General features: G+C 68.0%; 111 protein-coding genes, 4 tRNA genes and 1 pseudogene (2 of these 116 running past the window's edge). 60 read left to right on the forward strand and 56 right to left on the reverse strand.

Features of this window, described 5'->3' with window-relative positions:
- On the forward strand, nt 1–1,224 hold the 3' portion of the coding sequence (locus AZG88_RS30010; RefSeq protein ID WP_061699955.1) for a metallophosphoesterase. The gene continues 315 nt to the left of window position 1, outside the view; only the last 1,224 of its 1,539 coding nucleotides appear in the window; the start codon falls outside the window, past its left edge; its stop codon occupies nt 1,222–1,224.
- On the opposite strand, the gene AZG88_RS30015 is transcribed toward AZG88_RS30010, so the two are convergent.
- On the reverse strand, nt 1,214–1,795 hold the full coding sequence (locus tag AZG88_RS30015) for a TetR/AcrR family transcriptional regulator (RefSeq protein WP_037181700.1): 582 nt from the start codon (nt 1,793–1,795) through the stop codon (nt 1,214–1,216). The genes AZG88_RS30010 and AZG88_RS30015 overlap by 11 nt on opposite strands.
- A 53-nt stretch (nt 1,796–1,848) precedes the next feature.
- Between AZG88_RS30015 and AZG88_RS30020 the strand changes: the two genes are divergently transcribed.
- Nucleotides 1,849–2,517 (forward strand): lysophospholipid acyltransferase family protein, encoded by a 669-nt coding sequence (locus AZG88_RS30020; RefSeq protein WP_061699956.1) that lies wholly within the window; start codon nt 1,849–1,851, stop codon nt 2,515–2,517.
- Here AZG88_RS30020 and AZG88_RS30025 read toward each other — a convergent pair.
- Nucleotides 2,501–3,082, reverse strand: coding sequence for a TetR/AcrR family transcriptional regulator (locus AZG88_RS30025; protein WP_061041127.1), 582 nt, complete (start codon nt 3,080–3,082; stop codon nt 2,501–2,503). The genes AZG88_RS30020 and AZG88_RS30025 overlap by 17 nt on opposite strands.
- An 84-nt stretch (nt 3,083–3,166) precedes the next feature.
- On the opposite strand from AZG88_RS30025, the gene AZG88_RS30030 reads away from it, so the two are divergent.
- The 3 genes from AZG88_RS30030 to gluQRS all read left to right on the forward strand — a co-directional run bounded on the left by AZG88_RS30030 (nt 3,167) and on the right by gluQRS (nt 5,404).
- Nucleotides 3,167–3,745, forward strand: a complete 579-nt coding sequence (locus AZG88_RS30030; protein WP_005248710.1) for a dihydrofolate reductase family protein — start codon at nt 3,167–3,169, stop codon at nt 3,743–3,745.
- Between the two features lie 79 nt (nt 3,746–3,824).
- Nucleotides 3,825–4,436, forward strand: a complete 612-nt coding sequence (locus AZG88_RS30035) for a TetR/AcrR family transcriptional regulator (RefSeq protein WP_005248711.1) — start codon at nt 3,825–3,827, stop codon at nt 4,434–4,436.
- Between the two features lie 11 nt (nt 4,437–4,447).
- Nucleotides 4,448–5,404: a tRNA glutamyl-Q(34) synthetase GluQRS gene (gene gluQRS / locus AZG88_RS30040; protein ID WP_061699957.1), complete on the forward strand. Its 957-nt coding sequence runs from the start codon at nt 4,448–4,450 to the stop codon at nt 5,402–5,404.
- On the opposite strand, the gene AZG88_RS30045 is transcribed toward gluQRS, so the two are convergent.
- Entirely contained in the window at nt 5,373–5,942 is a 570-nt protein-coding gene (locus AZG88_RS30045; RefSeq protein ID WP_061041186.1) for a DUF4190 domain-containing protein, read from the reverse strand. The two genes, gluQRS and AZG88_RS30045, sit on opposite strands and share 32 nt — an antisense overlap.
- Before the next feature lie 534 nt (nt 5,943–6,476).
- Between AZG88_RS30045 and AZG88_RS30050 the strand changes: the two genes are divergently transcribed.
- The 3 genes from AZG88_RS30050 to AZG88_RS30060 all read left to right on the forward strand — a co-directional run bounded on the left by AZG88_RS30050 (nt 6,477) and on the right by AZG88_RS30060 (nt 8,787).
- Nucleotides 6,477–7,145: a hypothetical protein gene (locus AZG88_RS30050; protein ID WP_061041125.1), complete on the forward strand. Its 669-nt coding sequence runs from the start codon at nt 6,477–6,479 to the stop codon at nt 7,143–7,145.
- Between the two features lie 159 nt (nt 7,146–7,304).
- Nucleotides 7,305–7,940 carry an RDD family protein gene (locus AZG88_RS30055; RefSeq protein WP_061699958.1) on the forward strand — a complete coding sequence of 212 codons (636 nt, stop codon included), beginning with the start codon at nt 7,305–7,307 and terminating at the stop codon, nt 7,938–7,940.
- 118 nt (nt 7,941–8,058) lie between these two features.
- A complete protein-coding gene (locus tag AZG88_RS30060) occupies nt 8,059–8,787 on the forward strand; it encodes a queuosine precursor transporter (RefSeq protein ID WP_005248717.1) in 729 nt (242 codons plus the stop codon).
- A gap of 43 nt (nt 8,788–8,830) precedes the next feature.
- Here the strand turns inward: AZG88_RS30060 and tgt are convergent, their stop codons facing one another.
- On the reverse strand, nt 8,831–10,075 hold the full coding sequence (gene tgt / locus AZG88_RS30065; protein WP_061699959.1) for a tRNA guanosine(34) transglycosylase Tgt: 1,245 nt from the start codon (nt 10,073–10,075) through the stop codon (nt 8,831–8,833).
- A 106-nt stretch (nt 10,076–10,181) separates the two neighbouring features.
- Between tgt and AZG88_RS30070 the strand changes: the two genes are divergently transcribed.
- Nucleotides 10,182–12,065: a sulfatase-like hydrolase/transferase gene (locus tag AZG88_RS30070; RefSeq protein ID WP_061699960.1), complete on the forward strand. Its 1,884-nt coding sequence runs from the start codon at nt 10,182–10,184 to the stop codon at nt 12,063–12,065.
- A gap of 5 nt (nt 12,066–12,070) precedes the next feature.
- Nucleotides 12,071–13,312 (forward strand): hypothetical protein, encoded by a 1,242-nt coding sequence (locus AZG88_RS30075; protein ID WP_061699961.1) that lies wholly within the window; start codon nt 12,071–12,073, stop codon nt 13,310–13,312.
- A 42-nt stretch (nt 13,313–13,354) separates the two neighbouring features.
- Here AZG88_RS30075 and AZG88_RS30080 read toward each other — a convergent pair whose 3' ends face one another.
- The 4 genes from AZG88_RS30080 to AZG88_RS30095 form a co-directional block, all read right to left on the reverse strand.
- On the reverse strand, nt 13,355–15,334 hold the full coding sequence (locus tag AZG88_RS30080; protein ID WP_061699962.1) for an ABC transporter ATP-binding protein: 1,980 nt from the start codon (nt 15,332–15,334) through the stop codon (nt 13,355–13,357).
- A complete protein-coding gene (locus AZG88_RS30085; protein WP_005248728.1) occupies nt 15,331–17,064 on the reverse strand; it encodes an ABC transporter ATP-binding protein in 1,734 nt (577 codons plus the stop codon). Before AZG88_RS30085 ends, AZG88_RS30080 begins: the two co-directional genes overlap by 4 nt.
- Nucleotides 17,065–17,210: 146 nt before the next feature.
- Nucleotides 17,211–19,559: an MMPL family transporter gene (locus tag AZG88_RS30090; RefSeq protein ID WP_061699963.1), complete on the reverse strand. Its 2,349-nt coding sequence runs from the start codon at nt 19,557–19,559 to the stop codon at nt 17,211–17,213.
- Nucleotides 19,560–19,609: 50 nt separating this feature from the next.
- Nucleotides 19,610–20,212: a TetR/AcrR family transcriptional regulator gene (locus AZG88_RS30095; protein WP_005253325.1), complete on the reverse strand. Its 603-nt coding sequence runs from the start codon at nt 20,210–20,212 to the stop codon at nt 19,610–19,612.
- Between the two features lie 121 nt (nt 20,213–20,333).
- On the opposite strand from AZG88_RS30095, the gene AZG88_RS30100 reads away from it, so the two are divergent.
- The 5 genes from AZG88_RS30100 (at nt 20,334) to AZG88_RS30120 (ending at nt 24,337) form a co-directional block, all read left to right on the forward strand.
- The gene (locus AZG88_RS30100; protein ID WP_061699964.1) at nt 20,334–21,149 is read left to right on the forward strand and encodes a class I SAM-dependent methyltransferase; all 816 of its coding nucleotides are present in this window, start codon (nt 20,334–20,336) and stop codon (nt 21,147–21,149) included.
- Nucleotides 21,150–21,285: 136 nt separating this feature from the next.
- Entirely contained in the window at nt 21,286–22,359 is a 1,074-nt protein-coding gene (locus tag AZG88_RS30105) for an aromatic ring-hydroxylating dioxygenase subunit alpha (RefSeq protein WP_061699965.1), read from the forward strand.
- A gap of 18 nt (nt 22,360–22,377) precedes the next feature.
- On the forward strand, nt 22,378–22,593 hold the full coding sequence (locus AZG88_RS30110; RefSeq protein WP_061041118.1) for a hypothetical protein: 216 nt from the start codon (nt 22,378–22,380) through the stop codon (nt 22,591–22,593).
- Nucleotides 22,594–22,609: 16 nt separating this feature from the next.
- Nucleotides 22,610–23,569 (forward strand): PDR/VanB family oxidoreductase, encoded by a 960-nt coding sequence (locus AZG88_RS30115; RefSeq protein ID WP_005248739.1) that lies wholly within the window; start codon nt 22,610–22,612, stop codon nt 23,567–23,569.
- A 15-nt stretch (nt 23,570–23,584) separates the two neighbouring features.
- The gene (locus AZG88_RS30120; protein WP_005248741.1) at nt 23,585–24,337 is read left to right on the forward strand and encodes an IclR family transcriptional regulator; all 753 of its coding nucleotides are present in this window, start codon (nt 23,585–23,587) and stop codon (nt 24,335–24,337) included.
- Here AZG88_RS30120 and AZG88_RS30125 read toward each other — a convergent pair.
- Together AZG88_RS30125 and AZG88_RS30130 are read right to left on the reverse strand one after the other, a co-directional pair.
- Nucleotides 24,303–24,800 (reverse strand): RrF2 family transcriptional regulator, encoded by a 498-nt coding sequence (locus AZG88_RS30125; protein ID WP_005248742.1) that lies wholly within the window; start codon nt 24,798–24,800, stop codon nt 24,303–24,305. The two genes, AZG88_RS30120 and AZG88_RS30125, sit on opposite strands and share 35 nt — an antisense overlap.
- 37 nt (nt 24,801–24,837) lie before the next feature.
- The gene (locus tag AZG88_RS30130; RefSeq protein ID WP_005248743.1) at nt 24,838–25,254 is read right to left on the reverse strand and encodes a VOC family protein; all 417 of its coding nucleotides are present in this window, start codon (nt 25,252–25,254) and stop codon (nt 24,838–24,840) included.
- Between the two features lie 165 nt (nt 25,255–25,419).
- Between AZG88_RS30130 and AZG88_RS30135 the strand changes: the two genes are divergently transcribed.
- Nucleotides 25,420–26,388, forward strand: a complete 969-nt coding sequence (locus tag AZG88_RS30135; RefSeq protein WP_025431682.1) for a sterol desaturase family protein — start codon at nt 25,420–25,422, stop codon at nt 26,386–26,388.
- Here AZG88_RS30135 and AZG88_RS30140 read toward each other — a convergent pair.
- The 6 genes from AZG88_RS30140 to AZG88_RS30165 all read right to left on the reverse strand — a co-directional run bounded on the left by AZG88_RS30140 (nt 26,320) and on the right by AZG88_RS30165 (nt 29,447).
- On the reverse strand, nt 26,320–27,003 hold the full coding sequence (locus AZG88_RS30140) for a YceI family protein (protein WP_005248745.1): 684 nt from the start codon (nt 27,001–27,003) through the stop codon (nt 26,320–26,322). The two genes, AZG88_RS30135 and AZG88_RS30140, sit on opposite strands and share 69 nt — an antisense overlap.
- Before the next feature lie 69 nt (nt 27,004–27,072).
- Nucleotides 27,073–27,867: an SDR family NAD(P)-dependent oxidoreductase gene (locus AZG88_RS30145; protein ID WP_005248746.1), complete on the reverse strand. Its 795-nt coding sequence runs from the start codon at nt 27,865–27,867 to the stop codon at nt 27,073–27,075.
- Nucleotides 27,868–27,961: 94 nt separating this feature from the next.
- Nucleotides 27,962–28,052, reverse strand: a tRNA-Ser gene (locus tag AZG88_RS30150).
- 55 nt (nt 28,053–28,107) lie between these two features.
- On the reverse strand, nt 28,108–28,299 hold the full coding sequence (locus AZG88_RS30155; protein WP_005561211.1) for a CsbD family protein: 192 nt from the start codon (nt 28,297–28,299) through the stop codon (nt 28,108–28,110).
- 138 nt (nt 28,300–28,437) lie between these two features.
- Nucleotides 28,438–28,896 carry a nucleoside deaminase gene (locus AZG88_RS30160; protein ID WP_025431681.1) on the reverse strand — a complete coding sequence of 153 codons (459 nt, stop codon included), beginning with the start codon at nt 28,894–28,896 and terminating at the stop codon, nt 28,438–28,440.
- Nucleotides 28,897–28,907: 11 nt separating this feature from the next.
- The gene (locus AZG88_RS30165) at nt 28,908–29,447 is read right to left on the reverse strand and encodes a tRNA adenosine deaminase-associated protein (RefSeq protein ID WP_005248749.1); all 540 of its coding nucleotides are present in this window, start codon (nt 29,445–29,447) and stop codon (nt 28,908–28,910) included.
- Nucleotides 29,448–29,496: 49 nt separating this feature from the next.
- On the opposite strand from AZG88_RS30165, the gene AZG88_RS30170 reads away from it, so the two are divergent.
- Nucleotides 29,497–30,465 carry a prephenate dehydrogenase gene (locus AZG88_RS30170; protein WP_005248750.1) on the forward strand — a complete coding sequence of 323 codons (969 nt, stop codon included), beginning with the start codon at nt 29,497–29,499 and terminating at the stop codon, nt 30,463–30,465.
- A 49-nt stretch (nt 30,466–30,514) separates the two neighbouring features.
- Here the strand turns inward: AZG88_RS30170 and AZG88_RS30175 are convergent, their stop codons facing one another.
- The 3 genes from AZG88_RS30175 to AZG88_RS30185 are packed head-to-tail and all read right to left on the reverse strand — an operon-like array spanning nt 30,515 to nt 33,818.
- A complete protein-coding gene (locus AZG88_RS30175; RefSeq protein ID WP_005248751.1) occupies nt 30,515–31,102 on the reverse strand; it encodes a putative glycolipid-binding domain-containing protein in 588 nt (195 codons plus the stop codon).
- Nucleotides 31,099–32,196: a hypothetical protein gene (locus AZG88_RS30180; protein ID WP_025431679.1), complete on the reverse strand. Its 1,098-nt coding sequence runs from the start codon at nt 32,194–32,196 to the stop codon at nt 31,099–31,101. Before AZG88_RS30180 ends, AZG88_RS30175 begins: the two co-directional genes overlap by 4 nt.
- 41 nt (nt 32,197–32,237) lie before the next feature.
- Nucleotides 32,238–33,818 (reverse strand): cation:proton antiporter, encoded by a 1,581-nt coding sequence (locus tag AZG88_RS30185; RefSeq protein ID WP_063886913.1) that lies wholly within the window; start codon nt 33,816–33,818, stop codon nt 32,238–32,240.
- A gap of 210 nt (nt 33,819–34,028) precedes the next feature.
- Here AZG88_RS30185 and AZG88_RS30190 point away from each other — a divergent pair, with 210 nt between their 5' ends.
- From AZG88_RS30190 to AZG88_RS30210, 5 genes are all read left to right on the forward strand, one after another.
- Entirely contained in the window at nt 34,029–35,174 is a 1,146-nt protein-coding gene (locus AZG88_RS30190; protein WP_061699966.1) for a DNA cytosine methyltransferase, read from the forward strand.
- A gap of 14 nt (nt 35,175–35,188) precedes the next feature.
- Entirely contained in the window at nt 35,189–35,593 is a 405-nt protein-coding gene (locus tag AZG88_RS30195) for a very short patch repair endonuclease (protein ID WP_061699967.1), read from the forward strand.
- A 127-nt stretch (nt 35,594–35,720) separates the two neighbouring features.
- A complete protein-coding gene (locus AZG88_RS30200; protein ID WP_226955664.1) occupies nt 35,721–35,987 on the forward strand; it encodes a hypothetical protein in 267 nt (88 codons plus the stop codon).
- Between the two features lie 60 nt (nt 35,988–36,047).
- Nucleotides 36,048–36,704 (forward strand): class I SAM-dependent methyltransferase, encoded by a 657-nt coding sequence (locus AZG88_RS30205; RefSeq protein WP_156517657.1) that lies wholly within the window; start codon nt 36,048–36,050, stop codon nt 36,702–36,704.
- A 53-nt stretch (nt 36,705–36,757) separates the two neighbouring features.
- Nucleotides 36,758–37,189, forward strand: a complete 432-nt coding sequence (locus AZG88_RS30210) for a nitroreductase family deazaflavin-dependent oxidoreductase (protein WP_061700059.1) — start codon at nt 36,758–36,760, stop codon at nt 37,187–37,189.
- Nucleotides 37,190–37,206: 17 nt separating this feature from the next.
- Here the strand turns inward: AZG88_RS30210 and AZG88_RS30215 are convergent, their stop codons facing one another.
- From AZG88_RS30215 to AZG88_RS30235, 5 genes are all read right to left on the reverse strand, one after another.
- On the reverse strand, nt 37,207–38,010 hold the full coding sequence (locus tag AZG88_RS30215) for an NAD(P)H-binding protein (protein ID WP_061699969.1): 804 nt from the start codon (nt 38,008–38,010) through the stop codon (nt 37,207–37,209).
- A gap of 76 nt (nt 38,011–38,086) precedes the next feature.
- A complete protein-coding gene (locus AZG88_RS30220) occupies nt 38,087–39,400 on the reverse strand; it encodes a serine hydrolase domain-containing protein (RefSeq protein WP_061699970.1) in 1,314 nt (437 codons plus the stop codon).
- A 103-nt stretch (nt 39,401–39,503) separates the two neighbouring features.
- The gene (locus AZG88_RS30225) at nt 39,504–41,072 is read right to left on the reverse strand and encodes an MFS transporter (RefSeq protein WP_061699971.1); all 1,569 of its coding nucleotides are present in this window, start codon (nt 41,070–41,072) and stop codon (nt 39,504–39,506) included.
- Nucleotides 41,069–42,307 (reverse strand): cation:proton antiporter, encoded by a 1,239-nt coding sequence (locus tag AZG88_RS30230; RefSeq protein WP_061699972.1) that lies wholly within the window; start codon nt 42,305–42,307, stop codon nt 41,069–41,071. Before AZG88_RS30230 ends, AZG88_RS30225 begins: the two co-directional genes overlap by 4 nt.
- Before the next feature lie 126 nt (nt 42,308–42,433).
- Complete coding sequence (locus AZG88_RS30235; protein ID WP_061699973.1) at nt 42,434–43,507, reverse strand: D-2-hydroxyacid dehydrogenase; 1,074 nt, start codon at nt 43,505–43,507, stop codon at nt 42,434–42,436.
- A 207-nt stretch (nt 43,508–43,714) separates the two neighbouring features.
- Here AZG88_RS30235 and AZG88_RS30240 point away from each other — a divergent pair, with 207 nt between their 5' ends.
- The 3 genes from AZG88_RS30240 to AZG88_RS30250 are packed head-to-tail and all read left to right on the forward strand — an operon-like array spanning nt 43,715 to nt 46,664.
- Nucleotides 43,715–45,163 (forward strand): MFS transporter, encoded by a 1,449-nt coding sequence (locus AZG88_RS30240; RefSeq protein WP_442971760.1) that lies wholly within the window; start codon nt 43,715–43,717, stop codon nt 45,161–45,163.
- Nucleotides 45,160–45,900, forward strand: coding sequence for a fumarylacetoacetate hydrolase family protein (locus AZG88_RS30245; protein ID WP_061699974.1), 741 nt, complete (start codon nt 45,160–45,162; stop codon nt 45,898–45,900). Before AZG88_RS30240 ends, AZG88_RS30245 begins: the two co-directional genes overlap by 4 nt.
- Nucleotides 45,897–46,664 carry an SDR family oxidoreductase gene (locus AZG88_RS30250; protein ID WP_061699975.1) on the forward strand — a complete coding sequence of 256 codons (768 nt, stop codon included), beginning with the start codon at nt 45,897–45,899 and terminating at the stop codon, nt 46,662–46,664. Before AZG88_RS30245 ends, AZG88_RS30250 begins: the two co-directional genes overlap by 4 nt.
- A gap of 4 nt (nt 46,665–46,668) precedes the next feature.
- On the opposite strand, the gene AZG88_RS30255 is transcribed toward AZG88_RS30250, so the two are convergent.
- Nucleotides 46,669–47,577 carry a LysR family transcriptional regulator gene (locus AZG88_RS30255; protein WP_005248767.1) on the reverse strand — a complete coding sequence of 303 codons (909 nt, stop codon included), beginning with the start codon at nt 47,575–47,577 and terminating at the stop codon, nt 46,669–46,671.
- A 101-nt stretch (nt 47,578–47,678) separates the two neighbouring features.
- On the opposite strand from AZG88_RS30255, the gene AZG88_RS30260 reads away from it, so the two are divergent.
- Nucleotides 47,679–48,044, forward strand: a complete 366-nt coding sequence (locus AZG88_RS30260) for a YybH family protein (RefSeq protein WP_061699976.1) — start codon at nt 47,679–47,681, stop codon at nt 48,042–48,044.
- Nucleotides 48,045–48,130: 86 nt separating this feature from the next.
- Nucleotides 48,131–48,604 carry a hypothetical protein gene (locus tag AZG88_RS30265; RefSeq protein WP_061699977.1) on the forward strand — a complete coding sequence of 158 codons (474 nt, stop codon included), beginning with the start codon at nt 48,131–48,133 and terminating at the stop codon, nt 48,602–48,604.
- 16 nt (nt 48,605–48,620) lie between these two features.
- Here AZG88_RS30265 and AZG88_RS30270 read toward each other — a convergent pair whose 3' ends face one another.
- Nucleotides 48,621–48,980, reverse strand: coding sequence for an Rv2640c family ArsR-like transcriptional regulator (locus AZG88_RS30270; RefSeq protein WP_005248770.1), 360 nt, complete (start codon nt 48,978–48,980; stop codon nt 48,621–48,623).
- Nucleotides 48,981–49,073: 93 nt separating this feature from the next.
- Here AZG88_RS30270 and AZG88_RS30275 point away from each other — a divergent pair, with 93 nt between their 5' ends.
- Nucleotides 49,074–49,547, forward strand: coding sequence for an ArsI/CadI family heavy metal resistance metalloenzyme (locus AZG88_RS30275; protein WP_025431675.1), 474 nt, complete (start codon nt 49,074–49,076; stop codon nt 49,545–49,547).
- A 59-nt stretch (nt 49,548–49,606) separates the two neighbouring features.
- Here the strand turns inward: AZG88_RS30275 and AZG88_RS30280 are convergent.
- The 3 genes from AZG88_RS30280 to AZG88_RS30290 all read right to left on the reverse strand — a co-directional run bounded on the left by AZG88_RS30280 (nt 49,607) and on the right by AZG88_RS30290 (nt 50,641).
- Nucleotides 49,607–49,679, reverse strand: a tRNA-Arg gene (locus AZG88_RS30280).
- A gap of 45 nt (nt 49,680–49,724) precedes the next feature.
- Nucleotides 49,725–49,816 (reverse strand) — tRNA-Ser (locus AZG88_RS30285).
- 99 nt (nt 49,817–49,915) lie between these two features.
- Nucleotides 49,916–50,641 carry a dienelactone hydrolase family protein gene (locus tag AZG88_RS30290; RefSeq protein ID WP_005248772.1) on the reverse strand — a complete coding sequence of 242 codons (726 nt, stop codon included), beginning with the start codon at nt 50,639–50,641 and terminating at the stop codon, nt 49,916–49,918.
- Nucleotides 50,642–50,702: 61 nt separating this feature from the next.
- On the opposite strand from AZG88_RS30290, the gene hisC reads away from it, so the two are divergent.
- Together hisC and AZG88_RS30300 are read left to right on the forward strand one after the other, a co-directional pair.
- Nucleotides 50,703–51,779 (forward strand): histidinol-phosphate transaminase, encoded by a 1,077-nt coding sequence (gene hisC, locus AZG88_RS30295; RefSeq protein WP_025431674.1) that lies wholly within the window; start codon nt 50,703–50,705, stop codon nt 51,777–51,779.
- An 88-nt stretch (nt 51,780–51,867) separates the two neighbouring features.
- Nucleotides 51,868–53,568 carry a bifunctional metallophosphatase/5'-nucleotidase gene (locus AZG88_RS30300; protein ID WP_061699978.1) on the forward strand — a complete coding sequence of 567 codons (1,701 nt, stop codon included), beginning with the start codon at nt 51,868–51,870 and terminating at the stop codon, nt 53,566–53,568.
- A gap of 9 nt (nt 53,569–53,577) precedes the next feature.
- Here the strand turns inward: AZG88_RS30300 and AZG88_RS30305 are convergent, their stop codons facing one another.
- Together AZG88_RS30305 and AZG88_RS30310 are read right to left on the reverse strand one after the other, a co-directional pair.
- Nucleotides 53,578–54,579, reverse strand: coding sequence for an alpha/beta hydrolase (locus AZG88_RS30305; protein ID WP_061041046.1), 1,002 nt, complete (start codon nt 54,577–54,579; stop codon nt 53,578–53,580).
- 309 nt (nt 54,580–54,888) lie between these two features.
- Nucleotides 54,889–55,521 (reverse strand): maleylpyruvate isomerase family mycothiol-dependent enzyme, encoded by a 633-nt coding sequence (locus tag AZG88_RS30310; RefSeq protein ID WP_005248776.1) that lies wholly within the window; start codon nt 55,519–55,521, stop codon nt 54,889–54,891.
- A gap of 142 nt (nt 55,522–55,663) precedes the next feature.
- On the opposite strand from AZG88_RS30310, the gene AZG88_RS30315 reads away from it, so the two are divergent.
- The 4 genes from AZG88_RS30315 to AZG88_RS30330 are packed head-to-tail and all read left to right on the forward strand — an operon-like array spanning nt 55,664 to nt 58,095.
- Nucleotides 55,664–55,930, forward strand: a complete 267-nt coding sequence (locus AZG88_RS30315; protein WP_231914261.1) for an ArsR/SmtB family transcription factor — start codon at nt 55,664–55,666, stop codon at nt 55,928–55,930.
- Nucleotides 55,930–56,913, forward strand: coding sequence for a TIGR03086 family metal-binding protein (locus AZG88_RS30320; protein WP_061699979.1), 984 nt, complete (start codon nt 55,930–55,932; stop codon nt 56,911–56,913). Before AZG88_RS30315 ends, AZG88_RS30320 begins: the two co-directional genes overlap by 1 nt.
- A gap of 24 nt (nt 56,914–56,937) precedes the next feature.
- The gene (locus AZG88_RS30325; RefSeq protein ID WP_005253264.1) at nt 56,938–57,729 is read left to right on the forward strand and encodes a VOC family protein; all 792 of its coding nucleotides are present in this window, start codon (nt 56,938–56,940) and stop codon (nt 57,727–57,729) included.
- Between the two features lie 3 nt (nt 57,730–57,732).
- Entirely contained in the window at nt 57,733–58,095 is a 363-nt protein-coding gene (locus AZG88_RS30330) for a TfoX/Sxy family protein (protein WP_061041042.1), read from the forward strand.
- Between the two features lie 53 nt (nt 58,096–58,148).
- Here AZG88_RS30330 and AZG88_RS30335 read toward each other — a convergent pair.
- Both AZG88_RS30335 and AZG88_RS30340 read right to left on the reverse strand, forming a co-directional pair.
- Nucleotides 58,149–58,236, reverse strand: a tRNA-Ser gene (locus AZG88_RS30335).
- Nucleotides 58,237–58,278: 42 nt separating this feature from the next.
- Entirely contained in the window at nt 58,279–58,761 is a 483-nt protein-coding gene (locus AZG88_RS30340) for a MarR family winged helix-turn-helix transcriptional regulator (RefSeq protein ID WP_005248780.1), read from the reverse strand.
- A gap of 122 nt (nt 58,762–58,883) precedes the next feature.
- Between AZG88_RS30340 and AZG88_RS30345 the strand changes: the two genes are divergently transcribed.
- Nucleotides 58,884–59,879: an NAD(P)H-quinone oxidoreductase gene (locus tag AZG88_RS30345; RefSeq protein WP_061700060.1), complete on the forward strand. Its 996-nt coding sequence runs from the start codon at nt 58,884–58,886 to the stop codon at nt 59,877–59,879.
- Nucleotides 59,880–59,980: 101 nt separating this feature from the next.
- Here AZG88_RS30345 and AZG88_RS30350 read toward each other — a convergent pair whose 3' ends face one another.
- Complete coding sequence (locus AZG88_RS30350) at nt 59,981–61,183, reverse strand: cysteine desulfurase-like protein (RefSeq protein ID WP_025431672.1); 1,203 nt, start codon at nt 61,181–61,183, stop codon at nt 59,981–59,983.
- Between the two features lie 133 nt (nt 61,184–61,316).
- Between AZG88_RS30350 and AZG88_RS30355 the strand changes: the two genes are divergently transcribed.
- From AZG88_RS30355 to AZG88_RS30380, 6 genes are all read left to right on the forward strand, one after another.
- Entirely contained in the window at nt 61,317–61,901 is a 585-nt protein-coding gene (locus AZG88_RS30355; protein WP_005248783.1) for a bacterial proteasome activator family protein, read from the forward strand.
- Between the two features lie 48 nt (nt 61,902–61,949).
- On the forward strand, nt 61,950–62,822 hold the full coding sequence (gene wzm / locus AZG88_RS30360) for a galactan export ABC transporter permease subunit Wzm/RfbD (protein WP_012691162.1): 873 nt from the start codon (nt 61,950–61,952) through the stop codon (nt 62,820–62,822).
- A gap of 12 nt (nt 62,823–62,834) precedes the next feature.
- On the forward strand, nt 62,835–63,731 hold the full coding sequence (gene wzt, locus AZG88_RS30365; protein WP_011596606.1) for a galactan export ABC transporter ATP-binding subunit Wzt/RfbE: 897 nt from the start codon (nt 62,835–62,837) through the stop codon (nt 63,729–63,731).
- The gene (gene glfT1, locus AZG88_RS30370) at nt 63,728–64,639 is read left to right on the forward strand and encodes a galactofuranosyltransferase GlfT1 (protein ID WP_061699980.1); all 912 of its coding nucleotides are present in this window, start codon (nt 63,728–63,730) and stop codon (nt 64,637–64,639) included. Before wzt ends, glfT1 begins: the two co-directional genes overlap by 4 nt.
- Before the next feature lie 157 nt (nt 64,640–64,796).
- Entirely contained in the window at nt 64,797–65,879 is a 1,083-nt protein-coding gene (gene rsgA, locus AZG88_RS30375; RefSeq protein ID WP_025431671.1) for a ribosome small subunit-dependent GTPase A, read from the forward strand.
- Nucleotides 65,880–65,945: 66 nt separating this feature from the next.
- Nucleotides 65,946–66,821: a class I SAM-dependent methyltransferase gene (locus tag AZG88_RS30380; protein ID WP_025431670.1), complete on the forward strand. Its 876-nt coding sequence runs from the start codon at nt 65,946–65,948 to the stop codon at nt 66,819–66,821.
- Here the strand turns inward: AZG88_RS30380 and AZG88_RS30385 are convergent.
- From AZG88_RS30385 to AZG88_RS30395, 3 genes are all read right to left on the reverse strand, one after another.
- A complete protein-coding gene (locus AZG88_RS30385) occupies nt 66,793–68,316 on the reverse strand; it encodes a glycosyltransferase family 39 protein (RefSeq protein ID WP_061699981.1) in 1,524 nt (507 codons plus the stop codon). The two genes, AZG88_RS30380 and AZG88_RS30385, sit on opposite strands and share 29 nt — an antisense overlap.
- Nucleotides 68,313–70,202 (reverse strand): glycosyltransferase, encoded by a 1,890-nt coding sequence (locus tag AZG88_RS30390; protein ID WP_061699982.1) that lies wholly within the window; start codon nt 70,200–70,202, stop codon nt 68,313–68,315. Before AZG88_RS30390 ends, AZG88_RS30385 begins: the two co-directional genes overlap by 4 nt.
- Nucleotides 70,203–70,283: 81 nt before the next feature.
- The gene (locus tag AZG88_RS30395; RefSeq protein ID WP_061699983.1) at nt 70,284–71,087 is read right to left on the reverse strand and encodes a glycosyltransferase; all 804 of its coding nucleotides are present in this window, start codon (nt 71,085–71,087) and stop codon (nt 70,284–70,286) included.
- Between the two features lie 82 nt (nt 71,088–71,169).
- Here AZG88_RS30395 and AZG88_RS30400 point away from each other — a divergent pair, with 82 nt between their 5' ends.
- Nucleotides 71,170–73,353, forward strand: coding sequence for a hypothetical protein (locus AZG88_RS30400; protein ID WP_061699984.1), 2,184 nt, complete (start codon nt 71,170–71,172; stop codon nt 73,351–73,353).
- Here AZG88_RS30400 and AZG88_RS30405 read toward each other — a convergent pair.
- Nucleotides 73,325–74,176 (reverse strand): SGNH/GDSL hydrolase family protein, encoded by an 852-nt coding sequence (locus tag AZG88_RS30405; protein WP_061699985.1) that lies wholly within the window; start codon nt 74,174–74,176, stop codon nt 73,325–73,327. The genes AZG88_RS30400 and AZG88_RS30405 overlap by 29 nt on opposite strands.
- Nucleotides 74,177–74,237: 61 nt before the next feature.
- Nucleotides 74,238–74,861 carry a helix-turn-helix domain-containing protein gene (locus AZG88_RS30410; RefSeq protein ID WP_061699986.1) on the reverse strand — a complete coding sequence of 208 codons (624 nt, stop codon included), beginning with the start codon at nt 74,859–74,861 and terminating at the stop codon, nt 74,238–74,240.
- Nucleotides 74,862–74,947: 86 nt separating this feature from the next.
- On the opposite strand from AZG88_RS30410, the gene AZG88_RS30415 reads away from it, so the two are divergent.
- Nucleotides 74,948–75,904, forward strand: a complete 957-nt coding sequence (locus AZG88_RS30415; RefSeq protein ID WP_061699987.1) for an NAD(P)/FAD-dependent oxidoreductase — start codon at nt 74,948–74,950, stop codon at nt 75,902–75,904.
- On the opposite strand, the pseudogene AZG88_RS55365 reads toward AZG88_RS30415, so the two are convergent.
- Both AZG88_RS55365 and AZG88_RS30425 read right to left on the reverse strand, forming a co-directional pair.
- Nucleotides 75,894–76,821: pseudogene (locus AZG88_RS55365) on the reverse strand (Gfo/Idh/MocA family protein). The gene AZG88_RS30415 and the pseudogene AZG88_RS55365 sit on opposite strands and share 11 nt — an antisense overlap.
- Nucleotides 76,821–77,921, reverse strand: coding sequence for a DegT/DnrJ/EryC1/StrS family aminotransferase (locus AZG88_RS30425; protein ID WP_061699988.1), 1,101 nt, complete (start codon nt 77,919–77,921; stop codon nt 76,821–76,823). The pseudogene AZG88_RS55365 and the gene AZG88_RS30425 overlap by 1 nt, the downstream one beginning before the upstream one ends.
- A gap of 104 nt (nt 77,922–78,025) precedes the next feature.
- Between AZG88_RS30425 and AZG88_RS30430 the strand changes: the two genes are divergently transcribed.
- From AZG88_RS30430 to AZG88_RS30440, 3 genes are all read left to right on the forward strand, one after another.
- On the forward strand, nt 78,026–78,745 hold the full coding sequence (locus AZG88_RS30430) for a DapH/DapD/GlmU-related protein (RefSeq protein WP_025431667.1): 720 nt from the start codon (nt 78,026–78,028) through the stop codon (nt 78,743–78,745).
- A gap of 69 nt (nt 78,746–78,814) precedes the next feature.
- The gene (locus AZG88_RS30435; RefSeq protein WP_061041974.1) at nt 78,815–79,807 is read left to right on the forward strand and encodes a lysylphosphatidylglycerol synthase transmembrane domain-containing protein; all 993 of its coding nucleotides are present in this window, start codon (nt 78,815–78,817) and stop codon (nt 79,805–79,807) included.
- 10 nt (nt 79,808–79,817) lie between these two features.
- The gene (locus AZG88_RS30440; protein ID WP_061041973.1) at nt 79,818–80,609 is read left to right on the forward strand and encodes a class I SAM-dependent methyltransferase; all 792 of its coding nucleotides are present in this window, start codon (nt 79,818–79,820) and stop codon (nt 80,607–80,609) included.
- Here AZG88_RS30440 and rfbB read toward each other — a convergent pair.
- The gene (gene rfbB, locus AZG88_RS30445; RefSeq protein WP_061041972.1) at nt 80,599–81,603 is read right to left on the reverse strand and encodes a dTDP-glucose 4,6-dehydratase; all 1,005 of its coding nucleotides are present in this window, start codon (nt 81,601–81,603) and stop codon (nt 80,599–80,601) included. The two genes, AZG88_RS30440 and rfbB, sit on opposite strands and share 11 nt — an antisense overlap.
- A gap of 63 nt (nt 81,604–81,666) precedes the next feature.
- On the opposite strand from rfbB, the gene rfbA reads away from it, so the two are divergent.
- The 4 genes from rfbA to AZG88_RS30465 are packed head-to-tail and all read left to right on the forward strand — an operon-like array spanning nt 81,667 to nt 84,527.
- Nucleotides 81,667–82,542, forward strand: coding sequence for a glucose-1-phosphate thymidylyltransferase RfbA (gene rfbA / locus AZG88_RS30450; RefSeq protein WP_005248802.1), 876 nt, complete (start codon nt 81,667–81,669; stop codon nt 82,540–82,542).
- Between the two features lies 1 nt (nt 82,543).
- The gene (locus AZG88_RS30455) at nt 82,544–83,131 is read left to right on the forward strand and encodes a dTDP-4-dehydrorhamnose 3,5-epimerase family protein (protein WP_037228147.1); all 588 of its coding nucleotides are present in this window, start codon (nt 82,544–82,546) and stop codon (nt 83,129–83,131) included.
- Nucleotides 83,132–83,188: 57 nt separating this feature from the next.
- The gene (locus AZG88_RS30460) at nt 83,189–83,695 is read left to right on the forward strand and encodes a polyketide cyclase (protein WP_005248804.1); all 507 of its coding nucleotides are present in this window, start codon (nt 83,189–83,191) and stop codon (nt 83,693–83,695) included.
- Nucleotides 83,696–83,717: 22 nt separating this feature from the next.
- The gene (locus AZG88_RS30465; protein WP_005248805.1) at nt 83,718–84,527 is read left to right on the forward strand and encodes an enoyl-CoA hydratase; all 810 of its coding nucleotides are present in this window, start codon (nt 83,718–83,720) and stop codon (nt 84,525–84,527) included.
- A 14-nt stretch (nt 84,528–84,541) separates the two neighbouring features.
- On the opposite strand, the gene AZG88_RS30470 is transcribed toward AZG88_RS30465, so the two are convergent.
- From AZG88_RS30470 to AZG88_RS30510, 9 genes are all read right to left on the reverse strand, one after another.
- Nucleotides 84,542–85,990: a rhamnulokinase gene (locus AZG88_RS30470; protein WP_061699989.1), complete on the reverse strand. Its 1,449-nt coding sequence runs from the start codon at nt 85,988–85,990 to the stop codon at nt 84,542–84,544.
- Entirely contained in the window at nt 85,990–88,029 is a 2,040-nt protein-coding gene (locus tag AZG88_RS30475; protein WP_061699990.1) for a bifunctional rhamnulose-1-phosphate aldolase/short-chain dehydrogenase, read from the reverse strand. Before AZG88_RS30475 ends, AZG88_RS30470 begins: the two co-directional genes overlap by 1 nt.
- 29 nt (nt 88,030–88,058) lie before the next feature.
- Nucleotides 88,059–89,504: an L-fucose/L-arabinose isomerase family protein gene (locus tag AZG88_RS30480; protein ID WP_061699991.1), complete on the reverse strand. Its 1,446-nt coding sequence runs from the start codon at nt 89,502–89,504 to the stop codon at nt 88,059–88,061.
- A complete protein-coding gene (rhaI, locus tag AZG88_RS30485; protein WP_005248809.1) occupies nt 89,504–90,685 on the reverse strand; it encodes an L-rhamnose isomerase in 1,182 nt (393 codons plus the stop codon). Before rhaI ends, AZG88_RS30480 begins: the two co-directional genes overlap by 1 nt.
- A gap of 6 nt (nt 90,686–90,691) precedes the next feature.
- Nucleotides 90,692–91,054, reverse strand: coding sequence for an L-rhamnose mutarotase (locus AZG88_RS30490; protein WP_061041685.1), 363 nt, complete (start codon nt 91,052–91,054; stop codon nt 90,692–90,694).
- Between the two features lie 8 nt (nt 91,055–91,062).
- Entirely contained in the window at nt 91,063–92,139 is a 1,077-nt protein-coding gene (gene rhaS, locus AZG88_RS30495; protein ID WP_061699992.1) for a rhamnose ABC transporter substrate-binding protein, read from the reverse strand.
- Nucleotides 92,140–92,209: 70 nt separating this feature from the next.
- Nucleotides 92,210–93,259, reverse strand: a complete 1,050-nt coding sequence (locus AZG88_RS30500; protein ID WP_005248812.1) for an ABC transporter permease — start codon at nt 93,257–93,259, stop codon at nt 92,210–92,212.
- The gene (locus tag AZG88_RS30505; RefSeq protein WP_061041686.1) at nt 93,249–94,304 is read right to left on the reverse strand and encodes an ABC transporter permease; all 1,056 of its coding nucleotides are present in this window, start codon (nt 94,302–94,304) and stop codon (nt 93,249–93,251) included. Before AZG88_RS30505 ends, AZG88_RS30500 begins: the two co-directional genes overlap by 11 nt.
- Complete coding sequence (locus AZG88_RS30510; protein ID WP_061699993.1) at nt 94,301–95,812, reverse strand: sugar ABC transporter ATP-binding protein; 1,512 nt, start codon at nt 95,810–95,812, stop codon at nt 94,301–94,303. Before AZG88_RS30510 ends, AZG88_RS30505 begins: the two co-directional genes overlap by 4 nt.
- A gap of 292 nt (nt 95,813–96,104) precedes the next feature.
- Between AZG88_RS30510 and AZG88_RS30515 the strand changes: the two genes are divergently transcribed.
- Genes AZG88_RS30515 through AZG88_RS30525 form a run of 3 tightly spaced genes read left to right on the forward strand, consistent with a single transcriptional unit; the run spans nt 96,105 to nt 98,696 of the window.
- Nucleotides 96,105–97,124, forward strand: a complete 1,020-nt coding sequence (locus AZG88_RS30515; RefSeq protein WP_005248815.1) for a LacI family DNA-binding transcriptional regulator — start codon at nt 96,105–96,107, stop codon at nt 97,122–97,124.
- A gap of 60 nt (nt 97,125–97,184) precedes the next feature.
- Nucleotides 97,185–97,592 (forward strand): PPOX class F420-dependent oxidoreductase, encoded by a 408-nt coding sequence (locus AZG88_RS30520; RefSeq protein WP_061699994.1) that lies wholly within the window; start codon nt 97,185–97,187, stop codon nt 97,590–97,592.
- Nucleotides 97,593–97,619: 27 nt separating this feature from the next.
- The gene (locus AZG88_RS30525) at nt 97,620–98,696 is read left to right on the forward strand and encodes a S1C family serine protease (protein ID WP_061699995.1); all 1,077 of its coding nucleotides are present in this window, start codon (nt 97,620–97,622) and stop codon (nt 98,694–98,696) included.
- Here AZG88_RS30525 and AZG88_RS30530 read toward each other — a convergent pair whose 3' ends face one another.
- The 3 genes from AZG88_RS30530 to AZG88_RS30540 all read right to left on the reverse strand — a co-directional run bounded on the left by AZG88_RS30530 (nt 98,697) and on the right by AZG88_RS30540 (nt 101,414).
- Nucleotides 98,697–99,734, reverse strand: a complete 1,038-nt coding sequence (locus AZG88_RS30530) for an alpha/beta hydrolase (RefSeq protein WP_061041690.1) — start codon at nt 99,732–99,734, stop codon at nt 98,697–98,699.
- Between the two features lie 170 nt (nt 99,735–99,904).
- Nucleotides 99,905–100,816, reverse strand: coding sequence for a PIN domain-containing protein (locus AZG88_RS30535; protein WP_061699997.1), 912 nt, complete (start codon nt 100,814–100,816; stop codon nt 99,905–99,907).
- A gap of 121 nt (nt 100,817–100,937) precedes the next feature.
- Nucleotides 100,938–101,414, reverse strand: coding sequence for a GtrA family protein (locus tag AZG88_RS30540; protein ID WP_005248820.1), 477 nt, complete (start codon nt 101,412–101,414; stop codon nt 100,938–100,940).
- Between the two features lie 98 nt (nt 101,415–101,512).
- Here AZG88_RS30540 and AZG88_RS30545 point away from each other — a divergent pair, with 98 nt between their 5' ends.
- The 4 genes from AZG88_RS30545 (at nt 101,513) to AZG88_RS30560 (ending at nt 105,999) form a co-directional block, all read left to right on the forward strand.
- Nucleotides 101,513–102,946 carry an FAD-binding oxidoreductase gene (locus AZG88_RS30545; protein ID WP_005248821.1) on the forward strand — a complete coding sequence of 478 codons (1,434 nt, stop codon included), beginning with the start codon at nt 101,513–101,515 and terminating at the stop codon, nt 102,944–102,946.
- Nucleotides 102,946–103,707 carry a decaprenylphospho-beta-D-erythro-pentofuranosid-2-ulose 2-reductase gene (locus AZG88_RS30550; RefSeq protein ID WP_005248822.1) on the forward strand — a complete coding sequence of 254 codons (762 nt, stop codon included), beginning with the start codon at nt 102,946–102,948 and terminating at the stop codon, nt 103,705–103,707. The genes AZG88_RS30545 and AZG88_RS30550 overlap by 1 nt, the downstream gene beginning before the upstream one ends.
- A gap of 11 nt (nt 103,708–103,718) precedes the next feature.
- Nucleotides 103,719–105,611: a galactan 5-O-arabinofuranosyltransferase gene (locus AZG88_RS30555; protein WP_197487963.1), complete on the forward strand. Its 1,893-nt coding sequence runs from the start codon at nt 103,719–103,721 to the stop codon at nt 105,609–105,611.
- Nucleotides 105,612–105,723: 112 nt separating this feature from the next.
- A complete protein-coding gene (locus AZG88_RS30560) occupies nt 105,724–105,999 on the forward strand; it encodes a hypothetical protein (RefSeq protein WP_061700001.1) in 276 nt (91 codons plus the stop codon).
- On the opposite strand, the gene AZG88_RS30565 is transcribed toward AZG88_RS30560, so the two are convergent.
- Nucleotides 105,996–106,703 (reverse strand): MspA family porin, encoded by a 708-nt coding sequence (locus AZG88_RS30565; RefSeq protein WP_061041694.1) that lies wholly within the window; start codon nt 106,701–106,703, stop codon nt 105,996–105,998. The two genes, AZG88_RS30560 and AZG88_RS30565, sit on opposite strands and share 4 nt — an antisense overlap.
- A gap of 214 nt (nt 106,704–106,917) precedes the next feature.
- Between AZG88_RS30565 and AZG88_RS30570 the strand changes: the two genes are divergently transcribed.
- Complete coding sequence (locus AZG88_RS30570) at nt 106,918–108,708, forward strand: hypothetical protein (protein WP_061041695.1); 1,791 nt, start codon at nt 106,918–106,920, stop codon at nt 108,706–108,708.
- A 7-nt stretch (nt 108,709–108,715) separates the two neighbouring features.
- On the opposite strand, the gene map is transcribed toward AZG88_RS30570, so the two are convergent.
- The gene (gene map, locus AZG88_RS30575; RefSeq protein WP_005248827.1) at nt 108,716–109,480 is read right to left on the reverse strand and encodes a type I methionyl aminopeptidase; all 765 of its coding nucleotides are present in this window, start codon (nt 109,478–109,480) and stop codon (nt 108,716–108,718) included.
- A 52-nt stretch (nt 109,481–109,532) separates the two neighbouring features.
- On the opposite strand from map, the gene AZG88_RS30580 reads away from it, so the two are divergent.
- A complete protein-coding gene (locus AZG88_RS30580; RefSeq protein WP_005248828.1) occupies nt 109,533–109,793 on the forward strand; it encodes a helix-turn-helix domain-containing protein in 261 nt (86 codons plus the stop codon).
- Nucleotides 109,794–109,852: 59 nt separating this feature from the next.
- A protein-coding gene (locus AZG88_RS30585; RefSeq protein WP_061041696.1) for an arabinosyltransferase domain-containing protein crosses the window boundary here: on the forward strand, nt 109,853–112,674 show its 5' portion. The gene runs 415 nt beyond the window's last position; only the first 2,822 of its 3,237 coding nucleotides appear in the window; its start codon is at nt 109,853–109,855; its stop codon lies off the right edge, out of view.

Here is a 112,674-nt window from a genome sequence, read left to right on the forward strand (position 1 = left end):
TGGCACGGGCGTTCGGTGAATCTCGACGACCTCGCGATGCACGTGTGGGACGAGGAGGGGCAGAGCTGGGGTGAGCCGGTCGCGACGGCGCAGCCGTCCGAACCGGGCGGTCCGGTCACCCTGACCGCTCGGATCGAGGGCGAGGACTCCGCTCAGATCCTCGTCATCGACGGCCCTCGACAGGATCGGAGTTTCCGCGAGGCCAACGCGACAGCCGATCAGCAGTTCGCCGACCCGAACGCGTACGACTTCGCGCTGCAGCACATCAGCGACACCCAGTACGTGTCCCGGGACCGGCCGGAGGTGTACTTCGACATGACCCGCTGGACCGCCGAGAACGCCGCCGAACGCAAGATCGCCTATTCCATGCACACCGGCGACCTCGTCCAGAGTTGGATTCGTCCGGGAGCACCCGAGTCCCGCGCCCGGCCCGAGTTCGAGGTGGCGGACAAGGCGATGGCGACGCTCGAAGAGGCCGGCATTCCCTACGGCGTCCTGCCCGGCAACCACGACAACCTGTGGAACGTCGGCGGACGACTCATTCCCGGCGAGCACGAGAAGAACCACGCCCTCTACAACGAGTTCTTCGGGCCGTGGCGGTACCGCGACCAGCCGTACTGGGGTGAATCCGTCACGGACACTGACAATTCGGCGCACTACGACCTGCTCGACATCGCCGGCGCGAAATTCCTGATGCTCTACATCGGCTACAACCCGCCCGAACACGTGCTGCAGTGGGCCGAGGACGTGCTCGCCGACCACCCGAACCGCAACGTGGTGATCGGCAGCCACTACTACCTGGACGAGGACGGCTCGCTGCGGATGAGCGGGTTCGGCGACATCGGTAGCAGTGCGGGACAGCAGATCTGGAACAGGCTCGTCGTTCCCTTCGAGACGGTGTTCCTGGTCCTCGCGGGACACGTCGACGGGCAGACGACGGTCACCGACCGGAAGGTGGGCGACACGGACCGGAAGGTCGTGGAGTTGCTTGCCGACTACCAGTACTTCACGGTGGACAGCCGCCGCGAGACCGGGTTCCAGCGACTCCTGCAGTTCGATCTCGACGGCGGAACCCTCGCCGTCACGACGCACTCCCCCACGCTGGACAGCTTCCGGGTGGAGGACTTCGATCCGCAGCGTCGCTACCAGCCGGATGACGGGGACTTCGTCACCGATGTGGAGCTGCGGGCCGACCTGCCGCGCGCCGTCCTGCCTACGCCCTGAGATGTAGGTCGATCAGCTGCGCGACGAACGCCTCCACATCGAAGTCGCCGACGATCACCTCGATGCTGCGGGTGGCGCGGAGGGTCGCCACCCCGTGCAGCTGGGTCCACAGGTTCAACGCGACCACGCGCGGGGTCTCGGCGCCTGCGTCCGCGACGAGTGCGACGACCGTCTCGAACAGGGGTTTCGAGTGTTGCCGCAGGTCCTCTCCCGAACCCTCGAGCAGGTCGTGCCGGAACATCAATTCGAACAGGGTGCGGTGGGTGTCGGCGAAGGAGAGGTACTGCCGTGCCGTCCGCCGCACGCGTGCGAGGGGGTCCGCCTCGGACATGATCGTCGACCGGAGCTGTTCGGATAGCTCGGCGAATCCTGATGCGGCGATCGCGGCGAGCAGCGCCTTGTGGGTGGGAAAGTACCGCCGCGGCGCGCCGTGCGAGACACCCGCGCGCCGGGCGACGGCGCGCAGCCCGACGGCGTCGATGCCGCCCTCGTCCAGCAATTCGCGCCCGCAGTCGATCAGCCGCACGCGCAGGGGTTGCACTTCTCCACTCATGTAGACAGTGTCTATCATGACGGGGGTAGACAATGTCTACTCCACTTTGGCGCCCGAGTCAGGAGTTCACCGTGTGGTACTGGATCTTCAAGTACGTGCTGATCGGACCGGTGCTGCGGATCTTCGGGCGGCCCACGATCGACGGCGCGCACCACATCCCGGCGTCGGGTCCGGTGATCCTGGCGAGCAATCACCTCACCGTCGTCGACTCGTTCTTCCTGGTCCTGATGGTGCGCAGGCGCATCACGTTCGTGGCCAAGAGCGAGTACTTCACCGAGGGCGGCGCGAAGGGCCGCGCGAAACGCTGGTTCTTCACCGCGGCCGGCCAGGTGCCGATCGACCGGTCCGGGGCCTCCGCGGCGGAATCCGCACTGAACACCGCGAAGAAGATCCTGGACGACGGCAACGTCTGGGGAATCTACCCCGAGGGCACCCGGTCGCCCGACGGTCGACTCCACAAGGGCAAGACCGGAATCGCCCGGGTCGCGCTCGCGACGGGCGCCCCGGTCGTGCCCGTCGCCATGCACGGCACCCGGCAGGTCAACCCCGCCGGATCGCGGATGTGGCGGTTCGGCAAGGTGACGGTGACCGTCGGCGAACCGCTCGACTTCACCCGATTCGCCGAGCTACGCGACAACCGGCACGTCGTCCGGGCCGCGACGGACGAGCTGATGCACGCCCTCATGACACTGTCGGGGCAGGAGTACGTGGACGACTACGCGCTCAGGCGTCCGGCGTAGCGACGGCACGCGTCACGAGATCGGCGACGAGCCGCTCCGTGTCGACCCCGTCGAGCACGCCGGGCAGCGTCAGGTGCTCGACGATGAGCGCATTCATCGCGAGGTAGAGCATCAGCACGGTGCTGCGATCACCGGGCAGTCCCGATTCGAGGTGAAACCCGATGTCGCGCTCCAGATTCTCGGAGATCGTGCGCGTCAGCGTGGTCCGCAACTCGGGCCGCCGGACCGCTTCGAGTCGCAATTCCTGCAACGCGAGATAGCCCGTCCGATCGCGGGTGATCCTGCCGAACAACCCCTGCATGTACTCGATCGCGAGCTCGAGATTCTGCGGCTTGCGACCGCTTTCCTCGACCACCGAGGGGTCGGGGCCCATGCGTTCGTGAATCCGCTTGCCGACCTGGTCGAACAGGTCGTCGCGGCTGGCGAAGTAGTTGGACGCCGTCCCCTTGGGGACGCTCGCCTCGACGTCGACGGCGCGGAAGGTGAGGCCGCGCGCGCCCTCTCGCGCAAGCACTTCGATCGCCGCGTTCACGAGAGCCGCACGTCGTTCCGGATTCTGCGCCATCGACACTCCTCGAACAAAAGGACTTGCAACCACTGCAGTCATAGTACTACAAATGGAGTAGTTACCGACCACGGGAGGACTCACATGCGAAAGCTCGTCTACTACGCCGCCGCCACCATCGACGGATTCATCGCCGGCGCCGACGGCTCGGACCCCACCGGCACCATCTTCGAGATCGACGGCGATCACATGCCCGTGATGATCGCCGAGTACCCCGAGACGGTTCCCACCCACATGCGGGCACCGCTGGGAATCGACGCCCCCAACAAACATTTCGACACACTGCTCATGGGCCGCGCCAGTTACCAACCCGGCCTCGACCTCGGCGTGACCAGCCCGTACGCGCATCTGCGGCAGTACGTCTTCTCGACCACGATCACCGAGTCGCCCGACCCGGACGTCGAGATCGTCTCGGGCGATCCGATCGAGAAGGTGCGCGAACTCAAGCGGGAGGACGGCAAGGACATCTGGCTGTGCGGCGGCGGCAAGCTCGCCGCCGCCGTGCAGCCCGAGATCGACGAGCTCCGGATCAAGCTCAACCCCGTGGCGATCGGCACCGGCATTCCGCTGTTCGACGGCGAATTCGGCCCTCAGCGGTTCCGGCTGGCCGCGAGCCGCGCGTTCGAGAGCGGGATGATCTTCCTGACGTACGTCCGCCGATAACCGAAGTCACACCCGCCACTCGAGGCAACACGGGCGCCTGACGCAGGTATTGATTCAATACGTCAGTAATGTTCGAGGCATGCGCGAACGCCGATACTCGTCCACCAGCCCCGAACGCCTGGCCGCAGCCCTGTTCGACGTCGCGGCCGAGTCGGGTCTCGAGGGCGCCAGCGTGCGCGAGGTCGCCAAGAGGGCGGGTGTGTCCATCGGAGCCGTCCAGCACCACTTCTCCACGAAGGACGAGATGTTCGCGTTCGCCCTGCGGACCCTCGTCGACACACTGCTCGCCCGACTGTCGGAGGTCGACCGCGGCGGGGATCCCGCCCGGGCCCTGTTCGCCGCGATGTCCCAGTTGCTGCCGCTCGACGAGGCGCGGTCGCGGGAGGCGCACGTCATGGCGGCCTTCGCCGTCCGGGCCGCCACCTCCCCGTCGCTCGCCGAGATCCGGCGCAAGACCCTGTTCACCATCCGCACCGGATTGTCCGCCGTGCTCATCGGGATCGGCACCCCGGAGGCGGAAACCCGTGCGGCGCTTCTCCTCGCCACCGTCGACGGACTCGCCCTCGATGCGATCGGCAGTCCGGCCCTGTACCCGCCCGAGTACCTCGAGCACGCCCTCGACATTCAGATCGGCATGATTCTGCAGGGCGCCGACGTGGTGCCGTCGTCGTCGATCGAATTGGCCAGCTGACCCCTCGGCCGATGTCACATCCATCTCGTCAGAGTGAACCGCTGTCACATCGGGCGGCGGGCGCGGGACGGTTCGCGCCCAGCCCGTCCGGCGACCTGCACCTCGGCAACCTGCGGACGGCCGTGCTGGCGTGGCTGTTCGCCCGGTCCACCGGCCGGCGGTTCCTCATGCGCGTCGAAGACCTCGACCGCGTCCGAGAGGGCGCCCGGGACCGGCAACTGACCGACCTCGCGGAACTCGGCCTCAACTGGGACGGCGACGTCGTGTCGCAGTCGGACCGACTGCCGCGGTACGACGCGGCCATCGCCGAACTCCACGCCGCCGGCCTCACGTACGAGTGCTTCTGCACGAGAAGAGAAATCCAGAAAGCGGCGTCGGCGCCGCACGCACCGCAGGGTGCCTACCCCGGGACGTGCCGCAACCTGACACCGGACGAACGCGCAGACCGGCTCGCCGGCGGCCGACCACCCGCGCTGCGCCTGCGCGCCGGCGTCACCTCGTTCACCATCGACGACGTCCTGCACGGAACCTATTCCGGCATGGTGGACGACCTCGTGCTGCGTCGCGGCGACGGCACACCCGCCTACAACCTCGCGGTGGTCGTCGACGACGCCGCCCAGGGAATCGATCAGGTGGTACGCGGCGACGACCTGCTGTCGTCCGCGCCCCGTCAGGCATACCTCGCCGGGCTGCTCGGCTTGACCGCCCCCACCTACGCACACGTCGCGCTCGCACTCAACGAGGACGGCAAACGGCTCGCGAAACGCGACGGCGCCGTCACGCTCACCGACCAGAAAGCGTTGGGACGCACCCCGAGCGACGTCCTCGGAGTGCTGGCGACGTCGCTCGGGCTCGCGGAACCGGGCGAGGTCGGGGATCTCGGGATACTCCTCGACCGGTTCGACCCGGCCCGCCTGCACCGCGAACCGTGGGTGGTCAGGCTCCCGACGCCGCCGCAATCACCATGATCACGAAGAACAGGATCCAGCCGACGACGTAGGCGGCGCCGATGGCGATTCCGGCGATCGCGAGCCCACGGCCTTCCTGCCCGGACTGCTTGATCTGGCCCAGCGCGATGATGCCCAGGATGATGCCGACGACCGAGCCGACCCCGTAGAAGCATCCGCCGACGATCGACGTGATCAGCGATGCGATCGCGAGACCGTTCGTCCCCAGCGACTGCGGGTAGGGCGCGCCGTACGGGTTCGGTGCGCCGTACTGCGGGGCGGGACCGCCGTATCGGCCCGGCGGCCCGTACTGATCGGGTGCGCCGCCGTACTGGTTGGGTGCGCTGTACTGATTCGGGGCGGCATACGGGTTGGGCGTCCCGTACTGCTGGTTCGGAGCACCGTACTGGTCGCCGCCGTACTGATTCCGATTCGGCGCGGCATACGGATTCGGAGACGTCCCGTAGGCGCCCGGCTGCTGATAGTCGGGGTACTTCTCGGTGGGCGCCGAATAGGTGGGATAACCGGATTCGTCGACCCCGTATCCGTCGCGCGGCAAGCCGGGCACCTCGCCGTAAGTGGGTGGTGTTTGCCCGTTGTACGGATTCGAATCGTCCGATCCCCCAGAATTAGTCACGATAACCAGCGTAAAGCATCAAAACCGCAGGAGAAGAAGCAGACCAAAGGGAGGCGAGTAAAGGATTGTCCACGTAGTGTTTATTCGCACTGTCACGCGCGAGCATTCAACTCTTGCTGAGGGGATCACATGACGACTGGTGGATACGACCCTAACGACAAACCTGAAGGTGGTGACCAGGGCGGATACCCCCCGCAGGGCAATCCTCCACCGCCGCCCGGTGGTTATCCGCCGCCCCCGGGAAATTACCCACCGCCGCCGCAGGGACCGCCGCCCGGCGGATATCCGCCACCGCCGCCCGGCGGAAACTACCCGCCTCCGCCCGGCGGAAACTATCCACCGCCCCCCGGTAATTACCCACCGCCGCCGCCCGGCGGAAATTACCCGCCGCCGCAGGGCAATTACCCGCCACCGCCGCAGGGACCGCCGCCCGGCGGATATCCGCCGCCCCCGCCGATGTCGGATTACGGCACGCCCGGGCAGACGCCGGGGCAGTTCTCCGTGGGCGACGCGATCGGCTACGGCTGGAACAAGTTCAAGGACAACGCGCTCATCTGGATCGGCATCCTGCTGATCGCCGCCGTCATCCAGGTCGTGCTGAACCTCGTCTTCGGCGGCTTCAGCACGTCGTCCGACATGAGCGCGGCGTTCTCGGTGTGGCGCATCATCGGCACGATCGTCACGACCATCGTCGGCTACCTGATCAATGCGGCTCTGGTGCGGGGCGCACTGCACGAGGTGGACGGGAACAAGCCGGCGTTCGGTTCGTTCTTCCAGTTCACCAACGTCGGGGCGATCATCATCGCCAGCGTGATCATCGGTGTGGCCGCCACCATCGGTTTCGTCCTGCTCATCATCCCGGGTCTCATCGTGATCTTCCTGACCTGGTGGACGCTGCAGTTCGTCATCGATCAGAACGAGGACGCCATCACCGGCATCAAGTCGAGCTTCCGCGTGATCTCGCAGAACGTCGGCCCGGTGCTGCTGCTGGCCCTGGCCCTCGTCGGCATCAACATCGTCGGTGCAATCCTCTGCGGCGTCGGACTTCTCGTCTCGATCCCGATCACCATCATCGCGTCGACCTACGCGTACCGCGTGCTCACCGGCCGTTACGTCGCGGCCTGACCGACCGCTCCCCGCGGGTGAGCGTGCTTCCTGTCCAACGAGGATGGAAGTACGCTCACCCGTTTTGCTACTCCCGTCACTCGAGTCACTCCCACCCCTTGCGTAAGGTGCTCAGGCGTCATCCGAGACATTCAGGACTCGAGATTCGAGGGGGAACACATGACTACCGGTGGATTCGATCCAGGCCAGGGACAACAGCCGTTCGATGGGCAGCAGTACGGGCAACCGCACTACAACGGGGCGGGCCGGCAGCAGCACGGACAGCAGTTCGGCGCACCGCCGCAGTTCGATTCGGCGCAGCAGTTCGGCACGCAGCCGTTCGCGCAGCCGGATTTCGGGTTCGACCCGTCCCGCCCCGGTGAACTTCTTCCCCGCCTGGGCGCACGGGTGATCGACGGCCTGATCGTCGGCATCCCGATGGCCGTGGTCAGCACCGTCCTCGCGCTGGTGCTGGGCAACTTCCTGGGCAGCGTCCTCGGCGCGATCCTCACCGCGGCCGCCGCCGTCGGCTACTTCGTCTTCCTCGAAACGACGAGGGGGCAGACCCTGGGCAAGCAGATTCTGGGCCTGCGCGTCGAGGGCCCGGACGGCGGACTCCCCACCCAGCAGCAGTCGCTGACCAGAAACGGTTTCTACGTCCTGTCCGCGCTCGGCGGGTTCCCGCTCCTCGGGTTCCTGTTCGGACTGCTCGGCGTCGTCGCCGCGATCGTCATCGGGGTGACCATCAACGGCAGCCCCACCAAGCAGGGCAAGCACGACGAACTGGCCGGCGGCACGCGCGTCGTCCAGGGCTAGTCCGGACCTCTCTCTACCGTGCGGGTGAACGTACCTTTCGTCGCGTCAGATCGGACAAAAGGTACGTTCACCCGTTCCTGATTCGCGCCCTTCCCCGTGCAGGTGCTTGGATTGCGGCGTGACAGCCTCAGATCAGCAGACCAAACCAGACGACCACGCGACGTTCGCGCACGTCAGCCGGGGGTACTACCCCACGTTCGTCGCCCTCTTCACCGCGACGCTGCTGATCTCGAATATCTGCGCGACGAAGGGCGTCGCATTCTTCGCCGATTCGTCGCTGACCATCGGACCGCTGCAGATCCTGCCCGTCATCACCGACGGCGGCTTCTTCCTGTTCCCGCTGGCCTACATTCTCGGCGACGTCCTCAGCGAGGTGTACGGGTTCAAGTCGACCCGGCGCGCGATCTACCTGGGCTTCGGCGCCCTGATCCTGGCCGCGTTCTGCTTCTGGCTCCTCATCGAGCTGCCGTCCGCCGACTTCTACGAGAACCAGGAAGCGCTGCGGTCCGTCGTCGGCGTCTACCCGCGACTGCTGCTCGCCGGGCTGGCCGGTTACCTCGTCGGGCAGATGCTGAACTCGGTGACGCTGGTCCTGATCAAGGAGCGCACCAAGGAGAAGCACCTGTGGGCGCGGCTCATCGGTTCCACCATCGTCGGTGAGTTCGCCGACACCCTGATCTTCTGCTCCATCGCCGCAGGCGCGATCGGCATCAGCACGTGGAGCGATTTCGTCAACTACGTGATCGTCGGATTCCTGTGGAAGACCCTCGTCGAGGTGCTGGTCATGCCGATCACATACCGCGTCATCGCCTACGTGAAGAAGCGCGAACCCACCTACCAGCTCTGACCCCCATGTGAGTGGGAAAGTGTGCCCGAGGACGCTTTCCCACTCACGTGCGGTAGAAGCGGCCCAGGGTTTCGGCCTTGAACTCGTCGAAGTAGCCGCCTTCGATGCTGGCGCGGATCTGATCGACCAACCGGACGGTGAAGCGTTCGTTGTGGATGGTGCACAACGTGGACGCCAGCATTTCCTTCGCCTTGAACAAATGGTGAATGTAGGCGCTGGTGTAATTCGCGCAGGTGTAGCAATCGCAGTTCTCGTCGATGGGCGTGAAGTCCCGACGGAAGCGGCTGGTGTTGATGTTGAACCGGCCGTCCGGGTGGTAGATCGCGGCGTTGCGCGCCACCCGCGACGGATTCACGCAATCGAACGTGTCGGCGCCGTTCTCGATGGCGACGAAGAAATCGTCCGGCTCGCTGATGCCGAGCATGTGCCGCGGCTTGTGCTCGGGAAGCTCCTCGTTGCACCAGCGGACGATGGTGCCCAGGTTCTGCTTCTCGAGCGCACCGCCGATGCCGTACCCGTCGAAACCGCGGCCGCTCTCCCCCGTGATCGACTCCAGCCCCCGGCACGCCTGCCGCCGCAGGTCCTCGTACTGCGCGCCCTGGACAACCCCGAACAGCGCCTGATACGGGCGATGGGAACGCTCGGCGGTGAGCTTCTCGTGCTCCGCGATGCAGCGCACCGCCCACGCCTGCGTCCGCTCCACCGACCGCTCCTGGTACCCGCGGGTGTTCAGCAGCGTGGTGAGCTCGTCGAACGCGAACATGATGTCGGCGCCGAGCTGGTGCTGGATCTGCATCGACACCTCGGGGGTGAACCGGTGCCGCGACCCGTCCAGGTGCGATTTGAACGTGACACCGTCGTCGTCGACAGTCGCGAGGCGTTCCTTGCCCTTCGCGATGACGTCGTCGGAGCGCACCCCGACGGCTTCCATCGCGAGGACCTTCTTGAACCCGACGCCCAGCGACATGACCTGGAATCCGCCGCTGTCGGTGAACGTCGGGCCGTCCCAGTTCATGAACTTGCCCAGACCGCCGGCCTCGTCGACGATGTCCGGCCCGGGCTGCAGGTACAGGTGGTACGCGTTGGCGAGCAGCGACTGCGCGCCCAACTCCTTCATGCTCTCCGGCAGCACCGCCTTGACGGTGGCCTTGGTGCCGACGGCCACGAACGACGGCGTCGCGATGTCGCCGTGCGGGGTGTGAATGGTTCCGGTGCGGCCCAGCTGCCCGTCGAGTCGGGTGCCGACGGTGAAGAACGGATCGGGCGGGGTCGGGACTACGGCATTCACGGGTGTATCCAATCACGGGCGACATTTCCGCCGACACATCACTACTTCGTTCGAAAGTGGGTACAGAGAGTGAGACGATCCCATCCCTTCGACCGGAGGAACCGCCATGACCGACGAGAAGGCCGGCCATCCGATCGACAGGCGAACGTTTCTCTCGGGTGCGGCGGTCGCCGGCGGGGTGACCGTGATGTCGAGCCTCTTCGACCGTCGGGCGGACGCGTCGGAGAAACCGCTGCACCGTCAGCCCAGCAATTACGTGCAGCCCAACATCGTGTTCATCGTCGTCGACGAGATGCGGTTTCCCCAGGTCTTTCCGGCGGGGATCACCACTGCCGACCAGTTCCTGCAGCGGTTCATGCCCAACCTGTACACGCTGTGGGCGCCCGGGGTGAAATTCACGCAGCACTACACGGCCGGGGTGGCATGCAGCCCCGGCCGTGCCTGTTTCGTCACCGGTCTCTATCCGCTGCAGAACTGGATGCTGCAGACGCGGACCGGCAATCGGGCCTCCCCCGTCCCGTCGCCCGCGATGGGCCGGGACTTTCCGACGTACGGCAAGCTGCTGCGGCAGGCCGGGTACGTCACGCCGTACGTCGGCAAATGGCATCTGTCGCCGTCCCCCGACGAGGACTCCGGGCTCGCCCCCGGCTACCTCGAGGAGTACGGGTTCGACGGACTGACGATGCCCGACATCATCGGAATGAACGGTGAGGGATTCGAATTCGACGGGCACATCGCCGACCAGGCCGCGGCGTGGTTGTCGACGCGGAAACCCGGGGACGGCCCGTTCTGCCTCACGGCGAGCTTCGTCAATCCCCACGACCAGCAGTTCTTCTGGGCCGGAACGGAAGCGGAACGGTATCAGTCGCTGTACGCGAACAACGTTCCCCCGCTCAGCCCCGCCCGGGCCTGGTCGGTGACCACCGCCGAGAGCGACCCTCCGCGGCTGGGTTATCCGTCCGTGCCGCCCAACTGGGAACCCGAGAAGGCATTGCAGTCGAAACCGAGCACCCAGGTGTTCGCCCGGGAGTTCCAGGCCCTGGTCTGGGGCGGCGTAACCGACGACACCCAGAATCTGTCGAACTACTACCTCCAGCCCTACGGTCAGGGCACCGATCCCGACCGACACATCGCGTTCGCGCCGTACACGTACTGGGAGCGGGCCCTGGACAGTTACACCAACGTGCTGTCGATGGTCGATCACCACATCGGCACGGTGATCAACTCGCTGCCGGAAGACGTCGCGGCGAACACCGTCTTCGTCATGACGTCCGATCACGGCGAATACGCCGGGGCGCACGGCTTCGTCGCAGGCAAACTGTCCACCGCCTACGACGAGGCCTTCCACATCCCGCTGATCGTCGCCGACCCGACCGGGCGATTCACCGGCGACACCGACACCCCGCGCGGCCAGCTCACGTCGAGCGTCGACGTGGTGCCGCTGCTCGCGACACTCGGTCACGGCGACCGGAACTGGATGTCCGGGGACCTGTTCGCCACCTATGCCGAACGCGTCGACCTCATGCCGTTGCTGCGGAGCAACGCCGCGGCCGGTCGCGACCACGTCGTCCTCGCCACCAACGAGCACGCACCGCAGGGGGTCAACTGGAACAACTCCCCCACCCACATCTACGTGCTGCGCACCCCCGAGGCGAAGGTCGCGGTGTATTCGAAGTGGCTGGGACCCACCGCCTACGTCGACCCGGCCTCATTCCAGTACGAGTTCTACGACTACGCCACCGAACGCGGCCGGGCGGAACTCGACAACACCTTCGATCACGACCCGCGCGGTCCGGCCATGGCCGCCCAGCTGATGACCCAGTACCTGCCGACGCAGCTCGCCGCGCCGCTACCCCCGGCGTTCGCACAGCAGGGTGCCGACGCGATGGCGCGCTACCTCGCCTACATCCAGCTGATCAACCGGTACACCCCGGGTGAGATCGACCGCGAGGGCATCGAGAAGCTGACCGCGTTCGGGGAGGTGTTCTGACGGCCATGGCAGGGAAAGTCGTTGCCGCCGTGTGTCTCCTGCTGCTGTGGTCGGGCGCGGCGTCGGTCGCGTCCGCGCAGCCCGCTCCGACGGCGCAGTGCGCGTGGCAGTTCATGTCCGACTCGACCGTGCTCGACGTCGCCTTCCCCGACGCCAACGCGACGTACTGGGTGCTGCCCTACGCGTTGGGGCCGGGTGACACCATCGAACTGAGCGGCACCTACCCGGCTGCCCGCTACTTCTCGCTCAACACGTACGGGACGAACTTCGACACCGTCGACACGTTGCGCGACAACCAGATCGGACCCGACCCCGGCAGCGGAAACCCGTTCGCCGACGCCGCCGCCGGTGCCCTGCCCGCCACGCAGAAGCGCTGGCACGCGACGGTCGTGACCGGTCCGGCCGACCACTCCCGCAATCAGATTCAGGCCCTGCCCGCCGGGGCCGACGCGCAGTCCGTACCCGTCGGTTTCCTCATCATCCGGGTGTACGTGCCCGACGACCCGGCATCTCCGACCGGCGGCGTTCCACTACCCGACGTGACACTGACGTTCGGGGGCCGGACGTCGCCGGTGCCGACCTGCGGATCCGAATTCGATCCCTCCGACTACGACAACGGCCCACTCGGACAGGCCGCGGAGGCCGCATTCGACCAGATCATCGCCGGCGCAGCGTCCGGAGCGTTCCCCGGCAACGTACCCGAGGCGACGTTCGTGAACCCCGCGAGCACGTCGGGCCTGTTCCCCAACGGCGACAACAAATATGTCGGAGCAGGACTGACGTACCAGCCCGGACGCATCGTCGTCGTGCAGGGCCGGGCGCCGACGTTCCCCGACACCCGTGCCGGCCAACCCGTCACGGCGCCCGGCCGGCAGGTGCGGTACTGGTCGATGTGCCAGAACGATCAGGTGACGCCGTACCCGGTCGTCGCGTGCGCCGCCGACTTCCAGACACGCACCGACGGCGACGGGAACTACACGTACGTCGTCGCCGCACCGCAGGACGTCCCCGCCCGCGCCGCGTCCGACCCGACCGTCACCGTCATCCCCTGGGGCTCCACCGACGTCGCGAAGAAGGTGCTGTTCCTGCGGTACATGCTGCCATCCGACGCCTTCTACCCGCAGTCGGTGCAGGCATCGCAGAACCAGCACACCGACCCCGCCACCACCATGGGTCCGTACTATCCCCGCTCCGCCTACTGCGACACCGCCACCTTCGAAGCCGGGGGTGCCGCCGCCTGCCTGTGAGTACTTGTCAACCGCCCGTGGTTGACAAGTACTCACGGGCGGTCACGCACCAGCGCCGACGAACTGGCTGTTGTAGAGGCGGAAGTACGCGCCGCGGGTGAGGAGCAGGTCGTCGTGGCTGCCCTGCTCGACGATGCGACCGTCCTCCATGACGACGATGAGGTCGGCGTCGCGGATGGTCGACAAGCGGTGCGCGATGACGAAACTCGTGCGATCACTGCGCAGGACCGCAGTCGCGTGCTGCACCAGCAACTCGGTGCGGGTGTCGACGGAACTGGTCGCCTCGTCGAGTATCAGGATCGACGGCTGCGAGATGAACGCGCGGGCAATGGTGATCAGCTGCTTCTCACCGGCACTGATGTTGCTGCCCTCTTCGTCGATGACGGTGTCGTAGCCGTCGGGCAGCGAGTGGACGAACCGGTCGACGTAGCTGATCCGCGCGGCCGCCTGAATCTCCTCCTCGGTGGCGTCGGGACGTCCGTACGCGATGTTGTCGCGGATGGTGCCGCCGAACAGCCACGCATCCTGCAACACCATGCCGATGCGGGACCGCAGGTCGTCGCGCGACATCTCGGCGATGTCGACGCCGTCGAGGAGGATCTTGCCGCCGTCGAGTTCGTAGAACCGCAGGATCAGGTTGACGAGTGTGGTCTTGCCGGCGCCGGTGGGCCCGACGATGGCGACCATCTGACCGGGTTCCGCCACCAGCGACAGGTTCTCGATCAGCGGCTTCTCCGGCGAGTAACCGAACGACACGTCCGAGAACTCCACCCGGCCGAACGTATGGACGCGACCCGCATCACGGGGCTCCGCCGGTGTGGGAGCTTCGGTGAGGTCGGGCTCCTCCTCGTCCTCGTCGAGGATGGCGAACACCCGCTCGGCGGACGCCACACCCGACTGCATGAGGTTGACCATCGCCCCGATCTGGGTGAGGGGCTGGGTGAACTGGCGCGAGTACTGGATGAACGCCTGCACGTCGCCGAGGCTCATCGTGCCGGATGCCACCCGCATGCCGCCGAGCACGGCGATGGCCACGAAGTTGAGGTTTCCGAGGAACATGATCGCGGGCATGATCAGGCCCGAGATGAACTGGGCCCGGTAGCTGGCCTGGTAGAGCGCCTCGTTCTGCTCCTCGAACCGGGCCTCCACCTCACGGCTACGGCCGAACACGGTGACCAGTTCGTGACCCGTGTACGCCTCCTCCACGTGAGAGTTGAGCGCTCCCGTCGACTTCCACTGCGACACGAAATGGGTCTTGGACCGTTTCGCGATCTGCGCCGTCACCAGGATCGACAGCGGCACCGTCAGCACCGCGATCAACGCGAGCAGCGGCGAGATGACGATCATCATCACGAGGATGCCGATCACCGTCATCGCCGACACGATCAGCTGGCTCATCGTCTGCTGCAACGACTGCGAGACGTTGTCGATGTCGTTGGTGACCCGGCTCAGCAGGTCGCCGCGGGAGTGGGAGTCGAAGTAGCGCAGCGGAAGTCGGTGGATCTTCCGTTCGACCTCGCCGCGCAGGTTCTTCACGACGCCCTGCACGATGATGTTCAGCAGGAAACCCGACAGCCACATGAACACCGACGACCCCAGGTACAGGGCCAGCACGATCGCCAGCACCCGGCCGAGCGCACTGAAGTCGATACCGACACCGGGCACGACGGCCATGCCGGACACCATGTCGGCGAACGTGTTCTGCCCGTCGGCCCGCAGTGCGGCGACGGCCTGATCCTTCGACATCCCGGCGGGCAACTGCGCGCCGATGATGCCGTCGAAGATCAGGTTCGTGCCCTGACCGAGCATGCGCGGCGCGATCGAGGTGAGCACCACCGACACGGCAGCGACCAGGAGAACGATGCCGACGGCGATCCGGTGGGGACGCAGCCGCCTCAGCAGCCGCTTGGTGGACGGCCACAGGTCGTTCGGCTTGGCCCCCGGGGCACCCGGAGCGACCGGTCCCGGAATACGGGGGCCGGCGGGCCTTTCGGCAGTGGTGGTGGTTGCGCGATCGCTCATAGTGCTTCCTGGACCGATCGTTGGGATTCGACGATCTCGACGTAACACGGACACGTCTCGAGCAGTTGGTCGTGCGTGCCGATCCCGACCACCGCGCCGTCCTCGAGGACCACGATCTGCTCGGCCTCCACGATCGTCGAGACACGTTGGGCGACGACGATGACGCACGCGTCCGAAGTCTCGGGTTTGAGCGCCGCACGCAGCCGGGCGTCGGTGGTGAGGTCGAGGGCGGAGAAGGAGTCGTCGAACAGGTAGATCGACGGGCGACGGACCAGTGCCCGCGCAATGGCGAGTCGCTGTCGCTGACCGCCGGACACGGTCGTGCCGCCCTGCGAGATCGGGGTGTCGAGACCCTCGGGCATCGCGCGGACGAAATCGGCGGCCTGCGCGATCTCCAGAGCCCGCCACAGTTCGTCGTCGGTGGCATCGGGCTTGCCGTACCGGAGGTTGGTGGCGACCGTGCCCGAGAACAGGTACGGCCGCTGCGGAACGAGTCCGATTCCGGACCGCAGGACGTCGAGGTCGATGCGACGCACATCCGTGTCGGACACGGTGACCGAACCCGACGTGGCGTCGATGAGGCGCGGGATCAGGGACAGCAGCGTCGTCTTACCGGAGCCGGTGCCGCCGATGATCGCGGTGGTCTTGCCCGGTTCGGCGCGGAAGCTGATGTCGCGCAACACCGGTTCGTCGGCGCCGGGGAACTTGAACTGGGCGTCGCGCAGTTCCACCACACCGGGGTTCTCCAGCACGGTGACCGCATCGACCGGCGGCACGACGGTGGAATCCGTGTCGAGCACCTCGCCGATACGTTCGGCGCAGACCGTGGCGCGGGGGGCCATCATCGCGATGAACGACGCCATCATCACCGACATCAGGATCTGCATGATGTAGCTGAGCATCGCGGTGAGCGAGCCGACCTGCATGGTGCCGCTGTTGATCTCGTGGCCGCCGAACCAGATGACGGCGACACTGGTGATGTTCGCGATGACCATCACCAGGGGGAACATCACCGCCGTCAGCCTGCCGACCCGCAGGGCGGTCTGGGTGAGCTGCTCGTTCGCGTCGCCGAACCGCGCCACCTCGGAGCGCTCACGGACGAACGCCCGCACCACACGGATACCGGTGATCTGCTCACGCAGCACCCGGTTGACCCCGTCGATGCGGGTCTGCATCTCCCGGAACGCGGGCACCATCCGCGAAATCACGAACCCCATCGACAGCGCGAGAACCGGCACGGTGACCGCCAGGATCCAGGCGAGCCCGGCGTCCTCCCGGATCGACATCACGACACCGCCGACGCACATGATCGGCGCCATCACGAGGATCGTGCAGCTCATCACGACGAGCATCTGCACCTGCTGCACGTCGTTGGTGTTGCGGGTGATCAGGGACGGCGCGCCGAAGCGGCCGAATTCGCGGGACGAGAAGCTCCCGACCTGATGCATCACGGCGCGGCGCACGTCGCGCCCGAAACCCATTGCGGCACGGGCGCCGAAGAACACCGAACCGATCGAGCAGATGATCTGCACGACGGTGACGAGCAGCATCATGACGCCCGTGGACAGGATGTACCCGGTGTCGCCCTTGGTGACGCCGTTGTCGATGAGATCGGCGTTCAGGCTGGGAAGATACAGAGCGGCCGCGGTCGCGACCAGCTGGAACAGGACGACCGCCGTCAGTTCCCGCTTGTACGGGCGGAGGTACGTGGTGAGCAGGGCATTCAACATGGGCAGCGATCCTGGCGGGTCATCATTATGTCCGAAGGTTACCAACAGAAACGACCGCAGGCCCGCGGATTTTCGGGGGGCCTACGGCCCCGTGAGTGGTTGACGAGTCCAGAGACTCCTCAACCACTCACCGGCGGCGGAGCCGCCTACCGGACGGGCTGCAGCGGCTCGTCCGCGTCGTGCAGGACCTTCTTCAGCTTCTCGCCCTCGATGTCGACGTTGGGCAGGATCTTGTCCAGCCACTTCGGCAGCCACCACGCCTTGTCGCCGAGCAGTGCCATCACGGACGGGATGATCACCATGCGCACGACGAAGGCGTCGAAGAACACGGCCGCCGCCAGGGCGAAACCGATCGACTTGATGAACGAGTTCGGCTCGGCGATGAAGGCCGCGAACACCGAGATCATGATGACCGCGGCGGCGCTGACCACCCGGGCACCGTGGTTGAAGCCGACGGTGACGGCCTGCTTCGCCGTCGCGCCGTGGACGTATTCCTCCCGCATCCGAGTCACCAGGAACACCTGGTAGTCCATCGCGAGACCGAACACGACGCCGATCAGGAAGATCGGCATGAAGCTGACGATCGGCTGCGGGTTGGAGATGATGCCGCCCCAGCCCTCCTGGAACACCGCGACCGTGGCACCGAACGTGGCCGCGACGCTGAGGAGGAAGCCGAGTGTGGCCGTCAGCGGCACGAGCACCGAGCGGAACACCAGCAGCAGCAGGAGGAAGGCCAGGCCCACGACCACCGCGAGGTACGGGATCAGCGCGTCCTGCAGCGTCTCGGACACGTCGCCTTCGAGCGCGGTCTGCCCGGTGACGCCGTAGTTGACGCCGATCGAGTCGTGCAGATCTGCCTCCGCACCGCGGATGTTGTTCACCAGGTCCATCGTCGCCGGATCGCTGGGGGCGCTGCTCGGCGTCACCAGGATCTGCGCGGTGTCACCGGCCTTGTTCACGCCGACGACCTGCGCGTTGGCCACGTCGTCCTGCGCGGTGATGGTCTTCACGACCTCACCGAACGCCGCCGACGGCGTGCCGGTGGTGACGTCCTTGGCGTCGACGACGACGAGCAGCGGACCGTTCTTGCCGGGGCCGAAGCCTTCGCTCACGAGGTCGTAGGCCTGCCGGGAGCTGGTGGCGGGGTCGCCGGTGCCCTCGCTGGGCAGGGCCAGGCTCAGGCCGGTCGCGGGGATGGCGAGCGCCCCGAGCACCACCACTCCGGCGATCAGTGGAATCGCGGGCCGGCGGACCACGGCGCTGATGTACCGCAGCGCCAGGCTCGGCTTGCCCTCGTCGTCCTCGAGGTCACGACTGCTGAGGAACGGGATCCTGCCCGCGAAGGCCTTCTTCCCGAACAGCCCGAGGATCGCGGGCAGGAGCGTCAACGCGATCGAGACGGCGATGAACACCGTGAACGCGGCGGCCGCACCCATGTCGGAGAGGAACGGGATCCCGACGACGCGGAGCGCGATCAGGGCGATGATCACCGTGAGACCGGCGAACACCACGGCGGAACCGGCGGTGCCGACGGCACGCCCGGCCGCTTCCGAGCGGTCGTCCGTGAGGGTGAGTTCGTGCCGGAACCGGGACACGATGAACAGCGAGTAGTCGATGGCGACGGCCAGGCCGATCATGATGGCCAGCGTGGGTGTCATCGAGCTGAGGTCGGTGAAGCCGGTGGCGACGGTGATCCCGAGGCTGCCGATCATGATGCCGATGATCGCGGTGATCAACGGCAGACCCGCGGCGACCAGCGAACCGAATGTCAGCGCGAGCACGACAGCGGCCACGCCGATACCGACGAGCTCGGTGGCGCCGCCGGGCGGTTCGGCTTCGTTGGCGGCGGAACCACTGATCTCGACGGTCAGTCCGGCGTTGCGGCCGGCGTCGGCAGCGGCCGAGATCTGGTCGCGCAGAGCCTGGTCGACGTCGCCCATGCTGCCCTTGAACGGCACCTCGACGTAGCCGACGGTCTTGTCGGCGTTGAGCGGGGACAGCGCCTGCGCGTTCGCGACGGCAGCCTCTTCACCGATTCCCTTGTCGGCCGCGGACGACTTCGCCATCTCGACGAGCTGCTCGTTCGCCGTGACGGGGTTGACCAGCGCCTTCGCGGCGTCGGCGCCCGAGGCGGTGGCGGGATCGACCTTGGCGGCGTCCTGGACCTGGTCGATGCCGCGCACCTTGGCGAGCACCGCGTCCATCGCCTGCTGACTCTGCTCGCTCTCGAGGGTCTGCCCCTCGGGAGCGGCGAACACGTAACGCGCGCTGACGGCGTTCATCGGGTCGCTGCCCGCGGCCTCGGGGAACCGTTCGGCCATCAGGTCCTGCGCCTGCTGCGCGGGGGTGCCCGGGATGGAGAACGAATCCTTCGTGGGCCCGGACAGCGTTGCCGCCCCGATGCCCATGAGGACCAGGATCACCAACCAGACGCTGAGGACCGCACCTTTTCGCCGGTAGGCGAATCTGCCGATCCGATAGAGATAGGTGGCCACGAGAGGCTCCTTCTGAGTCGGTGGAACGAAGAGTGATTCGGGGCAGCCGGCTACGGCTGCGGGATTCCCTGACGGAGTTGGCGCATGGCGTCGCGGACCAGTTCTTCGGGTCCGCTCGCACCGGACTTGCCGCTCATCCACAGGTCGAGCGACGCCTTGCACGCCGATCCGACCGCCAGGTGCAGCAGGTTGGGGTAGAGGTCGGTGTCGATGTTCGTGCCTGTGCGTTCGGCGATCACTTCACCGACCAGACGGGTGACGCGCAGGTGCACTTCGAGTTTCTTCGCGAGCAGCGCGGGGCTGGTCTCGACGAGTTCCATCATCACCGCGGTCTCTTCGAGCGGTTTCGCCGGATCGGTGACGATCTGGACCACCACGTGCTCGAGGGAATCCCAGATCGGCTCGTCCTCGGGACGGGCGCGGAGCAGGTCCACCCAGTCGTGGACGGACTGCTCGAAGTGCGCGAGTACCGCCTCCTCCTTGCTGGAGAAGTAGTTGTGGAACGTCCGAGTCGAGACTCCCGCCTCGGACGCGATGGCGTCGGCAGTGACGCATTCGATGCCCAGCGCGCGGGCCAGGCGTGCGGCGGCGCCGCTGAGGGCTGCACGCGTGGCGGCCTTCTTGCGGTCCCGCAGTCCGATTTCCGAAATCACTACTCCAACGGTACAGAACTTGCAGAGCTCTGCAAATTTGCGTGACAGTGCAACTTTTATGTTCTTGCCCACAGTCCGCGCAGCACTGTGTCGGGAGTCACCGCGGAGTTACGGTGGATTCATGTCCGATCCGACGGCGCCGCTGTCGTTCCGGGCGGACGAGATCGACCGCGCCGCCCTGAACCAACTCGCCGCCGTCCTCGACCTGCAGGCGGCGCGCCCGGGAATCCGGCGACTGCGCGAGTGGTCGCTCGCCGCCCTGCAGGTGCAGCCGGGCGAGAGCGCCCTCGACATCGGCTCGGGTACGGGATCGGAGACGCGGGCGCTCGCCGCCGCGGTCACCGCGTCGGGTCGTGCGATCGGACTCGATCCCAATCCCGGCATGGCCCTCCTCGCACGGGAGCGGACCGAGGAGGAGGGCTCGACCGCGCAGTTCGTGATCGGTGACGCCTACTCGCTGCCGTTCCCCGACGACCGCCTCGACGTCGTGCGGTGCGAGCGGGTGTTCCAGCACCTGAGCGAGCCGGACCGCGCGGCGGCAGAAGTGGCCCGTGTTCTGCGACCCGGCGGGCGCGGCGTCATCGTCGACAGCGACTGGGGAACGGCGATCATGCACCCCGGAGATCCCGAGATCCTGCAACGGATCATGGACGTGATGCTGTCGCACACCGCGAACCCGCACTCCGGACGGCTGCTCCCGGGGCAGCTCACCGCAGCCGGGCTCGTCGTCGAGGACGTCGGCACAGAGGCGTTGATCCAGGATCCGGGCGATGTGACCGGCCCCCTGGTCCAGATGATGACGGCCGCCGCGATCGCCGAGGGGGCGATCTCCGACGCGCAGAGCGCCGAGCTGCTGGACCAACTGAACGCCGCCGCCCGCAGCGGCGACTTCCACATGTCGGTGACGATGTTCGCCTATCTCGTTCACAAGCCCTGACGAAACCCTTCCGACATTCGGAAACCGAGTGTGGTGGATCACCTCCGGTGCCGCACAGTGGTGGAGACGACGCTGACGCCTCACCGAGTCCGGCGTCACGAATAACGCAGCAGCCCAGCATATTCCGGAGGCACTCATGTCCACGATCGCCCGCAACCAGTGGTACGTCGCAGCCTACGGCCGTGAGGTCGGACGCGAACTGTTCTCGCGCACCATCTGCGAGGAGCCGATCCTGTTCTGGCGGACCGAGGCAGGCGAGGCCGTCGCGATGAGCGACCGGTGCGTGCACCGCCGGTACCCGCTGTCCGAGGCGCCGAGCCGGCTCGACGGCGACAAGGTGGTCTGCGGCTATCACGGTTTCACCTACGGCAGCGACGGCGGCTGCGTGTTCGTGCCCGGCCAGGCGCGCGTTCCCCGCACCGCCCGGCTGCGCTCGTACCAGGTGGTCGAGCAGGACTCGTTCGTGTGGGTCTGGATCGCCGACCCGCAGAACCCCGAGCAGGGCGATCCCACCCGCATCCCCCGCGCACCGTGGATGGACTCCCCCGACTACACCGTGGTCAGCGGCATGGAACCGATCGACTGCAACTACGGCCTGCTCGTCGACAATCTGATGGATCTGTCGCACGAGACGTACCTGCACGGCGGCTACATCGGCACCCCCGAGGTGGCGGAAACCCCGATCACCACGGAGATCGACGAGGACCGGAACGTCATCTACGTGTCCAGGCACATGGACGACGCGGAGTGCCCGCCGTTCTACTCCAAGTCCACCGGCATCGAGGGACGCATCACCCGCTGGCAGGACATCGAGTACACGCCGCCGTGCCTGTACCTGCTGCACAGCCGCATCGCCCCGATCGGCGCACCGCTGCCCGGCGACGACGGCTCCGACCCGCACGCGTTCCACAGCGAGATCGTGTACGCGATCACTCCGTCGACGGAGAATTCCACCCTCGACTTCTGGGCCGTGGCCCGCGACTTCGCGGTCGGCGACGACGGCGTCACGACGTTCCTGGCGGAGAACAACCGGACCGTCGTGATGCAGGACGTCGTAGCGCTGAACATTCTGCAGAAGGCGCTCGACACGGAGAAGGACGGCTACCAGGAGCTGTCGATCAACATCGACGCCGGCGGCCTCGGCGCACGCCGGATCCTGAAGAAGCTGGTCGACGCGCCGCAGGCCGTGACCGCCGCAGCGGTGGGCTGAGCCGTGGAACCGACCAGGATGCTCCGCGGCGCCAACGTGATGCGCATCGTCTGGCTTCCGGGCTCGGACCTGCTCGAGGGCGAGTGCCACTGCGGCGCGCGCCACGTCGCGGAAGAACCCGCCACCCTCTGGGAGTGGTTGCTCGCCCACCCCGAGGGACACCACCCCGTCGATCCGCCGGTGCCCGCCACGCCGCTGCCCGCGGCGCCGGAATCCGCTCCCGTTCCCGTCTGATCCCGGAGAGACCGCCATGCCTACCTCACCCGAACCCGTGCTCGAGCTGGAGCTGACCACCAGGACCACCGGCGCCGACGGCGTCGTCGTCCTGGAGTTCCGCGACCCTTCCGGAGCCGACCTGCCCGCGTGGACGCCGGGTGCGCACATCGATCTGGTGCTGACGCCGGAGCTCACCCGCCAGTACTCGCTGTGCGGCGACCCGGCCGACACCGGGACGTGGCGCGTCGCCGTGCTGCGGGAGGCGATGGGGCGCGGCGGTTCGCAGTTCGTGCACGACAAGCTGTGCGAGGGCGACCGCGTCACGGTCCGGGGACCGCGGAACCATTTCGAGCTCGCGCCGTCACCGCGGTACGTGTTCGTCGCGGGCGGCATCGGGATCACACCGATCCTCACCATGGCGCACGCTGCGGAGAACGCCGGCGCCGACTGGACCCTCGTCTACGGTGGGCGCAGCCGCAGTTCGATGGCGTTCGCCGACGCACTCGCCGAGCGGTTCGGCGACCGGGTGGTGGTGCACCCCGAGGACGAGCACGGCCTCATCGACCTACCGGGGCTGCTCGGCGACGTCCGGGACAACACCCTCGTGTACTGCTGCGGCCCGGCGCCGCTGCTCGACGCCGTCACCGGTCACTGCGACAGCTGGCCGTCCGGCGCGCTGCACATCGAGCGCTTCGCGGCCAAGGATCTCGAGGAGCCGGTCCGCGCCGAGGGGTTCGAGGTGGAGCTGACACTGAGCGGCAAGACCGTCACGGTGGCACCCGAGCAGTCGATCCTGCAGGCCGTCACCGCCGCCGGCGTCCAGGTGCTGTCGTCCTGCGAGGAAGGGACCTGCGGAACCTGCGAGACAGCAGTGCTCGGCGGTACTGTCGATCACCGGGATTCCCTGCTCACAGCGGACGAGCAGGCCGAGGGCGACACCATGATGATCTGTGTCTCGCGTGCGAGCTGTCCACGCCTGACGCTGGAACTGTGAGACGGAGAACGAGCAATGGCGATCACCGGATCGGTGACCATTCGCTCGTTGCGGCTCCTCGAGCTCTTCACCCCTGCGTCGCCGCGGCTGACCCTCAGCGATCTGTCGCGCAAGTCGGGGTATCCGCTGAGCACCGTGCACCGGCTGACCAGCGACCTCATCGAATGGGGCGCCCTCGAACGTGACAGCAGCGGTCGCTTCACGGTCGGGCTCAAGCTGTGGGAGATCGCGTCGCTCGCACCGCGCGGCACGATGCTGCGCGAACTCGCGATGCCGGTGATGGAGGACCTGTCACAGATCACGCGGGAGAACGTCCAGCTCGGCATCGCCGAGGGCACCGAGGTCGTGTTCGTCGAACGCATCGCCGGACAGAAGGCCGTGCCCGTCCAGACCCGCGTCGGCGGCAGGTTCCCGCTGACGGCGTCCGGCATCGGCCTGGCCCTGCTCGCGTACATGCCCGCGGACGTGCAGGACCAGGTGCTGAGCGGGCCGATCGAGAAGTTCACCGACCGGACCGTCACCGACCCCGTCGTCCTGCGGCGGACGCTCGCCGAGATCCGCCGATCCGAGGTCGCGATCAGTGATCGTCAGGTGACCATGGACGCCGTCTCCGTCGCGGCACCGATCTTCGAGCGTCCCGGAACGGCGGTCGCGGCCGTGTCGCTCGTGGTCTCGGCGGAGAATGCGTCGCTGAACGCGCTGGTCCCGCTGGTGCGTGCGGCCGGCCGGACGATCAGCCGCGCGCTGCGCCCTCGTCAGCCGTCGTAGCCGGCCGGGTGCGACGCTCCCAGGCCCCCGGATCGGACGTCAGCGTGGTGAGGAAGCCCGGCAGCTGCTCGTTCGCCACGTCCGCCAGGCTCACGTTCTCGAGCACGGCCCGCAGGTTCACCCGCACCGCGATCCACACGTCCTGCAGTTTGGCGGCCGGCCCGCAGTAGTCGACGTCCTCGGGTCGCTCACCCCGCACCGACGCCAGCGGACCCTCGACGGTCCGGATGACGTCGGCGATCGTGATGTCCTCGGCGGGACGGGCCAGCCAGTAGCCGCCGTCGGGTCCGCGTCGGCTGTTGACCAGTCCCCCGCGCCGAAGGTCGGCGAGGACGGCCTCGAGGAACTTGTGCGGAATGGTCTGCGACTGTGCCAGGAACTCGGCCTTGGACGGGGACGGCCCGGCAGCGGCCAGTTCGATCAGCGTCCGCACGGCGTAGTCCACCTTTGCGGTGATGTGCACACCGAATTCCTACCATCCGAGTATGAAAATGGGCAACTCACGCTTCGCCGCGCGAACCCAGAATGTCCAGGTAATGCGGGTTGTACATGACGCCGAGGATGTTGCCGAACGGGTCCACGACGGACGCGGTGACGAATCCCGACTCGCGTTCGGTGCGTGGCTCGTGCTCTGTCGCGCCCATCGACAGCAGCTTCTCGACGGCGGCGGTCACGTCGTCGACGTGCCAGAACACCACCGCGCCGGACGGGCCGTCCGCGGCGCCGTGCGGGGCGTATCGACGGTCGATGATGCCGAGCTCGTGCTGGTAGTCCCCGATCCGGTATTCGATGTACGCAGGGTTCTCGGAGTCGGGGCGTTCGAAGTAGGGGGTGATGCCGAGCAGGGCGCTGTACCACTCGCGGGCCGCCGGGATGTCGTCGGCAAAGAGGCTGACGGTGGTGAGTCCTCGCAACATGAGGAGTCCTTTCGGCTGATCCGGTTCTTGCTGACGAGATCCATTCTTCGCCGCAAAGTGCGCACCCGATGAGCACTTTGTTTCACTCTTCGAATCGAGGCGGATAGTGATGCGTGTCACTCCGAGGTACATTGAACTGGACGATCGTCTTGTGGAGGAAGCAGCATGTGGGAGACCGTGACGTCGGCGTGGAATTCGGCGCTGCTGACGCCCCTGCACGAGCCGGTGACGCTGGCCATCCCGGCGTTCGTGCTGTTTCTCGCCATCGAATGGTTCGCGGCCCGGCACCTCGAGGACGCGACGTTCGACCCCGACGGACGGTCCCGCCCGGTGCGGGGAGGTTACGAGCGCCGCGACGCGCGGGCGAGCGTGTCGATGGGCGCCGTGTCCATCCTGACGACCACGTTCTGGAAGCTGCTGGCCCTGATCGGGTACTCCGCCATCTGGGTGTACCTCGCGCCGTGGCACCTACCCGCGGACGCCTGGTACACGTGGGTAATCCTCATCGTCGGCGTCGATGCGCTGTTCTACGCGTATCACCGGATGGCACACCGCATCCGCCTCATCTGGGCCACCCACCAGGCGCACCATTCGAGTGAGTACTTCAACTTCTCCACCGCGCTCCGCCAGAAGTGGAACAACAGCGCCGAGATCCTGATGTGGATTCCGTTGCCGCTGATCGGCATTCCGCCGTGGATGGTGTTCATCGGATTTTCCGTGAACCTCGTCTACCAGTTCTTCGTCCACACCGAGCGCATCGGCACGCTGCCCCGGCCCATCGAGTTCGTGTTCAACACTCCCTCTCATCACCGCGTCCACCACGGCTGCGACCCCGAATACCTCGACCGCAACTACGCCGGCATCCTCATCGTGTGGGACCGGATGTTCGGCACGTTCCAGCCCGAAACCCACCGCCCCACCTACGGACTCACCACACCGGTGGGCACCTACAACATCTGGAAACTGCAGACCCGCGAATACGCCGCCATCGTCCGGGACTGGCGCCGGGCGTCGTCGTGGCGCGACAAGCTCGGCTACGTGTTCGGGCCGCCCGGCTGGGCGCCGTCAGGAACGCGCGAAGCTGACCAGGAAGTCGACCGTGCCGTTGCCATCCACGGTCACGAAGCCCAGTGACGGCGGCGTCACCCCGAAGTCCGTCCAGGTCACCGGGATGCTGCCCGAGGCGATGAGGTCGTCGCCGGAACGCAGCACGTCGATGTCGACGGACACCGGCCGCGACTGCCCCTTGAGGGTCAGCGTTCCCTGGGCCGTGACCGTTCCCACGGAACCGTCCGCAGGCAGCCCCGACAGGTCGACCGGGGAATCGACCGTGAACGTGGCGGTCGGGAACGTGCCGGTGTCCATCACGTTGCCGCGGAACTGGTTGTCGCGGCGGGACTGATCGGTCGCGATGGTCGCCACCTGCACGGTCACCTCGCCCGCGGTGAGTTTCTCGCCCTCGACGGTCGCGTTGCCGGTCACGTCGCCGGTCGACCCGACCACCGTGACGCTCGCGCCGTTGAGGATCTCGTGGACGGTGTACCCCGACGCCGTCTGGTTGGAGCCCTGACCCGGCGTGACGGTCCACTGCCCGTCGACCGATCCGGTGGCCGCCTCCGCGCCCTCGGTCGACACCGAGGCCGCCGGTGCGTCGTCCTCTGCGATGAATTGGCCGTAGAACCACGGTCCCACCAGCACCGCGATCACGACGATGACAACTGCGCCGACCAACCACCACAGCTTTTTCATGAGATCAGGCTAGTTGCAGCTTCAATGGATGTCACTCGGTACGACCTGCGAGAGTGCTGTGAACGACGGTCACGGGACGATGGAATCGATGTAGCCGCCGTCGACCCGCACCGCCGCGCCGGTGGTCGCCGACGCCTGCGCCGAACTGAGGTAGACGACCATGTTCGCGATCTCCTCCGGCTCGATGAGCCGCTGCAGCAACGACTGCGGCCGGTACTTCTTCATGAACTCGCGCTGCGCCTCGTCCCACGGCAGGTCCGTGTCGACCAGGCTGTAGACGAAATCCTCCACACCGCCCGTGTGGGTGGGGCCGGCGAGAACCGAATTGACCGTGACACCCGTCCCCGCCACCTCCTTCGCGAAGCCGCGCGAGACCGCCAGCAGTGCCGTCTTCGACATCCCGTAATGGATCATCTCGGCGGGAATGACGATCGCCGAGTCACTGGCGATGTCGAGGACCCGGCCCCACGACCGTTCGACCATGCCGGGTAGGACCAGACGTGTCAGCCGGATCGCGGACAGCACGTTCACCTCGAAGTAGCGGCGCCACTCGTCGTCGTCGATCTCCAGGGCAGGCTGTGCGCCGAAGATCCCCAGATTGTTGACGAGGATGTCGACGCTCGGAACGATCTCCAGGACCCGGCGCGCACCCTCGTCCGTCGTGACGTCGGCGGCCGCCGGAACGAATTCGCCGTCCGGGACCTCGGCCCGCAGTCGTTCGATCGCCGCACCCACGGACTTCTCGGTGCGGCCGTTGATCGCCACCCGTGCGCCGGAGCGGCCGAGACCCGCTGCGATCGCGGCGCCGATGCCCTGCGTCGATCCGGTGACCAGCGCCGTCCTGCCCGTCGAGTCGATGCGCATGTCGCCTGCCCCTTCCCTCCAGGACACGCTAACGAACATCCCCGGCCCGGATACACAAAAAAACTCCCCACCTGCGAGTGCAGGTGGGGAGTTTTGGCGGTGGCGGAGGGATTTGAACCCTCGGACGGGGGTTACCCGTCACACGCTTTCGAGGCGTGCTCCTTAGGCCGCTCGGACACGCCACCGCCGGTGACTTTACCGGATGTGGCGCCCGAGCCCGAAATCGCCAGGTGAAACCGTTTAAGTCAGCTTGTCCTTGACGTTCTTGGCGGCGTCCTTGACCTTCTCGCCGGCATCCTTCACCGCCGAGGACGCCTGGTCGGCCTTGCCCTCGTCGCGCAGGTCCGGATCGCCCGTGGCTTTGCCGGTGGCTTCTTTCGCCTGGCCCTTGAGGTCTTCCGCCTTGTTCGAAGCTTTGTCTGCGATTCCCACGAGATACCTCCGTGAATCCGATTTCGAACCCGGGGACGGGTCCGGCGGCGCCTCGTCGGCGCCTGTCTCCAGAGAAGCACGGGTCATGCGGACCCGGCCACAGTGTGTCGAGTACCCCACGAAAGAGTTTGAAACCGGTCAGCGCCGTTCACGGAAGAAGTCTTCGAGAATGCCGGCGCATTCGTCCTCGAGAACACCGCCCCTGACCTGCGGGCGGTGGGTGAGGCGGCGGTCGCGGACCACATCCCACAGTGAGCCGACGGCACCGGTCTTCGGCTCCCACGCCCCGAACACCACCCGGGAGACCCGGGCCAGCACGAGCGCGCCCGCGCACATCGTGCACGGCTCCAGCGTCACCGCGAGCGTCGCCCCCTCGAGGCGCCACCCGTCGCCGTACACCCGCGCGGCGGCACGCAACGCGATGATCTCCGCGTGGGCCGTCGGATCCGACATCGCCTCCCGCGAGTTCACGGCCCGCGACACCTCGACACCGTCGGCGTCGAACACCACCGCACCCACGGGCACGTCGGCGTCGGTGGCGGCACGGGCCGCCTCGATCGCCGCGCGGATCATCCGCTCGTCGTCCTGAAGAGTCACGGCGCGTGAAACTACCGGGGAAGCTTGTCGAGAACCCCGGCCAGCTCCGTGGTGAATCCGAGCCGCTGCGCGATCATCCCGAGCTGCTCGTCGGGATACAGGTCCGTCTCGGACGTGATGACAGCCAGAACGGGTTCGGGCAGACCGAGGTCGGCGAGCAGCGACAGGTCGCCTTCCTCCCACGGCTCGATGTCGTCGAGTTCGTCCGGGTCGATGTCCGGGACCTCGATGTTGAGCGCCTCGAGGACGTCGGCGGCGATGTCGTAGTCGATGGCCGCGGTGGCGTCGGACAGCAGCAGACGCGTTCCCGACGGCGCAGGCCGGAGCACGACGAAGAATTCGTCGTCCACGTCCAGCAGACCGAAGAACGCGCCCGCGCTACGGAGGGCCCGAAGCTCCTCCTCCGCGACGCTGAGACTGGTCAGAGCAGCCGAAGTGAGGGCCTTGACCTTCCACCGGCCGTCCTCGTGTACTACCGCGACACCGAAGCCCTCCAGATCCTCTGCCCGATCCGAGGAGGCGCTGTTGTTTTCCGCGCGCTGTGCACCCATGAGCGCAACGGTAGCCCGCGGGGTGCCGGTAAATGAAGTCCGCACTCGAATGTGCCAACCTGTTCGGGTGTCTGATACCCCTTCCGCACCTCCGGTGTGCGTGCTCGGCCTGGGCTTGATCGGCGGTTCACTGCTGCGTGCGGCGGTCCGGGCGGGCCGCGAGGCGTGGGGTCACAACCGATCCGCGCCGTCCGTCGACGCCGCCCGGTCGGACGGTTTCGACGCCGACACCGATCTGGTCGCGGTGCTCCAGCGTGCGTCGGCCGAGTCGGCGCTGATCGTGATCGCGGTCCCCGTGCCCGCCGTCGCCGCCACCCTCACCGCGATCGCCCTGTACGCACCGAACTGCTCGATCACCGACGTCGTCAGCGTCAAGGCGGAGGTCGCGGCGGCGGCAGCCCGTCAGGGACTGTCCGCCCGCTACGTGGGCGGACACCCGATGGCGGGAACGTCGGCGTCCGGGTGGAGCGTCGGCAGCGCCGACCTGTTCCGGGAAGCCGTGTGGGTGGTCGGCACCGACGACGGCGTCGACCCCGCCATCTGGACGCAGGTCGCGCAACTCGCGTTGGACTGCGGTTCCGTCGTCGTGCCCGCCGAGTCCGCCGAACACGACCGGGCGGTCGCGCGCATCTCGCATCTGCCGCACCTACTGGCCGAGACCCTCGCGATCACCGGTGCCCGCGGCGGACCGCTGGCGCTGGGCCTGGCGGCCGGCTCGTTCCGCGACGGCACCCGCGTGGCCGGCAGCGCGCCCGGACTCGTCCGGGCCATGTGCGAGGGCAACCGGGACGCCCTGCTGATCGCCCTGGACGAGGCGCTGGTGCTGCTGCAGGACGCGCGGACCGAACTGGCGGACCTGTCGTCGGCGGCGACACTCGTCGAGGCCGGTCACACCGCTCGCCTCACGTACGACAACCAGGAGACGTGGGAGATCACCGGCATCGTTCCCGGCCGGGAAGGCTGGATCGACGACATGCGTGATGCGGGTCGGCGGGGAGGGCGGCTCCGCCGCCTGTGAGTGCTCGACGAGTCCAGAGACTCGTTAACCGCGCACGGGTGCGGAGCGCCTAGATCCGTTCGGCCAGGCCCGGGTAGTCGATGATGAACCCGTCGCGGTCGACGGTCACCGAGGAACTCGACACCGGCGACAGCACATGGATGCCGTCCGGACCGCTGCTGTAGGTGAGGATCGCGCCCTCGACCCGCAGGTCCAGGAGGTTCACGTAGACGACGGGGACCTCGACGTCCTCGGATCCGAGATGCAGTCCGTACCGCCGGATGGGCAGGGCGTTGAAGAACGGGCTGAGCACCATGTCGACGTCGAGGGCGCCGTCGAACGTGGACCGCTGGTGGTTGGCGCCGTGCTCCACCATCCACGTGCCCTCTTCGTCCCGGCTGATCGACATCTGCCGTTCACCGGCCGCGACGGACGTCCGCAGCGACAGCCGGCGGGTGACGCCGCTTTCGTCGGTGACAAGGTCGTAGGACGCGCTGAACGCCGGATGCTCGGGGCACTCGCCGCCGATGATCCGGCCTGCTGCCTTGATGCGGTCGCCGTTGAGCTGGACGCGCACCGATTCCATTCGGGGTGCGTTGTCCGCCCGCCACGTCAGTACTGCGGGCCAGGTCGAGGCACCGGAGGCTTGGATGCTCACCTGTCTACGGTAAGCGACGACGGCTCCCGCGGTGGCAACGGGCCGAGTTTCGTTGCAGCAGAGTTGTCGAGACTCAGTGCCCGGGCTCGTTCCGTGACCGCGATACGCGACGAGAAGACGACGAGGGCGCCGAGTCCGACCGCCACGTTCAACAGCGCCCCGAACTCCTGGGCGACGAAGTCGAACACCTCGGTGAGCAGCACCGTGACCAGGGCCGCGGCCCGCAGGAACTGCAACGGCCACAGCTTCCCGTTCCGCAGTCGCACGATGCCCGACCAGCACAGGACGAACGCGATCGCGGACCCGGTGAGCTGGCCGACCGTCGTGATGTCCGTTCCCTCGTCACCGCGGAGGTCGTCGTCGAGCGTGATCACGGCGCTGAGCAGTCCCAGGGTGGAGAACAGGGTGAGGAGCACGGCCGCAGTCCAGAGCATGCCGGGCCCCTTGGCGAAGGCGGGGGTCGCGCGCCGGGCCAGCTCCCGCGCCGTGGGCACGGTCCGGCCGTTCCGGTCCGGGCAGTGGGTGAGCAGATCCCGGACCGACGTCAGCGTCGCCTCGTCCGCGCCGGCGGCGGCCGCCCGGCGCAGCTGCGCCAGCGCCTGCTCCCGGCGTACGCGGTCCAGCCCGCGATCCAGGCCGCCCAGCGCGATGGCGGCGGCGTTGGCGACGTCCTCCGTCGGGGTCGGCGGCCGGACGTCGTGCAGCGACCGGTTGACCAGCAGCAACACGACGATCACCACGTACATGATCGCGACGGACGGCCGGTAGAAGTAGTCGTTGGACTTGGTGACGAACTTGCCGATCTCGTCGAGGAACAACCCGAACCCGATGCCGCCGATCACGACGCCCAGGACGCGCGGTTTCATCCCCAGGAACGAGAACACGGTCACCAGCGCCACGACCATGCCGAGTCCGCCCCACAGGACGTGCGCGATGTGCAGCGAGGAACCCCCGACCTGCGGATAACCGGTGAGGTGAAGGTAGGCGCGGGTGAGCAGGATCGTGACGATCCCGATGATGACGAACGCTTCGACGAGGCCGCTGCCCTGGGCGTCGCGCAGGAGGTGCGGCCGGTTCCGGAAACCCGAGATCATGACGCCTCCCTGTGTTCCCACCTACAGGAAGTCTAGGACTCTCAGTGGTGGAAAGTCTGCGTGTTGCTCGCGGTGGAGAGGCGGTCGAGGCGCTCGAGGACGCGGTCGACGACGTGCGGGTCCTGACCCTTTTCGTTGCGGGCCCGCAGCACTTCGCCCTGCGCCGCTACCAGTGCCCGGTGTTGCAGCGACCGCAGTTCGTCACGGCGAGTCTTGAGTTGTTGGATGCGCTGCCAGTACTCCGGCGAGTGGGTGCCCGGAGCGGAGTCCTCTTCCAGGCGGTCGTAGAGGGCCTGGAGCCGGGCCACCGATTCGGGCGGCAGCGTGGTGGGCGCGGACGTCACGACCTCGAGCGCGGCGTGCCGGGCTCGCTCGACCAGTGCCCGCTCCTCGGCGTCCTCCGCGTCGGCGACACCGGCGACACCGAGTGCCTTCACCAGCCACGGCAGGGTGAATCCCGGAATGACCATGCTCATCACCAGCACGACCGCCGCGATGACGACGGCTTCGGAACGCCACGGGAAGTCGGCGACCGGGAGGCTCAGCGCCAACGCCAGGGTGACGAGGCCGCGCATCCCGCACCACGTCATGACCAGGGCTTCGGCGGGGGTGCGGGGTGCGGAAGAGGCGTTGTCCTCGTACCCGCGGATGTACAGATACGTGACGCCCATCCAGAGGGCGCGGACCACCACCAGCACCACTCCGATGACGACGCCGTGCAGCACCATCGTCCACAGGTCGCTGCCCGCGTCGTCGACGATCTGCCGGAACTCCAGACCCATCAACCCGAACGCGATGCCGGTGACCAGCAGTTCGGCGACGTGCCAGAACGAGGCACTCGCCAGGCGGTCCTCGGCGTCCACCTCGGAGTCGGCGGCGCTCATCTGCACCGCGGCCACCACCACGGCGATGACCCCGGACGCGTGGATCTCCTCGGCCAGCAGGTACACGACGAACGGGATGACCAGGGTCAGTCCGCTGCGGCCGGGGACGTCCACGATCCGCACGACCAGCCACGAACCCACCCAGCCGGACGCGAGCCCGATCAGCACCGCCGCGACCGCGGTGTACAGGAAGTGCAGCACCTCGAAACCGAAGTGCAGGTCTTCCCCGGCGATCGTCGCGGCGAGCGCCGCCTGGAACGCGACCAGCGCGGCGGCGTCGTTGAACAGACCTTCCGTCTGCAGGACGCCGACGAGCCGGCGCGGGATCCCGACCGGTTCGGCGACGGCCTCGACCGCCACCGGGTCGGGTGGGGCCGTCATCGCGCCGATCGCGATGGCCGCCGCCAGGGTGATGCCGGGCACGAGCGCCCAGGCCGTCCACGCGACGGCGGCTGTCGTGACGATGACCAGGCCGACGGAGTGGACGACGATGGTCTTCCAGCGGTCGACGAACATCGCCCACGACGTCCGGCGGGCGAGCGCCCACAGCAGCGGCGGCAGGAACAGCGGCAGGATCAGTTCGGGTTCGAGTTCGACGTGCGGGATGCCTGGGACGAACGCGGCACCGGCGGTGACGATCGTGAGCAGTACCGGCCAGGGTGCGTGGAATCGGTCACCGAGGCCGACGATCAGGACTGTGACGAGCATGAGCCCGATCACCACGATCAGCTGATCCACGCTGGGGACGCCTCCTCGGCTCAATTCTTCTACCCGGTCGTTTGCCCGCGAAGCAGCCTGCCATATGTGGCTTCGCCACCCGTGAGTACTTATTAACCGCCCGCCGTTGACAAGTACTCACGGGTCGTTGGTCAAAGCGGGCACAGATCTCGAGTAACGTTCTCGGGTGACTGGTTCGTGAGGAAGGGTGCCGTGACGTCAACCGGGAGCATGGTGGGCCTGTTCGCCGGTATCGGCGGGCTCGAGTTGGGTCTGAGAGAGCACGGCTGGAACACCGAACTGCTCTGTGAGATCGACCCGGGCGCCCAGGCGGTTCTGCGTACCCGATTCACGGACGTCCCTGTGCATTCCGACGTCACCAAGCTGCGTTCCCTCCCCCAGGACATCGAACTCGTCGCCGCCGGATTCCCTTGCCAGGACCTCTCGCAGGCCGGCCGGACCGCCGGTATCACGGGTTCGCGTTCCGGCCTCGTCGACGAGGTGTTCCGGTTGGTGAAGCGGAAGAAGGGTCCGCGCTGGCTCCTGATCGAGAACGTGCCGTTCATGCTGCAGCTGGGTCGCGGGGCGGCTATGAGGCATATCACGGACGCCCTCGAGGACCTCGGCTACACGTGGGCATACCGGGTGGTCGATGCGCGCGCGTTCGGACTCCCCCAGCGCCGTCAGCGGGTCCTGATGCTCGCCTCGCGCACCGAGGACCCCCGCGCAGTGCTGTTCGGTGAGGACGCCGGGGAACGCCCCGTCGACGACCACGCCGACTTCCCGTGCGGTTTCTATTGGACCGAGGGCACCCGCGGTCTCGGCTGGGCGGTCAACGCGGTCCCCACGCTGAAGGGCGGTTCGTCCGTCGGTATCGCGAGCCCACCCGCCGTGCGACTGCCGTCGGGCGAGATCGTGACCCCCGGACTCGTGGACGCCGAACGCCTGCAGGGCTTCGACCCCGACTGGACGGCGCCCGCCGCGTTGGTCCCCGGGCTTCGGAACAGTCATCGGTGGAAGCTCGTCGGCAACGCGGTGAGTGTGCGGATGGCGTCGTGGGTCGGTCGGCGTCTGCTCGAGCCGGCAGACTACGAGCGGGGCATCGAGACGCCGATGAAGCCCGGCGACGCGTGGCCGGTGGCGGCGTGGGGCAGCAATCGTCAGGCGTTCCGCGTGCACACCTCGACGTGGCCGGTGCAGGAGCCGTACGAGGATCTCAGCGGATTCCTGGACGACACCCGGCTGCTGTCGGCGCGCGCGACCGCCGGCTTCCTGAAGCGGGCGCGGATGGGAAATCTGCGTTTCGTTCCCGGGTTCATCGACGACGTCGAGAGCCACCTCGACCGCATGGGCGGCTTCCCCGAGGCCGCCGCGTAGCGGACGGACCCTCGATGCCCGCCACCGATCCCGGAACCAGCGCCCGGATGCGGGCGCAGCGGCGTCGCGACACCGCACCCGAACTCGCACTGCGCCGGGAACTGCACCGGCGCGGGGTCCGGTACTACGTGGACCGGGCGCCGGTGAAAGGCGTCCGGCGGCGCGCCGACCTGGTGTTTCCACGACGGAAGGTGGCCGTGTACGTGGACGGGTGCTTCTGGCACAGCTGCCCTCAGCACGCCACGTTCCCGAAGAACAACGCGCAATGGTGGGCCGAGAAACTCGCCGGGAACGTCACCCGCGATCGTGACACCGACGCGAGGCTGACCGACGCCGGGTGGACGGTGGTGCGGATCTGGGAACACGAGAATCCGGTGGTCGCCGCGGACAGGGTCCAGGAAGCTCTGGACGACGCGTGACCCCACTTCGCCGGCGGTGGCAGGTCGAGGTGTTCAATTTTCCACCCCTAGGGGTATGGTCGCCCGCCACGGATCGGTGCAGGATGGTGTCATCAGCAACCATTCGGACCACCTTCGGAGGAGCATGATGATCCGCCGAATCGTCGCGGCGGCCTCCATTGCTTTTGCAGCAGCGGCCGTCCCACTCGTCGGTCCGGTGCCGTTTGCCGTGGCTGCACCAGGCGACACCTACATCAGCAATCCCCCAGCCAACCCGACGGACCAGAGTTTCTGCGACGACCAGGCCGCCCTCGCCAACAACCTCTCCGCGAAGGGCGATTTTGCGCGTGCCGACGGGGTCGTGTCGGCCGCGAACATGAGCGGTTGCCGCATCTACACGTTCCCCAGCCCGTAGTCGGCTGCCGTTCCGGCAACGGGATTCCCGGTTCCACGGGCCGGCGGCCACAGTGGGAGCATGACCCACGAGCAGGCACCGGACATGACCGACTTCTTCAGCCAGGAGTTCTGGGACGAGCGCTATCGCTCGACTACCGCGGTGTGGAGCGGCAATCCCAACCCGCATCTCGTCGAGCAGGTCGGGGACGTGTCACCGGGCAATGCCCTGGACGTGGGCAGCGGCGAGGGCGCCGACGCGATCTGGCTGGCGGCCCGCGGGTGGAACGTCACCGGAGTGGACGTGTCGACGGTGGCGTTGGAACGCGCCGCCGAACGGGCCGCCGCAGCCGGTGCCGACATCGCGGACCGGACGACGTGGGAGCAGGCGGACATCCTGTCGTGGGAGCCGCCGGCCCGCCGATTCGACCTGGTGTCGGCACATTTCATGCATCTGCCGGGACCTGCCCGCGAGGCCCTGCACCGTCGCCTGGCCGGAGCGGTCCGCCCCGGCGGGCGGCTTCTCGTCGTCGGGCATCACCCGTCCGATCTGGAGACGTCCGTCGGGCGCCCCAATGTTCCCGACATGCTGTTCACACCGGAACAGGTCGCTGCCGTACTGGACGCCGCAGAGTGGGAGATCCTGGTGTCGGCGGCGCCCTCGCGTGAGGCGCGCGACCCCGAGGGCCGGCCCGTCACCATTCACGACACCGTTCTGCACGCGGTTCGCCGGGCCTGACGACGGTCTACTGTGTGGGCACGATCTGTTCCGAGTGCCGAGACGAGGACGCCGTGGCCGACTTGTTCGTGAAAGCCCTTCAGCTGCATCAGTTCGTCTACGAACGCAGCGGCGGATGGGTGGGGCATCGGTTGCTGTTCGGGATGCCGACCCTGCTGCTGCACAGTGTCGGCCGCAAGCCGGGGCAGCCGCGCACGTCCGCGTTGACGTACGGCCGCGACGGCGCACGCTTTCTGGTCGTCGCGTCGAAGGGTGGTGCGCCCACGTCGCCCGCGTGGATGCACAACGTGCTGGCCGCGCCGACCTGCGAGATCCAGGTGGGCCGCGACCACATCACCGTGGCGGCGCGGAAGGTTCTGCCGGGCGACCCGGATTACGAGCGGATGTGGGCGACGATGAACGCGATCAACCACGGCCGGTACAGCGACTATCAGAAGAAGACGGACCGGCCGATCCCCGTCATCGCGCTCACCCCGACCCGCTGACTCGGCCGGGTACGACCTCAGCGGAACTCGTCGACGTGCGCCGACGCCCACTGCGCGAACGCGGTCGCGGGGCGTCCGGTGAGTTGCTCGACGAGTCGGTTCGCCTGCTGGGGAGCGTCGACCAGGCCCGCCATCCCCTCCAGGTACCAGCGTGCGTATTCCCCCATCGCCGGCGTCAGGACGTCGACGGCCTCGTCCAGCGACACCTGCCGGTACTCGATGTTCCGGCCGAGGGCGGCGCCGAGTTCTCGGACGAGGTCGGCGCGGGTGATCGTCTCGGGACCGGTGAGTTCGTACGACGCGCCGACGTGCCCGTCCTCGAGGAGAGCGACGGCCGCGACCTCGGCGATGTCGTTCATGGCGATCGGCGCGTTCGCCGCCGTCGGGTACGGCTCACGCACGGTGTCTCCCGCGGCGATCTGCGGTGCCAGGACTCCCGCGTTCTCCATGAACTCGCCGGGCCACAGGTGCGTCCACTCGATGCCGGACGCTTCGACGGCCCGTGCGACGTCACCCCAGTGGCCGTCGTGGGGGCCGGACAGGTCGACGACGTGCCGGACTCCGGCCTGCTTCGCCAGGGCGAGCGCGTCCGGGGCGGTGTCGGGAGTCGGTGCGAGGTAGAGGGAATCGACGCCCTCGAACGCCGCGGGCAGGCTTGCGAGTCTGCGGAGGTATCCCTCGACGACGGTGACGGAGTCCGGAAGTTGTGCCTTGTCAGGATGATTCGTGAGGGCCCGGACGTCCGTCGCACCCCGCGCGAGCAGGTGGTCGACGAGCATTCTGCCGATGTTCCCGGTTGCCCCCGTCACGAGAATCGTCATGCCCTGCACGCTACCGGCGCGGGCGGGCAGGTGAGTGGCAAAGTGTGCTCGCGCACGCTTTGCCACTCACATGGGGTCAGCTGGTCGGCGGGGCGGACGTCGAGGACGTTGCCGGGGTCTCCGAGGGCGTCGGCGTGGCCGGGGACGACGCGTCCGGATTCTGCACTCCGGCGCTGAGCTTGTAGACGTGTTCCGGCGAGATGATCTCCGTGACGGCGCCCGCCAGCGCCGTGCTGGGTTCGCTGCCCTGATAGGGGACGTCGGTGTTGATCATGATCGCGAGCGTGGTTTCCTGCTCGGGCAGGTAGACGCACACCGTCTGGTACCCGGGGAGGCTGCCGTTGTGCCCGACCCAGCCGGCGACGTCGAAGATGCCCAGGCCGTAGCCCACGTCCGATGCCAGACCCGGTGCGTTCACCGTCTCGAGCCGTTGCGCCTGTGTGGCCGGCTGCAGCAGTGTGCCGGTGGCCAGCGCAGGGGCCCAGATGTGCAGGTCGTCGAGGGTCGAGATCATCGCGCCCGCCGCCCATCCCCAGGACGGATTCCAGTTGGTGGCCACGGCTTCCTTGTCGTCCAAGGTCTGCTCGGTGTAGCCCTGCGCGTGCGGTTCGGGGAACGCGTTGGTGGTCGGGAAGCTCGTGCCCGCCATCTTCAGCGGCTGGACGATCTTCTGCGTCACGTACTCCGGGAGCGGCAGTCCGCTGACCTTTTCGATGACAAGTCCCAGCAGGGTCGTGTTCGTGTTGGAGTACTCGAACCCCTGGCCGGGCGGGAACGTCGCGGGTTGCGCGAACGCGTAACCCAGGAGTTGTTGCGGGGTGAACGCGGCCTGCGGGTCGCTGAGCAACGCCTTCTGGAAGTCCTCGTTGGCCGAGTAGTTGGCCAGCCCGCTCTGCATCCGGGCGAGCTGACGCAGCGTGATCTGATCACCCAGCGGCACGCCCTCCACGTACTTCGAGATCGGGTCGTCGAGCGCTACCTTGTCTTCGTCGACCAGTTGCAGCACACCGGTGACCGTGAACGTCTTTGTCACACTGCCGATTCGGTGGTAGAAATCGGTCTCCATCGGCGCGCCCGTCGTCTTGTCGGCGACACCGAACGCCTTCACGTAGTTGCCGTCGGGGCCCCACACGCCCACTATCGCGCCGGGAATCGCCGCCATCGACATCGTCTTCTCGATCGCCTCGTCGAGTCGGTCCGCGACACCGGGGTCGATCTGCGCGTCCGCCCCGGCGTTGGGTGATCCCGTCTGCGTCGTCGTGGAGGTGGCGGAGGTGTCCGTGGAGGACGAGTCCTCGGAGCACGCCGCAGGCACTACCAGCAGCAATGCCGCTGCGGCCGCCGCGAGGCCTCGTCGCCGATTCGTCCTGGTCACGACCTGAGCTGTCATCGTGCGTCCCGTCGTCGAGGTGCCCCTTTCGGGAACTTACTCCGCGACCGCCGGGCGAATGTACCTTTCGGCGCTTCCGAGGCGACCGGCGGTACATTCGCCCCTACTGCGCTCTCTCGGTCGCGTATTCGGCCAGCAGCCGCTTCTCCTTCTCCCGGTGCGGGTAGAAGAAGAACACCACCACGGCCCCCGCGCACACCACCAGGATCGCGGCGAGGTAGGCCCGATCGTCGCCGTCGAGGAAGGCATTGCGGGCGGCCGCGATGATCTGCTCGGCGTACTGCGGATAGCGTTCCGCGAGCACTTCGGCGCTGGAATACGACTTCGTGAGCGCCGCTTGGGTTTCCGGGGTGATCTGGCTCGAGTCCGGCGACGAGGCGATCGTCGCCGACAGCGACTTCGCGTAGCCGGCGGTGAGCACCGCTCCGAGGATCGACTGCATGATCGCGCCGCCGAGGTCGCGTTGCAGGTCGGAGGTGCCGGACGCCATGCCCGCCCGCGACACCGGCACCGAACCGGTGAGCGACCGCGACGCCGGGGTGCCCGCGAACCCGACTCCGATGCCGACGAACGCGTATGCGAGCGCCACCCACCAGAAGGTCGCGTCCTCGTCCCACCACACCAGCGCGACAAGCAGTCCGAGGACGACGAACAGGTAGCCGAGCAGCAGCGTGAACCGGGCGCCGTGCGATTCGACGAGTTTCGCGGAGCGGGGTGCGACGACGACCATCGCGACCGCCGCCGGGATGATCGCGGAACCGGCGGCGAGCGTGGAGTACCCGAGCACGTTCTGGAGGAACTGCTGCCCGATGAACATCGCACCCATCAACGCGCCGAACACGATCACCCCGCCGACGGCGGCCACCCAGAACGTCGGTCGGGCGGCGACGTGCAGATCGAACAGGGGGTGCGCCGCCCGCCGTTGCTGCAGGAAGAACGCGGCTCCCGCGGCGAGGGCGATCAACCCGAGACCGACGGCGAGCGCCCCGGCGCCGTCGACAGGTGCGAAATTGATCGCGAGGATGAGGGCGGCGATGAAGACGACGGAGATGATGCCGCCGAGATTGTCGACGGGATCGGTCGTCTCGTTGACGTGGGCGGGCACCCACAGGATGGCCGCCACGAGGGCGAGACCGGCGAGCGGAAGGGTCACGAGGAACACCGAGCCCCAATGGAAGTGCTCGAGCAGCGCGCCCGACACGATCGGCCCGAGCGACGAGATCGCGCCACCGAGGGCCGACCAGAGTGCGATCGCCTTGGTCCGGGGCGGCCCCGACCACAGCGCGGTGATGATCGCGAGGGTGGTGGGGAACGCGAGCCCGGCGGAGACCCCGCCGAGAACGCGTGCGAGAAAAAGTATTTCGAAGTTCCCGGCAAATCCCGCGATCGCCGACGCCGGCAGCGACAGCGCCATGCCGAGCACCAGCATCTGCTTGCGCCCGTAGCGGTCGCCGAGCGCCCCGAGATAGAGCACCGACGCGGCGAGCCCGAGGGAGTACGCCACGGCGACGAGGTTCAGCTGCGTCTGACTCGCGTCGAAGGCGTGCCCGATGTCAGGCAGTGCGACGTTCGCGACCGACAGGTTCAGGTTGGCGACGGCGGCGACGAGGATGAGGGTCGAGAGGATCAGCGTCGCTCGGGCCGGCGCCTGCGTCGTTTCGGTTCGAGTCACTGTCTGCTCCCGGGGTTCTCGTCTCCTCGTGGGCCCGCCGTGTCGGCCGCCGGTTCGGGGCTCGGCGCGAGCAGCGACGCGGCGAGCGGGAAGAGGAGGACGGTGATCGCGCCTGCCGCGACGAGCACGGAGGCGTTGGCCGACGTCATGTCACCGGAGTCGACGGCCACTCCGGTGACGGCCACGATCAGCGGCAGACCCGTTCCCGCGTACAGCGCCAGCTGGGTGCGCTCGCGGACGGTGAAGGGCGGATCCGTGCCGTCGACACCCCGGTCGAATCTCCCGGCGAAGTAGACCGGGCCTGCCCGCACCAGCAGGATCAGCAGGACGAACGCGATCAGGACGCCGGGTTCCGACGCCACCGCGGCGACGTCGATAGCCATGCCGGACGTCACGAAGAAGATCGGGATCAGGAACCCGAACGCCAGGCCGTCGAGCTTCGTTTCGAGTGTTTCGTCGCCTTCGGGTGTGGCCCGCCGCAGGATGAACCCGGCCGCGAAGGCACCGAGGATCGTGTCGAGACCGAACGACGCCGCGAGCACGGTGAGTGCGACGAGAAGCAGCATGGTCAGCCGGACCGTGGTCTGCGACGTCGTCTCCGATCCCGACCGGATGATCGCGGTGATCCGGGAACCCTCCCGCCGCACGCGGGCGGGGATGAACGCGACCAGCACCGCCGCGGCCGCGAACAGTCCGAGGACGACGATGGACGCCACCGACCCGCGGGAGCCGAGCAGAACAGCCATGGCGACGACGGGTCCGAGTTCGCCGAACGCGCCGTGATTGAGGATCGTCCTGCCCAGCCGGGTGTCGAGTGCGCCCGCGTCCCGGAGGATCGGGAGCAGCGTGCCGAGCGCCGTCGACGTCATGGCAATGGCCACCGCGGTTCCGGCGTCGACCACATGGACGAGGCTCAGCAACGACACCACCGCGAACGCCAGGGCAAGCGAGACCACCCACGTCAGCAGGGCCCGTCTGCCGCCGCGACCGGTGATCTCGGCCGTGTCGATCTCGTACCCGGCCAGCAGGAAGAGCAGACCCAGCCCCAGGTCGCGCAGCAACTCGATCTCGCTGCCCTCGACGGCCAGGTCGAAGACGTGCGGGCCGATGACGATCCCGGCGGCGAGGAGAAGTACCACCTCGGGCACCAGCTTCCGGGGAAACAACCCGGCGAGCAGTGGGGCGATCACGGCGCATGCGACGATCCAGAACAGCGAGGCGCCCACGGAAGGCATGCATCACCCCGTCTCTCGAACACCCGGACACAGCACTGCGTTCGAGCCTCACAGAGCCCGGACGACGAGACATCATCCGTGAGGGATGAACGCCGCCGGCGCGCCGCCGACAAACAGGCGGAAGCGTCAGTAGAACTCGACGGTGTCGACGCGGTTGATCAGCTCCTCCCCGTCGAGGAACCGGGTGGCATTGCGCGCGAACAGTTCCGCGATGAGGCGATCTTCCGCAGGGTTCAACGCTGCGGTGTGCGGGCTGACCAGCACGTTCGGGTGAGTCCACAGCGGACTGCCCGACGCCAGGGGCTCGGACGCGAACACGTCCAGCGCGGCGAATCCGACCCGCCCGTCCTCGATCGCCGCGGTCATGGCGATCTCGTCGACGACGGTGCCCCGGCCCACGCTCACCACCGTCACGCCGGGTTTGACCGCGCCGAATACCTTTGCGCTGACGAGGCCTTCGGTGGCGTCGGTTCCGGGAAGCGTCACGACGATGCCGTCCGCGTCCCCGACCACGTCGGCCAGCCGGTCGGGGTGCACGATTTCGTCGACTCCCTCGATCGCGGTGTCGCGCCTGCTCGTTCCCACGACGGTGGCGCCGAGGGCCTTCAGTTTCAGTGCCGTCGCGCGGCCGATGCTGCCCAGCCCGACGATGACGATGCGCTGCCCGGCCACGGTCCCCATGGCCCAGCGGCCGCTCCACACCTTGTCGCGCTGCTGGGCGAGGAGGCGCGGGAGGGTCTTGGCACCGGCCAGCAGGCCGAATACGGCGAACTCGGCCAACGGCTCCGCGTGCACACCGGCGGAGGTACTGAATGCGATGCGGGCGAGTTGCTCGTCGGTGAGGCCGGCCGCCTTCACCTGGGCCCCGCCGCCGGCGGGCATCGTGTGCACCCAGCGGAGTTGGGGGTTGACGCCCGCCGTCCTGGTCAGCGCCGCGGGAGTCTCGTCGGGCACGCCGTACAGGGCTTGCGCCGAATCGACCAGGTCGTCGAAGGCCTTCTGCTGCTCCGCGGTCCGGGAGAACGACGGATCGCCGGAGTGATCACCCGGGAATCGGGAGGGCGGGAGCAGATCCTGCTCGCGGATGAAATCGATGCGCGGTTCCGCCCGAATGACGAGACTGATGAGCTCTTCGCTCACGGGGGTCGCGGCGACTACGCGGAGTCGCCCGTCGAGTGGCTTCGAGTCGTGTGCGCTCACTGCAGATTCCTTCGTACGGGCCGATTCTGACCATATGTTCAGAACAAAAACTCTGCACTAATCATGTGATTCAGTCAACAGTTTCAGTTATGTATGACAAATTGCCGTCTTCGCGGTATCGTCCTCGGCACGCCAGTGACCTGGGTCACTACACCGAACTGTTTGTGACCGCGCTCGACGTGGTCCCCTCCCACAACGGAGCAGAAGATGTCCCCAGAATCGAAGATTCAAGTAGGCGCGGACTCGAAGATGCCGGAAGGCAGCAGTGAATCCACCCGACCGGTGCGCGCCTCCGACGACCCGGAGTACGCCGCGAACCTCAAACGCGCGACGCTCGCCAGTTCCATCGGCAGCGCGCTCGAGTACTACGACTTCGCCCTGTACGGCCTGGCGTCGGCGCTGATATTCGGCGAGCTGTTCTTCCCCGCAATGGGTGCGTCGGCCGCGCTGATGGCCAGTTTCGGCACGTACGCCGTCGGCTTCCTCGCCCGTCCCGTCGGCGGCCTGTTCTTCGGCGCCCTCGGTGACCGCCTCGGACGCAAGGCCGTCCTGATGATCACGATCGCGATCATGGGCGGTGCGAGCACGCTGATCGGCGTCCTGCCCACCGGCGCACAGGTGGGCATCTGGGCCCCGATCCTGCTGGTCGCGCTGCGACTGCTGCAGGGCTTCGGCGCCGGAGCCGAGCAGGCCGGTGCCACGACGCTGATGGCGGAGTATTCGCCCACCCGGCGCCGCGGATTCTTCTCCGCACTCCCCTTCGTCGGGATCATGGTGGGCACCCTGATGGCGTCCGGGGTCTTCGCGATCCTCGGCCAGATCGACCGTGACCTCCTCCTCGACTGGGTGTGGCGGGTGCCGTTCCTGGCGTCCGTCTTCCTCATCGCGGTCGCCGTGTTCATCCGGCTCCGAATGCAGGAGAGCCCCACGTTCATCAAGCTGGAGAAGCAGGATCAGATCAGCGAGAGCCCGTTCCGGGAGCTGATCGGCAGCTCGATGCCCAGCGTGCTCCGCGGCATCGGCCTCCGGATGGCCGAGAACGGCGGCTCGTACATCTTCCAGACCCTCGGCATCAGCTACGTGACGACGGTGGTGGGTGTCAGCAAGTCGATCGGACCGCTCGCCATCGCCTGCGGCGCCGCCATCGGCATGCTCGTCATCCCGATCTCGGGCGCGCTGTCGGACCGCTTCGGCCGGATGCGGGTGTACCGGTTCGGTGCGGCCCTGCAGCTCGTCCTCGCGGTCCCGTCGTGGTGGCTGCTCTCGCTCGGCAGCCCGGTTCTCGTGGTGGCAACGCTCGCGGTCAGCTACGGGATCGGCGTCAACGTGATGCTCGGTGCGCAGTGCGCGGCCCTGCCCGAGCTGTTCGGAAATCGCCACCGCTACATCGGCGTCGCGGTCGCCAGGGAGACGAGCGCCATCCTCGCCGGCGGCATCGCCCCCTTCGTCGGGGCACTGCTGCTGTCGCTGCTGAACAACTCGTGGGTGCCGCTCGCGATCTACGTTCTGGTCCTCAGCGTCATCACGTTCGCCACCACGTTCGTGACACCCGAAACCCGGGGCCGCGACCTCGGGCTCGCCTGGGACGCGATGGCCGACCCGGTCCACGGACCGGATGCCGTTACCACCGAGTCGAAGGATCGGGTCGACGCATGAGACTGGCCCGGATCGCCACCGACTCGGGACCGCGGCCGGTGTGCCTGCGCGACGGTCGCTGGCACGAGGTGGCGGATTCGTACGCCGACACCCTGACGTTCACCGGACCCGCACACGACCTCGACGGCGCACGCCTGCTCGCGCCCGCCGAACCGCGGGTCCTGCTCGGGATGGCCCACAACGGCGCACCCGGAGATCGTGACCTCCCGTTGCAGGCGTTCATGAAGTCGACGCGCACGGTGATCGGCCCCGAGGATCCGATCGTGGTCGACGAAGGGCTCGGGCAGGTGAACGTCGAGGGCGAGCTGGCTGTCGTCGTCCGCCGCACGTGCCGCAGGCTTCGCCCCGAGGACGTGCCGTCCGCGATCCTCGGATACACGATCGGCAACGACGTCACCGCCGTCGAGCAGACAGCGTTGGACGACAAGCTCACCCAGGCCAAGCACGGCGACGGTTTCACCCCGCTGGGACCGTGGATCGAGACGGATCTCGATCCCGGGGACGTGCCGATCGCCGTGCACGTCAACGGCGTGACGGTGGCCGAGGCGTCCACGCGGCAGCTGGCCTGGAACGTGTCCGAGCAACTGGTGCATCTCACCCGGTATCTGACCCTCGGGCCGGGAGACGTCGTGCTCACGGGTTGCCCGTTCACGCTCGGCCCGGTCAAACCGGGTGACCGTGCCGAGATCACGCTCGACGGTATCGGCACGCTGGCCAACCCGGTGCGTGCGCTGTGAACCTCTTCGATCTGTCCGGGCGCATCGCCCTGGTCACCGGTTCGAGCCGGGGAATCGGCTACGCCCTCGCGCGGGGCCTGGCCGAGGCGGGCGCCACGATCGTCCTCAACGGGGTGTCGGCCGACCGCCTCGCACAGGCACGTGATCGCCTCCGCGAGGAGTTCGGCGAGGCACGTGTCCACGCGTACGCGTTCGACGTCACGGACCCCGAGCGGGTGACCGACGCCGTCGAGCGGATCGAGTCGGAGGTCGGGCCGATCGAGATCCTGGTGAACAACGCTGCGCTGCAACACCGTCAGCCGCTGCTCGACGTCACCCTCGAGGACTGGAACAGGGTTCTCACGACCGACCTCACCAGCGCCTTCCTCGTCGGGCGGGCGGTCGCACGGTTCCAGATCGCCCGCGGGAGCGGGAAGATCGTCAACGTCTGCTCGGTGCAGAGCGACCTGGCCCGGCCCACCATCGCGCCGTACACCGCTGCGAAGGGCGGACTGCGGAATCTGACCCGTGCGATGACGGCCGAATGGGCGTCGTCCGGGCTGCAGATCAATGGCCTCGCGCCCGGCTACATCCACACCGAGATGACGCAGGCCCTCGTCGACGACACCGAGTTCGACGAGTGGCTCCGTGGCCGCGCGCCGGCAGGCCGGTGGGGCACCCCGGACGATCTCGTCGGTCCCGCGGTGTGGCTGGCGTCGGACGGATCCCGGTACGTCAACGGTCAGGTGATCTTCATCGACGGGGGGATGACCGCGGTGGTGTGAGGATTCACCCGCCGACCGCGGCCGGTTCGGTCTGCAGCTCCCCGAAGGAGCGGCGGGTGTGCAGGACGAGTTCGCGGAGCGCGGGACCCCCGAGACTCTTCCAGACCAGCGCGAGCACGGCGGGGATGTCCACGTCGTCCAGTGCGACCGCCGTCAACCGCCCTCGGTAGTCCGTCGCCATCGACTCGCTGAGGATCGCGACCCCCAGTCCGCGGATCGCGAGGTCGGCGACGGCGTCGGGCGCGCTCGCCTGCAGGGCGATGTCGGGGCGGAGGCCTGCGGCCGCACACGCCTGGTCGAAGACCGTCCGGATCCCCGTTCCGGTCGGCATACATACGATCGCATGGTTGCCGAGTTCGGCCAGGGTGACGCGCGAACGCCCGGCCAGCGGGTGCCCGGGTGGCACGGCCGCGACCAGCCCCTCGCTGATGATCGGGAACGCGTCCAGGCCCTCCGGCGGGGCGGTCGCGGTGCCGACGAGAGCGAGATCGATGGCACCGGCACGGACCCGTTCGACGAGGCGGTCGGAACTGTCCTCGGTCAGCGTGATCTCGATCCCCGGGTGCGCGACATGGAACGCGGACAGCGCGTCGAACAGCGGCTTCACCGTGCAGGCGGTGACCATCCCGACGACGAGCCGGCCCCGGATCAGCTGGTTGACGTCGTCCACGGCCTGCCGCATCGACTCCGCCGACGCGAGCGCCGCGCGGGCGTGCACGAGCGCTGCCTCCCCCGCGGACGTGAGCGTCGCGGTCCGGCTCGACCGGTCGATCAGCGTGGCGCCGAGGTCGTGCTCGAGCTGCCGGATCTGCGCACTGATCCCCGACTGGCTGATGTGGACGCGTTCGGCGGCGCGGGTGAAGTTCGCTTCCTCGGCGACCGCGACGAAGTACTCGAGCTGCCTGAGTTCCATAAGCGTTGATTCTAGTATTCAGCAGAACGATCTGTTGGACTTCCGGTTGTGGGCCCACCATCCTGGGAAGTGGCAGCAGTTCACCCACGAAAGGATTCCCGGTGCCCGACTACGAGAAGGCCCTGAACCCCGAAGATCTCACCCGACTGTTCGTCGAACGCAGCAATGCCGGCGACGCGGCCGGAGTCGCCGCCCTGTACGAGGAAGATGCCGTCATGGCGTATCCGCCCGGCGGCCGGACGGTCGGCCGGGCAGCCATCCAGAAGTTGTGGGAGTCGGTGCTCGCGAACGCGCCGCATTTCGAACCGGAGACCCCGCTCCCCACACTGATCAGTGACGACATCGCGCTCACATCCACTCCACCGAAGGACGGATCCGGTGCGCGGGCGCAGGTCGTCCGCAGGCAACCGGACGGAACCTGGCTCCGACTGCTCGACCAGCCGGAGTTCGTCCCGCCCACCAGCTGAGGTCGCGGCTGCGCCGGCCCCTACACGGCATGAACTTCGTTGTCCACCATTGCATCTGCATTCGGATCGGTGGGACTATAGGGGTCATGCGCAGACCGCGTTGGCCGGCAGTAGCACCACCCACAACCGGAGGACACCGGGTGCACGGCCCCCTGCTCCTCACGGCCGAAGACCACCTCACGCTCGAGCTGTTCGAGGTGGTGGCGTTCCCGGACGGCCTCCACCTCCGGATGGCGCTGACCGCGACGGGCAGGCCCGCGGAGCTGGCGCAGTACGAGACCCGCTCGCTGTCCGACCCCGACGATCCCTCGACGCGGTGGTCCTATTTGTCGGTGCGGGCGCGGGTCGACGACATCGAGGGCGAGGCCGACCCCTACCATCCGGCGGCGGCGGCGAAGCCGTGCCGGAGCGGGCCACCCGAGTACCGCACCGAACCGCATTACTGGCTGGACGCGATACCCACGTCGGGATTCATCGCGGTCACCGCAGGCTGGCCGCGGATCGGTCTCGGTTCGACCACCACCACGATCGGCCTCGAATCGAGCACGCGAACGTCGTGACCGGTCCCGGTCGCCGTCAGGTGCAGCAGTTGGGGTCGAGGACCACCCGCAGTGCGTCGAGGGCGTCCGTCCGCGCACTGTAGAAGACGTTCATGCCGCGACGGACGGGCTGGACCATTCCCGCCTTCTTGAGCTGGCCGAGATGGTGACTGACGGTCGATTCGGACAGCCCCACGCCGGTCGCGAGATCGCACGTGCACACCTCGCCGTCGCTCGCGGTCAGCAGGATCGACATCAGCTTGATGCGGACGGGGTCGGCGAGCGCCTTGAGGCGCAGCGCGAGGTGCAGGGCGGCCTCGTCGGTCATCGGGGCGGCCGAGACGGGCGCGCAGCAGATCGGTGCGGAGACATCTACGACCGGCAACGTCTTGGGCATGATTCCATCCTCCCAGCTTCTTGACATATGTCAAAAAGGTGGGATTCTGTGAATGTAAGAAATTCGACATATGTCACATAGGTGGAGGTTGCCATGTCCCGCGCCCAGCTCGCCCTCAATGTCGACAATCTGGAGGAAGCAGTCACGTTCTACTCGAAACTGTTCGATACCCAACCGGCAAAACTGAAGCCGGGATACGCGAACTTCGCCATCGCGCAGCCACCCCTCAAGCTGGTGCTGCTGGAAAACCCCGGCAAGGGCGGCACCATCAATCACCTCGGCGTCGAGGTCGAATCGAGCGCCCGGGTGCACGAGGAGATCGCGCGACTGACCGGGGAAGGCCTCTTCACCGACGAGGAGATCGGCACCACCTGTTGCTTCGCGACCCAGGACAAGGTGTGGGTCACCGGCCCCGCCGGCGAGAAGTGGGAGGTCTACACCGTGCTCGCCGACTCCGACACATTCGGGTCGAGCCCCCGGCACCTCGACGCCGACGCCGAGGGAGCCACCTGCTGCGGCACCGCCGCGGACGGGGAGAAAGCCACCGCGGGCACGTCCTGCTGCTAGATCGCCCGACAAAGAGAAACCCCGCCACCTGCATCACGGCAGTTGACGGGGTTTCTTTGTGCGCCCGAAGGGATTCGAACCCCTAACCTCTTGATCCGTAGTCAAGTGCTCTATCCGTTGAGCTACGGGCGCATGTTCTTCAGTTGTCTAGCTTGCACCGGCCGACTAGGCCCGGTGTGGCGGAGGCGAGAGGATTTGAACCTCCGGTCCCTCGTAAAAGGGACAACTCATTAGCAGTGAGTCCCATTCGGCCGCTCTGGCACGCCTCCCTGGGGTGGTTCCGATCCCTTCGGACCGCCGGTGCGAAAGATTACACACCTTTCCACCACAAAGGCAAAACGGCTGGTCAGAGCGCAACGATGGTCGCTTTATCGCAGGTGGCTGTCGAACCAGTCGAAGATCCGCCGCTGCGCGTCGACGATGGCCTGGGCCCCCGGGTCGTCGTCCCTGCCGTCGGGTACCTGAGGCGGTTCGTCGGCCCGATGCGCGAGGCCGGCATAACTCACGACGAGCCCCGCGACGTCCGACTTGGCGGTGGCGTCGCGCAGCAGCTCGACCTGATCGGGTGGCGTGGACGGATCGTCCTCCCCGTACAGACCGAGCCACGGGGCCTTCAGGTCGGGTGCGGCGTGCACCAGCGCAGGCGCGTCATCCGACAGGGGCTCGACGATGCCGCGGGCGGCGACACTCACCGCGGCGCCGACGGGACGCGTCGTGGCGACGAGCAGGGCGGCGGTTCCGGCGTCGTCGAAACCCAGCACCCCTACACAGTCGGCGTAGATGCCCCGCGCGATCAGCCAGTCGAAGGTGGCGTCGAAGTCGGCGAACAGGGCGTCGCCGAACACCTCGACATCGCTCGGCGCCGGTTCCCGGTGGAAGAGGTGCGGCGCTACCGTCACCCACCCCTCCATCGCGAGCGAGCGCATCAGATCGAGGAGAGGTTCGCTGAAGGTACGCGACTCGTGCAGGACCACGATCCCGCCCCGCGCCGGACCGTCCGGTTCCACCGCGGTGAGCGGAACACGCATCTGAGGGCTTTCCGGCGCGTCTCCGGACGTCCGCAGGGCTGCACTGTCCCTGAAGAATCCCGACATGCCACTACCTTGGCACGAAGGGGGCGTCGGCGCAGTGGATCGGGAGGCGCATAATCGCCTGGTGACTCCGCGAACCAGGGCAGACCTCGAGACGATTCCGGCCTACATCCCCGGCAAGAACTTTCCGGGCGCGATCAAGCTGGCGAGCAACGAGACCACACTGGGGCCGTTGCCGAGCGTGCGCGACGCCATCGCGGAGGCCGCCGGCAACGCCAACCGTTACCCGGACAACGGCCATGTCGCCCTGATCGCGGCGCTCGCCGGCCACCTCGGGGTGGCCACCGAGAACATCGCCGCAGGTTGCGGTTCGGTGAGCCTGTGCCAGGAGTTGGTCCAGGCCACGTGCAACGACGGTGACGAGGTCATCTTCGCGTGGCGGTCGTTCGAGGCCTACCCCGTGGTCACGCAGGTGGCCGGGGCGAAGCCCGTCAAGGTTCCGCTCACCGCCGACCACGGTCACGACCTCGACGCGATGCTGGCCGCGATCACCGACCGCACCCGGCTGATCTTCGTCTGCAACCCGAACAACCCCACCGGCAACGCGCTGACGAAGGCCGAACTCGAGCGGTTCCTCGACGCCGTCCCCGCCGACGTTCTGGTGGCCCTCGACGAGGCCTACTTCGAGTACAACCGGTCCGACGCCGACGGCATCGAACTGTTCCGCGGACGCCCCAACGTGGTGGTGCTGCGCACGTTCTCCAAGGCCTACGGCCTCGCCGGCATCCGCGTGGGGTACGCGGTCGCCGATCCCGCGGTGGTCACCGCGCTGACCAAGGTGCACATCGCGTTCGCGGTCAATGCCGTCGCGCAGGCCGCCGCCATCGCGTCGCTGGCCGCGTCCGGAGAACTGCTGGCACGCACGGACGGCGTCGTCGCCGAGCGGAACCGGGTGCGCGACTCCCTGCTCGCCGCCGGGTACGAGGTGCCCGAATCGGCCGCCAACTTCGTCTACCTCCCGTTGGGTACCCACTCCGGAGCGTTCGCGGCCGCCAGCGCCGAGGCCGGGGTGCTGCTGCGCCCGTACGGCGACGACGGCGTGCGGATCACGATCGGCGATCCCGCGGAGAACGACGCGTTCCTCGCCTTCGCGACGAGCACCGAGGCGCGCTCGATCGCGAACGTCGCGGTCCGCGCGTAACGCTCGAGACGTAAACGTTACCCACGGGTATAACGCCCGTGACTCCCTGTTGGCAGACTCAGTGAGGTTTGCCGAAGGGAGCCCATACATGCGTCGCCCCGCCGCGCTCCGCACTGCCGTGCTGGCGGCCGGACTGGCGACGACGCTGGCGATCTCGGTGACGTCGGGGCTGTCCGCGGCGCAGGCGCAGGATGTGGCGGTCTCTGTCCGGCTCCTCGCCTTCAACGACCTCCACGGCAGCCTCGAACCGCCGCCCGGCGTCCGCAGTCAGGTGAAGCACGCCGACGGCTCGCTGGTCCCGGCCGGCGGCGCCGCCTACCTGGCCGCGTACGTCGACCAACTGCGCGGCCAGGCGACCCATTCGCTGCTGTATTCGGTCGGTGACAACTGGGGGTCGTCGGCGCTCGAATCCGCGATGTTCCACGACGAACCGACCGTGCAGCTGCTCAACAGGATGGGCGTCGACGCGTCCGCGATCGGCAATCACGAACTCGACGAGGGATACACGGAGTTCCGGCGGATGCAGACCGGTGGCTGTCATCCCGCCGACGGCTGCCGCTTCGGAAACACGTTCGAGGGCGCGAACTTCCCGCTCCTCGCGGCGAACATGGAGTTCGACGACGGCGCGCCCGCGACCCTGCCGTTCACCGTCAACTACGTCGAGGGAATCCCGGTCGGGGTCATCGCGACCATGCCCGCCGACACCGCGACGATGGTGACCCCGGAGGGGGTGGGAGGGCTGCGCTTCACGGACGAACTCGCCGCCGTCGACCGCACCGCGGATCTCCTCGACTTCTTCGGCGTGCGGGCCATCGCGCTGCTGCTGCACAAGGGGGCCGAACCCGTCGCCGACAACGGCCCCAACTCCTGCGAGGTGACATCCGGACCCGCACGCGACCTCGCGTTGCGGGTGTCCCCGAAGGTCGACGTCATCTTCACGGCCGACAGCCACCAGCAGTACAACTGCTCGTTTCCCGACCCGATGGGAAATCCGCGCGTCATGATGCAGGGCGCGTCGCACGGCCGCATCGTCTCGGTGGTCGACGTGTCGATCGACCGCACCACCCGCGACGTCCTGCGCGACCGCGCGTCGGCATTCAATCAGGTGGTGACCCACGACATCCCGTCGGACCCCGACATCCAGGCGCTCGCCGACGGTGCCGCCGCCCAGGCCTCCGAGATCGGTGCGGCGCGCGTGGCGTCGTTGACGGGCGACCTCACCCGCGACGAGACCGGCAGCGGCGAGTCCACCCTCGGAAACGTCGTCGCAGACGCCCAGCTGGCGGCCGGATCCGGGCACGGCGCCCAGGTGGCACTCACCAACCCCGGTGGACTCCGCGAGGATCTGCTGCGCGGCCCGGACGGCGCCGTCACCTACGGGCAGACCTACGCCGCTCAACCCTTCGGTAACACCCTCGAGGTCCTGACGGTCACCGGCACGACCCTGAAGCGTGCCCTCGAGCAACAGTTCCAGCCGCGGGGAGACGGCACGATCACGGAGCGGATCCTCGCGCCGTCGAGTTCGCTGACGTACACCATGAACCGTTCGGCGACTGTCGGCGAACGCATCTCGGACATCCGGGTGAACGGCGACGCCGTCGTCCCCGAGGGCACCTACCGGGTGGCCGTCAACAAGTTCCTCGCCGACGGCGGCGACGGCTTCGACGCCTTCCGCACCCGCGCCGAGGCCGTGCACGCGGGCTGCGACCTCGACGTGTTCACCGCATATCTGGGGACGACTTCACCGGTGACGCCGCCGAACACCGACCGGATCACCGTGGTCGGATAGGGACGCCGGTCAGACGCCGAGCGCGCTCTTCAGGACGGGCCAGGACGTGCGCAGTTCGTCCTGCCAGTACGGCCACGAATGCGTGCCGACGTTGCGGTAGATGAACGTCGCCGGGATCGCGAGGTGGGTCAGGCGCTGCTGGAACGTCTGCGTGCAGACGTTCGCCGCCGCCTCGAGGGGGCCACCCACCGCGATCGTGGACGCGATGTCTCCGCTGATCTCGTACGGTCCGGGAAGCCCGTTGCCCGTCGAGATGTAGATCTGCTTGCCGCGCAGGGCTTCGGCGTTCACCGAGGGGTCGTGAGCGGTCCAGGCCGGATCGGTGTCGGGACCCCACATGTTGGCCGGGTTGCCGCCCTTGAACGCCACCGTGCCCCGCACCGAGTCCCGCGAGCTGGGCTGGGTGTTGTCGAGGCATCCGCTGTAGGCGGCGAGCCCGCGGTAGAGCTGCGGGTGCCGGGTGACGAGGTTGGCGGCACCCATCGCGCCCATCGACACACCCGCGACGGCGTTCACGCCGTTGCCGCTGAAGTTCTTGTCGATGATCGGCGGGAGTTCGTTGGCCAGGAACGTCTCCCACTTGTTGACACCCAGCGTGGGGTCGGGCTGCTGCCAGTCGGTGTAGTAGCTGGCGGTGCCGCCCACCGGGAGCACCACGTTGACCTTCTTGTCGGCGAAGAACTGGACCACGTCCGTCTTCTGCGTCCAGGTGCTTTCCCGGAAGTCCGACTCGGCGCCTGCGCTGACCCCGTCGAGCAGGTACAGCGACGGCCTCGACCCGCCACCGGCGGGATGCAGCACCTGCACCTGCACGACGCGCCCCATGGCGGGGGAATTGATGAAGACGGCACTACGGGTGTCGGTGAGCGGCACGATCTTGTCGACGCTCGCGACGCCACTTCCCGGAGGCGCGACCGGCGCAGGCGCCGGATCGGCCACAGCAGTGAACGCCGGCCCCATGAGGGTCAGTGACACTGCCAGACCAACGGCAGCCAATGCTTCGCGACGCATAAAGAAATCCCTCTTCCCCGGACTGTGTGGACCCCGATTGCACAGTACAAAATGCGTCCGGTCAACAAGAGCTTAGAGGTTTTGTGACAGCTGTGTGCTCCGGCGTGATCACGTTGTAGTCACCACAGTTGAGGGCCGGGTGGAGGCGCTCGGCCGCTGGGCTCCCCCACCCCTGTGAGCAGGGATTTCCACCGGCAGTCCCGGCTCATCCGCCTCGACAGCCACACCCGTTTCACGCAGTCGCAACCCCTTCTGGGGCCCGAATACGGGTGCGGCCACGCAGAAGGGGTGGTGGTGGATGCCGGGCCGTTACTTCGGCAGGGCGGACTTCAGCTGGTCGAGACCGTCGCCGCTGAGTTCGTCGAGGGCGGCGCGGCGACCCGTCATCGCCAGCACGAGCGCCAGCATCGGGCCGGAGACCTCGGGTCCCGATCCGGTGGACCAGTCGGTGTCGGTTGCCCGCAGTGTCAGTCCCGCGACCCGGGATTTCGACCCGATCAGCAGGTTCGAGTTCTTGTAGAAGTCGGCGACGCGGACGACCGCGTCCATCGGGTACTCGTGTGCGATGCCGAGCGGTCGGCGGATGTCCTCGGCGTGGACGATCATCTCGCCCAGCATGGCGTCGATCGGGCCGGGCGGATGCGTGGAGTCACCCATGTGCGCCCGGAACTCGTCGAGCGACTCCGCCGGTGTTCCTTCCTCTTCGTGTGCGATGTCCTTCTCGAACATGGTGTTGATCCGGAATCCCGACCCGACGAGCTTTCCGACGAACTTCGGCGGCGTCATCTTCTCCGTCGCCGTCATGTGCGCGAACACGTCCCGCACGGTCCACCGTTCGCAGAGCGACGGCGTCGACCACTGTGTATCGGTCAGCGGTTCGAGGTCGTCCACCAATGCGCGGCGTTCGTCGTGAATCGTGGGCCAGGGGCTTGACGTTGTCATTTCTCACTCCCTCGTCGCTCTGAATTCTCCCACCTCACGACCGCTGCGGCGAGACCCATTGCACAACGCGTTAGTCACGACTAACGTATTGATCGTGCTCGATCAGTTGGAAGTCGCAGCTGAGCCCACCCGGAGACGCCTCATGCAACTGCTGACATCAGGTGAACAGACCGTCAACAACCTCGCCGCACACTTCCCCGCGAGCCGGTCGGCGATCTCGCAACATCTCCGGGTGCTCACCGAGGCCGGGCTGGTCACTGCGCGTAAGGACGGACGCTTCAGGTACTACCGGCTCGACCCGCAGGGGCTCGTTCAACTCCGCACGTTGTTCGACTCCTTCTGGATCGACGAACTCGACCGCCTCGTCGCGGACGCCACCGAGGAAGCAGCATCCGAAGGAGACCGCTGATGCCATTCGACAAGACCGTCGTCGTCCCGCTGGACCCGGACGCCACGTTCGACCTCGTCACCAGACCGGAACGATTGCGGCGATGGCAGACCGTCGCGGCACGCGTCGACCTGCAAGCCGGCGGCGAGTACCGGTGGACCGTCGTTCCCGGACATTCGGCCGCGGGCACGTTCAGCGAGATCGTCCCCGGCAAGCGGGTGGTGTACACGTGGGGATGGGAAGGTGACGACGAACTCCCACCGGGCTCGTCCACCGTGACGGTGACGCTCACCCCCACCGCCGGCGGGACCGAGGTGCGACTCGTGCACGACGGGCTCACCGACGAACAGGCCGCCCGCCACGCGGAGGGCTGGAACCATTACCTCGACCGTCTCGTCGCCGCCGCGCAGAAGAGTGACGCCGGACCCGACGACTGGGCGGCCGTTCCGGATCCACTCGACGAACTGTCCAGTGCCGAGGCGACGTTGGCGGTCGTGCAACGTGTCCTGCGCGACGTCACGGACGAGGACATGTCCAAGCAGACGGCGTGCACCGAGTTCACCGTCTCGCAGCTCGCCGATCATCTCGTCGGTTCGATCACTGCCCTCGGTGGCGCGGCGGGCGCGACGTTCGACGACGACCCGGGCAAACCCGTCGAGGCCAGAATTGCCGACCTCGCCCAACCCGCACTCGAGGCGTGGCGCAGTCGCGGCCTGGACGGCACGGTGACGATCGGGACGAACAACCCTCCCGCCACCGTCGCCGCGGGGATTCTGTCGATCGAATTCCTCGTTCACGCCTGGGATTTCGCGGCAGCGACCGGAGGCGAGGTTGCCGTAGCCGAGCCTCTCGCCGAATACGTACTGTCGCTGACTCACAAGATCATCACGCCCGAAGGCAGGAAGGCCGTCGGGTTCGACGACCCCGTACCCGCCCCGCACACCAGCGACGCGGTCACCCGGCTCATCGCCTACACCGGCCGCCACCCCGCCCCGGCCGCCTGACACCTCACACGGAAAGGTCCAGTCATGCCCATCAAGTCGGAATACGCCCAGGGAACACCGGACTGGGTAGACCTCCAAACCAGCGATCAGGACGCCGCCAAGGAGTTCTATGCGGAACTGCTCGGCTGGGAGTACGACGACCGGCCGATGCCCGAAGGCCCCGTCTACTCGATGGCCACCGTGCGCGGCGAGAACGTCGCCGCCATCGCGCCACTACAACCCGACGCGGCCGCGGCCGGGGCGCCGGCGAACTGGAACACCTACATCGCAGTCGACGACGTCGACGCGACGCTCGCGAAGGTCCCCGGCGCAGGCGGCCAGGTTCTGATGCCGGCGTTCGACGTGGGGGAAGCGGGCCGCATGTCCTTCGTCACCGACCCCACCGGGGCGGCCGTCGGATTGTGGCAGGCGAACAAGCACATCGGCGCCACCCTCGTCGGCGATCCGGGCGCCTGCCTGTGGAACGAACTGAACACCGGCGACGTCGACAAGGCGCTCGCGTTCTACAACAGCGTCTTCGGGATCACCTCGTCGAAGATGTCGATGGGGCCGGAGTACACCTACACGCTGTTGGAGGTGGGCGACGACCAGGTCGGTGGATGCGGTGAGCCGATGAAGCCCGGCACACCGAACCACTGGCGGGTGTACTTCGCCGTCGAGGACGTCGACGCCAGCGCCGCGAAGGCCGTCGAACTCGGCGGCACGATCGTCGAAGAAGCGATGGACATCCCCACCGTCGGTCGCATGGCCGCCGTCACCGACCCGCAGGGCGCGATCTTCAGCATCATGACGCCCGAGGAACGTCAGGATCAGTAGACCGTGAAGATGCCCAAACCATCCGAGGAGGACAAACAGTTCTTCCGGTCGCTGATCCCCGACACCCCCGGCGTCGAGGTGAAGCCGATGTTCGGCAACCTGGGTGCGTTCGTCAACGGCAACATGTTCGCCGGACTCCTCGGACCGAAAGTCGGGGTCCGGCTGCTCACCGAGCAGGCGAGGGACGAGCTGGCGTCGTCCGACGGCGCCGGCCCGTTCGGTCCGGGCGAAAAGCCGATGCGCGAGTACCTGGCCCTGCCGGACCGGTGGCGTGGCACCCCGGACCGCGCCGCACCGTGGGTGGAGCGGGCGCTCGCCGAGATCGGCGCGCTCCCGCCGAAGCAGCCGAAACTCCGGAAGAAGTAGCATACGACAGCAGCCCTGACCTGGAGAGAAACCAGATCAGGGCTGCCGGTCGTTGGCGGAAGCGGAGGGATTTGAACCCCCGGTCGCTTTCACGACGCTCGCTTTCAAGGCGAGTGCATTCGGCCGCTCTGCCACGCTTCCGTGGGCGATCTTATCGGTACGCAGGCGCCGGCGGGCAACCGGTCAGCGGTCGCCGATGGCCTTGTCGACGCGTTCGAACACCTCGGCGAGAACCTTCAGCTGAGACTTGGTGAGCAGATCGACGAGGTTGCTCCGCACCCCGGCCACATGGGTGGGGGCCGCTTCGGCCAGGCGGGCGCGACCTTCGTCGGTGATGACGGCGAGCACCCCGCGGCCGTCCTCGAGGCAGGTGTCGCGGGTGACCATGCCCTGCGCTTCCATCCGCCGGATCTGGTGGGTGAGGCGGCTGCGGGAGGAGAGGACGCCGTCCGCGAGGTCGCTCATGCGCAGCGAACCGTCCGGCGACTCGGACAGCAGCACCAGAATGCGGTAATCCGCGAGGGACAGATCGTGTTTCTCCTGCAGATCCCGGTTGAGGACGTCCATCAGCCGCTGGTTGCCGTCCATGTACCCGCGCCAGGCGCGCATCTCGGCCGGGGTCAACCAATTGGTCGCGGCTTCGGCGTCGGAGGTTTCTGCTGTCACAGGTTCACAGTCTAGTAGTGCGACATTACTTTCCAGTAGCCTGCGGTCCCCGGGAACGCCGAGGGACCGCTGTGATCGCTCACATCCACCGGGCGCCGACGCATTTCGCTAGCGTCGTCCCCATGTATGCGATCACGATCGATCAACCGGGCGGCCCCGAAGTCATGAAGTGGGCGGAGCAGCCCGACCCGGAACTTCCACCCGGTCACGTCCTCCTCGACGTGGCCGCGACGGCCGTCAACCGCGCCGACCTGTTGCAGCGTCAGGGGTTCTATCCCCCGCCGCCCGGAGCCAGTGACGTCCTCGGGCTCGAATGTTCCGGCACGATCGCCGAACTCGGCGAGGGAGTGTCGGGGTGGTCCGTCGGCGACCAGGTGTGCGCACTGCTGGCCGGCGGCGGATACGCGGAGAAGGTGGCCGTCCCTGCATCGCAGCTTCTCCCGCTGCCCGAGGGGGTGGACCTGCTCGTCGCCGCGTCACTGCCGGAGGTCGCGTGCACGGTGTGGTCGAACGTCGTGATGGGCGCCGGACTGTCCCGCGGCGACGTGCTGCTGGTGCACGGCGGTGGCGGCGGCATCGGCACGCATGCCATCCAGGTGGGCGTCGCACTGGGGGCCCGCGTGGCCGTCACCGCCGGCTCCGAGGAGAAGCTGGCGCGCTGCCGCGAACTCGGCGCCGACATCCTCGTCAACTACCGCGAAGCCGATTTCGTCGACGAGATCCGCAAGGCGACCGACGGACACGGCGCCGACGTGATCCTCGACAACATGGGCGGCTCGTACCTCGACCGCAACGTCGACGTGCTCGCCGCCGACGGCCGGCTCGTCGTCATCGGCATGCAGGGTGGCCGCAAGGGCGAACTGGACCTCGGCAAGTTGCTGTCCAAGCGCGGCCACGTGACGGCGGCCGGTCTGCGGGGGCGGGCCGAGTCGGGGCACGAGGGCAAGGCCGACATCGTCGCCGACGTCCGCAAGCGGCTGTGGCCGCTGATCGCGGAGGGCGCGGTCCATCCCATCGTCTCGGCCGAACTGCCCATCATCGAGGCGCCGCGCGGGCACGAACTGCTGGACTCGGCGGACACCGTCGGCAAGGTGATCCTGACGATCCCGCGGAACTGACGGTCTGGCTGCTGCCGTCGCCCGATGTGACATTCGTCCACTCCAACGAAACGGATGTCACATTGGGCAGCGGGCACAGCGGGCAAAACCGGGCGGCGGGCTCAGCCCAGGGTGGCGAGCTCGTTCACGAGCTGGTCGATCTCGTAGCGGGTGGTGTACGGCGCGAGACCGATGGTGACGGCACCGCCCTCGTCGTTGACGCCGAGTGCGTCGAGCAGCCGGGAACCGCCGTGGACGCCGCTGACGGTGGCGATGCGCTTGTCGGCGAGATGCGACGCCACCTTGTCGGCCGAGACTCCGGCGACGGTGAAGCTGAGCGTCGGAACCCGGCTCGGCGAGCGCCCGATGACCATCACCTGCGGTAGCCGCTTCAGCGAGGACATGAGGTGGTCGAACAGGGTGTCCTGGTAGTTCTGCAGCGAGCTGATGGACGCTTCGAGCTTCTGGCGCCGGGAACCGGTGGCCGACTCGTCGAGGTTCGCGAGGAAGTCGATGGACGTGGTGAGGCCGGCGAGGAGCGCGAACTGGTGCACGCCCACCTCGAGACGTTCGACACCCCGCGCATACGGGTTGAGCGACACGGCGGGGATGCGGTCGAGGAGGGTGGGGTCGCGGAAGACGAGTGCCCCAACCTGCGGTCCGCCCCAGGAGGTGGCGCCGACGGCGACGACGTCCGCTCCGAGTTCGTTGATGTCGACGTGCGCGTAGGGGGCTGCGCCGATCGCGTCGACGACCATCAGGCCACCGACTTCGTGGACGCGGTCCGAGGCGACACGGACGTCGGGCGCCGAGCCGACGATCGGGGATGCGGCGGTGAGTGCGACGAGACGCGTCGTGGTGGTGATGAGGTCCTGGAACTGCCAGCTGGGGAGTTCGCACGTCTCGATCTCGACCTCCGCCCAGCGCACCTGGGCGCCGTAGCGGCTGGCGACTCTGAGCCAGGGCGCGACGTTCGCTTCCTCGTCGAGGCGGGAGAGCACCAGGCCGGTTCCGAGGCCGAGTCGCGTGCTCAGCGACTCCGCCAGCCAGGCGAGGAGAACGGATCGGTCGGGTCCGAGCACGACCCCGGCGGGATCGCCTCCGACCAGGTCGGCGACGGCTGCTCGGGCCGCATCGAGTACCGCCGCACTGCGCCGGCTGGACACATGTCGCCCGGTCGACGAAGAGGCAGACGCCCGGAAGGCCGTGGAGACAGTGCGCGACACCGCGTCCGGAATCTGCATGCCGGCCTGCGGATCGAGATGGATCCAACCGTCGCCGAGTGAGGGGATGAGTCCCCGAACGCGGGCAACGTCGTAAGCCATGCCCGACACTCTAAGACCCCAAGTCAATACGGTCGAAGCCAGCCATCGATTGTTGTGGAGTGCAACAAAGATGGAAAGGGCCCAAATCGGACGCACCTTCGCACTGCCGGGCGGGAACAGACAAGATGGAGGCATGACGAACTCGGAGAATGAACACGTCGTCGTGATCGGCCCCGACGGTCAGCCCATGGCTATCCCCGTCGCCGATGCCGCGAGCAAGCCCGAGGGCTCCGACGCCGCCGCGGACGCGAACGGGAACGGCGCGGAGTCGGTGGCCGACATGGTGGAGCAGCCGGCCAAGGTCATGCGCATCGGCACGATGATCAAGCAGCTCCTCGAGGAAGTGCGCGCGGCACCGCTCGACGATGCCAGCCGCAACCGGTTGAAGGAGATCCACAAGTCGTCGATCCACGAGCTCGAGCAGGGCCTCGCCCCCGAGCTGCGCGACGAACTCGAACGCCTCACCCTGCCCTTCACCGACGACACCGTCCCCACCGACGCCGAACTCCGTATCGCGCAGGCACAGCTGGTGGGGTGGCTCGAAGGACTGTTCCACGGCATCCAGACGGCCCTGTTCGCCCAGCAGATGGCGGCCCGCTCCCAGCTCGAGCAGATGCGTCAGGGAGCCCTGCCTCCGGGCATCAGCATGGGCAACCCGCACGGGGCGCACAATCACGATCCGGGGTCGCAGTCGAGCGGTACCGGCCAGTACCTGTAGCAACGGGCGACACAGCATGGAACTCGACTCCCGGTAGGCTCGGTGCCCGTGTCAGCATCCGCTATCGAAACCGAGGCCGCAGGCGGCCCGCTCCCGGCGTCCGATTCGCAGACCTTCCGTCGCGCGTTCAAGGACCTCAGGGACGGCTTCGCTCAGCGCGAGCTGTGGCTGAGCCTCGGCTGGCAGGACATCAAGCAGCGTTACCGCCGGTCGGTGATCGGCCCGTTCTGGATCACGATCGCGACCGGCGTGCAGGCCGCGGCGATGGGCATCCTGTACTCCGCCCTGCTCGACATCCCGCTGGACGAGTTCCTGCCGTACGTCACCGTGGGTCTGATCGTCTGGAACCTGATCAGCGCGAGCATCCTCGAGGGCTCCGAGGTGTTCATCGCCAACGAGGGGCTGATCAAACAGCTGCCGTCGGCGCTGAGCGTCCACGTCTACCGGCTGGTGTGGCGGCAACTGCTGCTGTTCGCCCACAACCTGGTGATCTACGTGATCATGCTGTTCGCGTTCGGGGTGTGGCGGCACCTGACCTGGATGTCGCTGGCCGCGATCCCGGCGATCGCGCTGATCGTCGTCAACGCGGCGTGGGTGTCGATCATGTTCGGCATCTTCTCCACCCGGTACCGGGACATCGCGCCGATCCTCGGCAGCATGACGCTGCTGCTGTTCGTGCTGACACCGATCATGTGGACGACGCAGAGCCTCGAGGCGCAGGGCGGGCAGGCCGCCGAGCGCGTCAAACTCGCCGAGTTGAACCCACTGTTCCACTACCTCGACATCGTGCGCGCGCCCATGATCGGTCAGGATCAGCAGGCGTACCACTGGTACATCGTGCTGGCCATCACCGTCGTCGGGTGGGCCGCCGCCATCCTCGCGCTTCGCAAGTACCGGGCCCGTGTGCCCTACTGGGTTTAGGGGTCTGAAGTAATGACAGAGCATGTGAGTATCGAGACGCGGGACGCCTGCGTCGACTTCCCGATCTTCGACGCGAAGTCCCGGTCGCTGAAGAAGGCGTTCCTCGGCAAGGCCGGCGGGTCGATCGGGCGCAACAACTCGGACGTCGTGGTGGTCGAGGCCCTGCGCGACATCAACCTGTCGCTGAAGGAAGGCGACCGGATCGGCCTGGTCGGCCACAACGGCGCCGGCAAGTCGACGCTGCTGCGGCTGCTGTCCGGCATCTACGAACCCACCCGTGGCAGCGCCAGCATCCGCGGCCGCGTGGCCCCGGTCTTCGACCTCGGTGTGGGCATGGACCCCGAGATCTCCGGCTACGAGAACATCATCATCCGCGGACTGTTCCTCGGGCAGACCCGCAAGCAGATGCTCGCGAAGATGGACGAGATCGCCGAGTTCACCGAGCTGGGCGAGTACCTGTCGATGCCGCTGCGCACGTACTCCACCGGTATGCGGGTGCGCGTCGCGATGGGTGTGGTCACCAGCATCGACCCGGAGATCCTGCTGCTCGACGAGGGCATCGGCGCCGTCGACGCGGAGTTCATGAAGAAGGCGCGCGTGCGTCTGCAGGCGCTGGTGGAGCGGTCCGGCATCCTGGTGTTCGCCAGCCACTCCAACGAGTTCCTCGCCCAGCTCTGCGACACGGCCATGTGGATCGACCACGGTCGGATCCGGCAGCAGGGCGGCATCGAGGACGTCGTCCGCGCGTACGAGGGTGACGACGCCGCCGACCACGTCCGCCACGTCATCTACGAGTTGGACCGGGAGAAGTCCGGGGTCACCGCTTCGGCCGAACGGGACGCCCGTAGCGACAGATCGAACGAGCGTCCCGTTCGCACGGCCGCGGAAGCCGAGGCGGAGTCCGCGTGAGCGCTGCTGCCGAGCGGATCGTCGGTGTCGTCGTCACCCACAAGCGCCGCGAACTGCTGGCGGAGTCACTGAAGGTTCTCGGCTCGCAGACGCGTCCGCTGGACCATCTGGTGGTCGTGGACAACGCCGCCGAGGACGACGTGCGTGCGCTCGTCGAATCGTCCGGGATTCCCGTCAGCTACCTCGGTTCGCAGCACAATCTGGGTGGGGCGGGCGGCTTCGCGCTGGGAATTCTGTACGCCCTCTCGCTCGGCGCCGACTGGGTGTGGCTCGCCGACGACGACGGCCGCCCCGAGGGTCCGAAGGTCCTGGAGACGCTGCTCGACTGCGCGCAGCGGCACGGGCTGGCGGAGGTCTCCCCCGTGGTCTGCGACATCGACGACCCCGACCGTCTCGCGTTCCCGCTGCGCCGCGGTGTGGAGTGGCGACGGCTGCGCTCGGAACTGTTCGTGGACGGCGACGACTCGGCCGACCTGCTGCCGGGCATCGCGTCGCTGTTCAACGGCGCCCTGTTCCGCGCGTCGGCGATCGATACGGTCGGCGTTCCCGACCTGCGTCTGTTCGTCCGCGGCGACGAGGTGGAGGTGCACCGCCGGCTGGTGCGGTCGGGGCTGCCGTTCGGCACCTGCCTGCAGACGGCGTACGTGCACCCGAACGGCGCGGAGGAGTTCAAGCCGATCCTCGGGGGCCGGATGCACACGCAGTACCCGGACAACGAGACGAAACGGTTCTTCACGTACCGCAACCGCGGCTATCTGCTGTCGCAGCCGGGCATGCGGAAGCTGCTGCCGCAGGAGTGGGTGCGGTTCGGGTGGTATTTCCTCGTCACGAGGCGTGATCCGCAGGGTCTGCGTGAGTGGATGCGGTTGCGGAAGCTGGGCCGTCAGGAGCGGTTCGAGCGCCCGTAATTCGGTTGCGTCCGGGTTCCGCCGGGTGGGAGCATCGTGGGGTTCCGGTCTGAGAATCTCGATGTGTCGCGAAGGAGTGAGTGTCCGATGACTGTCTCGTCGGTCGACGCCGTGTGCGTCCACTCCCCCTTCCCCCTCGCCTGACCGAACCCGTGCAGTGGTCCGGTCGGCACTCATCGACCCGAGGATCACACCCACCATGTTCGACCCTGGACAACTCCTGCCCTACGGCTGGAACGACACACTTTCCGACACCTTCGACAACTACCCGGCCGACGGTCGCGAGCCCGGGCGGGTGATCCGCGTGGACCGCGGTCGCTGCGACGTCGCCGCGCCCGCGGGTGTCGTCCGCGCGCTCGCCGGCGAGCACACCCTCTGCACGGGCGACTGGGTGACGCTCCACCGTCACGGCGACGAGATCGCCGTCGCCGACCTGCTCCCGCGGCGCAGCGCGATCGTCCGGTCGTCCGCGTCCGGGAGGTCGGAGGGCCAGCTCCTCGCGGCCAACGTCGACACGGTGGTGATCGCCGCCGGACTCGACACCACCCTCGATCTCGGACGCATCGAACGCCTGCTGGCCCTGGCGTGGGAGAGCGGCGCCCATCCGGTGGTCGCGCTCACCAAATCCGATACCGTGCAGGATGTTTCCCTCGCGACCGCCGAGGTGGCTGCGGTGGCGCCGGGTGCGACCGTGCTGGCGGTGAGTGCCGACACCGGCGACGGCATCGACGTCCTCACCGCCGTCATCGACGGGACGGTCGCGCTCATCGGACCGTCCGGCGCGGGCAAGTCGACGCTCGCGAACGCGTTGCTCGGCGAGGACGTGCTCGCGACCGGACGTGTCCGCGAGGGCGATCACAAGGGACGTCACACGACGGCGCACCGTGAACTCCTGCCGCTGCCCCACGGGGGCGCCCTGATCGACACGCCGGGACTGCGGGGTGTCGGCATGTGGGACGCCGCCGACGGCATCGACAAGACGTTTCCCGAGATCGAGGAGTTCGCGGCGCGGTGCCGGTTCGCGGACTGCTCGCACGGGACGGAACCCGGCTGCGCGGTGCAGGGCGCGGTGGAGCGCGGCGAATTGCCCGAGCGCAGGCTTGCCAGCTACCGCAAGCTGATTCGCGAGAACGGCTGGATCGCGTCACGCACCGACGCGAGGCTCCGGGCCGAGCGCGAACGCGAGTGGAAGAGCATCGCCCGCTGGCAACGGCAGATGTACCGCAGTCGCGGTCACTGACACGGGCGTGCGACCCGCATCCCGGTTCGAGCGGTGAGCCGGGATGCGGACTGGCAACATGGGTATATGTTCGATCTTCGGAGAAAGGCCCGTCTCAAGCTTCAACGTGCCATGTCCGAGGTGGTGGCCGAATCGGATCGGCGGTCCCGCGAGCTCACCGAGAACCAGCACGACCAGACCCTGGCCGAGCTGAGCGCGACCAACCAGGAACTCGCCCGGGTGCTGTCCGAGCTGTCCGATGCCCGCATGGAGATCTCCGACGTCCAGCAGCGGCTCGGCGAACTCGAGCAGCAGGCCCGCCGCGACATCACGCAGGCGCTGGACCTGCGGGCCACGAACGAAGCGGCGGCATTCGTGCTCGAGCACATGCCGAAGGCGCCCGTGTTCTGGAATCCGCAGGACACGCTGCGCTACGGCCTGTCGCAGGTGGAGGTCGAGGGGCTGGCCCTCGAGTTCGGGGTGGCGTCGGGCACCACGCTCCGGATCATCGTCGAACAGTTGAAGGACGCCGAGCACGAGGTGTTCGGGTTCGACGTGTTCTCCGGCCTGCCGCAGACGTGGCGCACCGGATTCCCGGCCGGGGAGTTCGCGCAGGAGAAACTGCCCCACGTCCGGGGCGCGCAGCTGGTGCCCGGACTGTTCGAGGACACGCTGTCGGGTTTCCTCGAAGAACACCCGGGACCGGTGTCGTTCGTGCATCTCGACGCCGACCTGTACTCGTCGACGAAGTCGGTGCTCGACCGGCTCGAACGGCGGCTGGTCGCGGGCACCGTGATCGTGTTCGACGAGTTCTTCAACTTCCCGGGCTGGCAGGAGCACGAGTACCGGGCGTGGACCGAGTTCGTCGACCGCACCGGCGTCCGCTTCGAGTACCTGAGCTACACCGCGAACCACGAGCAGGTGGTCGCGCGGATCACCGCACCAGCTTCACCGCCTGCGTGACGTTGAACGTCGCACGTTCGTCGATCCGCAGTCCGGACCGCGCGAGCGCGGCGAACGCCTCGGTGTCCTCGAAGTGGTACGGCGGCAGCGTCCACACCTCGTTGGACGTGTGCCGGATGATGCGCTGGGTGTCGCGTTCGTAGTCGGTGAAGAACCAGACCACGGAGCACGAGTCGAGCGCGCCCGCGAGGTCGGGGACGGCGAGTTCGTCGTCCCACAGCGACCCCCGGCTCGCGGCCGTGGTCCCGAGCCCGATGTCGCGGGTGCCGTCGAATGCCTCCGGTCGCACGTTCTTCACGAGCCGCAGCGACGTGGGGTTCCAGGCCGGCTTGTCGAACAGCACGCAGTCGCCGGGGCGGAGGTGTTCCCCGGCGAAACGGTTGACGGTGCTGAAGTCCATGCCGCTGGGTTTCGCCCACTGCTCGCGCTGTTCGAGGTAACTCGGCGATGCGGCCACCGCGAACACCGCGAGCACTGCGGCGGGCTGCCACCACTTCCCGGTCAGCGCGGCGAGGCAGAGTCCGCCGACGAGGGCCACGGCGGGCGTCGTGAACGTGAAGTACCGCGGGAGATACACCGGGCTGCGCAGGAGCGAGTACGCGAGCAGCGCAGCCATCGGCACCGCGATCCACGGCAACGCTACGGACAGCGCCGGGGGCAGACGGCGACCGCGCACCAGCGCCACCGACCCGGCCACCGCCAGCACGGCGAACAGCACCGCGAACCATGGTGCGCCGACGAACCACTGGTACTCGGCGACGGCCCGGGGCAGGTGGTCGTCGAGCGGCGGGATCCACGCCACCTGGACCGATTCACGGCGCACCAGTGCCACGAACGGCGCCGCGACCACCGCCCCCGCCGCCGTGGCCGACGTCCAACCGAGCCAGGACCGCCGGGCCTCGCGCAGCAGCAGGATCGTCAGCAGGTGCGCGGGAACGAGGGTGATCAGGTAGACGAACAACACGATCGACACCGCCAGGCCGGCGGCGTACAGCGCCCACAGCCACCAGCGCCGGAATCTCAGTGCCGCAAGGAGAATCACCGTCAGCCAGACCGCGGCCGCCGCCGTGGCCGCGTACCCGCGGGCCTCCGCGGCCGCCCACGTGACGCTGGGCAGGATCACGAACAGGATCCCGGACAGCACCGCCACCCGCCTGGTCGAGATCAGCGCACCGAGCACCACCACGCCTGCGCCCGCCGCGCCAGTGGCCAGGGCGCTCGGGAACCGCGCCGAGAACTCGGAGGCACCGAACGCCGCGAACCAGTAGTGCATCCCGACGTAGTACAACCCGTGCACGGCATCGATGTGGCCGAGCAGATTCGACAGGTCGGGCCGGGATCGCTGACTCGAATACAGCGTCGCGACCTCGTCGTACCAGAACGACGGACGCCAACTCCACGCCGCGCCGAGCACCACACCGACAGCGAAGACGAGGAACGAATCCCGGAGCAGCCCACGCACGTCGCGGGCCTGCAACGGTCCGGCCGACGTCACTGACCGTAGAGGCGAGCCCAGTTCTCCCGGCTGGTGAGCTGCGGCAACGCGTCCCGGTACTGGCGCTGCGCCGACGCCGCATCCTCACGGAACCGCTTCATCAGCTTCGCGGTCCGGGCCGTGAGCTCACGGGCCGTCTCCTTGTCGCGGCGGCGCACCCGCACCCCGGACTGGGAGGCGTCCGTGATGACGGCGGTGTCGAACAGCGACACGTGCCACCAGTGCGCCTCGGCCACAGGGATACTCGCGACACCGTGCTGGGTGCGGCCGAGCCACTGGTACGCGGCCCGCTTGGCGAGGACGAGGTCGAGCTTGCTCTTGTCCGGCTCGAAACCGGCGTACCGGGTGACGAGGTCGGAGTTGCGGACACCGGGAATGTTCGACGCGGGGTGCTTGACGGTTTCGGGGAACCGCTTGCGCTCCTCACGGATCGACGCCAGCACGGCCTGACCGCCGTCCTCGAGCACCTTCGGGCCCTCGAGGAAGTCCTCGATGCCGCGAATCATGGTGTACGCCAACCCGTACTGCATCGACACGAGGTACTGGGTGATCTCCCGCGTCATCATCTTGCTCAGCGACTTGGCGTCGAAGTCACTGTGCAGCGCGGCGGCGATCAGCGAGTTGCGGATGCTGAAGTACTTGGCCCAGTCGTCGCGATCCTTCCAGTGGAAATCCGCGTGCCACACACCGGCGTTGGGCAGTGTGACCGTGACGAATCCGGCGGCGCGGGCGCGGATGCCGTACTCGATGTCGTCCCACTGGAAGAACATCGGCAGCGGGAGCCCGATCTGCGCGACCACCTCGGCGGGGATCAGACACGACCACCACGCGTTGTAGCCGGCGTCGACGCGCTTGTTCTGCTTCTTCTTGACCAGGTTGATGTCGTGCCGCGACCCGGCCGCCCAGCGGCCCGCCTTCAGCTTCGACAGGTCCGCTTCCTCCGCGCTGACGTGCAGGTGTTCCGGGTTCATCAGGTACAGCATCTGCGCGCCGACGAGCGTCGGCTCCGTGGTGACGTTGGCGAATGCGTTCATCCGCAGGATCGACTCCGGCTCGCACAGGATGTCGTCGTCCATCAGGATCAGGTTGGCGTGCTCGTTGATGCCCGACACCTCGTACATGCCGCGGGTGAATCCGCCGGCCCCACCGAGGTTCGGCTGCCGCAGGTAGACGAGCTTGTCGCCCAGGATCTCGGCGACCTCGGTGAACTTCTCCCGGTCCGACACGTGGTCACTGCCCTGGTCGACCACGTACACGGCGTCGATGCCGGACGCCATCGTCGAGTCGTTCGCGATGGCGGCGACGGTCTCGGCGCAGTCGTCGGCGCGGTTGAACGTGCAGATCGCGATCGCGGCGGGCCGGATCACCGACGGCGCGGCGACGGTCCACTCCAGTTCGCTCACCGCGAGGGGGCCGTCGACGGCGGTGAACTCCACCCACAGGGACCCGCCGTCGAGGTAGGCGTCCAGCTTCGCCGACAGCGTCGCCGTGCCCGAGCCGTCGATCTCCGTCGTCGCGAGGATGCGCGAGTTTCCGCCCGAATCGGAGCCGCGCAGCGCCACCACGGCGCGACCGTCGGCCTGGTGGTGGAACCCGACGGTCACGTCGGTGACCGTGGTCCAGCGCTGGTAGTAGCTGGCCGCGAACCGGCCGAAGTACGTGTCGGTGTCGACCGTCGCGCCCTTCTCGAGGTGCACGACGTAACGCTCGCGGTGGGCGCGGCCCTTGACGATCCTGGCGTACAGGTCGTCCTTGACCCGGGTGGTCGGTCCGGTGAAGAGACCTCGCGCCACCACGAGGCGGTCGGGTGCGCGATGCTCGGTGAGAGCACTCCGTACCGCGGCCGTGCTCCCGTCCACAGGTGCTACCGACGCAGACTCGTTCATAGTGCTCCTACTGTTCCCCGCGAGAGGTGGGCTGGACCGTGCCACGGCGACGGCACGATCCTCTTCTCGGTTCGCAGGGTATCAACCTCGCGACGCGCTCCCCGACCATGCGAGGCGACCTCCGTCCCGGTGACGGGCCCGCAGCCGGAACAGCCCCACCCCCATCGCGAGCACATCTGCCCTGGATATGCGGGTTTCGTGGCTGTCGTGATCGTCGCTCAGACGCACCGGGACCTCGACCGGCACGATGCCCGCCCGCTCCACGAGGTAGACGAGTTCGGTGGTGAACAGGAACCCGGATTCGACGAGGTCGGGAACCAGTCCCCGCATCAGGTCGCCGTCCATCAGGACGGTGCCCTGGGGGTCGCCGGTGCGCATCCCGAGGACCACCCGCCGCAGCGCCGCGAAACCCCACGTCAGGGTGCCCCGGAGGGCGCCGCGCCGCACCTGCGAGTCGGGGTGGGCCTTGGAACCGATCACGACTGCGGGCAGCCGGCCGTCGTGGCCGGCGACGAGTTTCTCCGCGCCGTCGAGGTCGTCGAACCCGAACGGCAGGTCGTCGGCGGTCAGCAGCACGTGCGCGCCGCGACTCGCCTCCGCTCCCGTCCGCAACGCGTTGCCCATGCCCTTGTCGCTCCGCAGGACGATGAGCGACACGGGTCCGGGCGTCCAGTCGGCGGCGAGGCGGGTGCAGATGGCCACGGTGTCGTCGGTGGATCCGTTCTCCACCACGATGATCTCGACGTCGTGGCCGGCCAGTCGTTCGGCCACCCGGTGGACGGTCTGCTCGATGACGGCGGCGGAATTGTAGGCCGGGACGACGATCGACAGCGCCTTCGGCGCACGTGCGCCTTTCTGGTCGTGGGAACAACCGAAAAGGCGCACGGGCGCAGCCTAACTCGTAGGCTCGGAGTCCGTGGCACCCTCCGCGTCCGTGTCTTCGACGTTCACCCGATCGATACACCGCATGCCCGAGTGGATGGTGGCACTGGCGGTCGCAGTGGCTGCCGCGGCCGTCGCGACGATTCCCCGGATCGTGTACGACCGCTTCTACTACGGCGGCGACATGCTGGAATCGTTCGTGCCGTCCTGGCATCGGATCGGCACGGAACTCCTGGCCGGGCGGTGGCTCACCGTCAATCCCGACGCCTGGATCGGCGGAAACTACGCGGGCGAGGCCGCCTACGGTCTGTACAACCCGGTCAATCTGGCCAACTACATCCTGGCCGCGAAATTCGAGAACCTGTCCGTCGCGGCGTTCGTGATCATGGCCGAGTTCCTCGCGCTGTTCGCCCTCGCGACGTATCTGCTGTGCCGCGAATACGGCGCCCGCCGCGGTCCCGCGATCCTCGCCGGACTGACGATTCCGTTCAGCGGTTTCACCCTGTTCTACGAGGCGGCGGGCTGGCCGTCCGGGATGATGGCCGTCGCGTGGGTGACGCTGTTCTGGTGGTCGGCGCTCCGCCTCTCCCACGGTCGCACGAATCCGCTGGTCACCTTCGTGATCGGCGCGCTGACGGTGAGCATGGGCAACCCGTACGCCGCGCTCGGTGCCGTCGTCGTTCTCCTCGGCATCGGGATCGGCCTACTGGCCCAGCGGCAGTTCTTCCGGTTGCTCGTGCTGGTGATCACCGGCGCGTGCGCGGGCACCGCCGCGCTGGTGACGTACCTGCCGCTGTTCCTCAGCGTCGACGTCACCACCCGCGCCGGCAGCACCGGCATCTTCAACGACACGTTCCTGCAACCGCAGATCGGCGGCCTCGCGGGAATGAGCAGCCCGTCATATCTCCCCGTGATCATGACGTTCGGGGGTCCCGTCGAGGTGATCCCGTCGCTGTACCTCGCCTGGTTCGTGCTGCCGCTGCTGCCGTGGCTGCCGTGGGGCCGGATCCGCGCGCTGTTCGGGTCCGCGGAGTTCCGTCGCGCGCACGGCCGACCACTGATCAGCCTGGCCGTGATCGCGGTCGTCTACTTCCTCTTCACGTTCGGACCGTCGAACGTCGGGATGTTCCGGTGGCCGATCCGGCTCGTCGAATACCTGTACCTGTGCGTCGTGATCGGCCTGGCGCTCGCGCTGTCGCTGGGGATCGCGCGCGACCGGGTGTGTCCCCGGGCGACGGCGTCGGCGGTGCTGATCGCGCTGGGCTTCTATCTGGCGTTCTCGTCCTCGCCGGCCCTGACGCTGCGGCACACGCTGTTCGCGCTGCTCGTCGCGGCGCTGTGCGTGCTCGCGTACGCCGCCTGGCGCACTCGGGGCCCGAATGCTCTCGTCGCTGCCCTGGTTCTGGGAACCGTGGTGGTGGCGGCCGCGCAGGTCTGGTCCCTCACCCGCGACGTCGAGCGCGGCAGCCGCGTCGACCCGGCGAGTACGTCGGTGCTGTCCGAGCAGACGGACCGCTACCAGGGCACCGTGCTGCAACTCGCCGACCTGGACGACACGTCCCACGAGGACGTCACCGCCGGGCGGATCCTGTTCGGCAACGAGATCATGGCGTCGTCCGTCGAGGGCAGCATCAACGCCTACACCGGCATCGGGTTCACCGAGTTCCAGGAAGCCCTGTGCATGGACTACCGCGGCGCCGTCTGCCCCGGGGTGTACGGGGCGCTCTGGCAGCCGGTGAACGCGGACATCCCGATTCCGCTGATCGACTACCTCCGGGTGTCGACGCTCGTCGTAGAGCACGGGCTCGTGCCCGAGGTCGCGACGGCACCGCCCCCACCCGGCTGGCACGTCACCGAGCGCAGCGACTCCCGGACGGTGTTGCAGCGGGACCGGCCGCTGCCCCTGCCCGGACGCGTGTCGTTCGCGTCCGACGGCGTCCGGGTCCTCTCGTCCGACACGAGCGCGGCGACGGAGACCGTGCGGGTGGCGGGCAGCGGCGGCACCGTCTCGTTCGCGCGCCTCGCGTGGCCCGGCTACTCGGCCACCGTCGACGGCGAACCGGTAGACGCGACCGCCGGGTGGCACGGTCTGCTCGAGGTGTCGGTGCCGCCGGGCGGCCACGAACTGGTCGTGACGTTCCGCCCGCCGCGGCAGAGCCTCTCCGTAGCGGCATTCGGCGCCGCGACGGTCGTGGTGCTGATCCTGTCCGTCGTCGATGCGGTGGTACGCCGGCGCAAGCTCAGCGCGGCGACCACCCGGACGACCTGAACGCCGACACGTCGGCGGACCCGGATCCCGCGACCGCCGCGGACGACAACGCGTCGGCGATCAGCTGGTGCCCGATCTGGTTCGGGTGGTCACCGTCGTCGGCCAGCAGTCCGGTGGGGTCGCCGTCGCCCCACGTCCCCTTGAACGTGCTGAACAGGTCGACGTACGTGGCGCCCTCGGCACCCGCGACCTCCGAGATGACGTCGTTGGCACGCAACGTCAGCACGGCGCTGTCCCGGAGGAACTGCGGACCGAACAACTCGCGGGCCACGTCGCCGTCCGGGAAGACGTCCCAGTACCCGGTGACCAGCACCGCGGTCGGCTGACCGGCCCGCAGTTCGGCGATGCGGTCGAGCACGGACGTCAGCGTGGTCTGCAGCTGCGGGAGGACGGGTTCGAAGCAGCCGAGCCCGTCGTCGCCACCGCAGTCGCCGCCCAGGTAGTCGTCGAGTTCGGCGTAGAAGTCGTTGGCGCCGATCGTGACGGTGACGAGGTCGGCGTCGCGGACGGCGTCGGCGTCGTATTCGCCGGGATCGAGGGAGTCGAGCAGGTCGGTGCTGGTCCAGCCCCCGACACCCAGGTTGGCCACCTGCACGGGCAGCGCGTCGTCGCCGGACAGCTGATCACCGAACAGTTCCACGAACGGCGTGCAGCCGGGGCATCCGTCACCGGCCGGGATCGAATCCCCCAGGCCCACCAGAGTCGCACCCGCAGGCGGTGATTGTGGCTGCGGCTGAGCGACGGGCGGTGCCACCGTCGTGGAACAGCCGGCGAGGACCGGAATCACGACCGCTACGGGAACACCGAGAATCCAGCGTCGCACGGGGCCTCCCCATCACGTCCTGCGCCTCGGAGGGAGCGCTCGTCACCGGTCCGGACGAATTCTACCGACGGTCGCGCTCGGCTGCCGTTCCCCGCGGGACCGTGCGGACGTGCGCCCGCTCGCCCTGGGGACCGAACAGGCTGAGGATCTCCGCCGGTTGCGGTCCGGGGTTGCCGAACCAGTGCGGGACGTGGGTGTCGAACTCCGCGACCTCCCCCGGCGTCAGGATCACGTCGTGTTCGCCGAGCAGCAGTCGCAGCCGGCCGGACAGAACGTACAGCCATTCGTAGCCCTCGTGGACCTGCAGGTTCGGGATGCCGTTCGGGTCGCCCGGCGGGATCACGTGCTTGAACGCCTGGATCCCGCCTGGCCTGCGCGTCAGCGGGATGATCGTCGAGCCGTTCCGCTCGAGGGGTCGCAGATGGACGCGAGGGTCGCCGGTGGCGGGTGCGTCGACGAGCTCGTCCAGGGGCAGCTGGTGAGCGCGGGCCAGTAGGAGCATCAGCTCGAGGGTGGGTTTCCGCTGGCCGGACTCGAGCCGCGACAGGGTGCTCACCGAGATCCCGGTGGACTCGGAGAGCTGGGCGAGGGTCGCGCCGCGCTGCTGACGGAGTGCTTTCAGCCGCGGTCCCACGGCGTCGAGGACGCCGTCCAGATCGGGTACGTCGTCGTTCACACCCACCATGTTGCCACAGCGGCAAACTTGCTTGCCAGTTTTGCGGCCTCCCCGGACAGTGGACGTCACGAGGTCGACGAACGAAGGAGAACGCGATGGAAGACAGTTACGACGTAGTGGTCGTCGGTGGCGGCGCGGCCGGACTCGGCGGGGCACTGGCCCTGTCGCGGGCACGCCGCTCGGTGCTCGTGATCGACGCGGGCGCCCCGCGCAACGCACCGGCCGGGCACGTTCACAACTATCTCGGCCGAGAGGGCACCCCTCCCGGCGAACTACTGGCCATCGGACGCGAGGAGGTCGCCGGGTACGGCGGTGAGATCGTGACCGGCACCGTCACGTCCGCCGACAAGGTCGATGACGGACAGTTCCGGGTGACGCTCGCGGACGGCGCGACCGTGCGGGCGCGGAGACTGCTCGTGACCACCGGCCTCGTCGACGTGCTCCCCGACATCCCCGGGGTGGCCGCGCGATGGGGACGCGACGTCCTGCACTGCCCGTACTGCCACGGCTGGGAGGTCCGAGACCAGCCGGTCGGCGTCCTCGCCGGCAGTCCGCTGGCGGTGCACCAGGCGCTGATGTGGCGGCAGTGGACCGAGAACGTGACGCTGTTCCTGAACGACGCGGACGAACCCACCGGCGAGGAGTACGAGCAGCTCGCCGCACGCGGCATCGCCGTGATCGACGGCGGCGTGGCCGGGCTCGAGGTGCAGGGCGACCGGCTGACCGGTGTCCGGCTGCGCACGGGTCAGGTCATCCCCCTCACCGCCGTGGTGGTCCCGCCCCTGTTCAGGGCCCGCGCCGAGTTCCTCACGAGCCTCGGCCTGGACACCACCGAGATGGAGATGGCCGGCCACGTGATCGGCACCGCCGTCGCCTCCGACGCGACCGGCGCCACCGCGGTTCCGGGGGTATGGGTGGCAGGCAACGTCGCAGACCCGAAGGCGCAAGTGATCGTCGCCGCCGGAGCCGGCCTGAGCGCCGCGGCAGCGATCAACGCCGACCTCATCATGGAAGACACCCGCCTGGCGGTCGCCGGGGCGCTCAGCCGGTAGCCGACACCGTCGCCTCGTGGACCACCCGATGCGCGGGCAGGATCGAGTCGCGCTCCGCGTCGGCATCCGGCGGCGAGGGGTTCGTCGCTGTAGCGGAGGGTGGGGATCTCGATCACCGTCTGCTGCTTGTAGCCGTCGCGGTCGGCGGGCAGGTCGTCGTCGATGTGCCGGTAGATGGTGATGTCGCGGCGCAGGAGGTCGATCTCGATCAGGCGGTCCGGCTCCAGCAGCGACAGCTGCCGGACCTTCCGCTGACTCACCCGGCTGGCCGAGATGGTGGCCACCGCACCGGATTCGAAACGCAGCACCGCCTCCGCACAGTCCTCGGCCTCGTTCCGCCGCGAACGGTCGTGGAAGTACCCGAACTCGGCCTTCACGCCGACGGGCGGTGATCCGACGAAACCGATTGCGAGGTCGACGTCGTGGATCAGCAGGTCGGTCGCGACGCCGGTGGGGATGCGGGAGACGAACGGCGAGTGCCGGATTCCGTTGACCTGCCACACGTCGCCGGCGAATTCGCGTGCCGTCCGGACCGCCGGATTGAATCGCTCGAGCAGGCCGCACATCAGCGGGACACCCGTCGCGGCGGCGCGTTTCACCAGATCCGTGCTCTCCTCGTACGTTGCGGCGAGCGGCTTTTCGACGAGCACCGGCTTGCCGAGGTCGAGGACGCGGCCCGCCAACTCGTAGTGGGCGGGTGTCGCCGCCGCGACGACGGCGGCGTCGATGCCGTCCAGCTCGTCGAAATCCGCAGCCCATGCGGTGTCGAACCGTGCGGCGACCTCCCGCCCGTGTTCCTCACGCGGTTCCACGAGCAGGGCGAGGTCACACAGCGAGGACTGCGCGAGCACGCGGGCGTGCAGCGAACCCATCCTGCCGGATCCGATGAGCGCGATCCGTGGTCGCGTGGACGTCATCACACCTCCATCGCCTCGCGCACCGCGGCGACGATCCGGTCGACCTCGTCGGCGGAGAGCGCGGCGTGGACGGGGATGCTCAGGCACCGGCGGGCCACGGACGTCGCGACCGGCGTGGGCGAGGCGATCACCCGGGGATGCTCGCGGTAGCAGTCGTAGTCGTAGACGGTTCTCGGGTAGTAGACACCGCTGCCGACTCCCCGATCTCCCAGACGCTGCGCGAGGATGTCGCGGTCGATCGGCGCATCGGGTGCGAGGATCACGGTGAACTGGTGCCACACGTGTCCGCGGCCCGCGAGTTCCGAAGGCAGAACGAGACCTTCGACGTCCTTCAGACCGGTCCGCAGTGCCTCGGCATTACGCCGGCGCGACTCCACCTGCTGCAGATAGGAACCCAGCTGCGGCAACCCGAGACTGGCCTGCAGATCCGTCATCCGGAAGTTCTGGCCCGCCATCTCGTACTCGTAGCGGCGTCGCATGCCCTGATTCCGCAGCACCCGTAACCGGTCGGCCACCGCGTCGTCGTCCGTCGTGACCATGCCGCCCTCGGCGGTGGTGAGATTCTTCGTGGCGTAGAACGAGAAGCAGCCGAGCCCGAAACTGCCCGCACCCTTGCCGTCGAACGTGGCACCGTGCGCCTGCGCGGCGTCCTCGACGACGGCGAGTCCCCGGGTCTCCGCCAGCGGCATCAGCGCCCCCATGTCCGCGGTCTGCCCGTACAGATGCACCGGCATCAGCACCCGGGTGCGCTCGTTCACGCACTGCGCCACGGCGTCGGGGTCGAGCGCGAAATCAGCCTCCCCGATGTCCGCGAACCGGGCCGTCGCGCCGGAGTCGAGAATCGCGTTGAGCGTGGCCACGAACGTGAACGGGGTGGTGAGCACCTCGTCGCCCGGTTGGAGATCCAGCACCCGCAGTGCCGCGATCAGCGCGGTGGTGCCGCTGTTGACGGCCACGGCGTGCCGGGTGCCGACGAGTGCGGCGAACCCCTCCTCGAACCTCGCGACCTTCGGTCCCTGCACGACCATCCCTGATCGCAGGGTGTCGAGAACCTCGCGCTCGACGTCCTCTCCGAAAGAGATACTCGAGATCGCGATCACGGTTCCTCCGATAGATTGACGTGCGTTCACACCGTCTTCACAGATTGCACCCTCTTGAAGGTTCCCACGGTCTGCACGGCTCCTGGAAGGAATCGCCAACTTTCATGACCATCGGTGAAAACTGCGAGATCCACCCGACCGTCGTGATAGGCGACGGCGTCACGATCGGGGACCGCGTGAGCATCGGACCATATGCCGTCCTCACCGGCCCGCTCGACATCGGCGACGACTGCTGGATCGGCGCGCACGCGACGCTCGGGGCGCCGCCGGAGTGGATCGGGAAGACGCATCCGCGCACGTGGACAGAGATCAGTCCGCATCAGGGTGTCGTGATCGGCGCGGGCACCGTGATCCGGGAGATGAGCGCCGTCCAGCAGGGAGCCGAGCGGCCGACGACCATCGGGCGCGGCGGATTCGTCATGAACCACACGTCCGTCGAGCACGACGTCCGGATCGGCGACGACTGCGTCCTCTCGCCGTCCAGCACCCTCGGCGGTCACGTGACTCTCGGCGACGGCGTCAATCTCGGTATGAGCGCGGTGGTGCATCAGCGGCGGGTGATCGGTGCGCGGGCGATGGTCGGAATGGGATCGGTCGTCGCCAAGGACATTCCGCCGTTCGCCACGGTGTTCGGCAACCCCGCCGCCCTGCGCGGCACCAACCGGGTGGGCATGAGCCGCGCCGGGATCGCCGACCGGGACATCGCGGCGGTGGCGAAGGTGTATGCCTCGGGGCGGCTCGACGCCGACGCGGAACTCCCGAACTCGCTCGCCGACGCGTTCGCCTGGTGGCGGGAGCTGGCGGTGAAACCGCTCGTTTCCTGATCCGGCGCCCTCCGATTGCTATCGTCGGAAACGAACGCTGCGCTGCCGCAGCGCACTGCCGGTGAGGGGGTGGTTCTCGTGGACACCGATCCCGAGATCGTCCCGGACCGCGGCGGTCGCGCCGTCCTGATGAACGCGCTGCGGATCCTCGTCACCCTCGCGATCGTCGTCGCCGTCGTGTTCGCCGTGAAATCGCAGTGGGCCGAGGTCAGGGACACGATCACCCAGCTGGACTGGTGGGCGCTCGCCGTCTCCGCGGTGTTCGTCTTCCTCGGCATGGGCGCGGCGGTGCGCGCGTGGCAGCACGCGCTCGGCGCCCTCGAACACCCGATCCCCGCCTTCGACGCCGCCCGCTGCTACCTGGTCGGTCAGCTCGGCAAGTATCTGCCGGGCAGCGTGTGGGCGTTCGTCCTCCAGACCGAGCTCGTGCGCCGGGCCGGGGTGTCGCGGGCCAACGGATTCGTCGCCGTCCTCGTCACCGTCGGGCTGAGCATCACGTCGGCGCTGGTCGTCGGGCTGCTGGCGCTGCCCGCCCTGTTCCACATCAGCACCGTCGCGGCGGTCGCGGTGATCGTTCTCGTCCCGATCGCGCTCGTCTGCTGCTACCCACCGGTCCTCACCCGGCTCGTGAACCTGGCCCTGCGGATCCTGCGGCGCGCCCCGCTGCAGCGGCAGCTGACCATGCACAAGATCGGGCTGGCCCTCGGCTGGTGCGCCGTCAGCTGGGTCCTCTACGGGGTGCATCTGTGGTTCCTCGCGTCGAGTTCGGCGGGATTCGAGGCGGGCACCCTGGTGCAGTGCATCGGCGCGATCGCCCTCGGCATGTGCGCCGGCGTGCTGGTGGTCGTCGCGCCGTCCGGCATCGGGGTCCGCGAGGCCGTCGTCGTCGCGGCTCTGTCCCCGTTCATGGACAGCGGGGTCGCGCTCGGGCTGGCCCTCGCGTCACGCCTGGTGTTCACGCTGTGCGAGGTGCTCGCCGGCTTCGTCGCCGCGATCGCCGGTTCGCGTTCGCTGCGCAACGCCCTCGTCCACGAGGATTCCCGGGTACCGCAGCCGTCCTGAGGAGATCGCGATGACGGACGCCTGGGAGATCGATCCCGCGTACGAGCGCTACATCGGCCGCTGGAGCCGGCCGGTCGCGACGCAGTTCCTGCGGTGGCTGGCCACCGGCCCGGGCGGTGCATGGTGCGACGTGGGTTGCGGGACGGGCGCCCTCGCACACGCCGTTCTCCGCACGGCGGATCCGGCCCGGGTGGTCGGCGTCGAACCGTCGCAGCCCTTCGCGGCGGCGGCTCGGGCCGGCACGGACGATCCCCGCTTCGACGTCCGGTCGGGCACCGCCGAATCCATCCCCGCCGAGGACGGCGAGTTCGACCGCGTGGTGTCCGGGCTCGTCCTCAATTTCGTTCCCCATCCGATCGACGGGCTCGCCGAGATGCGCCGAGTCACGCGAACCGGCGGGACGGTCGCCGGGTACGTGTGGGACTACGCCGAGGGAATGCAGATGATTCGCGCGTTCTGGGACGCCGCCCGCGAACTCGACGAGGCGGCCGCGGACCTCGACGAGGGCGTCCGCTTCCCGCTCTGCCGGCCGCAGCCTCTCCGCGACGCACTGTCCACCGCGGGGCTGGCCGCGGCGGAGGTGCACCCACTCGACGTGCCCACCGTGTTCGCCGACTTCGACGATTTCTGGCGGCCGTTTCTGGGCGGGCAGGGACCGGCACCCGGATACTGCGCGTCCCTGCCCGCCGTGCGTCGAGACGAGCTTCGCGACCTGCTCGATGCCCGCTCGCGGCGCGACGAGGCCGGCCGCATCGCACTGACGGCGAGAGCGTGGGCGTTTCGCGGAACCGTCAGCCGATGACGGATTCCGTGGCCGCGTACGCCTTCTCCGCGGATTCCTTCTGCGCCCGCCACCACGACTCGTTGTCGCGGTACCAGCGCACGGTGGCCTCGAGTCCGCTACGGAAATCCTTGTACTGCGGCGTCCAGCCCAGTTCGGTGCGCAGCCGCGTCGAATCGATCGCGTAGCGCAGGTCGTGGCCCGGGCGGTCGGTGACGAAGTCGAGGTCGTCGGCGTCGCGGCCGAACAGTTCGAGCAGCGTTCCGACGACGGTCCGGTTGTCGACCTCGCCGTCCGCGCCGATCAGATACGTCTGACCGAGACTCCCCTTCTCCAGGACCGTCCAGACGGCCGCGTTGTGGTCGTCGACGTGGATCCAGTCGCGCACGTTCTTCCCGCTGCCGTACAGACGGGGACGCACCCCGTCGATCAGGTTGGTGATCTGGCGCGGAATGAACTTCTCGACGTGCTGGTACGGGCCGTAGTTGTTGGAACAGTTCGACAGGGTGGCCCGCACCCCGAACGACCGCGCCCAGGCCCGCACCAGCAGGTCGCTGGACGCCTTGGTGGCCGAGTACGGGCTCGACGGGTTGTACGGGGTCGACTCGGTGAAGCGCTCGGGATCGTCCAGTTCGAGGTCGCCGTACACCTCGTCGGTGGAGATGTGGTGATACCGGACGTCGTGGGCGCGGACGGCCTGCAACAGCGAGAACGTGCCCATCACGTTCGTCTGCACGAACGGCGTCGGATCGGCCAGCGAATTGTCGTTGTGCGATTCCGCGGCGAAGTGGACCACCGCGTCCGAGCCCGCGACCAGACGGTCCACCAGCGCGAAATCCGCCACGTCGCCGTGCACGAACTCGATGCGGTCGGCCACCGGGTCGAGCGACTGCCGGTTGCCGGCGTACGTCAGCGCGTCGAGCACCGTCACCTGCACGTCCGGGCGCTCGGCGACCGTCTGGTGCACGAAGTTCGCACCGATGAACCCGGCGCCGCCTGTCACGAGAAGCCTCATGTGCACCCACCCTAGTGGCGCGCCCGAGTTTCTATCCGACGCGAACACTGGAACACTGCGCACATGCGCGGAATCATCCTGGCAGGGGGCACCGGGTCCCGATTGCACCCGATCACTCTCGGAGTGAGCAAGCAACTGGTCCCGGTCTACGACAAGCCGATGATCTACTACCCGCTCTCCACCCTGATGCTGGCCAACATCCGGGACATCCTCGTCATCACCACCCCGCACGACGCCGAGCAGTTCCGCCGGCTCCTCGGCGACGGCTCCCAGTTCGGGGTGAACCTCACGTACAAGGTGCAGGAGGAACCGAACGGCCTGGCGCAGGCGTTCGTGCTCGGCGCCGACCACATCGGCAACGAGTCCGTGTCCCTCGTGCTCGGCGACAACATCTTCTACGGCCCCGGTCTCGGTTCCCGGCTGAACCGGTTCGAGAACATCGACGGCGGCGCCGTGTTCGCCTACTGGGTGTCCGATCCCAGTTCGTACGGTGTGGTCGAATTCGACGACACGGGCCGGGCGATGTCCATCGAGGAGAAGCCCGCCACCCCGAAGTCGAACTTCTCGATCCCCGGCCTGTACTTCTACGACAACGACGTCGTCTCGATCGCGCGCGATCTGAAGCCGTCGGACCGCGGCGAGTACGAGATCACCGACGTCAACCAGGCGTACCTGCAGGCCGGACGGCTGCAGGTCGAGGTGCTTCCCCGCGGAACCGCGTGGCTCGACACCGGCACCGTCGATTCACTGCTCGAGGCGTCGAACTTCGTGCGCACGCTCGAACACCGGCAGGGGCTGAAGATCGGCGTCCCGGAAGAGGTCGCGTGGCGCCGCGGGTTCATCACCGACGCCGAATTGTGTGCCCGCGCCGAGACTCTCGGCAAGTCGGGATACGGCGACTATCTCCTCGAACTTCTCGAACGCGGCAAGGACTGGTGACGTGGAGTATCGGGAACTGAAGGTTCCGGGCGCCTGGGAGATCACCCCGAGGCAGTTCGGCGACGACCGCGGCGTGTTCCTCGAATGGTTCAAGGGCTCGGAGTTCGAGGCCGCCGTCGGGCACAGCCTCGAACTCGCGCAGGCCAACTGCTCGGTGTCCGCCGCCGGTGTCCTGCGCGGCATCCACTTCACCGACAACCCGCCCGGGCAGGCGAAATACGTCACGTGCGTCAAGGGCGCGTTCCTCGACGTGATCGTCGACCTGCGCGTCGGGTCGCCGATGTTCGGGCAGTGGGATTCGGTGCTCATCGACGACGCCGACCGCCGCGCCGTCTACCTTCCGGCCGGTGTCGGCCACGCGATCCTGTCCCTCGAGGACGCGTCGACCGTGATGTACCTGTGCTCGATCGAGTACACCCCGGCCCTCGATCACGACCTCCATCCACTCGATCCCGAACTGGGAATCGACTGGCCCACGGTGGGCCGGGACGGCAGCCCGCTGACGTTCCAGCTGTCCGAGAAGGATTCGGCCGCACCGTCTCTGAAACAGGCCATGGACGCCGGAGTGCTGCCCACCTTCCCCATGTGAGTGTTTTTGCGTGCCCGAGCACTCGATGGCACTCACATGGGGTGGCAGGATGCGGACATGACAACTGACACCGGCGAGCGGTTGGAGGTCCGGCGGGCTGTCGCCGCGGACCCGGCGACGATCTTCGGCCTGCTCTGCGATCCCGAGGGACATGTGGCGATCGACAGTTCCGGGATGCTGATGTCCGCGGAAGGGGACCGCGTCACGGCGGCGGGCGACACGTTCGTCGTGCACATGGACCGCGACGCGTTGAACGACTTCGACCTCGGCCTCTACGACGTGACGGTGACGATCGAGACGTTCGTGCCCGACCGGGAGATCTCCTGGAAGGTCCTCGGGCAGATCCGGCCGCAGATCGGGCACGTGTACGGCTACCGACTCGAGCCGATCGACGAGGGAACGATGGTGACGTCGTTCTACGACTGGTCGTCCATCGACCCGGTGTGGCGCGAGTCCGGGATCTTCCCGGTGATTTCCGAAACCGCCCTGCGCGCGACACTGGGCATCCTCGCGCGCACGGTCGCCCCCGGGCGTCCACGACCGCAAATCGATCCAGAGAATTGAAACGTGTTCTAGTATCGAGTGCGTGAACTTCGTCGTCGTCGACCATCCCCGGCCGGGCATCGCCCTGGTGACGCTCAACCGCCCGGAACGCATGAATGCGATGGCGTTCGACGTGATGATCCCGTTCCGCGACGCACTCGAGGAGATCAGCAACGACAACGCGGTGCGCGCGGTGGTGATCACCGGCGCGGGCCGCGGCTTCTGCTCCGGCGCCGACCAGAGGTCCGCGGGCACGCTCCCCCACGTGGACGGCCTCACCCCGCCGACCGTCGCCCTGCGGGCCATGGAGATGCTCGACAACGTGGTGCTCTCGCTCCGCCGGATGCACCAGCCGGTGATCAGCGCGGTCAACGGCGCGGCCATCGGCGGCGGCCTGTGCCTGGCGCTCGCCTCCGACATCCGGATCGCGGCGGAAGACGCCTACTTCCGGGCGGCGGGCATCAACAACGGCCTGACCGCGAGCGAACTGGGCCTGAGCTACCTGCTGCCGCGGGCGATCGGTTCGTCCCGGGCGTTCGAGATCATGCTGTCCGGGCGGGACGTGCACGCCGACGAGGCCGAGCGGATCGGACTCGTGTCGCGGTGCGTGCCCGGCGAGGACCTCCTGGACGAATGCTTCGACCTCGCCGAGCGCATGTCGCGGTTCTCCCGGCCCGGCCTGGAACTGACGAAGCGCACGCTGTGGTCCGGGCTCGATGCCGCCTCACTCGAAGCCCACATCCACCAGGAGGGTCTCGGGCAGCTGCTCGTGCGGCTGCTGACCGACAACTTCGAAGAGGCCACCGCCGCACGCAAGGACAAGCGCGAACCCCGGTTCCGGGACCGGCGCTAGGGCAGAGCCAGGCGTCAGGCCCGGGACAGCGAAGCGGCCGACGGTGCGAACTCGCGCAGGGTGAACGAGTTCGACACGACCGCACGGAGTTCGGCGAGTCCCCCCGACAGCACACCGGCCGCCCGCGCCTGCACCAGGACGTTGCCGAGGGCGGAACCCTCGACGGGTCCGGCGACGACGGGCAGCCCGGTGGCATCCGCCGTCAGCTGGCACAGCAGGGCGTTCTGGGATCCGCCGCCGACGATGTGCACCACGTCGATCGGCGTGCCGGTGAGCTCGACGACCGACTGCACCGACCGCCGGTACGCGTCCGCGAGACTGTCCAGCACACATCGGATCACCTCGGCCGGGCCGTCCGGAACGCGCTGACCCGTCCGCGCGCATTCGGCGGCGATGCGGGCGGGCATGTCGCCCGGCGGCAGGAACACCGGCAGGTCCGGGTCCACGACGGAACCGAGGTCGGTCAGCGCTGCGGCGTCCTCCAGCAGTTCCTGCAGCGACACCTCGAGCCCGTCCGCCTGCCACTGCCGTATCGACTCCTGCACCAGCCACATGCCCATCACGTTCCGCAGCAACCGGGTGGTGCCGTCGACGCCGGCCTCGTTGGTGAACCCTGCCGCCCGCACGTCCTCGGTGCGCACGGGGCCGGGCAGTTCCGTTCCCACCAGCGACCACGTCCCCGACGCGATGTACGCGAACCGCGTGCTCGCCGCGGGCACCGCGACGACGGCGGACGCCGTGTCGTGACTGCCGACGGCCACCACCACCGGCGTGGCCCCGATCTCTTCGGCGACGTCGGGCCGGACCGGTCCGATCGCCGAACCGGGCTCCGCCAACGGTGGCAGCACGCGGTCGTCGAGACCGAGCCGGGCGACCAGCGCACGGTCCCAGTCGCGGCTCACCGGATCGAGCAGACCAGTGGTGGACGCGTTGGTCACCTCGCCGACGCGAATCCCGCTGAGCCAGTATGCCAGAAGGTCGGGGATCATCAGCAGCTGCTCCGCGACGTCGAGCCGCTGCGCGCCGCTCTCCCGTTCGGCCAGCAGCTGGTACACCGTGTTGAACGGCAGTTGCGCGATGCCGTTGCGCTCGAACAACTCCCGATCCGGTATCGACGATCGCACCCCGGCCGCGACGCCCCACGTCCGCTGGTCGCGGTAGTGGTACGGCATCCCGAGGAGGGAGCCGTCGCCGCCGAGCAACCCGTAATCCACCGCCCACGTGTCGATTCCGATCGACACGAGGACGTCACCGCGGGCCTCGGCCTCCGTTGCCGCGGCCCGCAGTCCGTCGACCACACCCCGGTAGAGGCCGGCGAGATCCCAGTGCAGCGACCCGTCCAGCCGCACCGGGCGGTTCGGGAAGCGCGCGACCTCGTCGAGGGTGATCACGCCGTCGGCGACGCGGCCCAGCATCACCCGCCCACTGGACGCGCCCAGGTCGATCGCGGCGAATGCGTCCATCAGCGCAGGAACGCCGCAGCGACACCGGCATCCACGGGGATGTGCAGTCCGGTCGTGTGCGTGAGGTCGCCGCCGGTGAGCGCGAACACCGCGTTCGCGACGTGCTCGGGCAGCACCTCCCGCTTGAGCAGGGTGCGCTGCGCGTAGTACTCGCCCAGCTTCTCCTCCTCGACGCCGTACACGGCGGCCCGCTTGGCGCCCCAGCCGCCCGCGAAGATGCCCGAGCCTCGCACCACACCGTCCGGGTTGATGCCGTTGACGCGGATGCCGTACTCGCCCAGCTCCGCCGCGAGCAGCCGCACCTGGTGCGCCTGGTCGGCCTTCGTCGCCGAGTAGGCGATGTTGTTGGGCCCGGCGAACACCGAGTTCTTCGACGAGATGTAGACGATGTCGCCGCCCATCACCTGGGCGGTCATCACCCGCGCCGCCTCCCTCGACACCAGGAACGAGCCCTTCGCCATCACGTCGTGCTGTAGGTCCCAATCCTTCTCGGTGGTCTCGAGCAGCGGCTTGGAGATCGACAGTCCGGCATTGTTGACGACGAGGTCGACTCCGCCGAACGCCAGGACCGCGGCCTCGAACGCCGCGGCGACCTGGTCGGCGCTGGTCACATCCGCTGCGACGCCCACGGCGACGTCGCTGCCGCCGATCTCGGCGGCGGCCTCTGCGGCCTTCGCCTGGTCGAGGTCGGCGATGACGACGCACGCGCCCTCCGCGGCGAGGCGCTGCGCGATCGCCTTGCCGATTCCCGACGCCGAACCGGTGACCAGGGCGATGCGGGTGGCGAGCGGCGCCGGTCTCGGCATCCGCGCCAGCTTCGCCTCCTCGAGGGCCCAGTACTCGATGCGGAACTTCTCCCGCTCGTCGATCGGCTGGTACGTGGAGATGGCCTCGGCGCCGCGCATCACGTTGATCGCGTTGACGTAGAACTCGCCCGCCACCCGCGCGGTCTGCTTGTTCGCGCCGAACGAGAACATCCCGACGCCGGGGACCAGGACGATGGCCGGGTCGGCGCCGCGCATCGCCGGGCTGTCCGGCTCCGCGTACTCGGCGTAGTACCGGGCGTAGTCCTCGCGGTAGGTCGCGTGCAGGGCACGCAGTCGCGCCGTGACGTCCTCGAGCGACGCGGTCGGCGGCAGGTCGAGGACCATCGGCCGGACCTTGGTGCGGAGGAAATGGTCGGGGCACGACGTGCCCAGCGCGGCGAGACGCGGATGCTCCTGCGCCGCCAGGAAGTTCAGCACCTCGTCACTGTCGGTGAAGTGCCCCACCTGCGGACGATCGGTGGAGGCCAGTCCACGCAGCAGCGGGAACAGTGCGGCGGCGCGGCGGCGGCGCTCCTCTGCGGGCAGTGCACCGTAGCCCGCGATCGCGGGACCGAACGGCTCCTCGCGGCCGTTGTCGGCGATGAACTGCTCGGCGGTGCGGATGATCTCGAGCGAACGCTGCTCGCATTCCTCACTCGTCGACCCCCATGCGGTGATGCCGTGACCTCCCAGGATGCAGCCGATCGCCTGCGGGTTCGCCTCAGCGACGGCCGAGATGTCGAGGCCCAGCTGGAAACCGGGGCGGCGCCACGGAACCCACACCACACGGTCGCCGAAGCACTTGCGGGTCAGCTCCTCACCGTCCGCGGCGGTCGCGAACGCGATGCCGGAATCGGGGTGCAGGTGGTCGACGTGCGGCGCGTTCACCAGACCGTGCATGGCGGTGTCGATGGACGGCGCGGCGCCGCCCTTGCCGTGCAGGCAGTAGTCGAACGCGGCGACCATGTCGTCCTCGGCGTCGAGTCCCGGGTAAACATCGGTCAGGGCGCGGACCCGGTCGAGGCGCAGCGCGGCGAGACCGGCGGGCTTCAGCGTGCCGAGGTCACCGCCGGAACCCTTCACCCAGACGAGTTCCACCTCGGCGCCGGTCACGGGGTCGACGTCGGTGCCCTTGGCGGAGGTGTTGCCGCCGGCGTAGTTGGTGTTCCGAGCGTCGGCGCCCAGTCTGTTGGACCGTGCGATCAGTTCGGCGATGGTGCTCGTGGCGTTCACTTCTAGTTTCTCCCTCGAGGTTCTTGAGTTCAGACCCGGATGAATTCGATGCCGAGCAGCTCTGCTGCGGCCTTGATCGCGCCGGCACGGTGCCCGACGCACAACGCCCAGTGGTGACCGGTCCCGGTGGCACTCCACTCGTCCGTCCACTCCCCCGGATCCCGGCCGAAGTCGACCCGGGACGTGGTGTTGCCGATCGCCAGGAGCGGTCCGGAGACCACTTCGCCCTCGGACGCGATGAACGAGTACGAACCGTCGCGGTTCTGCCCGACCGCGAAGGTCGTGACGGGCCCGTGGGTCACGTCGAACTCGACGCTGACGCCGTACCCCCGCTTGCCGTGATAGACACCGAGACCGCGGAGCAGCGGTTCGGCGGAAGAGATCTGCAGATGCGCCGGTCCGTCGTGACCCATCTCGACGACCCCGTCGCGGAAGTTCAGTGCCTGCAGTTCCGTGAACGATCCACCGGCGCCCATCCGGTCCGCGACCAGCATCGCGACCGCGGTGCGAATATCGTACTCCCCGGCCAGCGGAATACCGCGGGCGGTGAGCAGGGACGCTCCGAGAATCATTCCGGCGCCGAGCTGTTCGTGCAGTTCACCGTCGAGCCCGCGATGGTAGTACGCCATGGCGTCGAGCGCGAAGTCCGCGACGAGGCGGTCGAGTCCGACGGAGACCCTGGCTCCCCATGCGAGATCGTCCGCGTTCACCGAACTGTCGAGCGCGAAAACCTCTTTCGCGAGTGCGACGCGGTCGGCCGTCTCACGATCGGAGACCGCATCGACCCGCACCCGGAGGTCGTCGAATTCGAGCACCTCCACGTGCGCGCCGAACTGCGACGACAACAGGGTCATGTCGGTCGAGATGTCGAGCATCCCCGGGTACAGGTGACCCATGAGCCCCAGACGGGCGTGCCGCAGGGCGGCTCGTGCCGAGGCGGCACTCACCCAGGCGTCGATGCGCCGCCAGGCGTTCTCGTCGTGCAGGTAACCGGACACCGACCGGAAGTCGATGCCGCTGCGCCGGAACACGTTCGCGACCTCCGGCAGCGGGCACTGCCCGCAGTAGGCCAGCCACGTTCCCGTGTCGGTGTTCGCGTGATCCATCGCCTCGGTCGGCTGCAGATCGATCAGCAGCACCGGTACGTTGGTCCGCTGCGCGATCGGCAGCACCATCGACGACGTCAGGTAGGTGGTCAGGAAGATCACCACCAGGTCGCAGTCGGCCTGCCTCAGCGTCTCGGCCGCGGCCGCGGACTCCTGCGGGTCCGAGACGAAGCCGGCGTCGACGACCTGACAGTCCTGCTCCTCGAATCGGCCCGTCACGTACCGGACGGACTCCTGCAGGACGCCCCGGAGCCCGGGGAACTGCGGCCAGTAGGCGCCGAGCCCACCTGACACCAGCCCCAGCCGGGTCTTCCTGGGACGCACGCGTTCGAGGCGGGCGGGCACGGTGTCTGCCGTCGTCGCGGTCATCACGCGCCCCAGCTCGCCTGGTTTCCGCCGACCCGCTCGCGCTCGATCCGCTCCAGGTATCCGGAGCGCGCGAATGCGCCGACCGGGTCGGCGTCCCTGCCCTGCGATTCGCGCAGTTCGGCCAGCAGCGGCCGGACGTCGGTGTTGTACCCGTCCATCAGCACGGCGTGAGCACCGAGCACGTCACCCGACTGCTGGGCCGCCTCGAGTGCGTCCCCGTCGACGAGCAGTGCCTTGGCCGTGGCTTCCTGGACGTTCATGATCGACCGGATCTGGCCGGGAATCTTCGGCTCGATGTTGTGGCACTGGTCGAGCATGAAGTTCACCCCGGAGTCCGGGAGATGCGCGCCCGCCCGGACGATCTCGTGCATGATCCGGAACAGCTGGAACGGGTCCGCGGATCCGACGATCAGGTCGTCGTCGGCGTAGAAGCGGGAGTTGAAATCGAAGGCCCCGAGCCGTCCCTGCCGAATCAGCTGGGCGACGATGAATTCGATGTTCGTGCCCGGCGCGTGATGACCGGTGTCCAGGACCACCTGTGCCTTCTCGCCCAGTGCCAGGCAGTGCAGCAGCGACGTTCCCCAGTCGGGGATGTCGGTGGTGTAGAAGTACGGCTCGAAGAACTTGTACTCGATCAGCAGGCGGTGATCGTCGTCGAGTTCGGCGTAGATCTTCTGCAGCGAATCGGCGAGCCGATCCTGCCGGGCGCGGATCGAATCCTGGCCGGCGTAGTTGGTGCCGTCGGGCAGCCACAGCTTCAGATCCTTCGAGCCCGTGGCCCGCATGACGTCGATGCACTCGACGTGGTGGGCGACCGCCTTCGCCCGGATCTTCGGGTCGGCGTTGGTGAGCGACCCCAGCTTGTAGTCGTCGTCCTGGAATACGTTGGAGTTGATCGCACCCAGCGACACCCCCTGATCGGCGGCGAATGCGGCGAGTTTGCCGAAGTCGTCGACGTGGTCCCACGGGATGTGCAGCGACACCCTCGGCGCCGCACCGGTCACCCGGTGCACCTGGGCGGCGTCCTCGATCTTCTCGTAGGGGTCGCGTGGGACGCCGGCCGTGGCGAACACCTTGAATCGGGTTCCGGAATTCCCGTAAGCCCAACTGGGCACTTCGATCCCGAAGTCGGCGAGGGCGGAGATGTCGCCGGCCGTGCGCCGAGTGTCAGTTGCCGTCATGGTGAATCATCCTTCGGTGGAGATCGTGTGGTCGAGATGGGTGTGAAGCTGCGCGTCCAGGTCGAAGATCTCGGTGAGGAGCGTGAATCCCTCGTCGGGCGCCACTCCGTCGAGTTCGAAGAACGGCGCCATGTCGTGTTGCCACCGGCGGTTGACGTCGGTGCGCGCCATGGCCGCCTGCGCCTGTTCGAGATTCTCCGACTCGACGTAGCCGACGATCAGCCCGTCCGGCCGGATGTGCAGCGAATAGTTGTGCCAGCCGCTGGCTTTCAGGGCCTCGAGCATCTCCGGCCAGACGCGGGCGTGACGGCGAACGTACTCCTCGATCCGGTCCGGCCGGAGCTGCAAGGTGAAGCAGTACTTGTTCATCGGTCGGTTCAGAAGTCGTACTGGTCGATGGTGTTCGCGTCGAACACGGTCGGCGGGCCGAGCACGACCTCACCGCCGGCGCCGATCGTGTACTCGCCGAGCTTGCCTGCCGTGAACTTCTGCCCCTCGGCGCCGGTGATCTGACCGGACGCCAGTGCGGCACCGGCGTAGGCGGAGAGGTAGCCGATGTTGGTCGGGTCCCAGAGCGCGAATTCCTTGACGGTGCCGTTCTTCACATATTCCCGCATCTGGTTGGGGGTACCGAGGCCGGTGAGGACGACGTTGCCCTTGTAGCTCGACGACGAGATGTAGCGGGCCGCGGCGGCGATGCCGACCGTCGTGGGCGACACGATCGCCTTCAGGTCGGGGTAGGTCTGCAGGAGGCCCTGCGTTTCCTGGAACGACTTCTGGTCGTCGTCGTTGCCGTACACGGTGGCCACGAGTTCGATGTTCTGGTACTCCGGCTTGCTCGCGAGCTCGGACTTCAGCACCTCGATCCAGGCGTTCTGGTTGGTGGCGTTGGGGGTCGCGGACAGCACGGCGATCTTGCCGGTGCCGCCGATCTGCTCGCTCGTCATCTTCGCGAGCGTCTCACCGACGCCCTGGGTGGTGGCCTGGTTGATGAACAGGTCGCGGCAGTCCTCGGCCGCGTCGGAATCGAACGTCACGACCTTGATGCCGGCGTCGCGGGCCTGGTTCAGCGACGGGCACACGGCGTTCGGATCGTTGGCCGCGATGTTGATCACGTTCTGGCCCTGCTGGATCAGCGTGTTGATGTAGGACACCTGCGAGGACGCGCTCGCATCGTTGGGGCCGACGAGCTTGTACTCGCCGCCGAACTCCTCCACTGCGGTCTTGCCGCCCCCGACCTCGATGTCCGAGTAGGGATTGTTGAGCTGCTTGGGGAGGAACGCGACCTGCAGACCGTCCTGGATCGGCGCGTCGGGGTTCGCGGTACCGGTGGCACGGTCGCCACCGCCCGAGTTCGACGCCGAATCCTGGGTGGTGCCGCCGCAGGCCGTCAGTCCGATCGAGACTGCGACGATCCCCGCCAGGGGAACGAAGGTCCGGCGGAATCGGGTCATGGTGGATCCTTTCCTCGTGTTCGCGTCACTGCGAACGCTGAAGTGAGAAAGAGCTGTGGAGCAGGGGAATTCAGGAGGCGTTCTGCAGCTTTCGACGCTGCGCGGACGTCCGCACGGTCTTCAGCAGATTCGGAAGCAGAACGGCCACGATCAAGAGAACGCCGGTGACGATGGTGAGCGCCTCGTTCGAGATGTCCTCGAGCCGCAGCGCATTCTGCAGCGTGGCGAGCAGCACCACCGCGGCGAGCACGCCGGCCAACCGGCCCTTGCCGCCGAAGATCGACACACCGCCGAGGAGCACCGCGGCGACCACGGCCAGTTCGAGACCGGATCCGTTGTCGGCCCTGGCGCTCGAGTACCGCAGACTCCACAGCACTCCGGCGAGGGCGGCGACCGCCCCGCACACCACGTAGAGCCAGAACTTCAGCCGCGCCCCGTCGATACCGGCGAAGCGCGCGGCCGTGTCGCTCGCGCCGGTGGCGTAGATGTCGCGACCGAGCGGCGTGGCCTGAAGGATCACCGCGAACACGACAGCCGCCACGACCAGCGGAATGGCGAGATTGGGAATGGACGTGCCCCCGACCGTTCCCGTCACCCACGACGTGTACGCCCGGGGGAAGTTGGACACCGCCTGGTCACCGAGGAGGACGAACGCGAGCCCGCGGAAGAGGGCAAGGGTGCCGATCGTGACGGCCAGGGACGGCAGGCCCAGCTTGGCGACCAGGAAACCGTTGAGGGCACCGAGGAGACAGCCGAGCAGGATGCACATCGGGATGATCATCTCGATGGCGAAGCCGTTGTTCCACATCCAGCCCATCGCGGCACCGCTCAGCCCCAGGACGCTCGCCACCGACAGGTCGATCTCCCCGGTGATGATGATGAACGTCATCGGCAGCGCGATCAGGAAGATCGGCGCCAGATCGAGGACGAGGAACGTGAAGTTCCGGCTGCTCCCGAAGTCGGGGTTGGTGACCGAGGCGACCACCAGCACGACGACCGTGATGGCGATGATCGCCGAATCCCAGCCGGCGAGCACCTCACGGACGCGGCCGACCGTCGACGTCCGACCTGCGGTGTCCGGCTGTGCGGTCGTCGCCGGCTCGATGGTGTCAGTCGACATGAGCGCTCCTCTTCCGAAGTTGCTGTGCGGCACGCACCGCGAGCAGCCGATCGGCCGCGATGGCGATGAGAATCAGCGCACCGACGATGGCCTGCTGCCAGAACTGGTTGATCTGGAGAACGGGCAGCGAACTGTTGATGGTGGTCAGGAGCAGCGCGCCGAGCGCGGCGCCCCAGACGGTGCCGACGCCACCGACCACGGCCACACCGCCCACGACGGCGGCCGCGATCACGTTGAGTTCGTAGCCGGATCCGGCGGCGGCGTCGACGGTGCCGAAACGCGCCGCGAACATGACCCCAGCGATTCCGGCCATGGCCCCGGAGAACACGAAGGCGAGCAGGATGCGCTTACCGACGGCGATGCCCGCGAGTTCGGCGGCGTGGCCGTTCGACCCGATGGCGTAGAGGTCGCGGCCGCTGCGGTACCGACGGAGATACACCCCGGCGAGGACCACCGCCACGACCGCGACGACGACGAGCACCGGGACACCGAGAAGCGTTGCGGTGCCCAGCTTCAGGAAGTTCGACGGCATCTCGTCGGCGGTGATCTGCTCGCCGCCCGCCCACAGGTAGGCGATGCCCCGGAAGATGTACATCGTGCCGAGCGTGACGACCAGGGCGGGAACTCCGCCGAACCGCACGAGCAGCGCGTTGGCGAGTCCGCAGATCGCGCCGACCACGATACCCGCGAGAATCCCCACCACGATCGGTGCGCCGTCGGCGCCCTTCATGACACTGCCCGCGGCGAACGCCGACAGGCCGAGAACCGAGCCGACCGACAGGTCGATGTTCTTGGTGATCATGACGACGGTCTGCCCGACCACCAGAACTCCGACGATCGATGCCGCCAGCAGGATGTCGCGAATACTCTGGGAGGACAGGAAATTGCTGTTCTGCATCGTGGTGACCACGACCAGCACGATCAGCGCGGCGAGGATGCCGAGCGAACGGACCTGCAACACCTTCTCGATCAGGGACGGCCCCTCGTCCGATTTCACCGACGGCTTCGCGGCGCCCGACGGCGCGACGCGGGTGGGTGCGCTCATGCGGCAGCCTCCGAACCCGTTGCAGCGAACATGATCTTCTCCTCGTCGGCCTCGGACCTGCTCAGTTCCGACACGATTCGTCCTTCCCTCATCACAAGGACGCGATCGGCCATCCCGAGCACCTCCGGCAGTTCGGAGGAGATCATCACGACGGCGACGCCCTCACTGGCGAGCGTCGAGATGATCCGGTGCACTTCGGCTTTGGTGCCGACGTCGATTCCGCGAGTGGGTTCGTCCACGATCAGGACGCTCGGTGCGGTGGCCATCCACTTGGCGAGCACGACCTTCTGCTGATTGCCACCCGACAGCACCCCGACGGGGTCGGTGATGCGCGCGTACTTGGTCTGCAGTTTCTTCGTCCACTCGTATGCCGACCGTCGCTCCCGTCCGCCGACGAGGAAGCCGAACCGCGCGAGGGCGGACGACCGCGTCAACGTGGCGTTGCGCTCGATCGACATGTCCAGGATCAGGCCCTGCTGGCGACGATCTTCCGGGACGAGCGCCATTCCGGCACGCATCGCGGCCTTCGGATTGCCCTTGCGCAGGCTCTTGCCGCGCACCCGGACGTCGCCGCTGTCGCGCGGGTCCACACCGAACGCCGATTGCATGACCTCGGACCGGCCGGCCCCGACGAGCCCGGACAGCGCCACGATCTCACCGGCCCGGACCTGGAAACTGATGTCGGAGAACACCCCTGCACGCGACAGGTTCTCGATCTCGAGGACGACGGCACCCGGTTCCACGTCGATCTTCGGGAACAGCGCGCCGAGGTCGCGGCCGACCATGCTGCGGACGAGGTCGTCGACCGTCAGTCCCGCCAGCTCCGACGTGGAGATGTGCCGTCCGTCGCGCATCACGGTGACCCGCTGGCACAACGCGAAGATCTCCTCGAAGCGGTGCGAGATGAACATGACCGCCGCGCCGGACGCGCAGAGGGACCGGGCGACCTTGAACAGCCGCTCCACCTCGTTGCCGGACAGCGCCGCGGTCGGCTCGTCCATGACGATGACGTTGGCGTCGGTGGAGAGCGCCTTCGCGATCTCGACGAGCTGCTGGTCGGCGATCGACAGCCCGCTGGCCAGCCGGTCCGGGTCCATCGGGACACCGAGACGGTCGAACAGCGCGCGGGCGGCGGTGTTCATCGCGCCGCGGTCGATCATTCCGAACCGGGCCCGCGGCTGGGTGCCGATGAAGATGTTCTCCGCAATGGTGAGGTCGGGGAACAGCGTCGGCTCCTGGTAGATGACCGCGATACCCCGGGCCTTGGCATCCGAGGGCGACCCGAGCGACACTTCCTCGCCGCCGACGAGGAGCGATCCGGTGTCGGGGCCGTGCACGCCGGCGAGCATCTTCACGATGGTCGACTTGCCTGCACCGTTCTCTCCGACGAGGGCGTGTGCCTCGCCGCCGTAGAGCGGAAACGACACACCCTGAACAGCAGCGACGTTGCCGAAGGACTTGGTGACGTCCCGAACTTCCAGCAACGGCACCGCAGGGGGGACGCTCATTCAGCACCTCCGATTGAAACGGTTCATTTCTCGTTCATGAAGCTAGGAGTGATAGGCGCCACAAGTCAAGAGGTTCGGCATAGCCCGTCACCACCGTGACCCTATCGTTATAAAAGCACGCCAGGTCCTTTACTGACCGCCTCGCATCGTCACGCCTGGCAGTCGGTCTTGATTCCGCCCCCGCGGACGGCGATACTGGGTCTGAAGCGATTCAAAACCGCCGGATTGTTCTCAGGCACCGGCCGACGCGACAATGTGCGCTGTCGAACGAGCCGGCTGAAGGGGGAATCGAATGGCAGCGTCCATGCGCGAGGTCGCCGCACTCGCGGGCGTCTCGATGGGAACGATCAGCAACGTGCTCAACCACCCCGAACTGGTGTCCGAGGCGACCCGTCAGCGAGTGCATGCGGCCATCACCCAGCTCGGCTTCGTCCGCAACGACGCCGCCCGCCAACTCCGCGCCGGCCAATCGCGGATGCTCGCCGTCGTCGTCCTCGACGCGCGCAACCCCTTCTTCGTCGACGTCGCGTCGGGCGCCGAGGAAGTCGCCGAGGCGAACGAGCTGCTGATGGTCATGGTCAGCACCGGCGAATCGGAAGAACGCGAGAACCGGCAGCTCGGTCAGCTCATGGAACAACGCGTCCACGGAATCCTGCTCTGCCCCACCGGCGAGAGCACCCCGATGCTCGCCAACCTCGACCGTCAGGGCACACCGGTGGTCCTGCTCGACCGCGGGTCCCGCACACCCGGCCGATCCTCCGTCGCCGTCGACGACGTCCACGGCGGCCGGATCGCCGCCCGCCACCTCATGGAGCAGGGGCACCGGAACCTCGTGTTCGTCGGCGGGCCCGACACCATCCGGCAGGTCCGCGACCGCCGGGACGGGGCGCTCAGCGCCGTCGCGGAATCGGCGAGCACGCGCATGCGCACCGTCGCCACCCCGTCCCTCAGCATCGAGGCCGGCGCCCAGGCGGCCCGCGAGATCCTCGCGATGGCGGGGGACGAGCGGCCCACGGCGGCGTTCTGCGCCAACGACCTGCTCGCGCTCGGAGTGCTCCAGGAGTTCATCCAGCACGGCAAGCGGGTGCCCGAAGACCTCGCGATCGTCGGGTACGACGACATCGACTACGCGGCCGGTGCGGCCGTGCCGCTGACCTCCGTCGCCCAGCCGCGGAACGAACTGGGACGAGCGGCGGCCGAGCTCCTGCTCGATCAGGTGAACAACCCCGACACCCACCGGCACCAGCAGCTCTCGTTCACCCCGACGCTCGTCGTCCGCGAGTCCACGGCCGCCTGCCCCGTGCGGGGTTGACGCGGGCCTGGACTCGCCAACCACGCACAGGGCCGAAGGCCTCAGGAGTATCTTTCGGACATGTCGAAGCCACCTCTGACACCGAAAGCCGCCGAGATGTTCGCTCGGCCCAATTACGCCACCATCGCCTGCGTCCGACCCGACGGCCAGCCCGTGTCCGTGGCCACCTGGTACCTGTTCGAGGACGGCAAGGTGCTGGTCAACATGGATGCCGAGCGCCGACGCCTGGACTACCTGCGCGGCGACCCCCGCGTCAGCCTCACCGCGATGGACCCCGACGACTGGATCACCCACGTCAGCGTCCAGGGCCGGGTGAGCGAATTCGTCGACGACGGCGAACTGGCCGACATCGACCGCCTCGCCACGCATTACACCGGCAAGCCGTACCCCGTCCGCGACCGGAAACGGGTCAGCGCCTGGATCGAGATCGACACCTGGCACGGCTGGGGGTCGCTGAAACAGTCCTGAACCGACTCCGCGACGACGACAACCGGCATGACGACGCCCCGCGCCGCAACGGTCCTCGCCGTGGCCACGGCGGTGATCGGCAGCCTGCTGCTGAGCGCACCACCGGTCCGCGAACCGGGACCGCCGGCGGCGACGGTCGCCCAGCCCGCCGCGCCTCCTCCGCCGCCGCCCGTGGTCCTGACCCCGGCGGAGGTCGAGGCCACGGTGATCCCGGCGATCGTCACGCTCGTCGCGGATTCGGGTCTCGTCGAAACCGCGGGAACGGGGATCGTGCTCACCCCCGACGGCGTCGTCCTCACCAACCATCACGTGATCGACGGCGCCCTCGACATCAGCGCGGTGAGCCTGGGCAACGGTGTGGAGTACGTCGCGGACGTCCTCGGGTACGACAGTTCGCGCGACGTCGCGGTACTCCGGCTCCAGGGCGCGGGCGACCTCCCGGTGGCGACCCTCGCGAAGGACACCGCCGTCGGCATCGGTGACCCGGTGACCGCCGTGGGTAACGCGGAGGGAGGCGGAGTTCCGGTGGCGGCCCGCGGGTTCGTGACCGACGTCGAGCAGACGATCACCGCCCGCAGTTCCACCGACGGTTCCCGGAACCGGCTGAACGGGCTGATCCAGATCGATGCGGCGGTACGTCCCGGCGACTCCGGCGGCCCCCTCGTCGACGCCACCGCCGCCGTCATCGGCGTCAACACCGCGGGCAACGCCGACTCCGATCCCGCGAAACCCGCTCCCACCCAGCCGAGATCGTATGCGGTGCCCATCGACACCGCGATGACGATCGTCGATCAGGTCCGCGCCGGAACCACGTCCGCCACCGTGCACATCGGCGACACCCCTCTCCTCGGGATCAGCGTCACCGACGACGATCGGGGCGCCGAAGTGCTCTGGGTCAGCATCGGTACTCCCGCCGACGACGCAGGCATCGAGATCGGGGACGTCATCACCGAATTCGACGGAACACCCATCCGGTCCTCGGACGATCTCAGCGAACGCATGATCGCACGGCACCCCGGCGACGAGGTCGCGGTGCGCTGGTTCGACGACACCGGCCGACAGCGATCGACGACGATCGTGCTCGAGAAGGGCCCGCCGCGGTAGTCAGGCGGTCTTGTCCCGGGCCACACCGTCCTCCGGCCGCACACGCGACGCGACGAAACGCGCGATACGCCGAAGCACCGCACGGCTTTCCGGCAGACCGGGCCACAGCGCCGGGAACGCGTGCACCTGGCCGTCCCAGATCTGCAGCGTCGTCGGAACACCCGCAGCGCTCAGCCGATACGCCATCAGCTCCGAATCCGACCGCAGCACCTCGCCTTCCGCAGCGACCAGCAGCACAGGCGGCAGACCCTCGAGAGCGCCGTTCACGGGTGACAGCGCAGGGTCGAGCACGCCGTCCACCTCGCCGCCGAGCTTGCCGATGGTGACGAGCGCCTCCACTGGCGCGAACACGTCGCGGGCGGCATTGGCGTGCACCAGCTTGTCCGCGCAGTCCAGGTCCAGCAGCGGAGACAGTCCGACCAGGCCCGCGGGCAGATCGACGCCCTCCTCGCGGGCCTTCAGCGCGGTCGCGAAGACGAGGAACCCACCCGCCGAGTCACCGGCGAACACTGTCCCGCCCGCGCGGGCTCCGTTCTCCAGCAACCACTTGTACGCCGTCAGGCAGTCGTCGACCGAACCGCTGATGTTCGTGTCGGGCAGTTGCCGGTAGCCGACGTGCATCACCGGCAGCCGGGTCAGCTTCGCGATCGTCGCGACCACCGGCCGATGCGTGTTCAGCCCGCAGCACAGGAACCCGCCGCCGTGCAGATAGAGGACGACGCCGTCACCGAGATCCGGTGACACCCCCGGCGCGCGCACGATCTCCGCGTCGAATCCGGGCAGTCGCACCTTCTGGCGGCGGATACCGGAAGCCGGACGGATCCCCGCCGCCATGTCCAGCAGCGCGGCCCTGCGAATCGCCGACTCGTTGATCGGGGCCATCCGCACCACCGGCCGGAGAAACCACCTGCATGCCTGGTAGAGAACCTGGGATTCGATACTCGGCCCCGCGAGCCTCGCACCCGAACGGTATTGGACGATCGGTGTCCCGTTCCGCTGCTGCGCGGACGGCTTGCGGTCGTTCGGCACAGATTTCATGCCTTCTCCCCTGGTCGCCGATACCCGTCGCCATTGACGGATACGTAACTTCAACCTTGGAGTACCCGCCGCGATCGTGTGTCACTCATGGTGGCTTCGGCCCCAAGTCGTTATCCCCTTTGCCCGAATCGTTATCGCGGGCGTGCCAAGTGGGACATCGGGCGTCCGGCTCAGCCGAAATCGAGGTCGTCGAGCTCCTCCACGACGGTGACCTTTCGCTTGCGTCCGCCCATCACCCTGCCGATGCCGCGGCGTCCGGTGTCCGCGTTGCCCGAGGGCAGGATCCGCTGCGGCGCCACCCGGGGTCGCGCCACGTGCACGGGAGGCACGGCCGCGGCGGCAGCCGGAGGTTCCACGGGTTCGGGAGCCGCGACGGGCGCTCGGGGCGGGAGGGGAGGCCGGGGCGGGAGTGGCGCCTTGACGGCGGCCACGGACGGCGACGTGACGACCGGCTCGAAGACCCGTTCGCGGCGAGGCAGGCCGGTTTCCCGGAGGTCCACGTCGTCCAGGTCGACCACCCACCGCACCCGGTGATCGAGACCACGTTCCTGCAGCTCGGCCCAGATCTCGTCATGCCACGTCGACGGCTCGCCACTACCGAACGCCCGGGAGTTCGCACTGACCCACACCACGTCCTCGGACGGGCGGCGATCGGCGATGTCCAGGACCGTCAGCCAGTTCACCGTGGCGGTGTAGCCGTGCCGCTTCTTGTCCACATAGGGGCGGCGACGCTGCAACTCGCGACCGGCGATCTCGAGGTGCGACGCGTGCGCCGGCTCGATCACGTCGCAGCCCATCGCCTCGAGCTGCCGGGCCAGCGAGTCGACGTACCCGTCGGCCTTGGCCCGGGCGGCATCCACGAAGACCGACAGATCCTCCCGGAGCCCGAGCCGGTCGTACATGCGCGCCTGGACGGTGAGGGCCTCGATCATCGCGACCGATTCGCGCTGGTACCGGTGCGCGACCTCGACGAGGACCAGGCGCGGCACGAGTAGCCGGCTCCCCTGCTCGAGGGCGCCGCGGACGAACGTCTCGAAGCGCACGTCTCGAGTGACGGCCGAGGTATCGAGAACAATCAGCATTGATCGATTCTCACCGAACACACCCGCCACACCAGAGAAGTTGCTGAGTCGTTACCGAAACACCCGGATAGGGCATCGCAGCACCCGGCGGGGCATTGCCGCGTGGTTGCCCCGGCAGCGCCTAGTGGATCTTGAAGATCACCGCGCGCTGCACGACGAAATTGATGACCGTCGCCGTGCCCTGGGCGATGACGAACGCGAGCGGCAGACGCCACCATTCGTCGGGGAATGCGTGGTACATCACCCAGTTGAGGCCCACCTGCACGGCGAACGTGACCGCGTAGAGGATGACGACGGCCACGAAGCGGGCGCGGCTCGGTTCGGCCTTGAACGTCCACCGGCGGTTGATCAGGTATGCGGTGGTGGTGCCCGCGATGAAGCTGATCGACTTCGCCACGTTCACGGGGAGCCCGACCACTTCCAACAGCAGGAAGTACAGCCCGAAGTCGACGATGGCCGACAATCCACCGGTCAGGACGAAACGGATGATCTGCGTCTTCAGGTCCAGTGCGTCGTCCGCGATGTTCTCGGTGACGGGGATCTCGACGGGGAGCGGAACGTGCGGTTCGTGCTCGTGACTCGGCTGGGTTTCTGACACGACGACGAGGCTAGCGCCCCGTGAGTACTTGTCGACCGCCCGCGGTGGATAAGCACGCACGGGCCCGCGGGGCCGGCCTCCGGGTACCCTCTACCTCGATGTCCACGACAGCAGAAGAGACGCCCACCCAGGCGCTCCCCACACAGACCCGCACCCTCACCGGCTGGGGACGCACCGCGCCCACCACCGCGCAGGTGCTGTCCACTCCCGACGTGGAAGTGATCGCGCGAGCGGTTGCCCAGGTCGCGGAGCAGAACGAGTCGAAGCCCGCTCACCTGCAGCGTGGGGTGATCGCCCGTGGCCTCGGCCGCTCCTACGGCGACCCGGCGCAGAACGCCGGTGGCCTGGTCATCGACATGAACGCGCTGAACCAGATCCACCGCATCGACCGCGACACCCACCTGGTCGAGGTCGACGCCGGCGTCAACCTGGACCAGTTGATGAAGGCGGCCCTGCCGTTCGGTCTGTGGGTTCCGGTGCTGCCCGGCACCCGGCAGGTCACCATCGGCGGCGCCATCGGCTCCGACATCCACGGCAAGAACCATCACAGCGCCGGCAGCTTCGGCAACCACGTGGTGTCCCTGGACCTGCTCACGGCCGACGGCAAGGTGCGGACGCTGACGCCGAAGGGCGGCCGCAACGACCCCAAGGGCGCGCTGTTCTGGGCGACGATCGGCGGCATGGGCCTGACGGGCATCATCCTCAAGGCCACCATCAAGATGACGCCCACCGAGACGGCGTACTTCATCGCCGACGGCGACGTCACCCAGACGCTCGACGAGACCATCGCGCTGCACAGCGACGGCAGCGAATCCAACTACGAGTATTCGAGCGCCTGGTTCGACGCCATCGCGGCGCCGCCGAAGCTGGGTCGCGCCGCGATCTCCCGCGGTTCGCTCGCGAAGCTCGACCAGTTGCCGGCCAAGCTGCAGAAGAACCCCCTCGCGTTCGACGCGCCGCAGCTGCTGACGTTCCCGGACGTCTTCCCGAACGGTCTCGCCAACAAGTTCAACTTCTCGATGATCGGCGAGCTGTGGTTCCGGAAGTCCGGCACGTACCGCGACAAGGTTCAGAACTTGACGCAGTTCTACCACCCGCTCGACATGTTCGGTGAATGGAACCGCGCCTACGGATCCAACGGATTCCTGCAGTACCAGTTCGTGGTGCCGACCACCGCGGTCGAGGAATTCAAGGCCATCATCCGCGACATCCAGAAGTCGGGGCACTACTCGTTCCTCAACGTGTTCAAGCTGTTCGGCGAGGGCAACCAGGCCCCGCTGAGCTTCCCGATCCCGGGCTGGAACATCTGCGTCGACTTCCGCATCAAGCCCGGCCTGAACGAGTTCGTCACCGAACTCGACAAGCGGGTCCTGAAGTTCGGCGGCCGCCTCTACACGGCCAAGGACTCGCGGACCACCGCCGAGACCTTCCACGCCATGTACCCGCGGATCGACGAGTGGATCGCCACCCGCCGCAAGTACGACCCCACCAATGTCTTCGCCTCCGATATGTCCAGAAGGTTGGAACTCTAGTGATCAACGCTGTCGGGAACCCCCAGACTCTCCTGCTGCTCGGTGGCACCTCCGAGATCGGTCTCGCAATCTGCGAGGAGTACCTGAAGAAGGCGCCGATGCGGGTGATCCTCGCCGCGCTGCCGGGTGATCCCGGTCGCGATGCCGCCGTCGCCCAGCTGAAGGCGGCCGGCGCCAACGCCGTCGACGTCATCGACTTCGACGCCGTCGACACCGAGAGCCACCCGAAGGTCATCGACGAGGCGTGGGCCAAGAGCGACGTCGACGTCGCCATCGTCGCGTTCGGCCTGCTCGGCGACGCCGAGGAACTGTGGCAGAACCAGCGCAAGGCCGTCCAGATCGCCGAGGTCAACTACACGGCCGCGGTGTCGGTGGGCGTGCTCGTGGGCGAGAAGATGAAGGCACAGGGCTTCGGCCAGATCATCGCCATGTCGTCCGCCGCAGGCGAGCGCGTGCGGCGCTCCAACTTCGTGTACGGATCCACCAAGGCCGGACTCGACGGCTTCTACCTCGGACTCGGTGAGGCACTGCGTGAGTTCGGTCCGCGCGTCCTCGTCATCCGACCCGGCCAGGTCCGCACCCGCATGTCCGCGGACGTGAAGGAAGCCCCGCTCACCGTGAACAAGGAAGACGTGGCCAAGCTCGCCGTCACGTCGGCGGAGAAGGGCAAGGATCTCGTGTGGGCGCCGGGCGCCTTCCGCTACGTGATGATGATCCTGCGGCACATCCCGCGACCGATCTTCAAGAAGCTGCCCATCTAAGCTTCGCCCTCGTGACGGAAGCAGACGTAGCACCGGCCCGACGGTCCCTGTCGACAGCTCTCGAAATGCTGCTGGGGGCCGTCGTGGCCGCAGTGGTGGCGGCGGTCGGACTGTTCGCGTTCGCGCGGGTGCAGTGGCCGGCGTTCAACTCGTCCAACGTGACTCAGGCCGTCACCACGGTCGGCCAGGTCGTGGCCATCGCGGGAATCGCGGTGTCGGTGCTGCTCGTGCGACTGCACCGGGCTCCGCGGTTCGCCCGGCTGCTGTCGTGGGCGAGCCTGTCCGGGTTCGTGACCGTCACCCTCGGCCTGCCTCTCGCGGCCACCAGGCTTTATCTCCACGGCGTCTCCGTCGACCAGGAGTTCCGCACCGAGTACCTCACGCGGCTGACCGACTCGGCGGCACTGCGCGACATGACGTACGCCGACCTGCCGCCGTACTACCCGGCCGGCTGGTTCTGGGTGGGCGGACGCGTCGCCAACCTCCTCGGCATGGACGGCTGGGAAGCCTTCAAGCCGTACGCCATCGGATCGCTCGCCGTCGCAGCCGTCGTGGCACTGGTGTTGTGGAGCAACCTGATCCGCCACGACCTGGCCATCGTGGCGTCCCTCGCGACCACGGCACTCGTCCTGGCCTACGGGTCACCCGAACCGTACGGCGCCGTCATCACCCTGCTGATCGGTCCCGCACTCGTCCTCGCCTGGGGCGGGCTGCACCGTGTCGACGGTCGCGGCGGCTGGGGCGCCGTGATCGGCACCGGTCTGTTCCTCGGTCTCGCCGCCACGTTCTACACGCTGTATCTCGGACTCGCCGCCTTCGCGATCACCCTGCTCGCACTGCTGGCCGCAACCCTGCGGATTCGCGCCCAGAAGTCGTGGCGGGCGGCGATCGATCCGCTCGTCCGGCTGATCGTGATCGCCGCCGTGTCCGGCCTTCTCGCGCTGACCGTCTGGCTGCCGTATCTGCTGAAGGTCGTGGGAGGTTCGCCCGCGGCGTCGGGAACAGCACTGCACTATCTGCCCGAGGCAGGCGCGCATCTGCCGCTGCCGATGATCCACTTCTCCCTCACCGGGGCACTGTGCCTGCTCGGCACCATCTGGCTCGTCGCCCGCGCGTCGACGTCGCGGCGCGCGCAGGCACTCGGCGTCGGAGTGGTGGCCATCTACCTGTGGTCGCTGCTGTCGATGGCGTTCACCGTGCTCGGCAGCACCCTCCTCTCGTTCCGGCTCGAGCCTGTGCTGATCGTCCTGCTCGGCGCGGCAGGTGTCTTCGGATTCGTCGAATTCGCAGGATGGCTCGTGCTCGCGACCAGCGACAACCCTCGGGTCAAGGGGGCGGTCCTGGTGATCGGGGTGCTGGGCGCGCTGTCGTTCGTCCAGAACATCCCCAAGTTCCTCGACTCCGACATCGCTGTCGCCTACACCGATACCGACGGCAACGGCGAACGCGCCGACCAGCGCCCACCCGGCGCCGCCGCCCACTACACGGCAGTCGACGAGCTGATCCAGGCGCAGGTCCCCCGCGCCCGCGACGACACGGTGGTCCTCACCGCCGACACCAGTTTCCTCAGCTTCTACCCCTACCTCGGGTTCCAGGCGCTGACGTCGCACTACTCGAATCCCCTGGCGGACTTCGCCGGACGCGCCCGGACCATCTCGGAGTGGAGCGAGCTCGAGACGCCCGACCAACTGGTGACCGCACTCGACACGGCGCCGTGGCGCGCCCCCGACGCGTTCGTGTTCCGCCAGGGCCCCGACGGGTACACGCTGCGGCTCGCCGAGGACGTGTATCCCAACGACCCCAACGTGCGCCGCTACACCGTCACGTTCCCGAAGGAACTGTTCGACGACCCTCGATTCACGGTATCGGAGACCGGACCGTTCGTGGTCGTCACAAGAAACTGATCGGTCTGTTCACGTTTACCTCACCCTGCCCGCGGGAACCCCGCACCCAATCAGGGAGGCGGGAATTTTCCGCGCCCCGAGGGGAATTGTCGGGTCGTCGCGAGGAGCGGTCATGCCGGATGCAGTGGAGCCTCGACGTGCCGGTAGCGGTGCCGAGAACTATCTTCTCGGCACCGCCGGCGGTGAGGTGGTCGTGCATGCCGGACTCGTCGTGACGATCGGAGCGATCGTCGGTGTCTACGTCGGGCACTGGGTGCTTTTCGTGATCGCCTTGCTCGGCGCCGCCGTGTGGATCACAGGCGACATCGTCGTCCATGTCAGTCGACAAAGGTCGCCGGACATCAGTCCGGCGACCCCTGTCAGGCACCCTGTCGGGCGGGCTGCCTAGTTGAGCTTCTGCGGCACACCGTAAGTCATCACGGTGTCACCGTTCTCCGTCACGGCCATCGCGTACGGACGGATGGTGACCGGCCCGATAGCACCGGAGATGGAGCCATGAACTCCCTGCATCCTGACCACAGCGGCCGATCCGTCGAACTCCTGACCCTCGAGGAGCGGAACGGTGGTGATTCCACCGGGCTCCAGGTCGATGTCGAGTTCCTGCGACGGAATGATGTCACCGGCGAGTTCCGCGTTGGTCCCCGCGTTGAGATTCAGACTTTCGAACCCCATCGTGCCGAAACCGATGTCGATTCCATTGCTCGACCCGATTGCGAACCCGAGTCCGGGCGAATTGAGAACGATCGTCGCGCCGGCCAATGCGACCGGATAACCGATCTGATAACCGACGGTGAGCTGAGTTCCCTCGAACTCCTCCGCGTTCGGGCCGGTAATGGCGACCCCCGCGTAACCGTTGTGGAAGAACTCCACGCTGGTGGGTACGCCGTCCAGCGGCGGCACCGTCTGATACACCGTGTCGCCCTGCACGACTTCGATGCGATTTCCCCTTGCATCGATCACGGAGCTGGAATTGTCCACGCCGGCCGACGCGGAGCCATTACCCATGACCATGGCGAGCGCGGCGATGCCTGCGACTGCCACCGAGCGTGTAAACCGTTTGTACCCAAATCGAGATGTGCTGATGTCCGTCATGCCGACCCCATTCAGAGTGCACTGCAACCGATACGAAAAAGCATGCTGAGCGTAACCAGTGGGGCAGGAGAATATCCCTGTATTGATCAGAAGTTCACAAATCAACTTGATGTGATACACGCAACAATCACGCGATCGCAACCCAGGAAGCTCTCAGCGACCTCCGGTACCCTCGGTCGATTGACATCGACCCGAGAACCGGAGGCGCAGCTGCGTGACTGAGATACTCACCCAGGTCGAGACCACTCGGCAGGCAGAGAGCACCAGCACCACTGCTCGCCCTCTCCGCTCCCGCCTCCGGCCGCACCCGGCCGACGTCGCGGCGATCGTCTTCTATGTCGGCCTCGCCGCATTCGTGTTGGCCCGCCAGTGGAAACACCTCGGAACCGGCTATCTGGTGCGCAGCGGCCAGGACCAGACGATGTGGGAATGGTTCTTCGCGGTCGCGGCACGCTCACTGGTCCATCTGGAGAATCCGCTGTCCAGCGACCTGCAGAACTATCCGCTGGGCGTCAACCTCATGGGTAACACGGCGATGTTCGGCATCAGCATTCCGCTGGCGCCGGTCACGCTGTTGTTCGGACCCAACGTCACATTCACTCTCGCGCTCACACTTGGCCTGTCGGGCACGGCAATTGCCTGGTATTGGGTGTTTTCGCGGCATGTGGTGTCGTCGCGACTCGCGGCCGCCGTCGGCGGTGGTCTGTGCGGTTTCGCCCCCGCCCTGATCTCGCACACCAACGGGCACCCCAACTTCGTCGCCCTGTTCCTGCTGCCCTTCATCGCGCTGGCCGTGATCAGGCTGGGCAGCGGGGCGCGCCCGGTGCGCGACGGCATCCTTCTGGGCCTGCTGATCGCCTATCAGATATTCCTCGGCGAAGAACCGCTGCTGATCTACGCTCTGGCGTTCGCGGTCTTCGGTGCCGCCTTCGCCGCGTCGCGCCCGCGAGCGGCATTCGCGGCGGCCAAGCGCAGCATCAAGGGATTCGCGATCGCGGGCGGCATCGCGCTGGCCATCGCCGCCGTACCCCTGTGGTGGCAGTTCTTCGGACCCGACAGCTACCGGGCGATCGAACACGGCCCGGTCGGCAACGACACCGAGGCGTTCACCAGCTTTCCGACCTCCTCGCTGGCCGGCGAGCCCGGGTCCGCCGAGTTCAGCATGAACGCCACCGAGGAGAACGCGTATTTCGGCTGGCCCCTGCTGATCCTCCTCGGCCTGTCGGCCCTGTGGCTGTGGCGCATGCCGCTGGCTCGCGCCGCGGCCGCGACCGTCGCCGTGATGGGCGTCCTGTCACTCGGGACATCGCTGACGATCGGCGGCTGGGACACCGGAATTCCCCTGCCGTGGAAGCTGATCTCACACCTGCCGCTCCTCGAGTCCGTTCTCGAATCGCGCTTCGCGATGGGCTGCCTGCCCGCCGCTGCCCTGCTGCTCGCGCTGGGCACCGACCGCGCCCTGGCGTCCGCCCGCGAGGGCCAGCGGACCACCACCCTGCTCTGGGTCGGCTGGCTCGCGGTGGCGCTGCTTCCGCTGACACCCACGCCGCTCGCCGTCGTGCAGCGCGACACCGCACCAAGTTTCTTTGCCGACGGCACGTGGCGGGAGTACGTCACCGAGGGCTCCGTCGTCACGGTGCCGCTCCCCTCCCCGGAGAACGCGCGGATGCTGCGCTGGCAGACCGAGCAGGATCTTGCATTCCCCATCGCCGGAGGGTATTTCGTCGGCCCAGCCGGCAGCGAGGACCAGGGAAAGTACGGGCCCGACGATCGCCCCACCGCACTACTGCTCGCGTCCGCACAATCGTCGGGCCAGGTGCCTGCCATCGACGAGGCGACGAAAGCCCAGGCACTGACGGACCTGAAATTCTGGAACGCCGACGTCCTGGTCCTGCCGCACACCCAGAACGATCGCGTTCTGCGCGAGACGGTCCAGCAGCTCGTCGGGGCGCCCGCAAAGCCGGTCGACGGCGTGTGGGTGTGGGACGTGCGAGCACTGACGTAGGAAAGACCTACCGCGTCAACACTTCCGGACCGTCCTCACCGATGGCGACGGTGTGCTCGCTGTGCGCGGCACGGGCACCCGTCGCCGTGCGGAGCGTCCAGCCGTCTGCCTCGTGCCGGTAGTCGTCGGTGCCGTCGGCGATGAGCATGGGTTCGATCGCGATCACCATCCCCGGACGCAGCAGCATTCCCTTCCCGACGCGTCCCTCGTTGGGCACGTGCGGATCTTCGTGCATCTGCCTGCCGATGCCGTGCCCGCCGTGGTCGGCGAGCATCCCGTATCCCGCGCCGCGCGCGAACAGTCCGATGGCGGCACCGATGTCTCCCAACCGGTTTCCCGGCCGGGCGGCTGCAATGCCGTGCGCGAGAGCGGCTTCGGTGGCCTCGACGAGTGCGATGTCCGCCGGGTCCGCCGTTCCCACGACGAAACTCACGGCGGCGTCCCCGCACCAGCCGGCGAGCCTGGCGCCGCAGTCGATGCTGACGAGGTCACCGTCGCGGAGTTGATATTCCCCGGGAATGCCGTGCACCACAGCATCGTTCACGCTCGCACAGATGACCCCGGGAAACGGGCTGGGCGCCCAGTTCGGGTGATAGTCGAGGAACACGGGCTCCGCCCCCGCGTCGCGGATCACCGCGGCGGCCACCGCATCGAGGCCCTGGAGCGTCACCCCGATCGCGGCTGCCTCACGCACGGCGGCCAGAGCGTCGGCCACCACCCGGCCCGCCGCGCGCATCGCCTGCACCTCGGCCGCCGTCTTCAACTCGACCACAACACCCTCCACGACTGAATCCAATTTCTATACCGGTATTATCATATGGCACATGGTGCGTGTGCCGTTGACAGCAGAAGAACTCGAACGCGGGCAGAGGCTGGGTGAGCTCCTGCGATCCGCGCGAGGAGACATGAGCATGGTCACGGTCGCACTCGACGCCGGCATCTCCGTCGAAACCCTGCGCAAGATCGAGACCGGACGCATCGCGACACCCGCGTTCTTCACGATCGCCGCGGTCGCCCGGGTTCTCGACCTCTCCCTCGACGACGTCGCCGCGGTCGTGACCTTCGGTCCCGTGAGTACTTATTAACCGCCGCGCGTTAACAAGTACTCACAGGTGGCGGAGCCACCATCGCCTAACATCGTTCTGTGCCGTCCCAACCCCCGCCGCCTGACCTTCGGACCATCCGCACTTCCCGGCTCATCGCGATCGTCACCGGCCTGATCGGGTTCGTGCTCGCGCTGGCCACCCCGTTCCTGCCGGTGAAGCAGGACGCCGCGTCGATCGACTGGCCGCAGGACGGCACCCTGAACAGCGTCGAGGCGCCGCTGGTCTCGTACACACCGCTGGACATGCAGGTGAACGTGCCGTGCTCGGTGTTCACGCAACTCGGACCCGACGGCGGCACCGTCGTCTCCACCCTCCCGAATCGCGCGCCCGACTTCGAGAAGAACGGTCTCGTCGTGAAGGGAGGCGCCGGCGGCACGGTCGACGTCACGATTCGCGGCATCTCCCTGATCTCGGCGGACGCCGCGGACCTCCAGGGCTGCACCGCTCTCACCGTCACATCCGACCATCAGCGGACGTCGGCCGAGATCACCGGAACCGCCGAACCCCTCGCCGGTTCCGTCGAGGGCGACCAGCGCCCGCAGATGGTCGGCCTGTTCACCGACCTGCAGGGCGCGGCGCCGGCGGAGTTGAACGTGCACGTCCACCCCGACTCCCGATTCTCGTCCAGCCCCACCCTGCTCAAACTGCTGGCGATGATCGTGTGCGTCCTCGCAACACTGACTTCGCTGTACGCGTTGCACCGTGTGGACGGCATCGACGGTCGTCGCGCCCGCCGCTTCCTGCCCGCGCACTGGTGGAAGTTCACCGGTGTCGACGCGGTCGTGATCGGGACGCTGCTGCTGTGGCACGTGGTCGGTGCCAACACCTCCGACGACGGCTACCTCCTCGGCATGGCCCGGGTGTCGGAGCATTCCGGCTACATGGCCAACTACTTCCGCTGGTTCGGTGTCCCCGAGGCACCGTTCGGATGGTCGTACGAGCTCCTCGCGGCGCTGGCGAAGGTGAGCACCGCGAGCATGTGGATGCGACTGCCGACGCTCCTCGCCGCCCTGCTCTGCTGGATGGTGATCAGCCGAGAGGTCATTCCCCGCCTCGGTGTGGCCGTGCGCCGCAACAGAACTGCCCTCTGGACCGGCGGACTGGTCTTCCTGGCGTTCTGGTTGCCGTACGACAACGGGCTGCGCCCCGAACCCGTCATCGCGCTCGGCGCCCTCCTCACGTGGTGTTCGATCGAGCGCGCCATCGCCACCGGACGACTACTCCCCGGCGCCGTCGCCGTGCTCATCGCCGCGTTCTCCCTCGCGGCCGGACCGTCGGGCCTGATCTGTATCGCCGCCCTGATCGCCGGCGCGCGGCCGATCCTGCAGATCGTGATCGCGCGCGGCCACCGAGTGGGTTTCGCGTCCCAGATCCTGCCGATCCTCGCCGCGGGAACCGTCGTGATGGTGGCCGTCTTCGCGGATCAGACACTCGCGACGGTGCTCGAGTCGACGCGCGTCCGCACCGCCCTCGGGCCCAACGTGGCCTGGTTCGACGAACGGCTGCGCTGGGATTCGCTCATGGGGATCTCGCCGGACGGCTCGCTGGCCCGCCGATTCGGCGTGTTCGTGATGCTGCTGTGCGTCGTGGTCTGCGTGATGCTGATCCTGCGCAAGGGGAAGGTGCCCGGGACCGCGATCGGACCGTCCCGCCGCATTCTCGGCATCGTGTTCGCGTCACTGCTGCTGATGATGTTCACGCCCACCAAGTGGACCCACCACTTCGGTGTGTACGCGGGGCTCGCCGGCTCGGTCGCGGTGCTCGCGGCGGTCGGGGTGGGGGCCGCGAGCATCCGCTCCAAACGGAACCGCACCCTGTTCGCCGCGGGGGTCCTGTTCATCCTCGCGGTCGCGTTCACCAGCTCCAACGGCTGGTGGTACGTGTCCAGCTACGGCGTCCCGTGGTGGGACAAGCCGCCGATGATCGCGGGCAAGGGCTTCTCCACGCTGTTCCTGGGCCTCACGGTGCTCACGCTGCTCCTCGCCGCCTGGTACCACGTCCGCGAACCGTACGAGAACGGCAAGAAACCCAACGGCAAGCGTGCCCGGATGCTCGCGCCGTCGCCGCTGACCGTCGCGGCCGGTGCCGTCGTCCTGTTCGAGGTGCTGTCGCTGCTGAAGGGGGCCGTCGCGCAGTACCCCGGTTACTCCATCGCCAAAGCCAACATCGAGTCGGTGACCGGCAACTCGTGTGCGCTCGCCGACGAGGTCCTCGTCGAGACCGACCCCACCGCCGCCCAGCTGCAGCCGCTCACCCCGGTCACCGACCCGAACGGCGCAGGCGCATTCGGCACGACCGCCGCGGAGGGCTTCACCCCCAACGGCATCGCCGACGACCTCACCGCCGACTCCGAGAAGATCGCCACCGGCGGCGCGAACACCGTCGACACCGAGACCGACGAGACGACGACGGGCACCAGCTCCGGCACCGGTGGCGGCACCGAGGCCACCGCCGGAGTCAACGGCAGCACCGTGACGCTGCCGTTCGGCCTCGACCCTGCCCGGACCCCGGTCCTCGGCAGCTACCAGCCGGGCGGGGAGCAGAAGCCGGCCTCCCTCACCACCGGCTGGTACGGGCTGCCCGACCGCAGCGACGACGCACCGATCCTCACCATCTCGGCCGCCGGACGCATCCGGTCGGTCGACGCGGACGGCGTCGTCACCCCCGGCCAGAGCCTGAAGGTCGAGTACGGGGTCACCGGTCCCGACGGATCCGTCACCGCGCTCGGCACCGTCGACCCGATCGACATCGGACCGTCCCCGTCGTGGCGCAACCTGCGCGTGCCGCTCGACCAGCTGCCCGCCGAGGCGAACACGGTCCGGCTCGTCGCGGACGACCCGGACACCGATCCCGGCCAGTG

It is taken from the genome of Rhodococcus sp. LB1, assembly GCF_001583455.1.
GTDB lineage: Bacteria > Actinomycetota > Actinomycetes > Mycobacteriales > Mycobacteriaceae > Rhodococcus_F > Rhodococcus_F opacus.

What these genes read in the sequence shown, in the direction of transcription:
- AZG88_RS30115 (WP_005248739.1), top strand. Translation starts at nt 22,610, where the DNA reads ATGCCTACCTCACCCGAACCCGTGCTCGAGCTGGAGCTGACCACCAGG.
- AZG88_RS30195 (WP_061699967.1), top strand. Translation starts at nt 35,189, where the DNA reads ATGCCCGCCACCGATCCCGGAACCAGCGCCCGGATGCGGGCGCAGCGG.
- AZG88_RS30325 (WP_005253264.1), top strand. Translation starts at nt 56,938, where the DNA reads ATGCCCATCAAGTCGGAATACGCCCAGGGAACACCGGACTGGGTAGAC.
- AZG88_RS30520 (WP_061699994.1), top strand. Translation starts at nt 97,185, where the DNA reads ATGTCGAAGCCACCTCTGACACCGAAAGCCGCCGAGATGTTCGCTCGG.
- AZG88_RS30100 (WP_061699964.1), top strand. Translation starts at nt 20,334, where the DNA reads ATGTCCGATCCGACGGCGCCGCTGTCGTTCCGGGCGGACGAGATCGAC.
- AZG88_RS30240 (WP_442971760.1), top strand. Translation starts at nt 43,715, where the DNA reads ATGTCCCCAGAATCGAAGATTCAAGTAGGCGCGGACTCGAAGATGCCG.
- AZG88_RS30070 (WP_061699960.1), top strand. Translation starts at nt 10,182, where the DNA reads ATGACCGACGAGAAGGCCGGCCATCCGATCGACAGGCGAACGTTTCTC.
- rfbB (WP_061041972.1), bottom strand. Translation starts at nt 81,603, where the DNA reads ATGAGGCTTCTCGTGACAGGCGGCGCCGGGTTCATCGGTGCGAACTTC.
- AZG88_RS30310 (WP_005248776.1), bottom strand. Translation starts at nt 55,521, where the DNA reads ATGACAACGTCAAGCCCCTGGCCCACGATTCACGACGAACGCCGCGCA.
- AZG88_RS30410 (WP_061699986.1), bottom strand. Translation starts at nt 74,861, where the DNA reads ATGGTGGGTGTGAACGACGACGTACCCGATCTGGACGGCGTCCTCGAC.
- AZG88_RS30275 (WP_025431675.1), top strand. Translation starts at nt 49,074, where the DNA reads ATGTCCCGCGCCCAGCTCGCCCTCAATGTCGACAATCTGGAGGAAGCA.
- AZG88_RS30050 (WP_061041125.1), top strand. Translation starts at nt 6,477, where the DNA reads ATGTCGGATTACGGCACGCCCGGGCAGACGCCGGGGCAGTTCTCCGTG.
- AZG88_RS30345 (WP_061700060.1), top strand. Translation starts at nt 58,884, where the DNA reads ATGTATGCGATCACGATCGATCAACCGGGCGGCCCCGAAGTCATGAAG.
- AZG88_RS30390 (WP_061699982.1), bottom strand. Translation starts at nt 70,202, where the DNA reads ATGAACGAGTCTGCGTCGGTAGCACCTGTGGACGGGAGCACGGCCGCG.
- rhaI (WP_005248809.1), bottom strand. Translation starts at nt 90,685, where the DNA reads ATGACGGCAACTGACACTCGGCGCACGGCCGGCGACATCTCCGCCCTC.
- rfbA (WP_005248802.1), top strand. Translation starts at nt 81,667, where the DNA reads ATGCGCGGAATCATCCTGGCAGGGGGCACCGGGTCCCGATTGCACCCG.
- AZG88_RS30500 (WP_005248812.1), bottom strand. Translation starts at nt 93,259, where the DNA reads ATGTCGACTGACACCATCGAGCCGGCGACGACCGCACAGCCGGACACC.
- AZG88_RS30190 (WP_061699966.1), top strand. Translation starts at nt 34,029, where the DNA reads ATGGTGGGCCTGTTCGCCGGTATCGGCGGGCTCGAGTTGGGTCTGAGA.
- AZG88_RS30315 (WP_231914261.1), top strand. Translation starts at nt 55,664, where the DNA reads ATGCAACTGCTGACATCAGGTGAACAGACCGTCAACAACCTCGCCGCA.
- AZG88_RS30430 (WP_025431667.1), top strand. Translation starts at nt 78,026, where the DNA reads ATGACCATCGGTGAAAACTGCGAGATCCACCCGACCGTCGTGATAGGC.
- gluQRS (WP_061699957.1), top strand. Translation starts at nt 4,448, where the DNA reads ATGTCACATCCATCTCGTCAGAGTGAACCGCTGTCACATCGGGCGGCG.
- AZG88_RS30205 (WP_156517657.1), top strand. Translation starts at nt 36,048, where the DNA reads ATGACCCACGAGCAGGCACCGGACATGACCGACTTCTTCAGCCAGGAG.
- AZG88_RS30170 (WP_005248750.1), top strand. Translation starts at nt 29,497, where the DNA reads ATGTGCCAACCTGTTCGGGTGTCTGATACCCCTTCCGCACCTCCGGTG.
- AZG88_RS30255 (WP_005248767.1), bottom strand. Translation starts at nt 47,577, where the DNA reads ATGGAACTCAGGCAGCTCGAGTACTTCGTCGCGGTCGCCGAGGAAGCG.
- AZG88_RS30030 (WP_005248710.1), top strand. Translation starts at nt 3,167, where the DNA reads ATGCGAAAGCTCGTCTACTACGCCGCCGCCACCATCGACGGATTCATC.
- AZG88_RS30215 (WP_061699969.1), bottom strand. Translation starts at nt 38,010, where the DNA reads ATGACGATTCTCGTGACGGGGGCAACCGGGAACATCGGCAGAATGCTC.
- AZG88_RS30130 (WP_005248743.1), bottom strand. Translation starts at nt 25,254, where the DNA reads ATGTTGCGAGGACTCACCACCGTCAGCCTCTTTGCCGACGACATCCCG.
- AZG88_RS30075 (WP_061699961.1), top strand. Translation starts at nt 12,071, where the DNA reads ATGGCAGGGAAAGTCGTTGCCGCCGTGTGTCTCCTGCTGCTGTGGTCG.
- AZG88_RS30355 (WP_005248783.1), top strand. Translation starts at nt 61,317, where the DNA reads ATGACGAACTCGGAGAATGAACACGTCGTCGTGATCGGCCCCGACGGT.
- AZG88_RS30105 (WP_061699965.1), top strand. Translation starts at nt 21,286, where the DNA reads ATGTCCACGATCGCCCGCAACCAGTGGTACGTCGCAGCCTACGGCCGT.
- AZG88_RS30120 (WP_005248741.1), top strand. Translation starts at nt 23,585, where the DNA reads ATGGCGATCACCGGATCGGTGACCATTCGCTCGTTGCGGCTCCTCGAG.
- AZG88_RS30530 (WP_061041690.1), bottom strand. Translation starts at nt 99,734, where the DNA reads ATGAAATCTGTGCCGAACGACCGCAAGCCGTCCGCGCAGCAGCGGAAC.
- AZG88_RS30140 (WP_005248745.1), bottom strand. Translation starts at nt 27,003, where the DNA reads ATGAAAAAGCTGTGGTGGTTGGTCGGCGCAGTTGTCATCGTCGTGATC.
- AZG88_RS30565 (WP_061041694.1), bottom strand. Translation starts at nt 106,703, where the DNA reads ATGACGGACATCAGCACATCTCGATTTGGGTACAAACGGTTTACACGC.
- AZG88_RS30460 (WP_005248804.1), top strand. Translation starts at nt 83,189, where the DNA reads ATGACAACTGACACCGGCGAGCGGTTGGAGGTCCGGCGGGCTGTCGCC.
- AZG88_RS30135 (WP_025431682.1), top strand. Translation starts at nt 25,420, where the DNA reads ATGTGGGAGACCGTGACGTCGGCGTGGAATTCGGCGCTGCTGACGCCC.
- AZG88_RS30165 (WP_005248749.1), bottom strand. Translation starts at nt 29,447, where the DNA reads ATGGGTGCACAGCGCGCGGAAAACAACAGCGCCTCCTCGGATCGGGCA.
- AZG88_RS30380 (WP_025431670.1), top strand. Translation starts at nt 65,946, where the DNA reads ATGTTCGATCTTCGGAGAAAGGCCCGTCTCAAGCTTCAACGTGCCATG.
- AZG88_RS30200 (WP_226955664.1), top strand. Translation starts at nt 35,721, where the DNA reads ATGATCCGCCGAATCGTCGCGGCGGCCTCCATTGCTTTTGCAGCAGCG.
- AZG88_RS30535 (WP_061699997.1), bottom strand. Translation starts at nt 100,816, where the DNA reads ATGCTGATTGTTCTCGATACCTCGGCCGTCACTCGAGACGTGCGCTTC.
- AZG88_RS30505 (WP_061041686.1), bottom strand. Translation starts at nt 94,304, where the DNA reads ATGAGCGCACCCACCCGCGTCGCGCCGTCGGGCGCCGCGAAGCCGTCG.
- AZG88_RS30110 (WP_061041118.1), top strand. Translation starts at nt 22,378, where the DNA reads ATGCTCCGCGGCGCCAACGTGATGCGCATCGTCTGGCTTCCGGGCTCG.
- AZG88_RS30580 (WP_005248828.1), top strand. Translation starts at nt 109,533, where the DNA reads ATGGTGCGTGTGCCGTTGACAGCAGAAGAACTCGAACGCGGGCAGAGG.
- AZG88_RS30490 (WP_061041685.1), bottom strand. Translation starts at nt 91,054, where the DNA reads ATGAACAAGTACTGCTTCACCTTGCAGCTCCGGCCGGACCGGATCGAG.
- AZG88_RS30510 (WP_061699993.1), bottom strand. Translation starts at nt 95,812, where the DNA reads ATGAGCGTCCCCCCTGCGGTGCCGTTGCTGGAAGTTCGGGACGTCACC.
- AZG88_RS30305 (WP_061041046.1), bottom strand. Translation starts at nt 54,579, where the DNA reads ATGCGTCGCGAAGCATTGGCTGCCGTTGGTCTGGCAGTGTCACTGACC.
- AZG88_RS30230 (WP_061699972.1), bottom strand. Translation starts at nt 42,307, where the DNA reads ATGCCTTCCGTGGGCGCCTCGCTGTTCTGGATCGTCGCATGCGCCGTG.
- AZG88_RS30245 (WP_061699974.1), top strand. Translation starts at nt 45,160, where the DNA reads ATGAGACTGGCCCGGATCGCCACCGACTCGGGACCGCGGCCGGTGTGC.
- AZG88_RS30320 (WP_061699979.1), top strand. Translation starts at nt 55,930, where the DNA reads ATGCCATTCGACAAGACCGTCGTCGTCCCGCTGGACCCGGACGCCACG.
- AZG88_RS30560 (WP_061700001.1), top strand. Translation starts at nt 105,724, where the DNA reads ATGCCGGATGCAGTGGAGCCTCGACGTGCCGGTAGCGGTGCCGAGAAC.
- AZG88_RS30145 (WP_005248746.1), bottom strand. Translation starts at nt 27,867, where the DNA reads ATGCGCATCGACTCGACGGGCAGGACGGCGCTGGTCACCGGATCGACG.
- AZG88_RS30220 (WP_061699970.1), bottom strand. Translation starts at nt 39,400, where the DNA reads ATGACAGCTCAGGTCGTGACCAGGACGAATCGGCGACGAGGCCTCGCG.
- AZG88_RS30515 (WP_005248815.1), top strand. Translation starts at nt 96,105, where the DNA reads ATGGCAGCGTCCATGCGCGAGGTCGCCGCACTCGCGGGCGTCTCGATG.
- AZG88_RS30415 (WP_061699987.1), top strand. Translation starts at nt 74,948, where the DNA reads ATGGAAGACAGTTACGACGTAGTGGTCGTCGGTGGCGGCGCGGCCGGA.
- AZG88_RS30025 (WP_061041127.1), bottom strand. Translation starts at nt 3,082, where the DNA reads ATGGCGCAGAATCCGGAACGACGTGCGGCTCTCGTGAACGCGGCGATC.
- AZG88_RS30270 (WP_005248770.1), bottom strand. Translation starts at nt 48,980, where the DNA reads ATGCCCAAGACGTTGCCGGTCGTAGATGTCTCCGCACCGATCTGCTGC.
- AZG88_RS30545 (WP_005248821.1), top strand. Translation starts at nt 101,513, where the DNA reads ATGTCCACGACAGCAGAAGAGACGCCCACCCAGGCGCTCCCCACACAG.
- AZG88_RS30470 (WP_061699989.1), bottom strand. Translation starts at nt 85,990, where the DNA reads ATGGACGCATTCGCCGCGATCGACCTGGGCGCGTCCAGTGGGCGGGTG.
- wzt (WP_011596606.1), top strand. Translation starts at nt 62,835, where the DNA reads ATGACAGAGCATGTGAGTATCGAGACGCGGGACGCCTGCGTCGACTTC.
- AZG88_RS30265 (WP_061699977.1), top strand. Translation starts at nt 48,131, where the DNA reads ATGCGCAGACCGCGTTGGCCGGCAGTAGCACCACCCACAACCGGAGGA.
- AZG88_RS30400 (WP_061699984.1), top strand. Translation starts at nt 71,170, where the DNA reads ATGCCCGAGTGGATGGTGGCACTGGCGGTCGCAGTGGCTGCCGCGGCC.
- AZG88_RS30300 (WP_061699978.1), top strand. Translation starts at nt 51,868, where the DNA reads ATGCGTCGCCCCGCCGCGCTCCGCACTGCCGTGCTGGCGGCCGGACTG.
- AZG88_RS30350 (WP_025431672.1), bottom strand. Translation starts at nt 61,183, where the DNA reads ATGGCTTACGACGTTGCCCGCGTTCGGGGACTCATCCCCTCACTCGGC.
- AZG88_RS30055 (WP_061699958.1), top strand. Translation starts at nt 7,305, where the DNA reads ATGACTACCGGTGGATTCGATCCAGGCCAGGGACAACAGCCGTTCGAT.
- AZG88_RS30525 (WP_061699995.1), top strand. Translation starts at nt 97,620, where the DNA reads ATGACGACGCCCCGCGCCGCAACGGTCCTCGCCGTGGCCACGGCGGTG.
- AZG88_RS30035 (WP_005248711.1), top strand. Translation starts at nt 3,825, where the DNA reads ATGCGCGAACGCCGATACTCGTCCACCAGCCCCGAACGCCTGGCCGCA.
- AZG88_RS30015 (WP_037181700.1), bottom strand. Translation starts at nt 1,795, where the DNA reads ATGATAGACACTGTCTACATGAGTGGAGAAGTGCAACCCCTGCGCGTG.
- AZG88_RS30440 (WP_061041973.1), top strand. Translation starts at nt 79,818, where the DNA reads ATGACGGACGCCTGGGAGATCGATCCCGCGTACGAGCGCTACATCGGC.
- AZG88_RS30480 (WP_061699991.1), bottom strand. Translation starts at nt 89,504, where the DNA reads ATGACCGCGACGACGGCAGACACCGTGCCCGCCCGCCTCGAACGCGTG.
- rhaS (WP_061699992.1), bottom strand. Translation starts at nt 92,139, where the DNA reads ATGACCCGATTCCGCCGGACCTTCGTTCCCCTGGCGGGGATCGTCGCA.
- AZG88_RS30180 (WP_025431679.1), bottom strand. Translation starts at nt 32,196, where the DNA reads ATGATCTCGGGTTTCCGGAACCGGCCGCACCTCCTGCGCGACGCCCAG.
- AZG88_RS30290 (WP_005248772.1), bottom strand. Translation starts at nt 50,641, where the DNA reads ATGTCGGGATTCTTCAGGGACAGTGCAGCCCTGCGGACGTCCGGAGAC.
- AZG88_RS30085 (WP_005248728.1), bottom strand. Translation starts at nt 17,064, where the DNA reads ATGTTGAATGCCCTGCTCACCACGTACCTCCGCCCGTACAAGCGGGAA.
- AZG88_RS30080 (WP_061699962.1), bottom strand. Translation starts at nt 15,334, where the DNA reads ATGAGCGATCGCGCAACCACCACCACTGCCGAAAGGCCCGCCGGCCCC.